The 108498-nt window shown below is 65.3% G+C and carries 121 protein-coding genes, 1 tRNA gene, 1 pseudogene and 1 riboswitch (2 of these 124 running past the window's edge); of the genes and pseudogenes, 49 read left to right on the top strand and 74 right to left on the bottom strand.

What is annotated here, in order from left to right; genetic code table 11:
- Positions 1-93, bottom strand: the start of a protein-coding gene (locus BLW05_RS07845; RefSeq protein WP_093161564.1) for an Mth938-like domain-containing protein. The gene continues 294 nt to the left of window position 1, outside the view; 93 of the gene's 387 nt are visible here — the first part of the coding sequence; it begins with the start codon at positions 91-93; its stop codon lies beyond the left edge, outside the window.
- A 66-nt stretch (positions 94-159) separates the two neighbouring features.
- Between BLW05_RS07845 and BLW05_RS07850 the strand changes: the two genes are divergently transcribed.
- The 6 genes from BLW05_RS07850 to moaD all read left to right on the top strand — a co-directional run bounded on the left by BLW05_RS07850 (position 160) and on the right by moaD (position 6334).
- On the top strand, positions 160-1383 hold the full coding sequence (locus BLW05_RS07850) for a pyridoxal phosphate-dependent aminotransferase (RefSeq protein WP_093161565.1): 1224 nt from the start codon (positions 160-162) through the stop codon (positions 1381-1383).
- A gap of 50 nt (positions 1384-1433) precedes the next feature.
- Positions 1434-2756, top strand: coding sequence for a homoserine dehydrogenase (locus BLW05_RS07855; RefSeq protein ID WP_093161567.1), 1323 nt, complete (start codon positions 1434-1436; stop codon positions 2754-2756).
- On the top strand, positions 2756-4171 hold the full coding sequence (thrC, locus tag BLW05_RS07860; protein WP_093161568.1) for a threonine synthase: 1416 nt from the start codon (positions 2756-2758) through the stop codon (positions 4169-4171). The genes BLW05_RS07855 and thrC overlap by 1 nt, the downstream gene beginning before the upstream one ends.
- A 123-nt stretch (positions 4172-4294) precedes the next feature.
- Positions 4295-4840 (top strand): molybdopterin-guanine dinucleotide biosynthesis protein B, encoded by a 546-nt coding sequence (mobB, locus tag BLW05_RS07865; RefSeq protein ID WP_093161570.1) that lies wholly within the window; start codon positions 4295-4297, stop codon positions 4838-4840.
- Positions 4833-6080: a molybdopterin molybdotransferase MoeA gene (gene glp, locus BLW05_RS07870; RefSeq protein ID WP_093161573.1), complete on the top strand. Its 1248-nt coding sequence runs from the start codon at positions 4833-4835 to the stop codon at positions 6078-6080. The genes mobB and glp overlap by 8 nt, the downstream gene beginning before the upstream one ends.
- 2 nt (positions 6081-6082) lie before the next feature.
- Entirely contained in the window at positions 6083-6334 is a 252-nt protein-coding gene (gene moaD, locus BLW05_RS07875) for a molybdopterin converting factor subunit 1 (RefSeq protein ID WP_093161578.1), read from the top strand.
- On the opposite strand, the gene dapA is transcribed toward moaD, so the two are convergent.
- Positions 6321-7307, bottom strand: coding sequence for a 4-hydroxy-tetrahydrodipicolinate synthase (dapA, locus tag BLW05_RS07880; protein ID WP_093161579.1), 987 nt, complete (start codon positions 7305-7307; stop codon positions 6321-6323). The genes moaD and dapA overlap by 14 nt on opposite strands.
- Positions 7308-7460: 153 nt before the next feature.
- Here dapA and BLW05_RS07885 point away from each other — a divergent pair, with 153 nt between their 5' ends.
- Entirely contained in the window at positions 7461-7937 is a 477-nt protein-coding gene (locus tag BLW05_RS07885) for a molybdenum cofactor biosynthesis protein MoaE (protein WP_093161586.1), read from the top strand.
- A 131-nt stretch (positions 7938-8068) separates the two neighbouring features.
- On the opposite strand, the gene BLW05_RS07890 is transcribed toward BLW05_RS07885, so the two are convergent.
- Positions 8069-9061: a Bug family tripartite tricarboxylate transporter substrate binding protein gene (locus BLW05_RS07890; RefSeq protein WP_093161588.1), complete on the bottom strand. Its 993-nt coding sequence runs from the start codon at positions 9059-9061 to the stop codon at positions 8069-8071.
- A 90-nt stretch (positions 9062-9151) separates the two neighbouring features.
- On the opposite strand from BLW05_RS07890, the gene clpB reads away from it, so the two are divergent.
- The 3 genes from clpB to arfB are packed head-to-tail and all read left to right on the top strand — an operon-like array spanning position 9152 to position 12528.
- The gene (gene clpB, locus BLW05_RS07895; RefSeq protein ID WP_093161589.1) at positions 9152-11773 is read left to right on the top strand and encodes an ATP-dependent chaperone ClpB; all 2622 of its coding nucleotides are present in this window, start codon (positions 9152-9154) and stop codon (positions 11771-11773) included.
- A gap of 5 nt (positions 11774-11778) precedes the next feature.
- Complete coding sequence (locus BLW05_RS07900; RefSeq protein ID WP_093161590.1) at positions 11779-12108, top strand: hypothetical protein; 330 nt, start codon at positions 11779-11781, stop codon at positions 12106-12108.
- Between the two features lie 12 nt (positions 12109-12120).
- Positions 12121-12528 (top strand): alternative ribosome rescue aminoacyl-tRNA hydrolase ArfB, encoded by a 408-nt coding sequence (gene arfB / locus BLW05_RS07905; protein WP_093161591.1) that lies wholly within the window; start codon positions 12121-12123, stop codon positions 12526-12528.
- Here the strand turns inward: arfB and BLW05_RS07910 are convergent.
- On the bottom strand, positions 12497-14215 hold the full coding sequence (locus tag BLW05_RS07910; RefSeq protein ID WP_093161592.1) for a SulP family inorganic anion transporter: 1719 nt from the start codon (positions 14213-14215) through the stop codon (positions 12497-12499). The two genes, arfB and BLW05_RS07910, sit on opposite strands and share 32 nt — an antisense overlap.
- 102 nt (positions 14216-14317) lie before the next feature.
- Here BLW05_RS07910 and BLW05_RS07915 point away from each other — a divergent pair, with 102 nt between their 5' ends.
- On the top strand, positions 14318-15712 hold the full coding sequence (locus BLW05_RS07915) for a coniferyl aldehyde dehydrogenase (protein WP_093161593.1): 1395 nt from the start codon (positions 14318-14320) through the stop codon (positions 15710-15712).
- Here the strand turns inward: BLW05_RS07915 and BLW05_RS07920 are convergent.
- On the bottom strand, positions 15687-16574 hold the full coding sequence (locus BLW05_RS07920) for an AraC family transcriptional regulator (protein WP_093161594.1): 888 nt from the start codon (positions 16572-16574) through the stop codon (positions 15687-15689). The two genes, BLW05_RS07915 and BLW05_RS07920, sit on opposite strands and share 26 nt — an antisense overlap.
- A gap of 113 nt (positions 16575-16687) precedes the next feature.
- On the opposite strand from BLW05_RS07920, the gene BLW05_RS07925 reads away from it, so the two are divergent.
- Both BLW05_RS07925 and BLW05_RS07930 read left to right on the top strand, forming a co-directional pair.
- Positions 16688-17935, top strand: coding sequence for an MFS transporter (locus BLW05_RS07925; protein ID WP_093161595.1), 1248 nt, complete (start codon positions 16688-16690; stop codon positions 17933-17935).
- 7 nt (positions 17936-17942) lie between these two features.
- Positions 17943-18689, top strand: a complete 747-nt coding sequence (locus tag BLW05_RS07930) for a sulfite exporter TauE/SafE family protein (RefSeq protein ID WP_093161597.1) — start codon at positions 17943-17945, stop codon at positions 18687-18689.
- An 8-nt stretch (positions 18690-18697) separates the two neighbouring features.
- Here the strand turns inward: BLW05_RS07930 and arsC are convergent.
- The 4 genes and pseudogenes from arsC to BLW05_RS07945 all read right to left on the bottom strand — a co-directional run.
- Positions 18698-19063, bottom strand: a pseudogene (arsC, locus tag BLW05_RS07935) (arsenate reductase (glutaredoxin)); the annotation flags it as partial.
- A gap of 20 nt (positions 19064-19083) precedes the next feature.
- On the bottom strand, positions 19084-19248 hold the full coding sequence (locus tag BLW05_RS35325) for a hypothetical protein (RefSeq protein WP_256330105.1): 165 nt from the start codon (positions 19246-19248) through the stop codon (positions 19084-19086).
- 45 nt (positions 19249-19293) lie between these two features.
- Complete coding sequence (locus BLW05_RS07940) at positions 19294-19806, bottom strand: 6,7-dimethyl-8-ribityllumazine synthase (RefSeq protein WP_093161600.1); 513 nt, start codon at positions 19804-19806, stop codon at positions 19294-19296.
- Between the two features lie 84 nt (positions 19807-19890).
- Positions 19891-20048, bottom strand: a riboswitch (FMN riboswitch).
- 109 nt (positions 20049-20157) lie between these two features.
- Positions 20158-21252: a DNA glycosylase AlkZ-like family protein gene (locus BLW05_RS07945; RefSeq protein WP_093161601.1), complete on the bottom strand. Its 1095-nt coding sequence runs from the start codon at positions 21250-21252 to the stop codon at positions 20158-20160.
- 138 nt (positions 21253-21390) lie between these two features.
- On the opposite strand from BLW05_RS07945, the gene BLW05_RS35880 reads away from it, so the two are divergent.
- The 3 genes from BLW05_RS35880 to BLW05_RS07955 all read left to right on the top strand — a co-directional run bounded on the left by BLW05_RS35880 (position 21391) and on the right by BLW05_RS07955 (position 22774).
- Complete coding sequence (locus BLW05_RS35880; RefSeq protein WP_177142563.1) at positions 21391-21552, top strand: hypothetical protein; 162 nt, start codon at positions 21391-21393, stop codon at positions 21550-21552.
- A 95-nt stretch (positions 21553-21647) separates the two neighbouring features.
- Positions 21648-22112, top strand: coding sequence for a GNAT family N-acetyltransferase (locus BLW05_RS07950; protein ID WP_093161602.1), 465 nt, complete (start codon positions 21648-21650; stop codon positions 22110-22112).
- A gap of 8 nt (positions 22113-22120) precedes the next feature.
- On the top strand, positions 22121-22774 hold the full coding sequence (locus tag BLW05_RS07955; RefSeq protein ID WP_093161603.1) for an FMN-binding negative transcriptional regulator: 654 nt from the start codon (positions 22121-22123) through the stop codon (positions 22772-22774).
- Positions 22775-22819: 45 nt separating this feature from the next.
- Here the strand turns inward: BLW05_RS07955 and BLW05_RS07960 are convergent, their stop codons facing one another.
- The 8 genes from BLW05_RS07960 to BLW05_RS07995 form a co-directional block, all read right to left on the bottom strand.
- On the bottom strand, positions 22820-23698 hold the full coding sequence (locus BLW05_RS07960) for a sugar phosphate isomerase/epimerase family protein (protein WP_093161604.1): 879 nt from the start codon (positions 23696-23698) through the stop codon (positions 22820-22822).
- A gap of 6 nt (positions 23699-23704) precedes the next feature.
- On the bottom strand, positions 23705-24892 hold the full coding sequence (locus BLW05_RS07965; RefSeq protein ID WP_093161605.1) for a dihydrodipicolinate synthase family protein: 1188 nt from the start codon (positions 24890-24892) through the stop codon (positions 23705-23707).
- Between the two features lie 12 nt (positions 24893-24904).
- Complete coding sequence (locus BLW05_RS07970) at positions 24905-26068, bottom strand: Gfo/Idh/MocA family protein (protein ID WP_093161606.1); 1164 nt, start codon at positions 26066-26068, stop codon at positions 24905-24907.
- 38 nt (positions 26069-26106) lie between these two features.
- Positions 26107-27552, bottom strand: coding sequence for an enolase C-terminal domain-like protein (locus BLW05_RS07975; RefSeq protein ID WP_143044791.1), 1446 nt, complete (start codon positions 27550-27552; stop codon positions 26107-26109).
- Between the two features lie 10 nt (positions 27553-27562).
- Entirely contained in the window at positions 27563-28339 is a 777-nt protein-coding gene (locus tag BLW05_RS07980) for an ABC transporter ATP-binding protein (protein ID WP_093161608.1), read from the bottom strand.
- 128 nt (positions 28340-28467) lie between these two features.
- Positions 28468-29469 carry an ABC transporter substrate-binding protein gene (locus BLW05_RS07985; protein ID WP_093161614.1) on the bottom strand — a complete coding sequence of 334 codons (1002 nt, stop codon included), beginning with the start codon at positions 29467-29469 and terminating at the stop codon, positions 28468-28470.
- A gap of 35 nt (positions 29470-29504) precedes the next feature.
- A complete protein-coding gene (locus BLW05_RS07990) occupies positions 29505-30278 on the bottom strand; it encodes an ABC transporter permease (RefSeq protein ID WP_093161615.1) in 774 nt (257 codons plus the stop codon).
- A gap of 143 nt (positions 30279-30421) precedes the next feature.
- The gene (locus BLW05_RS07995) at positions 30422-31069 is read right to left on the bottom strand and encodes a TetR/AcrR family transcriptional regulator (RefSeq protein ID WP_093161616.1); all 648 of its coding nucleotides are present in this window, start codon (positions 31067-31069) and stop codon (positions 30422-30424) included.
- A gap of 102 nt (positions 31070-31171) precedes the next feature.
- Here BLW05_RS07995 and BLW05_RS08000 point away from each other — a divergent pair, with 102 nt between their 5' ends.
- The gene (locus BLW05_RS08000) at positions 31172-32887 is read left to right on the top strand and encodes a thiamine pyrophosphate-binding protein (protein WP_093161617.1); all 1716 of its coding nucleotides are present in this window, start codon (positions 31172-31174) and stop codon (positions 32885-32887) included.
- A 73-nt stretch (positions 32888-32960) separates the two neighbouring features.
- On the opposite strand, the gene BLW05_RS08005 is transcribed toward BLW05_RS08000, so the two are convergent.
- Together BLW05_RS08005 and BLW05_RS08010 are read right to left on the bottom strand one after the other, a co-directional pair.
- Positions 32961-33380 carry an SWIB/MDM2 domain-containing protein gene (locus BLW05_RS08005; RefSeq protein ID WP_093161618.1) on the bottom strand — a complete coding sequence of 140 codons (420 nt, stop codon included), beginning with the start codon at positions 33378-33380 and terminating at the stop codon, positions 32961-32963.
- A 184-nt stretch (positions 33381-33564) separates the two neighbouring features.
- A complete protein-coding gene (locus tag BLW05_RS08010) occupies positions 33565-34491 on the bottom strand; it encodes a DMT family transporter (RefSeq protein WP_093161619.1) in 927 nt (308 codons plus the stop codon).
- A 31-nt stretch (positions 34492-34522) separates the two neighbouring features.
- Here BLW05_RS08010 and BLW05_RS08015 point away from each other — a divergent pair, with 31 nt between their 5' ends.
- Entirely contained in the window at positions 34523-34948 is a 426-nt protein-coding gene (locus BLW05_RS08015; protein ID WP_371126920.1) for a gamma-glutamylcyclotransferase family protein, read from the top strand.
- 216 nt (positions 34949-35164) lie between these two features.
- On the top strand, positions 35165-36496 hold the full coding sequence (gene aceA / locus BLW05_RS08020; RefSeq protein ID WP_093161620.1) for an isocitrate lyase: 1332 nt from the start codon (positions 35165-35167) through the stop codon (positions 36494-36496).
- A 68-nt stretch (positions 36497-36564) separates the two neighbouring features.
- Here the strand turns inward: aceA and BLW05_RS08025 are convergent, their stop codons facing one another.
- A complete protein-coding gene (locus BLW05_RS08025) occupies positions 36565-37527 on the bottom strand; it encodes a GlxA family transcriptional regulator (RefSeq protein ID WP_093161621.1) in 963 nt (320 codons plus the stop codon).
- A 112-nt stretch (positions 37528-37639) separates the two neighbouring features.
- On the opposite strand from BLW05_RS08025, the gene BLW05_RS08030 reads away from it, so the two are divergent.
- The 10 genes from BLW05_RS08030 (at position 37640) to BLW05_RS08075 (ending at position 46178) form a co-directional block, all read left to right on the top strand.
- On the top strand, positions 37640-37951 hold the full coding sequence (locus BLW05_RS08030; protein WP_093161623.1) for a putative quinol monooxygenase: 312 nt from the start codon (positions 37640-37642) through the stop codon (positions 37949-37951).
- Positions 37952-38166: 215 nt separating this feature from the next.
- Positions 38167-40074 (top strand): threonine--tRNA ligase, encoded by a 1908-nt coding sequence (gene thrS, locus BLW05_RS08035; RefSeq protein ID WP_093161624.1) that lies wholly within the window; start codon positions 38167-38169, stop codon positions 40072-40074.
- Between the two features lie 99 nt (positions 40075-40173).
- Complete coding sequence (infC, locus tag BLW05_RS08040) at positions 40174-40782, top strand: translation initiation factor IF-3 (protein WP_256330147.1); 609 nt, start codon at positions 40174-40176, stop codon at positions 40780-40782.
- A 143-nt stretch (positions 40783-40925) separates the two neighbouring features.
- On the top strand, positions 40926-41129 hold the full coding sequence (gene rpmI, locus BLW05_RS08045; protein ID WP_028253491.1) for a 50S ribosomal protein L35: 204 nt from the start codon (positions 40926-40928) through the stop codon (positions 41127-41129).
- 24 nt (positions 41130-41153) lie between these two features.
- On the top strand, positions 41154-41513 hold the full coding sequence (gene rplT / locus BLW05_RS08050; RefSeq protein WP_088957598.1) for a 50S ribosomal protein L20: 360 nt from the start codon (positions 41154-41156) through the stop codon (positions 41511-41513).
- Between the two features lie 128 nt (positions 41514-41641).
- Complete coding sequence (gene pheS, locus BLW05_RS08055; RefSeq protein WP_093161633.1) at positions 41642-42718, top strand: phenylalanine--tRNA ligase subunit alpha; 1077 nt, start codon at positions 41642-41644, stop codon at positions 42716-42718.
- 19 nt (positions 42719-42737) lie between these two features.
- Entirely contained in the window at positions 42738-45176 is a 2439-nt protein-coding gene (pheT, locus tag BLW05_RS08060) for a phenylalanine--tRNA ligase subunit beta (RefSeq protein WP_093161634.1), read from the top strand.
- Positions 45173-45544, top strand: coding sequence for an integration host factor subunit alpha (locus BLW05_RS08065; protein WP_093161635.1), 372 nt, complete (start codon positions 45173-45175; stop codon positions 45542-45544). The genes pheT and BLW05_RS08065 overlap by 4 nt, the downstream gene beginning before the upstream one ends.
- A gap of 66 nt (positions 45545-45610) precedes the next feature.
- Positions 45611-46075, top strand: coding sequence for a MerR family transcriptional regulator (locus tag BLW05_RS08070; protein WP_093161636.1), 465 nt, complete (start codon positions 45611-45613; stop codon positions 46073-46075).
- A 26-nt stretch (positions 46076-46101) separates the two neighbouring features.
- A tRNA-Pro gene (locus BLW05_RS08075) sits at positions 46102-46178 on the top strand.
- A 96-nt stretch (positions 46179-46274) separates the two neighbouring features.
- Here the strand turns inward: BLW05_RS08075 and xerC are convergent.
- The 12 genes from xerC to BLW05_RS08125 all read right to left on the bottom strand — a co-directional run bounded on the left by xerC (position 46275) and on the right by BLW05_RS08125 (position 53437).
- Positions 46275-47411 carry a site-specific integrase gene (gene xerC / locus BLW05_RS08080; protein ID WP_093161637.1) on the bottom strand — a complete coding sequence of 379 codons (1137 nt, stop codon included), beginning with the start codon at positions 47409-47411 and terminating at the stop codon, positions 46275-46277.
- Positions 47389-47574 carry a hypothetical protein gene (locus tag BLW05_RS08085; RefSeq protein WP_093161638.1) on the bottom strand — a complete coding sequence of 62 codons (186 nt, stop codon included), beginning with the start codon at positions 47572-47574 and terminating at the stop codon, positions 47389-47391. The genes xerC and BLW05_RS08085 overlap by 23 nt, the downstream gene beginning before the upstream one ends.
- A gap of 35 nt (positions 47575-47609) precedes the next feature.
- Positions 47610-48278, bottom strand: coding sequence for a deoxynucleotide monophosphate kinase family protein (locus BLW05_RS08090; protein ID WP_093161639.1), 669 nt, complete (start codon positions 48276-48278; stop codon positions 47610-47612).
- Positions 48279-48328: 50 nt separating this feature from the next.
- Positions 48329-48532 (bottom strand): hypothetical protein, encoded by a 204-nt coding sequence (locus tag BLW05_RS08095; protein ID WP_093161640.1) that lies wholly within the window; start codon positions 48530-48532, stop codon positions 48329-48331.
- The gene (locus BLW05_RS35885) at positions 48529-48675 is read right to left on the bottom strand and encodes a hypothetical protein (protein WP_177142586.1); all 147 of its coding nucleotides are present in this window, start codon (positions 48673-48675) and stop codon (positions 48529-48531) included. The genes BLW05_RS08095 and BLW05_RS35885 overlap by 4 nt, the downstream gene beginning before the upstream one ends.
- Positions 48676-48708: 33 nt before the next feature.
- Positions 48709-50943, bottom strand: a complete 2235-nt coding sequence (locus BLW05_RS08100; protein WP_256330148.1) for a toprim domain-containing protein — start codon at positions 50941-50943, stop codon at positions 48709-48711.
- Complete coding sequence (locus BLW05_RS36380; RefSeq protein ID WP_256330108.1) at positions 50841-51569, bottom strand: hypothetical protein; 729 nt, start codon at positions 51567-51569, stop codon at positions 50841-50843. The genes BLW05_RS08100 and BLW05_RS36380 overlap by 103 nt, the downstream gene beginning before the upstream one ends.
- Before the next feature lie 63 nt (positions 51570-51632).
- Positions 51633-52022 (bottom strand): hypothetical protein, encoded by a 390-nt coding sequence (locus BLW05_RS08105; RefSeq protein ID WP_143044792.1) that lies wholly within the window; start codon positions 52020-52022, stop codon positions 51633-51635.
- A gap of 91 nt (positions 52023-52113) precedes the next feature.
- On the bottom strand, positions 52114-52428 hold the full coding sequence (locus tag BLW05_RS08110; protein ID WP_093161649.1) for an ogr/Delta-like zinc finger family protein: 315 nt from the start codon (positions 52426-52428) through the stop codon (positions 52114-52116).
- Positions 52425-52610 carry a hypothetical protein gene (locus BLW05_RS08115; protein ID WP_256330109.1) on the bottom strand — a complete coding sequence of 62 codons (186 nt, stop codon included), beginning with the start codon at positions 52608-52610 and terminating at the stop codon, positions 52425-52427. The genes BLW05_RS08110 and BLW05_RS08115 overlap by 4 nt, the downstream gene beginning before the upstream one ends.
- A 55-nt stretch (positions 52611-52665) precedes the next feature.
- Positions 52666-52857: a hypothetical protein gene (locus BLW05_RS08120; protein ID WP_093161651.1), complete on the bottom strand. Its 192-nt coding sequence runs from the start codon at positions 52855-52857 to the stop codon at positions 52666-52668.
- Between the two features lie 40 nt (positions 52858-52897).
- Positions 52898-53437: a BRO-N domain-containing protein gene (locus BLW05_RS08125; protein WP_093161652.1), complete on the bottom strand. Its 540-nt coding sequence runs from the start codon at positions 53435-53437 to the stop codon at positions 52898-52900.
- Between the two features lie 340 nt (positions 53438-53777).
- Between BLW05_RS08125 and BLW05_RS08135 the strand changes: the two genes are divergently transcribed.
- Together BLW05_RS08135 and BLW05_RS35330 are read left to right on the top strand one after the other, a co-directional pair.
- Positions 53778-54128, top strand: coding sequence for a helix-turn-helix domain-containing protein (locus BLW05_RS08135; protein ID WP_143044793.1), 351 nt, complete (start codon positions 53778-53780; stop codon positions 54126-54128).
- Positions 54129-54351: 223 nt separating this feature from the next.
- Positions 54352-55224, top strand: coding sequence for a hypothetical protein (locus BLW05_RS35330; protein ID WP_143044794.1), 873 nt, complete (start codon positions 54352-54354; stop codon positions 55222-55224).
- Here BLW05_RS35330 and BLW05_RS08145 read toward each other — a convergent pair.
- The 19 genes from BLW05_RS08145 to BLW05_RS08240 form a co-directional block, all read right to left on the bottom strand.
- Positions 55221-56000 (bottom strand): HNH endonuclease, encoded by a 780-nt coding sequence (locus tag BLW05_RS08145; RefSeq protein WP_093161656.1) that lies wholly within the window; start codon positions 55998-56000, stop codon positions 55221-55223. The genes BLW05_RS35330 and BLW05_RS08145 overlap by 4 nt on opposite strands.
- Positions 55991-56437 (bottom strand): very short patch repair endonuclease, encoded by a 447-nt coding sequence (locus BLW05_RS08150; RefSeq protein ID WP_371126921.1) that lies wholly within the window; start codon positions 56435-56437, stop codon positions 55991-55993. The genes BLW05_RS08145 and BLW05_RS08150 overlap by 10 nt, the downstream gene beginning before the upstream one ends.
- A 9-nt stretch (positions 56438-56446) precedes the next feature.
- Positions 56447-59356 carry an ATP-dependent helicase gene (locus tag BLW05_RS08155; protein ID WP_093161659.1) on the bottom strand — a complete coding sequence of 970 codons (2910 nt, stop codon included), beginning with the start codon at positions 59354-59356 and terminating at the stop codon, positions 56447-56449.
- Position 59357: 1 nt separating this feature from the next.
- Positions 59358-60374, bottom strand: coding sequence for a DNA cytosine methyltransferase (locus BLW05_RS08160; protein ID WP_093162133.1), 1017 nt, complete (start codon positions 60372-60374; stop codon positions 59358-59360).
- Positions 60375-60485: 111 nt separating this feature from the next.
- A complete protein-coding gene (locus tag BLW05_RS08165) occupies positions 60486-62261 on the bottom strand; it encodes an ATP-dependent nuclease (protein ID WP_177142588.1) in 1776 nt (591 codons plus the stop codon).
- Positions 62262-63280: 1019 nt separating this feature from the next.
- Positions 63281-64306: a contractile injection system protein, VgrG/Pvc8 family gene (locus tag BLW05_RS08175; protein ID WP_093161662.1), complete on the bottom strand. Its 1026-nt coding sequence runs from the start codon at positions 64304-64306 to the stop codon at positions 63281-63283.
- Positions 64303-64722, bottom strand: coding sequence for a phage tail protein (locus tag BLW05_RS08180; protein WP_093161663.1), 420 nt, complete (start codon positions 64720-64722; stop codon positions 64303-64305). The genes BLW05_RS08175 and BLW05_RS08180 overlap by 4 nt, the downstream gene beginning before the upstream one ends.
- A gap of 18 nt (positions 64723-64740) precedes the next feature.
- Positions 64741-67257, bottom strand: coding sequence for a phage tail tape measure protein (locus BLW05_RS08185; protein WP_218135153.1), 2517 nt, complete (start codon positions 67255-67257; stop codon positions 64741-64743).
- A 21-nt stretch (positions 67258-67278) separates the two neighbouring features.
- Positions 67279-67521 carry a hypothetical protein gene (locus BLW05_RS08190; protein ID WP_093161664.1) on the bottom strand — a complete coding sequence of 81 codons (243 nt, stop codon included), beginning with the start codon at positions 67519-67521 and terminating at the stop codon, positions 67279-67281.
- A 15-nt stretch (positions 67522-67536) separates the two neighbouring features.
- On the bottom strand, positions 67537-67653 hold the full coding sequence (locus tag BLW05_RS08195; RefSeq protein ID WP_093161665.1) for a GpE family phage tail protein: 117 nt from the start codon (positions 67651-67653) through the stop codon (positions 67537-67539).
- A gap of 8 nt (positions 67654-67661) precedes the next feature.
- A complete protein-coding gene (locus BLW05_RS08200; protein WP_093161666.1) occupies positions 67662-68000 on the bottom strand; it encodes a phage tail assembly protein in 339 nt (112 codons plus the stop codon).
- Positions 68001-68027: 27 nt separating this feature from the next.
- A complete protein-coding gene (locus tag BLW05_RS08205) occupies positions 68028-68537 on the bottom strand; it encodes a phage major tail tube protein (protein ID WP_093161667.1) in 510 nt (169 codons plus the stop codon).
- Between the two features lie 35 nt (positions 68538-68572).
- On the bottom strand, positions 68573-69751 hold the full coding sequence (locus BLW05_RS08210; RefSeq protein ID WP_093161668.1) for a phage tail sheath protein: 1179 nt from the start codon (positions 69749-69751) through the stop codon (positions 68573-68575).
- Between the two features lie 24 nt (positions 69752-69775).
- Complete coding sequence (locus tag BLW05_RS08215; protein ID WP_093161669.1) at positions 69776-70402, bottom strand: hypothetical protein; 627 nt, start codon at positions 70400-70402, stop codon at positions 69776-69778.
- A 17-nt stretch (positions 70403-70419) separates the two neighbouring features.
- Positions 70420-71493, bottom strand: a complete 1074-nt coding sequence (locus tag BLW05_RS08220; protein ID WP_093161670.1) for a hypothetical protein — start codon at positions 71491-71493, stop codon at positions 70420-70422.
- 14 nt (positions 71494-71507) lie between these two features.
- The gene (locus tag BLW05_RS08225) at positions 71508-72074 is read right to left on the bottom strand and encodes a phage tail protein I (RefSeq protein WP_177142589.1); all 567 of its coding nucleotides are present in this window, start codon (positions 72072-72074) and stop codon (positions 71508-71510) included.
- Positions 72075-72078: 4 nt separating this feature from the next.
- On the bottom strand, positions 72079-72969 hold the full coding sequence (locus tag BLW05_RS08230) for a baseplate assembly protein (RefSeq protein ID WP_093161673.1): 891 nt from the start codon (positions 72967-72969) through the stop codon (positions 72079-72081).
- Positions 72966-73319, bottom strand: coding sequence for a GPW/gp25 family protein (locus tag BLW05_RS08235; RefSeq protein ID WP_218135159.1), 354 nt, complete (start codon positions 73317-73319; stop codon positions 72966-72968). The genes BLW05_RS08230 and BLW05_RS08235 overlap by 4 nt, the downstream gene beginning before the upstream one ends.
- Before the next feature lie 5 nt (positions 73320-73324).
- A complete protein-coding gene (locus BLW05_RS08240; RefSeq protein WP_093161675.1) occupies positions 73325-74056 on the bottom strand; it encodes a phage baseplate assembly protein V in 732 nt (243 codons plus the stop codon).
- A gap of 245 nt (positions 74057-74301) precedes the next feature.
- On the opposite strand from BLW05_RS08240, the gene BLW05_RS08245 reads away from it, so the two are divergent.
- Together BLW05_RS08245 and BLW05_RS08250 are read left to right on the top strand one after the other, a co-directional pair.
- The gene (locus BLW05_RS08245) at positions 74302-74994 is read left to right on the top strand and encodes a response regulator (RefSeq protein WP_093161676.1); all 693 of its coding nucleotides are present in this window, start codon (positions 74302-74304) and stop codon (positions 74992-74994) included.
- 98 nt (positions 74995-75092) lie between these two features.
- Complete coding sequence (locus BLW05_RS08250; protein WP_093161677.1) at positions 75093-76436, top strand: adenylate/guanylate cyclase domain-containing protein; 1344 nt, start codon at positions 75093-75095, stop codon at positions 76434-76436.
- 55 nt (positions 76437-76491) lie between these two features.
- Here BLW05_RS08250 and BLW05_RS08255 read toward each other — a convergent pair whose 3' ends face one another.
- From BLW05_RS08255 to BLW05_RS08300, 10 genes are all read right to left on the bottom strand, one after another.
- Positions 76492-77646: a sensor histidine kinase gene (locus BLW05_RS08255; RefSeq protein WP_093161678.1), complete on the bottom strand. Its 1155-nt coding sequence runs from the start codon at positions 77644-77646 to the stop codon at positions 76492-76494.
- A 243-nt stretch (positions 77647-77889) separates the two neighbouring features.
- On the bottom strand, positions 77890-78372 hold the full coding sequence (locus BLW05_RS08260; RefSeq protein WP_371126922.1) for a phage virion morphogenesis protein: 483 nt from the start codon (positions 78370-78372) through the stop codon (positions 77890-77892).
- The gene (locus tag BLW05_RS08265) at positions 78345-78857 is read right to left on the bottom strand and encodes a phage tail protein (protein WP_093161680.1); all 513 of its coding nucleotides are present in this window, start codon (positions 78855-78857) and stop codon (positions 78345-78347) included. Before BLW05_RS08265 ends, BLW05_RS08260 begins: the two co-directional genes overlap by 28 nt.
- Complete coding sequence (locus tag BLW05_RS08270) at positions 78851-79432, bottom strand: N-acetylmuramidase family protein (protein WP_093161681.1); 582 nt, start codon at positions 79430-79432, stop codon at positions 78851-78853. Before BLW05_RS08270 ends, BLW05_RS08265 begins: the two co-directional genes overlap by 7 nt.
- Positions 79429-79794: a hypothetical protein gene (locus BLW05_RS08275; protein ID WP_093161682.1), complete on the bottom strand. Its 366-nt coding sequence runs from the start codon at positions 79792-79794 to the stop codon at positions 79429-79431. Before BLW05_RS08275 ends, BLW05_RS08270 begins: the two co-directional genes overlap by 4 nt.
- Position 79795: 1 nt before the next feature.
- Positions 79796-79996 carry a tail protein X gene (locus tag BLW05_RS08280; protein WP_093161683.1) on the bottom strand — a complete coding sequence of 67 codons (201 nt, stop codon included), beginning with the start codon at positions 79994-79996 and terminating at the stop codon, positions 79796-79798.
- On the bottom strand, positions 79996-80466 hold the full coding sequence (locus tag BLW05_RS08285; RefSeq protein WP_093161684.1) for a head completion/stabilization protein: 471 nt from the start codon (positions 80464-80466) through the stop codon (positions 79996-79998). The genes BLW05_RS08280 and BLW05_RS08285 overlap by 1 nt, the downstream gene beginning before the upstream one ends.
- 109 nt (positions 80467-80575) lie before the next feature.
- Complete coding sequence (gene gpM / locus BLW05_RS08290; RefSeq protein WP_093161685.1) at positions 80576-81283, bottom strand: phage terminase small subunit; 708 nt, start codon at positions 81281-81283, stop codon at positions 80576-80578.
- A 4-nt stretch (positions 81284-81287) separates the two neighbouring features.
- Positions 81288-82295, bottom strand: a complete 1008-nt coding sequence (locus BLW05_RS08295; RefSeq protein ID WP_093161686.1) for a phage major capsid protein, P2 family — start codon at positions 82293-82295, stop codon at positions 81288-81290.
- Positions 82296-82337: 42 nt separating this feature from the next.
- Positions 82338-83162 (bottom strand): GPO family capsid scaffolding protein, encoded by an 825-nt coding sequence (locus BLW05_RS08300; RefSeq protein ID WP_256330110.1) that lies wholly within the window; start codon positions 83160-83162, stop codon positions 82338-82340.
- A gap of 183 nt (positions 83163-83345) precedes the next feature.
- On the opposite strand from BLW05_RS08300, the gene BLW05_RS08305 reads away from it, so the two are divergent.
- From BLW05_RS08305 to BLW05_RS08315, 3 genes are read left to right on the top strand one after another with little or no spacing between them, the layout of a single operon-like run.
- On the top strand, positions 83346-85133 hold the full coding sequence (locus BLW05_RS08305; RefSeq protein ID WP_093161689.1) for a terminase ATPase subunit family protein: 1788 nt from the start codon (positions 83346-83348) through the stop codon (positions 85131-85133).
- Complete coding sequence (locus BLW05_RS08310) at positions 85058-86149, top strand: phage portal protein (RefSeq protein WP_218135160.1); 1092 nt, start codon at positions 85058-85060, stop codon at positions 86147-86149. The genes BLW05_RS08305 and BLW05_RS08310 overlap by 76 nt, the downstream gene beginning before the upstream one ends.
- Positions 86150-86205: 56 nt before the next feature.
- Entirely contained in the window at positions 86206-86967 is a 762-nt protein-coding gene (locus BLW05_RS08315) for a DNA adenine methylase (protein ID WP_218135161.1), read from the top strand.
- 237 nt (positions 86968-87204) lie between these two features.
- Here BLW05_RS08315 and BLW05_RS08320 read toward each other — a convergent pair whose 3' ends face one another.
- Both BLW05_RS08320 and BLW05_RS35890 read right to left on the bottom strand, forming a co-directional pair.
- Positions 87205-87654, bottom strand: coding sequence for an SGNH/GDSL hydrolase family protein (locus tag BLW05_RS08320; protein WP_177142590.1), 450 nt, complete (start codon positions 87652-87654; stop codon positions 87205-87207).
- A 1086-nt stretch (positions 87655-88740) separates the two neighbouring features.
- Positions 88741-88896 (bottom strand): hypothetical protein, encoded by a 156-nt coding sequence (locus tag BLW05_RS35890; RefSeq protein WP_177142591.1) that lies wholly within the window; start codon positions 88894-88896, stop codon positions 88741-88743.
- Between the two features lie 291 nt (positions 88897-89187).
- Here BLW05_RS35890 and BLW05_RS08325 point away from each other — a divergent pair, with 291 nt between their 5' ends.
- A complete protein-coding gene (locus BLW05_RS08325) occupies positions 89188-89379 on the top strand; it encodes a hypothetical protein (protein ID WP_093161693.1) in 192 nt (63 codons plus the stop codon).
- 294 nt (positions 89380-89673) lie between these two features.
- Entirely contained in the window at positions 89674-90489 is an 816-nt protein-coding gene (locus tag BLW05_RS08330) for a bestrophin-like domain (RefSeq protein ID WP_143044796.1), read from the top strand.
- A 28-nt stretch (positions 90490-90517) separates the two neighbouring features.
- Here the strand turns inward: BLW05_RS08330 and BLW05_RS08335 are convergent, their stop codons facing one another.
- A complete protein-coding gene (locus BLW05_RS08335) occupies positions 90518-90805 on the bottom strand; it encodes a hypothetical protein (RefSeq protein WP_093161696.1) in 288 nt (95 codons plus the stop codon).
- A gap of 109 nt (positions 90806-90914) precedes the next feature.
- Between BLW05_RS08335 and BLW05_RS08340 the strand changes: the two genes are divergently transcribed.
- Positions 90915-91352: a DUF1810 domain-containing protein gene (locus tag BLW05_RS08340; protein WP_093161697.1), complete on the top strand. Its 438-nt coding sequence runs from the start codon at positions 90915-90917 to the stop codon at positions 91350-91352.
- A gap of 6 nt (positions 91353-91358) precedes the next feature.
- Here BLW05_RS08340 and BLW05_RS08345 read toward each other — a convergent pair whose 3' ends face one another.
- From BLW05_RS08345 to BLW05_RS08360, 4 genes are all read right to left on the bottom strand, one after another.
- Complete coding sequence (locus BLW05_RS08345; RefSeq protein WP_256330111.1) at positions 91359-91895, bottom strand: murein hydrolase activator EnvC family protein; 537 nt, start codon at positions 91893-91895, stop codon at positions 91359-91361.
- 124 nt (positions 91896-92019) lie between these two features.
- Complete coding sequence (locus BLW05_RS08350; protein ID WP_093161699.1) at positions 92020-92496, bottom strand: CreA family protein; 477 nt, start codon at positions 92494-92496, stop codon at positions 92020-92022.
- Positions 92493-93044 (bottom strand): NUDIX hydrolase, encoded by a 552-nt coding sequence (locus BLW05_RS08355; protein ID WP_093161700.1) that lies wholly within the window; start codon positions 93042-93044, stop codon positions 92493-92495. Before BLW05_RS08355 ends, BLW05_RS08350 begins: the two co-directional genes overlap by 4 nt.
- A gap of 19 nt (positions 93045-93063) precedes the next feature.
- Positions 93064-93765 (bottom strand): fumarylacetoacetate hydrolase family protein, encoded by a 702-nt coding sequence (locus tag BLW05_RS08360; RefSeq protein ID WP_093161701.1) that lies wholly within the window; start codon positions 93763-93765, stop codon positions 93064-93066.
- 134 nt (positions 93766-93899) lie between these two features.
- Between BLW05_RS08360 and maiA the strand changes: the two genes are divergently transcribed.
- Complete coding sequence (gene maiA, locus BLW05_RS08365; protein ID WP_093161703.1) at positions 93900-94538, top strand: maleylacetoacetate isomerase; 639 nt, start codon at positions 93900-93902, stop codon at positions 94536-94538.
- Positions 94538-95290: a peptidoglycan editing factor PgeF gene (gene pgeF, locus BLW05_RS08370; RefSeq protein ID WP_177142610.1), complete on the top strand. Its 753-nt coding sequence runs from the start codon at positions 94538-94540 to the stop codon at positions 95288-95290. The genes maiA and pgeF overlap by 1 nt, the downstream gene beginning before the upstream one ends.
- On the opposite strand, the gene BLW05_RS08375 is transcribed toward pgeF, so the two are convergent.
- Entirely contained in the window at positions 95222-95518 is a 297-nt protein-coding gene (locus BLW05_RS08375) for a hypothetical protein (protein WP_093161706.1), read from the bottom strand. The two genes, pgeF and BLW05_RS08375, sit on opposite strands and share 69 nt — an antisense overlap.
- A gap of 103 nt (positions 95519-95621) precedes the next feature.
- On the opposite strand from BLW05_RS08375, the gene phaC reads away from it, so the two are divergent.
- The 4 genes from phaC (at position 95622) to BLW05_RS08395 (ending at position 100590) form a co-directional block, all read left to right on the top strand.
- Positions 95622-97346 (top strand): class I poly(R)-hydroxyalkanoic acid synthase, encoded by a 1725-nt coding sequence (gene phaC, locus BLW05_RS08380; RefSeq protein WP_093161707.1) that lies wholly within the window; start codon positions 95622-95624, stop codon positions 97344-97346.
- Between the two features lie 183 nt (positions 97347-97529).
- Positions 97530-98708: an acetyl-CoA C-acetyltransferase gene (locus tag BLW05_RS08385; protein WP_093161708.1), complete on the top strand. Its 1179-nt coding sequence runs from the start codon at positions 97530-97532 to the stop codon at positions 98706-98708.
- 90 nt (positions 98709-98798) lie between these two features.
- A complete protein-coding gene (locus BLW05_RS08390) occupies positions 98799-99482 on the top strand; it encodes an RraA family protein (protein WP_093161709.1) in 684 nt (227 codons plus the stop codon).
- A gap of 112 nt (positions 99483-99594) precedes the next feature.
- A complete protein-coding gene (locus BLW05_RS08395; protein ID WP_093161712.1) occupies positions 99595-100590 on the top strand; it encodes a tripartite tricarboxylate transporter substrate-binding protein in 996 nt (331 codons plus the stop codon).
- A 15-nt stretch (positions 100591-100605) separates the two neighbouring features.
- Here the strand turns inward: BLW05_RS08395 and BLW05_RS08400 are convergent, their stop codons facing one another.
- Positions 100606-101481, bottom strand: coding sequence for an endonuclease/exonuclease/phosphatase family protein (locus BLW05_RS08400; protein ID WP_093161714.1), 876 nt, complete (start codon positions 101479-101481; stop codon positions 100606-100608).
- Complete coding sequence (locus tag BLW05_RS08405; protein WP_093161717.1) at positions 101478-102458, bottom strand: LysR family transcriptional regulator; 981 nt, start codon at positions 102456-102458, stop codon at positions 101478-101480. The genes BLW05_RS08400 and BLW05_RS08405 overlap by 4 nt, the downstream gene beginning before the upstream one ends.
- Before the next feature lie 116 nt (positions 102459-102574).
- On the opposite strand from BLW05_RS08405, the gene BLW05_RS08410 reads away from it, so the two are divergent.
- Genes BLW05_RS08410 through BLW05_RS08425 form a run of 4 tightly spaced genes read left to right on the top strand, consistent with a single transcriptional unit; the run spans position 102575 to position 106352 of the window.
- Complete coding sequence (locus BLW05_RS08410; protein ID WP_256330112.1) at positions 102575-103534, top strand: Bug family tripartite tricarboxylate transporter substrate binding protein; 960 nt, start codon at positions 102575-102577, stop codon at positions 103532-103534.
- Between the two features lie 2 nt (positions 103535-103536).
- A complete protein-coding gene (locus BLW05_RS08415) occupies positions 103537-104781 on the top strand; it encodes a CaiB/BaiF CoA transferase family protein (protein ID WP_093161718.1) in 1245 nt (414 codons plus the stop codon).
- A gap of 3 nt (positions 104782-104784) precedes the next feature.
- Complete coding sequence (locus BLW05_RS08420; RefSeq protein WP_093161720.1) at positions 104785-105174, top strand: cupin domain-containing protein; 390 nt, start codon at positions 104785-104787, stop codon at positions 105172-105174.
- Between the two features lie 14 nt (positions 105175-105188).
- Positions 105189-106352: an acyl-CoA dehydrogenase family protein gene (locus tag BLW05_RS08425; protein WP_093161721.1), complete on the top strand. Its 1164-nt coding sequence runs from the start codon at positions 105189-105191 to the stop codon at positions 106350-106352.
- Between the two features lie 4 nt (positions 106353-106356).
- On the opposite strand, the gene BLW05_RS08430 is transcribed toward BLW05_RS08425, so the two are convergent.
- The 3 genes from BLW05_RS08430 to BLW05_RS08440 form a co-directional block, all read right to left on the bottom strand.
- Positions 106357-107190 carry a carbohydrate ABC transporter permease gene (locus BLW05_RS08430; RefSeq protein WP_093161723.1) on the bottom strand — a complete coding sequence of 278 codons (834 nt, stop codon included), beginning with the start codon at positions 107188-107190 and terminating at the stop codon, positions 106357-106359.
- Positions 107187-108056 (bottom strand): carbohydrate ABC transporter permease, encoded by an 870-nt coding sequence (locus tag BLW05_RS08435; RefSeq protein ID WP_093161724.1) that lies wholly within the window; start codon positions 108054-108056, stop codon positions 107187-107189. The genes BLW05_RS08430 and BLW05_RS08435 overlap by 4 nt, the downstream gene beginning before the upstream one ends.
- Positions 108057-108162: 106 nt before the next feature.
- A protein-coding gene (locus tag BLW05_RS08440) for an ABC transporter substrate-binding protein (protein ID WP_093161725.1) crosses the window boundary here: on the bottom strand, positions 108163-108498 show its final stretch. Its footprint extends 969 nt past the window's final position; the window shows 336 of its 1305 coding nt (coding positions 970-1305); its start codon lies beyond the right edge, outside the window; its stop codon occupies positions 108163-108165.

Raw genomic sequence — 108498 nt, forward strand, 5'->3', positions numbered from 1 at the left:
GCTGGCGTCGACGCGTTCGTTGTTGATGGCCACCCAGCCTGGGCCATGTGCAGTCAGTGTCTGGACGTCGGATTTGTCGGGCTGGAGCTTCATCGGGAACGGCGGGGAACTGTGGTCAAATTATAGGTTTTCCCCTGCGCAGACCCCCTTGGAGGGACTTTGAAACCGCTCAAGAAATCGGCCAAGCTGGCCAACGTGCTTTACGACATCCGTGGCCCGATCATGGACGCCGCCAAGCAGATGGAGGAAGAGGGCCAGAAGATCATCAAGCTCAACATCGGCAATCTGGCCGTGTTCGGCTTCGATGCACCCGAAGAGGTCCAGCAGGACATGATCCGCAACCTGCCCGCATCGGCGGGCTATTCGGACAGCAAGGGCATCTTCGCGGCACGCAAGGCGGTGATGCACGAGACGCAGAAGCAGGGGATCGCGGGCGTCACGCTCGATGACATCTATCTCGGTAATGGCGCGAGCGAGCTGATCGCGATGGCGACCAACGCGCTGCTCAACGATGGTGACGAACTGTTGCTGCCCGCGCCCGACTATCCGCTGTGGACCGCTGTGGCGAGCCTGTCTGGCGGCAAGCCCGTGCATTACCTCTGCGACGAGGACAACGGCTGGATGCCCAGCCTCGACGACATTCGTGCCAAGGTCACCCCTCGTACCAAGGGCATCGTCGTCATCAATCCGAACAACCCGACCGGTGCGCTGTATTCGGATGAGCTGCTCATGGGCATCGTCGAGATCGCGCGAGAGCACGGCCTCGTGATCTTCGCCGACGAGGTCTACGACAAGGTGCTCTACGACGGCGTCAAGCACACCGCGATTGCGAGCCTGTCGAAGGACGTGCTCACGCTCACCTTCAACTCGCTGTCCAAGAGCTATCGCTCGTGCGGTTACCGCGCCGGCTGGCTGGTGGTGTCGGGCGACAAGAAGATGGCGCGCGACTACATCGAGGGGCTCAACATGCTCTCGAACATGCGCCTGTGCGCCAACGTCCCAGGCCAGTGGGCGATCCAGACTGCGCTCGGCGGCTACCAGAGCATCAACGAACTCGTGAGCCCCGGCGGGCGCTTGCGCCGCCAGCGCGACCTGGCCTACGAACTCATCACCGCGATCCCGGGCGTGAGCTGCGTCAAGCCGAGCGCTGCGCTCTACATGTTCCCGAAGCTCGATCCGAAGGTCTATCCGATCGAGGACGACCGGCAGTTCTTCCTCGACCTGCTCAAGGAGACCAAGGTGATGCTGGTCCAGGGCACCGGCTTCAACTGGAAGACGCCCGATCACTTCCGCATTGTTTTCCTGCCCCACGAGGAGGATCTGCGCGAGGCCATCAACCGCATTGCCGGCTTTCTCGAACGCTACCGGAACCGGCTCGCCTGATCCGCCGGCCGGCCTTGCCTTTCCCGCTTTCCCGCATTGAAGACGAAATCATGAAACCCATCCAAGTTGGCCTGCTCGGCATCGGCACGGTCGGTAGCGGCACCTTCAAGGTGCTCCAGCGCAATCAGGAAGAAATCAAGCGCCGCGCCGGCCGCGGCATCGAGATCACCATGGTCGCCGACCTCGACACGGCGCGCGCCAAGGCCGTTGTCGGCGAGGGCGTGAAGGTCGTGGGCGACGCACGAGCGGTGATTGCCAACCCCGACATCGACATCGTGATCGAGCTCATCGGCGGCTACGGCATCGCGAAGCAGCTCGTGCTCGAAGCCATCGCTGCAGGCAAGCACGTGGTGACTGCCAACAAGGCGCTGCTTGCGGTTCACGGTACCGAGATCTTTGCGGCCGCGCATGCCAAGGGCGTCATGGTCGCGTTCGAGGCCGCGGTCGCAGGCGGCATCCCGATCATCAAGGCGCTGCGCGAAGGCCTCACGGCCAACAGCATCCAGTGGATCGCCGGCATCATCAACGGCACCACCAACTTCATCCTGTCGGAGATGCGGGACAAGGGGCTCGACTTCGATACGGTGCTCAAGGAAGCGCAGCGCCTCGGCTATGCAGAGGCCGACCCGACCTTCGACATCGAAGGCGTCGATGCCGCGCACAAGGTCACGATCATGAGCGCGATCGCATTCGGCATCCCGGTGCAGTTCGACAAGGCCCATGTCGAAGGCATCACCAAGCTCGCCGCGCAGGACATCAAGTACGCCGAGCAGCTCGGCTATCGCATCAAGCTCCTGGGCGTGACCAAGCGCAAGGCGCACGGCATCGAGCTGCGCGTGCATCCCTCGCTGGTGCCGTCGAAGCGCCTCCTTGCCAACGTCGAAGGCGCGATGAACGCCGTGGTGGTCAATGGCGATGCCGTTGGCACCACCCTCTACTACGGCAAGGGCGCGGGCAGCGAGCCCACCGCCAGCGCCGTCATCGCCGATCTGGTCGACATCGCCCGCCTGCACACCGCCGACGCGGCCCACCGCGTGCCGCACCTCGCGTTCCATCCCGACGCGATGAGCGACCTGAAGGTCCTGCCCATGTCGGAAGTGGTGACCAGCTATTACCTGCGCATGCGCGTAGCCGACGAAGCGGGCGTGCTCGCCAAGGTCACTGGCCTGCTCGCGAGCGCCGGCATCAGCATCGACGCGGTTCTGCAGCGCGAAGCCGACGAAGTGGGCGGCGAAGGCTCGACGCAGACCGACCTCATCATCCTCACGCACGACACGCGCGAAGGCACGCTCGACGAGGTGCTTGCCCAGGTGCAGGCGCTGCCGACCGTGCTCGCGCCCATCGTGCGGATTCGCAAGGAAGAGCTGTCCTGATGCGCTATCTCTCCACGCGCGGCCATCCCGAGCGTCGCCGCTTCTGCGAAATCCTGCTGGAAGGCCTCGCGCCCGATGGCGGGCTGTATCTGCCGGAGCACTATCCGAAGGTCGACGCGGCCCAGCTCGCCAAGTGGCGCAGCCTGCCGTATGCGGAACTCGCCTTCGAGATCCTGTCGCTCTACGTCGACGACATCCCGGCTGCCGATCTGAAGGCGATCTGCGCGAAGACCTACACCGAGGAGGTGTTCGGCACGCCCGACATCGTGCCGCTGCGCGAGCTCGAGGATGGCGTCTATATCGAAGCCCTGTCCAACGGCCCGACGCTGGCCTTCAAGGACATGGCGATGCAGCTCCTGGGCAACCTGTTCGAGTACGAGCTTGGGCGACGCGGCGAGCAGCTCAACATCCTCGGCGCGACCAGCGGCGACACCGGCAGCGCCGCCGAGTACGCCATGCGCGGCAAGAAGGGCGTGCGCGTCTTCATGACCTCGCCGGACGGGCGCATGAGTCCGTTCCAGCAGGCGCAGATGTTCAGCCTGCAGGACGAAAACATCCACAACATCGCCGTCGCGGGCGTCTTCGACGACTGCCAGGACATCGTCAAGGCGGTGTCCAACGACCTCGCGTTCAAGCGCAAGTACAAGATCGGCACCGTCAACTCGATCAACTGGGCGCGGCTGCTGGCGCAGGTCGTGTACTACTTCGCCGGCTACTTCCACGCCACGGCGAGCAACGACAAGCCGGTGAGCTTCACCGTGCCCTCGGGCAACTTCGGCAACGTTTGTGCAGGCCATGTGGCGCGCATGATGGGTTTGCCGATCCACACGCTCGTGGTGGCAACGAACGAGAACGACGTGCTCGACGAGTTCTTCCGCACCGGCATCTACCGGGTCCGTTCTGCGGCCGATACGCACGAGACCTCGAGCCCATCGATGGATATCTCGAAGGCCAGCAATTTCGAGCGGTTCATCTTCGATCTGGTCGGTCGCGATGCCGTCAAGAGCCGTGGATTGTTCGAGGGCGAACTGGGCCGCACCGGCCGCTTCGATCTCAGCGGTGATCCGGTGTTTGCGAAAGCCGCCACCGAATTCGGCTTCGCGAGCAGCAGAAGCACGCATGCCGACCGTCTTGCGACGATCCGCGACACCGACAAGCGCTTCGCGACCTTGATCGACACGCACACCGCCGACGGCCTCAAGGCCGCGCGCGAGCACCTTGTGCCGGGCGTGCCGATGATCGTTCTCGAAACGGCGCTGCCGATCAAGTTCGCCGAGACCATCGTCGAGGCCCTGGGCCATGAGCCCGAACGTCCCGCGCGCTTCCAGGGCATCGAGGATCTGCCCAAGCGGGTCGTCAAGCTCCCCGCCGATGTGGAGGCGGTCAAGGCCTACATCGCGAAGCATTGCGATTGAGATGAAGCTGGCTCTGCCCAACCCAGGGCGCCCGCGGAACCGGCTTGGCCGGGCCGCTGTGTGCGCCCCCGGAGAGGGGGTTGGCGTAGCGACACGAAGTGCGCGAAGCCTGCGGGAAATTTCATGAAGATCATTGGATTCGCCGGCTTCTCGGGTGCGGGAAAGACGACGCTCGTCGAGCGATTGATCCCCGTGCTCAAGCGGAAGGGCCAGCGCGTCTCGGTGGTCAAGCATGCGCACCACAAGTTCGACATCGACCATCCGGGCAAGGACACGTTCCGGCACCGCGAGGCCGGGGCCTTCGAAGTGGTGGTCGGCTCGGACAAGCGCCTGGCGCTCATTCGCGAGTTCGACGCGCCAACCCAGCTCGGCGTGCACGACCTGATCGCGGAACTCGATCCCGGCGTCGACTGGGTGCTGGTGGAAGGCTTCAAGCACAGTGATCTGCGCAAGCTCGAGGTGTGGCGCGCGCCTGCGGAAGGCGAAGATGCCCGGCCCGTCCGCTACACCGAGGACGGCTTCATCGTCGGCATCGCCACCAACACCCCGCAGAGCCTTCCGCAAGCGACCGAACTGCCGATCTTTGACCTCGACGACGTCGATGGCATCGCCGAGTGGCTTCTGCTGCATGCCGAACGATTCGAATACAAGGTGAAGCACCATGGCTGAAACGACCTCGCGTCCCCCTCTGATGGCGCTCGATGAAGCGCTTTCGCGCCTGCTCGCAGCGGCTTCGCCCCAACTCGGAGCCGAAAGCGTGTCGACTTTCGAAGCCGACGGCCGGGTGCTTGCGCAGGACGTGGTCTCGGGGCTCACCGTGCCGCCGCGCGACAACAGCTCGATGGACGGCTACGCGGTGCGCGCTGCCGATTGCGCGACGGCCGGGGCCGTGCTGCGTGTCGCCCAGCGCATTCCGGCCGGCACCGTCGGCACGCCGCTCGCGGCCGGCACCGCGGCACGGATCTTCACCGGCGCGCAGATTCCCGAAGGGGCGGATGCGGTCGTGATGCAGGAAGACACGCAGGCAATTGCCGAGGAAGGCAGCCTGGGCAGCGTGCGCATCGAGATCGCCCCGGCGCCGGGTCAATGGATTCGCCGTGCCGGCGAGGACGTCGCGGCCGGCGACGTCGTTCTGTCAAAGGGCGACCGGCTCACCCCCGCGGGTCTGGGCCTGGCGGCGAGCGTCGGATTCGCCCAGCTCGAGGTGTCCAGGCGTCCGCGCGTCGCGTTGCTGTCCACCGGCGACGAACTCGTGATGCCCGGCGAGGTCGCACCCGATGCGATGAAGCCGGGCTCGATCTACAACTCCAACCGCTTCTTCATGCGTGCGCTGCTCAAGCGCTTCGGCTGCGAGGTCAACGACCTCGGCATCGTCCCGGACCGCCGCGAGGCGACCATCGAGGCGCTGCGCGAAGCGTCGCAACGCAACGACCTGATCATCACCACGGGCGGCGTCTCGGTGGGCGAGGAAGACCACATCAAGGCCGCCGTGCAGCATCTGGGTCAGCTCGAACTCTGGTCGCTGTCGATGAAGCCCGGCAAGCCCTTCGCCTACGGCCGCATCGGGAACGCGCATCTGACCGGCCTTCCCGGCAATCCGGTGTCCAGTTTTCTGACGTTCCTGCTGCTCGTCAGACCCTTCCTTCTCACGCTGCAGGGCGCCAAGCGTGTCGCGATCGAGCCGGTGGCGATGCGCGCCGATTTCGATTGGCCGCGTGCCGATCGTCGCCGCGAGTTCCTGCGTGCACGCCGCAACGCGGCGGGCGGCCTGGACCTCTTTGCCAACCAGAGTTCGGGCGTGCTGACGTCCACCGTCTGGGGTGACGGCGTGATCGACACGCCCGCCGGCCAACCGTTCAAGGCCGGGGACATGGTCCAGTTCATCCCCTTCCCATCGTTGCTGGCCTGAACATGAAGATCAACGTCCGCTATTTCGCCTCCGTGCGCGAAGCGCTCGGCACGGGCGCCGAGGCGATCGACACCTCGGCGCCCGATCTCGGCGCGCTGCGTGACGAGCTGATCGCGCGCGGCGAGCCGCACGCCAGTGCCCTGGCGCGAGGCCGTGCGGTGCGCATGGCGCTCGACCAGGTCATGAGCGGCGAGCAGGCCGCGCTGCGCGAGGGCAGCGAGGTGGCCTTCTTTCCGCCTGTCACCGGCGGTTGATCGCCGCGTCGATCTCGAGCAGTCGATCCAGCAGGTTCGCCGGCGAGCGGGTCATCGGCGGGCGCAACTCATCGGCGATCAGCCCTTCGTGCGCGAGCAATGCCTTGATCGGGCCCGGGTTCGCGTCGGCAAAAAGCGCCTCGATCAATGGGAGCAGCGGCTGCCATAGCGCCCGCGCTTCCTTGAGCCTTTCTTCGCCCAGCAAGCGAAGCACGCCGACGAATCGCGATGTCTGCACATGCGCGCTCGCGGCGATGGCGCCGGCGCCGCCTTCCGCGACTGTGCTGAACAGCTGGGCGTCTTCTCCCGCGAGCACCTGGAGGCGGCCGTCCGCGATGAGTGCACGTGTCTTGGCCGCGTCGCCGCCGCAGTCCTTGATCGCGCGAATGCGCGGGTGTGCGGCCAGCGAGAGCAAGGTATCCCGCGCGATCGCAATGCCCGTGCGGTACGGAATGTCGTAGATCACGATCGGAACGGCGCTGGCGTCGGCGATCGCCATGAACCAGTCCCGAATGCCGCCCTGCGAGGGACGGATGTAGTTCGGCGCCGGAACCAGGAGCCCGGCGATCCCGTGCTCGCCGAGCCGCCGCACCCAGGCGAGCGTCTTGCCGAGGTGATAGCCCGAAATCCCCATGATGCGCGGCACCGAGGGCGCGGCGCGGCCGACCGTGTCCAGCACCGCGAGTTGCTCGTCTTCGTCCAGGGCCGCCGCCTCGCCGGTCGAGCCGCAGACCACGAAGCCGGCGATGCCCGTCGGCGCGAGCCGTTCGACCAGCCGGGCCAGCGCAGAGTGATCCACCGCACCGCCCTGGAACGGTGTGACGAGCGGGATCCAGAGCCCGGAAAAGTCAGGCGAATGATGGGGGGTGATTTGCACGCGGTTTCCTTTCAGGAATCGACCGATGGAAGAACCACCGTCGAATGCGCGCACACAACCGGCTGCAGCCTGAGCCTTGCGGGTTCCGTCGCTCATCCGACGACGGAACCGAAGCTCCGGTCAGATGAGCTTGGTTTTTTTGGATTTGCCTTGCAGCAGCGCGCAGGTCGCGTCTTCGAACGAAGACAGGAGGCGTAGCGGGGCGTTGCAGGGCATCGCGCGAGTCTATCGCAGTGCCACAATCCCCGGATGACCGGTGCGCGCGTTTCGATCCAGACTAAAGACTTCGACCTGCAGAAGGAGGTCGCAGCGCTACGCGCGGGCAATCCGCGTGTCGGCGCGGTCTGCAGCTTCATCGGCACGGTGCGCGACCGCAACGACGGCAGCGACGTCGCATCGATGGAGCTCGAGCACTATCCCGGCATGACCGAGAAGGCGATCGAATCCATGATCGACGAGGCGCACCGGCGCTTCGACATCCTCGGTGCGCGCGTGGTCCACCGCGTCGGCCTGTTGCAGCCGCAGGACCAGATCATGATGGTGGCCGTCGTCTCTGCGCATCGCGGCGAAAGCTTCCAGGCCTGCGAATTTCTGATGGACTACCTGAAGACCCAGGCGCCGTTCTGGAAGAAAGAACAAACCCCAGAAGGCGCCCGCTGGGTGGATGCGCGAGTGGACGACGACGCTGCGCTAGCCCGCTGGGGCATCACCGCCAGCAACGCATAAGAGAGCGGCCGCGCGCAGCGCGCCGCCCTCGCGAAACACCGCGGAACCGGCTCCGCCGGGCCGCAGGTGTTGCCCCCCGGCAGGGGGGTGTCCGAGCCACACGCAGTGGGCGAGGCTGGGGGGCGAGCCCATCACTGGGGTTGGAAGCCGCTGGCCTTGATGATCTGCGCCCAGGTCTGCGTGTAGCTGCGGACAGCTCCGGCGAACTGGCCCTGCGGCATGAAGCCGACTGTCAGCCCCATCGCCGTCAGCCGTTCCTTCACATCGGGCATCGCCAGCACCTTGGCGAGCGCGTTGCCGAAGCGATCGATCGCAGCTTGCGGCGTGCCTACCGGCGCGAAGACGCCGTAGTAGGGCAGATCCTCCAGCCCCGAAAGACCCAGTTCCTCAAAGGTCGGCACCTGCGGCAGCACGGCCTGCCGCTTCGCGCCGATGACGGCCACCACGCGAATCTTGCCGGCCTTCTGGTTCTCGATGAAGTCGGGAATGGAGCCGATGCCCGCCGAGATCTGGTTGCCCAGCATGTCGGACATCATCGGCGCGCTGCCGCGGTAGGGCGCGGCCTGCAGGTCGAGCTTGTACTTGGTGCCGATGAGCTTGACGAGGAATTCGGGGATCGACGCCGGCGCCGGCACGCCGATCGTGTCCTTGCCGCCGCGCTGGGTGCGCACCCAGTTCACGTACTCGTTCATCGTCTTGGCTGGCGTGCCGCCCGAGACTGCCAATGCGTTCGCGAAGGTGGCGAAGCCCGCGACGGGCACGAAGTCATGCTGCGGATCGAAACCCGGGTTCTTCACCACCTGGGGCAGGATGGAGATCGTGTGGTCGTGGGTCAGGAAGAGCGTGTTACCGTCTGCCGGCGAAGTCTTGAGCACCTGGGCGGCGATCTGGCCGCCCGCGCCCGCGCGGTTGTCGACCAGCACCGGCGCACCGAGTTGATCCTTGAGCTTTTCACCCAACATGCGTGCAATGGCATCGGTGCCGCCGCCCGCCGGGAATCCGACCAGCAGGCGGATGGGTGTCCCGCCGGGCTGCGCGAGTGCCACGCCTCCCGCGGCCAGCAGGCCGGCCGCGAAAAGGCCTTGCATCAGGCGCCTGGCGCCACCCCATGTTGACTTGAACATCTATCGACTCCAAAGATTGCGATTGAAAAAAATCCGGGCCGCCTTGATATCGACTCGGAACATCCCTATTTTGAATGCAGGAATCAAGCCATGCGTCAAGACAAACTCACCACCAAATTCCAGGAAGCCCTCGCCGACGCGCAGTCGCTGGCATTGGGCAATGACAACGCCTACATCGAGCCGGTCCATCTGCTGGTCGCCATGCTGCGCCAGGACGATGGCCCGCGTGCGTTGCTCGAACGGGCCGGCGCCAACGTGCCCGGATTGCTCCAGGCCGCTGAAGCGGCCATCAAGAAGCTGCCGCAGGTGCAGGGCCACGACCAGGTTCAGGTGAGCCCGGATCTCGGCAAGCTGCTGCAGGCCACCGAAAAAGAATCCATCAAGCGCAACGACCAGTTCATTGCGAGCGAACTCTTCCTGCTCGCGGTGGCTGACAGCAAGGCCGACATCGGCAACCTCGCGCGCAGCCATGGCGTCACGCGCAAGTCGCTCGAAGCCGCGATCGATGCGGTGCGCGGCGGGCAGGGCGTGAACAGCGCCGATGCCGAAGGCCAGCGCGAAGCCCTCAAGAAATACTGCCTCGACCTCACCGAGCGCGCGCGCCTGGGCAAGCTCGACCCGGTCATCGGCCGCGACGAGGAGATCCGCCGCGCCATCCAGGTGCTGCAGCGCCGCACCAAGAACAACCCGGTGCTCATCGGTGAGCCCGGCGTGGGCAAGACCGCGATCGTCGAAGGCCTCGCGCAGCGCATCGTTGCGGGCGAAGTGCCCGATACGCTCAAGGGCAAGCGCGTGCTGTCGCTCGACATGGCGGCGCTGCTTGCGGGCGCCAAGTACCGCGGCGAATTCGAAGAGCGCCTGAAGAGCGTGCTCAACGAACTCGCGAAGGACGAGGGCCAGACCATCGTCTTCATCGACGAACTGCACACCATGGTCGGCGCCGGCAAGGCCGAAGGCGCGATGGATGCAGGCAACATGCTCAAGCCCGCGCTCGCCCGGGGTGAGTTGCATTGCGTCGGCGCGACCACGCTCGACGAATACCGCAAGTACATCGAGAAGGATGCCGCACTGGAGCGCCGCTTCCAGAAGATCCTCGTCGGCGAGCCGAGCGTGGAGGCGACCATCGCCATCCTGCGCGGCCTGAAGGAGAAGTACGAGGTGCACCACGGCGTCGACATCACCGACCCGGCCATCGTGGCCGCGGCCGAGTTGTCCGACCGCTACGTCACCGATCGCTTCCTGCCGGATAAGGCGATCGACCTCATCGACGAGGCCGCCGCGCGCATCAAGATCGAAATGGACTCGAAGCCCGAAGCCATCGACCGCCTCGACCGTCGCCTGATCCAGTTGCAGATCGAGCGCGAAGCGGTGCGCAAGGAGAAGGACGAAGCCTCGCAGAAGCGCCTCGGACTGATCGAGGACGAGATCAAGCGCCTGCAGAAGGAAATCGCCGACCTCGACGAGGTCTGGCAGGCCGAGAAGGCGCAGGCCCAGGGCAGCGCGCAGATCCGCGAAGAGATCGACAAGATCAAGTTCCAGATCGCCGAATTCACGAGCAAGGGCGATTTCAACAAGGTCGCTGAGCTGCAGTACGGCAAGCTGCCGGGGCTGGAGAAGCGCCTGAAGGAAGCGCAGGAGACCGAAGCGAGCAAGGGCAAGTCCAGCGCGCCCACATTGTTGCGCACCCAGGTCGGCTCGGAAGAGATCGCCGAGGTGGTTTCGCGCGCGACCGGCATTCCGGTCAGCAAGCTGATGCAGGGCGAGCGCGACAAGCTGCTGATGATGGAAGACAAGCTGCACGAGCGCGTCGTCGGACAGGACGAAGCGATCAGCGCAGTCGCGAATGCGATCCGCCGCTCGCGCTCGGGCCTCGCGGACCCGAACCGCCCGACCGGCTCGTTCCTGTTCCTCGGCCCGACGGGCGTGGGCAAGACTGAACTGTGCAAGGCGCTCGCGGGCTTCCTGTTCGACAGCGAGGATCACCTGATCCGCGTCGACATGAGCGAATTCATGGAAAAGCACTCGGTCGCGCGCCTGATCGGCGCGCCGCCCGGCTACGTGGGCTACGAGGAGGGCGGCCACCTGACCGAGGCCGTGCGCCGCAAGCCCTACAGCGTGCTGCTGCTCGATGAGGTCGAGAAGGCGCACCCGGATGTCTTCAACGTGCTGCTGCAGGTGCTCGACGACGGCCGCCTGACCGATGGCCAGGGCCGCACCGTGAACTTCAAGAACACGGTGATCGTCATGACCAGCAACATCGGCTCGCCGATCATCCAGCAGATGGTCGGCCGGCCGAACGAGGAGATCAAGGAGGCGGTGTGGGACGAGTTGAAGAACTATTTCCGCCCCGAGTTCCTGAACCGCATCGATGAGACGGTGGTGTTCCACGCGCTCGACGCGAAGAACATCGAGGCGATCGCATCGATCCAGCTCCAGGTGCTGCAGCAGCGGCTCGCGAAGATGGATCTGGCGCTCGACGTGTCGTCGGCGGCGCTCGCGGAGATCGCCAAGGTTGGCTTCGACCCGGTGTTCGGCGCGCGGCCGCTCAAGCGTGCGATCCAGCAGCGCATCGAGAACCCGCTGTCGAAGCTGCTGCTTGACGGCACCTTCGGTCCGAAGGATACGATCGTGGTCACCACGGACCCGATCCAGGCGCCCGGCCAGTTCAGCTTTGAAAAGGCCGGGGAACCTGCGGCGAAGGCCGTGGCCTAAAACCGATGGTCAATTTCCTCGTCCGACTGATTCTCTTCATGCTGGGGCTGGTCTTCGCGGCCAGCCTCGCCGTCGCCGTGCTGCTGCTGGCGGCGGTCTGGGGCTTGCGCTATGCGTGGGCACGGCTCACCGGCAAGCCGGTGACACCGTGGGTCATGCGCTTCGATCCCCGCAGCGGTTTCGATCGATTCCGCTCGGCCGGAAGGCCTCAGGAGCCGACGGCGGCGGACGTCGTCAGCGCCCGCGCGCAGGGTCAGGCGGCCGACAGTCCGGTGCGACTGAACGATGCGGGCAGCGTCACCGACGTGTCCGTGAAGCCGTCGCGCGGCGAGTAGATCGCGGCGTTCATGCTGCGACCCGCAGTTCTCGTCGACCGGTCCGAGGTCGAATTCAGCGCCATCCGCGCGCAAGGTGCGGGTGGGCAGAACGTCAACAAGGTGTCGAGCGCGGTGCACCTGCGCTTCGACATACCGGCGAGTTCGTTGCCCGATGACGTCAAGGCGCGCCTGCTCAATTCGCGGGACAGCCGCATCACTCACGAAGGCGTGCTGGTCATCAAGGCCCAGCGGCACCGCAGCCAGGACATGAATCGCGACGATGCAATCGCGCGCCTGCAGGAGTTGGTCGATGCCGTCGCAACACCACCGCGGGTGCGACGCGCCACGAAGCCGAGCTATGGCGCGAGGCAGCGCCGGCTCGAGGGCAAGAGCCAGCGCTCGGAAATCAAGAACCTGCGGCGACAGGTTCGGGATTGACTTCGACCGGCGACGCGTCCCGCGCCGGACCGCTCGTGAGCGCCGCAAGCGCTTCGGCGTCGGTGCGGTAGCTGAAGAGCATCGGGCCCGGCGACAGCAGGCCGGCACGCTCCAGCACCTGTTGCGCCGGCAGCTTGAGACCCGCGACGTGCAAGCGCACGCCTTCCGACTCGAGAAGGCGGCGAATGCTTCCGAACACTTCCGCGCCCGTGATGTCGATCCGGTTGATCGGGTAGGCGAACAGGCAGACGTCGGTCAGCTTTTGCCTGGCGAGCGCGACGCTGATGGCGCGCTCCAGCGTGCTGGCCGATGCAAAGTCCAGCTCGGCATCCATGCGCAGCGCATAGAGGTTGGGCGCGAGCGGGGGCAGGTGCCACAGATGGCGATCGCGCAGGCTGCCGTCCGGGTGCAGCCCCACTTCGATGATGCGCGGATGCAGATGGCGGTACATGTAGTGCGCCAGCGCCGCGAGCAGGCCACCGAGCACGCCCCAGTAGATCGAAGGCGCGGTCGCGATGGTGAGGCAGAAGGTCGCGAGCGCGATGGCCGCTTCGATGCGCGAGATGCGCCAGAGCGCCACGAAGGCCGACGGCCGCAGCAGGCCGATGGTCGCCGTCGCCACGATCGACGCCAGCACCGCCTGCGGCACGTGATAGAGCAGCGGCATCGCCCACAGCAGCGCTGCCGCGACCACGACCACGCTGAACAGCGTCGACCATTGCGACTTGGCGCCCGCATACAGCGTGATCGCCGAGCGCGAGAAGGACGAGCTCGTCGGGAACGACCCCGTGAGGCCCGATGCGATCTTGCCCAGCCCCTGGCCGATGAGATCCTGGTTCTCGTTCCAGAGCTTGCCGGCGCGCGCGTTGTCCACCTTGGCGCTCGATGCGGTTTCAAGGAAGCTCACCAGCGTGATGAGAAACGCAGGCAGGAGCAGGTTGCCGAATTCATCCAGCGACAACCAGCCCGGCCAGTAGAACGACGGCAAGCCCGAAGGCAGGGTGCCGATGACCGCGCCGCCGCGCAGCGCGTAGCTGATGGCGCCGCTGATCACAGCCGCAGCAGCAACGAGCGCCATCGTCGTCGGAAAGCGCGGCGCCCATTTCTTGCCGAGCCACAGCGCCGCCATGCCGCCGAGGCCGAACGCGATCGCGATGTAGTCCGGCGGCGGACCGTGCAGAAGCTGCACGAAGCTTCGCCCGGTGAAGCCCAGCAGCGCCGGCAGCTGCGACAGCGTGATGAGCACCGCCGCCCCCTGCGTGAACCCCATCAGCACGGGTGAATTGACCATGCGAAGCAGCCAGCCGAAGCGAGCGGCCCCGAGCACGACCTGCATGACGCCCGACAGCAGCGTCAGCCAGACGGCCAGCGCCACCCATTCACTGCTGCCCCGTATCGCCAGCGGCGCGAGCGACGCGCCCACCAGCAGGCTGGTCAGCGCGGTCGGACCCACCGAGAGCCGCGCGGAAGAACTGAAGAGCACCGCGATCAGCGCCGGGAAGAGCGCCGCGTACACGCCGGTGACCAGCGGCATGCCCGCCAGCGCCGCATAGGCCACGCCTTGAGGAATGACCATCAGCGCGACCGTGACGCCGGCCGAGGCCTCGGTGACGAGCAGCGCGCGATCCGGTCGCGGCCATGCGAGGAAGGGAAGCCAGCGCGCGAGCTGGTCGCGGTTCAATGTCATGGCCCTGGGGCGCAGGAGGTTGGGGATTGCACCCGCCGATGATACGAAAGCAGGCGATTCGAACTCAGCCCTCGTGGCTCGGAGAGAGGCTAGATTGCGGGCATGACCGAACTGCAGTCCCTTTTCGATCTTCAGCGCCGCGCCAGCCGCGAAGCGCCCGATGTGCCGATCGCCACACGCCTCGACAGGGTGCGGCGCGTCGAGCGCCTGCTCGACGATCACGGTGCCGCGATTGCTGCCGCAGTGGAGGCCGACTTCGGTATCCGCTCGCCGGCGCTGACCGAAGTGGCCGACCTGATCGTGCTGCGCAGCCTGCTTTCGCAATTGCTCCGGAACGCAAAGCGTTGGAGCCGGCCGGTGCGTGTGCGCACGCCGATCTACCTGCAGCCGGCGCGCGGATGGGTGCAGCGACAGCCGCTCGGTGTCGTGGGCGTCATTTCGCCGTGGAACTACCCGCTGCAGCTCTCGCTCGGCCCGGCGGCCACGGCGCTGGCGGCGGGCAATCGCGTGCTGCTCAAGCCGAGCGAGCTCACGCCGCGCACATCCGCCGTGCTGGCCGAGCTGGTCGCCAGGATCTTCGCCGAGGGCGAATTCGCGGTGGTGCAGGGCGATGCCGACATGGCCGCGGAGTTCGCGGCCCTGCCGTTCGATCATCTGTTCTTCACCGGCTCCACCGCCGTCGGCCGCAAGGTGGCGCAGGCGGCAGCGGCCAACCTCACGCCGACGACGCTGGAGCTGGGCGGCAAGTCGCCCTGCATCGTCGATGGGTCCGCCGACCTCGAGGAGGCGGCGCTGCGCATCGCGCACGGCAAGCTGCTCAACGCGGGCCAGACCTGCATCGCACCCGACTATGTGCTGCTGCCGCGCGGGCGCGAGGACGCCTTTGCCGACGCCTGGCGGCGCGCGGTCGCGCGGCTGTTTCCGCGCATCGACGGCAATCCGGACTACGCGGGAGTCATCGGCGAGCGCCACCTCGCTCGCCTGCACCGACTGCTGGACGAGGCGAGGGCGCAGGGCGCGCGCATCGAGCGGACGGGCGAGGCACCGCCGGGAAGCCGCCAGTTCGCACCCGCGCTGGTCCTGGGTGCCCGGCCGGGGCTGAGGTTGCTCGAGGAGGAGATCTTCGGCCCGATCCTGCCGGTTCTCCCGTGCGACGACAGCGAGGAAGCCATCGCATACATCAATGCGCGCCCGCGCCCGCTCGCCCTCTACTGGTTCGGCACCGACACCGCCGCGCGCGACCGCGTGCTCGCGCAGACGGTGAGCGGTGCGGTCACCGTCAACGACACGCTGATGCACATCGCGCACGAGGGCCTGCCGTTCGGCGGTGTCGGCGAGAGCGGCTGGGGCGCCTACCACGGCGAGACCGGCTTCCTGCGCTTCACGCAGCAGAAGCCGGTGCTGGTCCAGTCGCGCTGGGCGCTGGGCTCGATGCTCTATCCGCCGTACGGCGCGCGCCTGCAGCGCATGCTCAAGCTGCTGCGGATGCTGGGCTGACGTCGTTCGCGACGCGCCGCTTGTGCTGGAAGGCGGTCGGCGACTTTCCGGTCGCCGTCTTGAACATCGCGCAGAAGGCGCTGTCGGTGGCGTAGCCGCTGGCGGATGCGACCTGGCTCACCGCCATCCCGCGCGCCAGCAGCGGCAGCGCGTGCGCGAGCACCGCCTGCTGCCGCCACTGCTGCCAGCTCATGCCGAGCTGGTCCCGGAACAGGCGCGCCACGGTGCGCTCGCTGGCGCCGATCGACTCGGCGCGCTCCGCCAGCGTGGCCCGGCCGGCCGGGTTGCGCAGCAGCGCTTCGCACAACTGGCGCAAGCGCTTGTCGGCGGGCAGCGGCACGTCGATGCGGATCTGGGTCGCGCGCTCCAGTTCGTCCACCAGCAGCGGAGCGATCCAGCGTTCGCGCTGCGCCGCGTGCGGATCTGCGGGCGGCAATCCGTCGGGCGTGGTGTCGAGTGCGAGCATGAGTGCGCGCAGCAAGGGGCTGATCTCCAGCACCTCGCATTTTTCCCAGTTGGGCCCCAGCCAGCTATGCAGGTAGACGGTTCGCAGCTCGGCGTCCTCGATCAGCGTGATGCTGTGCGACATGTTCGCCGGCACCCAGAGCGCGCGCGAGGGCGGCACGATGTAGCTGCCGTCCTCGGTGCTCAGGCGGATCACGCCGCGCGTCGAGAAGGTGAGCTGCGGCCAGGGATGCGTGTGCAACTCGACCAGGGTGTCGGCTTTCAGGAAGTGTTCCTTGGCGCGCAGCGGCCGCAGCGCGTCCGGGGCGTAGAGGTGCGGTGTGAGCGGACCCACGCTGTTGGTCGGCGCGGGATAGGGCGGCGTGGCGCGCCGGGCGGGCGTGTCGACGGGCGCCATGGATTGGGCGGCTGTGGACGGCATAGTTTCGACAAATGTTGTCTCTGTATCGCCATTCTGCCGCCGTCGGCCCGCTTAGGATCAGTGCCCAACCGAGATTCTTGTAGCAATCCATGTCTTCCAACACCGCCACCACCACCGCCGGCACGCCCACGCTGGGCGCCGATGCCAAGCTGATCGGTCTCGTGGGGCTGGCTCACGCCGTCAGCCATTTCAGCCAGCTCATCCTGCCGCCGCTGTTCCCGTGGCTGAAAGACGCCTTCAACGTGAGCTACACCGAGCTGGGCGCAGTGCTGACCGTCTTCTTCGTCGTTTCTTGCATGGTGCAGGCGGCGTCCGGGTTCATCGTCGACAAGCTGGGCCCGCGACCGGTGCTGTTCGTCGGCCTCTCGATGCTCGGTCTGGCAGGTTTCGGCTATGCGGCGGCGCAGAGCTACTGGATGCTGCTCGTCTGCGCGGTGGCGGCGGGCATCGGCAACGGCGTGTTCCATCCGGTCGACTACACCTTGTTCAACCGCAAGGTCGCGCCGACCCGGCTCGGTCATGCCTACAGCGTGCATGGCATCACCGGTAGCCTGGGGTGGGCGCTGGCGCCGGCTTTCGTGGTGCCGCTGGCCATGGCCTTCTCGTGGCGGGTCGCGCTGGCGGGTGCCGGAGCAGTCGCGGTGGTCGTGCTGCTCATCCTGTGGGTCAACCGCAGCGTGCTGTCGCTCGATCCCGCTGCGGTGCGCAAGGCCACCGGCACCGACGCGGCGGCAGGGAGCGAGTTCGCGTTCCTCAAGATTCCGGCCGTGTGGATGTGCTTCGGCTTCTTCTTCTTCTATGCGATGGCGCTGAGCGTGGTGCAGACCTTCGCGCCGGCTGCGGCTGGCCGGCTGCACGAGGTGCCGGTGACGCTGATCGCGATCTGCCTCACCGTCTACATGGTTGCGAGCGCCACGGGCATGGTGTTCGGCGGCTTTCTCGCGTCGGACCCTTCGCGATGCGAGCGCATCGTCGGCGCCGGCTTCGGTATCGCGGCGGGTATCGCGCTGATTCTGGCGCTGGCGAACTTCATGCCGGTGCTGGTGCCGGTCATGTTCGGCGCAATGGGTTTTGCCGCCGGTATCGCGGGCCCTTCGCGCGACCTGCTGGTCAAGCGCTCGACGCCAGCCAATGCGTCGGGCCGCGTCTACGGCGTGGTTTACGCGGGGCTCGACATCGGCCAGGCGATCGCGCCGCTGATCTTCGGCCGGCTGATGGACCACGGCCAGTACACGAGCGTGCTCGTCGGCCTCGCGGTGGTGCAGGGCGTGCTGATCGTGAGTGCATTCAACGTGCGCCGCGTGCGCCGGGAGTCCCTGGTTCCCGCTTCGGCCTGACGCGGACTTGTCTGTCTATCTGATCGTCGCGCTCGGCGCGATCGTCGCCGGCTTCGTGCAGGGGCTCTCGGGCTTCGCCTTCGGGCTGGTGGCGATGTCTTTCTGGGCCTGGACGGTCGACCCGAAGCTGGCGGCGGTGCTGTCCACCTTCGGCGCCCTCACCGGGCAGGTCATCGCCGCGGTCACCGGCCGCCGCCGGTTCGACAAGGCGCTCCTCGCCCCTTTCGTCATTGGTGGATTGCTCGGTCTGCCGGTCGGCGTCTGGCTGCTGCCGCGCCTGGATGTGCCGCTTTTCAAGGCCTGCCTCGGCGGCTTGCTGCTGATCTGGTGCCCAACGATGCTGATGGCGCGCAACCTGCCGCGCGTGACCGCCGGCGGGCGCGCAGCAGATGCGATCGCCGGATGGCTCGGCGGCATCTGTGGTGGCATCGGCGGCTTCACCGGGCCGATCCCTACGCTCTGGTGCACCTTGCGCGGGTTCGAGAAGGACGTGCAGCGCGAGGTGATCCAGAACTTCAACGTGTCGATGCTTGCGGTCGCGTTCTCGCTGTACGTGGCTTCGGGTCTCGTGAGCGTCAGCATGCTGCCGATGCTTGGCCTCGTCGGGTTGGCGGTGCTCGTGCCGGTGCTGCTCGGCGCGCGCCTCTATGTCGGCATCACCCACGAGGCGTTTCGCAGGATCGTGCTCAGCCTGCTGACGGCTTCAGGCATCGCGCTGCTGGCGTCATCCGTGCCGGTGCTGCTGGCGCGCTGACTTCACTTTTTCGGCAGGATTTCGAGCACCAGATCCATCGGCCGGCACAGGCGTGTGCCGAGAGGCGTTTCGACGATCGGGCGATTCATCAGGATTGGATGCAGGGCGATGAAGTCGAGCAACTGGTCGTCGGTCCACTTCGGATCGCCAAGGCCGAGTTCGTCGTAAGGCGTGCCCTTCTGGCGCAGCACCTCGTGCACCGGGACGCCCATCGCCTTGACGAGCGATTTCAGCCTGGCCTTGGTCGGCGGCGTCTTCAGGTATTCGACGACCTGCGGTTCGATGCCGTGTTCGCGGATGAGCGCGAGCGTGTTGCGCGACGTGCCGCACGCGGGGTTGTGGAAGATGGTGACGGTGGGGGTTTCGTTTGCCATCCGGCGATTGTCCTCCGCGCTCAGGCGGTCTCGCGGCCTTCCCATCCTGCAATGAACGGAAACCGCGCCGCCCAGAAATCCGCGAGGCGCGGATCGGCGTCGACGCGCCGCACCACGTCGGCCATGCGTGGCGCGCCCGAGCCGGGCGCGCCGTAGAGGATGTAGGGGTTGGCCGTGTCGTTCATCGACGCAGCCTACCCCGCCGGATCAGGCGGATCGCCGAAGACCGTTCAGGCGGTGAGGATTGCGTCCAGCCGCTGCAGCCCTTCGATCGTCTTCACGCAGGCCTCGGCCGCCTCGGTGCCCTTCACCGCGAAGTGGCGGTGGAAGTACTTGCGATGCTCCACGTGCTCGTGGAAATGGTGCGGCGTGAGCACGGCGGAAAGCACCGGCACATTGGTCTCGAGCTGCACCGTCATCAGCGCATTGACCACGGTGTTGGCGACGAACTCATGGCGGTAGATGCCGCCGTCAACGACGAGCGCCGCGCCGACGATCGCCGCATAGCGCCCCGACTGCGCAAGCCGCTTGGCGTGCAGCGGAATCTCGAACGCGCCGGGCACGTCGAAGATGTCGATCGTATCGAGCGGCACGCCCTGGCGCTTCATCTCGGCGAGGAAGGCGTCGCGCGCCTGGTGGACGATGTCCGAATGCCATTGCGCCTGCACGAAGGCGACGCGGCGGCCGCGCGGTGCATCGGATGCCTGGACGGCGGAGAGGGGAAGGTCGTTGATCTGACTCATGGTTTGCCTTTGAAGGGTTTGCCTGAATCAGGGCGCACGAAACCGGCGCCGGCACGCACGCGAACGCGCCCACCGGCAACGGCATCGCGCTCTCTTTCATCCGGACTGTGACCGTCGGCCCCGGAATCGCACCGGGTCTGCTGACCCCGTGGCGCATTGCACGCCACGGGCGCTCGCGGGCTTGTGCGGCTTTCGCCGCCATCACCGCCGGTGGGGAATTTCGCCCCGCCCTGAGAACGCTTGCCCCGGCCTGGGCCGGAGCAGGGGCGATTCTAGGGAAGTGGCGCGGACGGCGCTGTCACGCAGGAGGCAAAACCCCCACACGGCGTTCGGTTCGCCGGCCGGCAGGCTTCAACGAGGCACCAAGAACTCCGTCATCCGATGCAACTCGTCGTCGAGCGCGGCGCGGAACGCGGCCCCGGACGGCGCGCGATCCACGTAGCCGAACGTGGGTTGCAGCCTGCCGTCGCGCGCAGTGACATTGGCCCATCCGATCACGCGGTCATGCCACAGCATCGGCAGCGCGTAGTAGCCGAACTGCCGCTTCGGCGGGGGCGTGTATGCCTCGAACTTGTACGTCCAGCCCCACAGCAGCTCGAAGCGGCGGCGGTCCCAGACGATCGGATCGAAAGGCGCGAGCAGCCGCAGCGAGTCGTCGGGCGCATGGCGGCGCGAGGCCGGGTTCTCGTCCGCCGGCCAGTACCAGGTCGTGCCGTCGATGCGGCAACTCGCGAGTTCCTCGCGCGCCAATTGCAACGCCGCTTGCGTCTGTGCCGCGAGGTGCGGCGCGCCATAGCCGAGCAGGCGGATCAGGTAGGTCAGGCTCGCGGCCGGCAGCGGCGCGTACTTGCGCACCACCAGATCGACCAGCGCGGCGGCACGCCCGGCTCGCTCGGCGGGGCTGTCGTCGACTGGCGGATGCGTCACCGCCTCGTAGATGCGCGTGCCGCTGTCGCGCCGCTTCACGCGCAGCAGGCCCCGGTAGTGCATGCCGTCGAGCAGATGCGTGCTGGCATTGCTCGATCCGCCCCAGTAATTCTGTATGCGGCCGTGCGCGAAATGCGCCTCGACCTCGCGGGGATGCACCGACCCGCGCTCGCGAACGAAGGCCAGCACTTCCTCGGCCTTGCGCCGCGTCTCTGCGTCCCACGCACGGCTGGCTTCGCGCGGATGCATGAGGGCCAGATGCTCGCGCGGCAGGAAGCCATAGTTGACGAGGCAGTCCTCCTCGATCGCGAGCCGCGTGTAGCGGCTCTCCAGATCGCCGGCGCGGTAGTTCTTGACCCGATGGCGCAGCGTCAGGTCCTGCGCACGCGCGGGCGCGCGGATCGGGTCCGCCTGCACGAAACCCAGCCGCCGGATGGCGGCCGGCAAAGTGGTCGGCGTGAAGAGGGTGCGTGCGACCGCGTAGCAGCGCAAGGCGTCGAGGCTGGGTTCGGCAGGCATGCGGGGGGAGGATTGCGAGGATTTGCAGACCGATTGTTGCCGCAGCGGCCAGTTCGCGCGCCGTCCATCCGCCTGCCGTTCGCGGCTCGACAATTGTCCCGCCGCGCCGGATCGATTCGAGGCGCGCAAGAGCAAACAATGCAGTTGACCGAGACCCGTGTGCAGTGCGTTGACCGCAGTGCGCTGCGGCATTTCACGCCGTACTGGTGGGTGATCCGTCCGGTCAGCGGCCTGATTCGGCGTCGCCTGCTGGCGCGAATTGGCGATGCTTCGTTCCGCATGGCCTCGACGGACCATTGAGCACGAGGCGAGCCGCCGGGAGTGGTTTCAGAGTTTTCCGAGCCCACGTCTCGTGGTGTTCGAACTAGCATCGCGCCGACCCAGCCCCATTCACCATGACCGACATCCGCATCCGACCCGCCACACTCGCCGACTTGGAGACTGTTTCCTCGCTCTTCGACGCCTATCGGCAGTTCTACCAACAGGCCCCGGACCTCGACCTCGCGAGGACGTTCATTGCCGAGAGGATGCGACGTGGCGAATGCATCGTGCTGCTCGCGGAGGACGGCGACGGCCAGGCCGTTGGCTTCTGTCAGCTCTATCCGAGCTTTTGTTCCGTCGAGGCCACGTCGATCTATGCCTTGTACGACCTTTTCGTCGCGCCGCAATGCCGACGAAGCGGGGTGGGACGCGGGCTGCTGCTAGCGGCAGAAGCCGAAGCAGGCCGGCGAGGCGCGTCGAGGATGGACCTCACGACGGCGCGCTCCAACCGGGCGGCCCAGTCGCTGTACGAGTCGCTTGGCTGGATTCGCGACGAGGTCTTTCTTGCTTACAGCCGGCGCATCCCGGCCGGGATTTGAATCTCCGCATGTACATCTCCAAGCACCATGAGCTGCCCGGCACCGCCGCGGCCCACGCATTGATCCAGGCCCATCCGCTCGGGGCCTGGGTGGTGCCCGGCGACGACGGGCTCGTGGCTAACCATGTCCCGTTTCTTCTCGACCCGTCGCGCGGCCGGCTCGGAACGCTGCAGGGTCATGTCGCTCGGGCGAATCCGGTCTGGCGGCAGCTCCGCGCATCCACGCCGTCGCTCGTGATGTTCCAGGGGCAAGAGGCCTACATCACGCCCCGCTGGTACCCAGGCAAGCGGACGCACGGAAAAGTGGTCCCGACCTGGAACTACGCGGTCGCGCACGCGCGGGGCGTCGCGCGTGCCATCGACGACGAGGACTGGCTGCGCGACCTGCTGGCGCGGCTCACGACCGCCAGCGAGGCGTCGAGGCCGATGCCGTGGGCGGTGGCGGACGCGCCCAGCGAGTTCATCGACAAGCTCGTTCGTGCCGTGGTGGGGATAGAGATTCCGATCGATGGTCTCGTTGGCAAACTCAAGGCGAGTCAGGACGAGGACCTGCAGGACCGGTGGGGCACGGTCGAAGGGCTGGCCGCCGAGGGCACCGACAACGCGCGGGCGATGGCTACGCTGGTGCGAAACGCCATCGACGTACAGAAGGGTTCTCAATGAGCCGATCACCCAGTAGACGCCCGAACCGCCTGCGGGCGGCGCCGCTCAGACCTCGCTGCGGTGCCGCTCGATGCAAGTGTCCAGCGTCTCCTCGCCCGAACGCTTCCACCAGTCGAAGACCGAGAAGATCTCAACTTCGCTGTAGCCGGCGAAGCCCGCATCCTCGACCCAGTCGCGCACCTTCTTCAGCTCGACCACGCCATCGCCCATCATCCCGCGATCGGACAGCAGGTCGCGCGTCGGTGTGAGCCAGTCGCAGACGTGGTAGGCCAGCACGCGCTCCTTGCCGGCGCGCGCGATCTGCTGCTGTAGCTTCGGGTCCCACCACACGTGGTAGATGTCGACCGCGACGCCGAGCATGCCCGAGCGCGTTGGATCGAGTTCGTCACACAGGTCGAGCGCGTGTTCGAGCGTGTTGATGCACGCGCGGTCGGCGGCCTGCATGGGGTGCAGCGGTTCGATGGCGAGCGGCATGCCGACCTGCCGCGCGTACTCCAGCGATGCGGCGATGCCATCTCGAACCTCGCCGCGCGCGCGGCCGATGTCCTTGTAGAGCGCCTTGCCGTCGAGTGCACCCGGCAGTGCGCCGACGACCAGCACGAGGCAGGGCGCGCCGAGCAGCTTGGCCTCGTCGATCGCGCGGCGGTTGTCGTCGAGTGCGGCTTTCAGCCCGGTCGCATCCGGCGCTGGGAAGAAACCGCCACGGCAGTAGCCCGAAAGCCCGATGCCGTGCGCCTTGAGTTGCCTGGCAATCCTGTCGATGCCGACCGCAGCGACCTGGTCGCGCCACGGGCTGATCGCGCGGATGCCGCGTTCGGCGCACTGGTCGATGATGCGGTCCAGCGGCACCTCCACGCCGTGCTGCTTGCGGATGGTTGCCGTATTGATCGACAGCCATTCATGGCTCTGCGAGAAGTCGCGCATCGTCGTTCAGCCTTCGACGCCGTGCAGAGCGAGCAGCGTCTTCATGCGTTTGACGGCGAGCTCTGGCTGCTCCAGCAGGTTCGCCGCATCGGCCAGCCGGAACAGTTCTGCCAGATGCGGCAGCGAGCGCGTGCTCTGCTGTCCGCCGACCATCGTGAAATGGCTCTGGTGGCCGTTGAGCCACGCCATGAATACCACGCCGGTCTTGTAGAAGCGCGTGGGCGCCGCAAAGATGTGGCGCGACAGCGGCACCGTGGGGCCGAGGATCGCGTGGAACTTCTCCAGGTTGCCGGCGGCCAGTTCGCCCAGCGCCGCGCTCGCGGCCGGCGCGATCGCGTCGAAGATGCCGAGCAGCGCATCGCTCTTGCCGTGCGTCGGCTCGCTGCCCTGACCGTCGCCTGCGATCAGCTCCGCGTAGTTGAAGTCGTCGCCGGTGTACATGCGAACGCCCGCGGGCAGACGGCGGCGCATCACGATTTCCTTGTCCTTGTCGAGCAGGGAGATCTTGATGCCGTCGACCTTGTGCGGATGCGCGGCGATGATGCCGAGCGCGGTGTTCATCGCGCTGTCGATGTCCGACGTGCCCCAGTAGCCGGCGAGCGCGGGGTCGAACATGTCGCCGAGCCAGTGCAGGATCACCGGCTGCTTCGCCTGGCTGAGGATGCGGTCGTACACCCACTCGTAGTCGGCGGGGCTCTTCGCGACGCGGGCGAGCGCGCGGCTGGCCATCACGATCAGCTTGCCGCCGAGCGCCTCGATGGCGGCCATTTGTTCTTCGTAGCCGCGGATCACGTCATCGACGCTCTTGACCTTGTCGATGTCCAGGTGGTCGGTGCCGCAGCCGGAGGCGACGAGCGCGCCAGGCACGTCCTTGGCGGCATCGAGCGAGCGGCGGATGAGTTCGAGCGAGGTCGGCCAGTCCAGGCCCATGCCGCGCTGCGCGGTGTCCATCGCCTCGGCCACGCCGAGGCCGAGCGACCACAGGCGGCGGCGGTAGCCGATGGTGGCGTCCCAGTCGACCGCGCATTGCAGCCATGGATCGATCGCGGCCTTCGGGTCGGCCACCACGTGCGCGGCCGAATACGCGATGCGATTGAACGTGACGCCAGCCGGCGGCTTGACCGGCGTGCTGCCCTTGAGCGCGTAGGGCGCGAGCGCGCCGCCTGCGGTGAGGAGTGTGAGCGAGAGGGCCATGAAAACGCCTCCTCAGATCTTCAGCTCAGGCACGTCGATCCAGCGGCGGTCCTTCCAGCTTTCGAGTGCGGCCTCGACGAGCTGCACACCCTTGGCGCCTTCGGGCAGCGTCCACTTGTACGGTGCGTTCTCGACCACGTGGCGGATGAAGTGCTCCCACTGGATCTTGAAGCCGTTGTCGTAGACCTGCGAGTCCGGAATCTCCTGCCACTGGTCGAAGAAATTCATGGTCTGCTTCTCGTCCGGGTTCCAGACCGGGCGCGGGGTGGCGACGCGCGATTGCGCGCGGCATGACGAGAGGCCCGCGACCGCCGAGCCGTCGGTGCCGTCGACGTGGAAGGTCACGAGGTCGTCGCGGCGCACGCGGGTCACCCAGCTCATGTTGATCTGCGCGATCACCGGCTCGCCGTTGTGGCCGGTGAGTTCGCAAGTCGCGTAGGCGGCGTCGTCGGCGGTGGCCTCATACGGCTTGCCGGCTTCATCCCAACGCTTCGGGATGTGGGTGGTGCCGAGGCACGAGACCGACTTCACTTCGCCGAACAGGTTGTCCAGCACATAGCGCCAGTGGCACATCATGTCCAGGATCATCCCGCCGCCGTCTTCCTTGCGATAGTTCCACGAGGGACGCTGGATGGGCTGGAGGTCACCTTCGAAGACCCAGTAGCCGAATTCGAGGCGCACCGAGAGCATGCGGCCGAAGAAGCCCGCGCGGCGCAGCATGTCGAGCTTGCGCAGGCCGGGCAGGAAGAGCTTGTCCTGCACCGCGCCGTGCTTGAGGCCCGAGCCCTGCGCGAGGCCGGCGATCGCTACCGCTTCGTTGAGGTTGGTCGCGATCGGCTTTTCGCAGTAGACGTGCTTGCCGGCGCGGATGGCCTTGGCGAGCAATTGCGGGCGCATCTGCGTGGTGCCGGCGTCGAAGAAAACGGTGTCGTCCTTGTTCTCCAACGCCTTGTCGAGGTCGGTGCCCCAGCGCGTGATGCCGTGCGCCCTGGCGAGCGCCTCGATCTTCTCGGCATTGCGGCCGATCAGGATCGGATCGGGCATGACCTTGTCGCCGTTCCCGAGCGTCACGCCGCCTTGCGCGCGGATCGCGCAGATCGAGCGGATCAGATGCTGGTTCATGCCCATGCGTCCGGTGACGCCATGCATGATGATTCCGAGTCGTTGTTGTGCCATGGTTGTTCTCCGCTGTGAGTGGCGAGGGGTCGCGAGCGCTACACCAGCGTGGGCGCTTGCGAGAGGGGTTGGAGGCTGTCGAATGCGGGCTCGGCCGCATGCGCGAAGCCCGGTTGCGCGAGGAGCGAGCCGATGGCGATGCGCCCGTCGCGGATCGCGAGGCGGGGACGGCCTGCGCTGGTTTCGTAGAGATCGGGGTGGGCGGTTGCGAAGTTCGATGACTCCGCGGCTGGCGCATCGCCGAAGCCGTCGACGTAGTGATGGCCGTTGCGTTCGCAGTGCGCGAGGCCGAGCAGCGCGGCCAGGGCGAGGTCCTGCTGGACTGCGAGGCCTGCCTGGCAGGTCAGGTCTTCCGCCGACATGAAACAGCGGTCGGCTTCGCGGTCGTGCGCGAGGTTCCATTGGTCGCAGCGCGCGCGGTTGATGACGGCCTTGTAGATGCCCTTGCACCCTTTGCTCGAGATGCCGCGCCAGCCGTGGGCGCGGCCCATCGGGAAAGCGTCGAGCGTGCCGTCGGCTTCGTCGAGCAGCAGCGCGGCGGGTACGCGGAGTTCAGCCAGCGCCGGATCCATGCTGGCATCGCGCGGCAGCGGTTGTTCGAGATAGAGCAATGCGTCCGGACGCGCACGGAGGCGCGGCAGTTCGCGCAGCCCCTCGCAGAGGGCCTTCAAGGCGTGCAGGTCGGCGTATTGCTCGTTGCCGTCGAGGGTGAAGCGGTGGCCCGGCGCGACCGCGTCGAGCGTGGCGAGGACCGCATCGAGCCGCGCGAGGTCGATGGCCGGATCGCCGCCGAGCTTGATCTTGAAGTAGCGGTGGCCGTAGCGACGCACCACCGCCGGGAGGGTGACGGGCAGGCCCGCAGCGTCTTCCACGTCGCCTTCGAGTGCATCGAGCATGCCGACGGTGTGCCTCGCCTGCAGGCTGGAGGAGGGCGTCAGCGACGAGAGCCACGCGTTCCAGTCCCAGCCTTGAAGGTCGGGCGCCAGCAGCGTGTCGCAAAGGCCGACCAGGTTGCGGCTGAAGGCGGCATGCATCGGCAAGCGGACGCAGCGGCAGAGCGCATCGATCACCGCGCGATCGATCACCGCCTGCGCGAACGCGGTCGAGAGCGCGGTCGCGCCCGATGCTTCGCCATGCTTCATCAGCGCTTGGTAGTTCTGCGCGAAGAGCGCGAACGCGGTCGTGGGGGCGTCTCGCGTGTAGGCGCTGGATGTCGATTCCAGCGCGTGCTGGAGATCGCGCACGTTGTCGGCCGGGCTGCGATCCGTCCGCTTGTCGAACCAGCGCGGCACCATGAGCTCTGCCGCCCAGCCTTCGGTGGTGCCTGAGGTGCCGCAATCCACCGTCGCCCGTACGAAGACTTGCGGGCAGCGCGTCAGCGTCGCCGCGCCGAACTTGAACGGCAGCCGCAGCGACATCGCACGCACGCCGAAGTCGATGGCGAGAACGCGCAACCTGGGTGCGGGGGACGGAGTGGCAGTCACGACAAGGCGCCTAAGCGTCCAGGTGGCCTTGGGCGAAAAAGTGCGCGCGCAGGGTTCTGGCGTACTCGGCGAAGCGCTCGGTGCCCATTACGTCGAGGGGGCGCGGGCGCGGCAGGTCGATGTCGTAGATCGCGGCGATCGAGCCCGGGCGCTCGCTCATCACGATCACGCGGTCGGACAGGAAGATCGCCTCGGGGATGCTGTGCGTGATCAGAAGCACCGTCTTCTTCGACGCCGACCAGATGCGCTGGAGCTCGAGGTTCATCTTCTCGCGCGTCATCGCATCGAGTGCGCCGAAGGGCTCGTCCATGAGCAGCACCGAGGGATCGTGCAACAGCGCGCGGCAGATCGACGCACGCTGCTGCATGCCGCCGGAGAGCTGCCAGGGATATTTCTTCTCGAAGCCGGTGAGCCCGGCCATCTTCATCAGCTCACGGGCGCGCTGGCGCGCTGCTTCCCTGGGCATGTGGCGGATCTCGGCTTGCAGCAGAATGTTGTCCTCCACGCTGCGCCAGGCCAGCAGCACCGCGCTCTGGAAGACGATGCCCACGTCCTTCTGCGGCCCCTTGATCGGGTGGCCCGCGAGGTTCAGCGTGCCACCGCTGATCGGCAGCAGCCCCGCGACCATCTTGAGCAGCGTGCTCTTGCCGCAGCCGGAAGGCCCGACCACGGACACGAACTCACCCTCGCGAATCGAGAAGTCCAGCGGCTTCAGCGATTCGACCGGACCATCCTTGCTTTGGTAGATCGAGACGCCACGCGCTTCGATCAGGACATCAGTGGACATGCGTACAGAGGAGGTAGGAACGGAGGCCAGGGCACCCGCGGAACCGGCTTCGCCGGGCCGCCGGGTGCGCCCCCGGAGAGGGGGTGGCGCAGCGACACGCAGTGCGCGCAGCCTGGGGGAGAACTCAGTCAGGGCAGGAAGTCGAGCGTCACGTAGTCCTCGGGCTTGCCGCGCGTCGCCGCGTCCATGCCGCCGTATTGCACCAGCAGGTCGAGCGAGTCGTTGACGTTCTTCATCGCCACGCGGAACGGACGCTGGTTGGCGGTGTCCTTGGTGTGGTAGAGCGCGGTGCTCTGCTTCAGCCCAACGATGAGCGTGTCGCGCACGCCGGCCTTGGGGTTGGCCTTGAGCATCGCGTCGACGGCGGCTTCCGGCTCCTTCTCGGCGGCTTCTGCGGCGCGGGTGGCAGCGCGCATGAAGCGCTTCACGAGGTCGGGGTTCTCGGTCAGCAGGTTCTTGTTGGTGATGATTCCGGAGCTGATCTGGTTGACGCCCGAATCGGCGAAGCGGATCGGCGTCACCGGCTTGCCAGTGGCGTCCTGCAGCTTGATCGCCTGGTCCATCACGTAGCCCAGCAGCAGGTCGGCCTGGCCGTTGGCGACCGCATTGAGCTTGGTCTGCGCATCGCCCGAGATGACTTTCACCTGGTCGGGCGTGATGTTGTTGGCTTTCAGGAAGACCGGCCACATCTGCGACATCGAATCGCCCGGCGTGGTGGCGACCGTCTTGCCGATGACGTCCTTGGGCGTCCTGATGCCCTTTTCGCTGAAGCCCATGACCGACATCGGGCTGACCTGGAACAGGACGCCGGTGGACTTCAGCGGCGCGCCCTTGGCGGCGGCCTTGATCATGGTCGTGACGTCGATGTAGCCGAAGGTGGCCGACTTGGCCGCCACGGCCTGGGCGGTGACTGCGGAGCCGCGGCCTTCCTGGATGTCGAGGTCGATGCCTTCTTCGGCGAAGTAGCCGCGCTCCTTGCCGAGGAAGAACGGCGCGTGCTCGCTGTAGAGGTACCAGTTGAGCATCAGCGTGACCTTGTCCGCCGGCTTGTTCTGCGCCTGGGCGGGTGTCACCGCGAGTGCCAACGCGGCCGCAGCGCCGGCGAGTAGGGTCGTGAGCATCTTCTTCATGGTCTGTCTCCTGGGAAGAATGGTTTGCAACGGGGTCACTGGGCGTGGCGCTGTGACGCGTGCCACGGGATCATCAGCCGCTCGACGAGATCGACGGCGATGAAGAGCAGCACGCCGATGGTCGAAAGCACGACCAGCGCCGCGAACATCAGGGGCAGGTCGAAGTTGCCGTTGGCGACCTGCAGCACGTAGCCGATGCCGGAGTTGGAGCCGACGAATTCGCCGACCACCGCGCCGACCACCGCCAGCGTCACCGATACCTTCAGGCCGCTGAAGATCGCCGGCAGTGCCTGCGGCAGGCTGATCTTGAAGAAGGTCTGCAGCCGCGTCGCGCCCATGGAGCGTGCGAGGTCGAGCATGTCCGGCTCCACCGACTTGAAGCCCATGACCGTCGAGACAACCACCGGGAAGAAACCCAGCAGGAAGGCCGAGATCACCTTCGGAAAGATGCCGAAGCCGAACCACACCACGAAGAGCGGCGCGATCGCGACCTTGGGAATGCTCTGCGAGAACACCAGCAGCGGGTAGACGTAGGACTCGACCACCCGCGAGTACGCGATCACCATCGCGATCGGAATGCCGATCACGATCGTGAGGCCGAAGCCGCCGAGCGTCGCGAGCGTCGTCTTCCAACTTTCGGCGATGAGGCGCGGCCATTCGGCGATCAACTGGTGCACGACCTGCATCGGCGGCGGGATGAGGTAGGGCGGGATCTTGAAGACGCGGATCACGATGTCCCACAGCACCAGCAGCATCAGGATCAGCAGGAAGGGCCTCAGCGCAGGTGAAAGCAGCAGGTTGCGGAGCATCGACGAGAGCAGGTGGATTGAGCCGTGAAGCCGGAGGCATTCGCGGTCGAGCCGCGCGCTTCAATTCACCAATAAGTGAATTAAACGATTCTAGAAACCCGTCATCGACGCAGTCAACGACCGCCGCCTAGGAGATACCCGTATCAGCGCAGGACGTAGCCGAGCACCAGATCGGTCATGTGCGAGAGGCGCTGCGCCATGGCCTTGGGACTGCGCAGATTGCGGCCGAAGATGGTCGACAGGGTGTCGTTGTTCGAGAGGTAGAAGTAGCAGAGCGAGGCGATCGAGATGTAGAGCTGCACCGGGTCGATGCCGTTGCGAAAGACGTCGCCGCGACGGCCGCGCTCGAGCACGTCGTCGAGCAGCTTGATCAGCGGCGAGTTCATCTCCTGGATGCGCTCGGAGCGCTTCAGGTGCACCGCGCGGTGCAGGTTCTCGCTGTTGAGCAGCGTGATGAACTCGGGGTGCTCGAGGTAGTAGTGCCAGGTGAAGGAGACCAGCCGGCGGATCGCCTCGACCGGTTCCACGTCTTCCAGGTGCAGGCGCTGCTCGGCCTCGCGGATGTCGGCGTAGGTGCCCTCGAGCACCGCAAGGAAGAGATCGTCCTTGCTCCCGAAGTAGTAGTAGATCAGCCGCTTGTTGAGGCCGGCGCGCTCGGCGATGCTGTCCATGCGCGCGCCTGCCAGCCCGCGTTGCGAGAACTCGTCGCGCGCGGAGGCGAGGATGGCGAGCTGGGATCGGTCGGCATCGCGCGAACGCGGTTCAGCCGGCGCGTGAGGGCGGGATTTCATGCGGCGAATTTAACCAGATGGGGAATTAAGGCAAGCGGGCAAGCAGGGAGAGGCACGCGGATAATTCGCGCACCCCATTTCAAGCAGAGAGGCGCGTCGCACATGAGCTCACCACAACCCGCAGGGCACCTGATTGTCGAGTGCCTGATCGAACAGGGGGTCGAGCTGGCCTTCGGCGTTCCGGGCGAGAGCTTCCTTGCGGTGCTCGATGGCTTCCATCAATACGGCGAGCGCATCCGCTTCATCGTGAATCGCCAGGAGGGTGGCGCGGCGTTCATGGCGGAAGCGCACGGCAAGCTGACCGGACGGCCGGGGGTGTGCTTCGTCACCCGCGGGCCGGGCGCCACCAACGCGTCGATCGGCGTGCACAACGCGTTCCAGGATTCGACGCCGATGGTCCTCTTCGTCGGCGACGTCGGCAGCGACTTCCGCGATCGCGAGGCGTTCCAGGAGGTCGACTACGGCAGCTTCTTCGGCCCCAGCACCAAGGGCTTCGCCAAGCGCGTGGAGCGCATCGACGATGCCGATCGAATCCCGGAGTACATCGCGCGGGCGTTCGCCACGGCCATGAACGGACGGCCCGGTCCGGTCGTGCTGGTTCTGCCGGAGGACATGCTGCGCAGCACCACGGCATCGCGGCCGCTGCGCCGTGTCGAGGCCGTCGAGCCGTGGAGCGATCCGGGTGCGCTGCGCACGCTGCGCGAGCTGCTGCTGAAGTCGCAGCGTCCGCTCGTGATCGCCGGCGGCGGTGGATGGACCCCGCAGGCTGCGCAGGCGCTGCAGCGCTTTGCCGAGAACTGGAAGCTGCCGGTGGCGAATGCGTTCCGCTTCCAGGACACCTTCGACAACCATCATCCGCTGTATGCGGGCGATGTCGGCATCGCGATCAATCCGAAGCTCGCGGAGCGGGTGCGGCAAAGCGATCTCATTCTTGCGATCGGCCCGCGGCTGGGCGAGATGACGACCAGCGGCTACACGCTGCTGGAGGCGCCGAAGCCGAAGCAGACGCTGGTGCACATCCATGCCAGCGCAGAGGAGCTCAACCGCGTCTACCAGGCCGACCTGGCGATCAACGCCGGCATGAGCGCAGCCGCGCGCAGCCTCGAAGTGCTGAGCGCGCCGACGGAGCTGCCCTGGGAGGCGTGGACTGCGTCCGCGCATGCCGACTACGTCGCGAATCTGGAGCCGCAGCCTCTTGCAGGCCTGCCGCCCGAGGCGCCGCGCGGTGCGGTGGACATGGTGGCGGTGGTTGCTCTGCTGCAGAAGCACCTTCCGCCGGATGCGGCGATCACCAACGGCGCGGGCAATTTCGCGAGCTGGGTGCATCGCTATTTCCGCTATCACGGCCTCGCGAAGGGGGCCAAGACACAGCTGGCGCCGACCAGCGGCGCGATGGGCTATGGGGTGCCGGCGGGCATCGCGGCGAACCTGGCGACGGGGCGGGTCGCCTTCACGATCGCCGGCGACGGGGACTTCCTGATGACCGGACAGGAACTCGCCACGGCTTCGCAGCATGGCGGCAAGAGCATCATCGTGCTGCTCAACAACGGCATGTACGGCACCATCCGCATGCACCAGGAGCGCGAATACCCGACGAAGGTGAGTGGGACCGAGTTGCGCAACCCGGACTTCTGCGCGCTGGCGAGGGCTTACGGCTACGCGGCCGAGCGTGTCACCGAGACCACGCAGTTCGAAGGTGCGCTGCAGCGCGCACTGGCGGCCGATACGGGCACGCTGATCGAGATTCCGCTCGACCCCGAGGTCATCACCACCCGTGGCACGTTGAGCACGATCAGGAAGGCTGCACAGGCGCGATAGCGGTCATCGCGCAGGCGAAAAAAAGCCGGCGGATGCCGGCTTTTTTGTGGGAGCGTGCAGGACGCCCCGGGGCTTACTTGACGTGCTTGCCGATCAGCGAAGCCAGTTCGAACATCGACACTTGCGGCTTGCCGAAGATTTCCTTCAGCTTGGCGTCGGCGTTGATGTTGCGCTTGTTGGCCTTGTCTTGAAGGTTGTTCTTCTTGATGTAGTCCCACAGCTTGCTCACCACAGCGGTGCGCGGCAGAGGCGTCGAGCCGACCACAGCGGCGAGCGCCGGGCTGGGGGTCAGTGCCTTCATGAACGCAGCGTTGGGGGTGCGCTTCTTGGCGGGAGCCTTCTTCGCAGGAGCCTTCTTGGCCGGAGCGGCCTTCTTGGCGGGTGCTGCCTTCTTTGCAGGAGCCGCCTTCTTCGCAGGCGCCGCGGCCTTCTTGGCCGGAGCCGCCTTCTTTGCCGGCGCTTTCTTGGCCGGGGCCTTCTTTGCAGTTGCCATGGTTGATTTCCTTTTTTGGTTGAACGCTTTCACCAATGAGAGTGTGTCTCTTCACCGGCATTGCGGATGCTAAAGGAGAAGAAACGCGTTTCCAAGGGAAAAAGGGGTTTTTTCATTGGGAGTTGTTGTTTTTTCAGAGGGAAGAAGCACAGCGTTTTCCCTTGAAGGCACTCTGAGAGCACCTTCAGGCGCGTCGTGCAGGCCATGTCGCGAGCACGACGCCGAGCAATGCGAGTGCAAACGCGACCACTTGCGGCGATGAAAGACTCTCGCCGAGCACCACGACGCCGACGAGCGCAGCACTCACCGGCAGCATCACGGTGAACACGCCGGCCTGCGACGCGGGCACGCCCTTGAGGCCGGTCATCCAGAGCCACACGGTCCAGATGCTCGCTGCGAGCGCGTACACCACGAGCAGTCCCCAGAGTCCGATCGGCACCGCGCCGAAGTCGAAGCGCAGGGCGAACCAGATGCCGAAGGGCGTCGACAGAACGAAGCCCCAGAGGTTGATGAGCGACGAGATCCGCTTGGGCCCGAGCCGTCCCGTGAGCGACTTGCCGATCACCGCATACGACGCTTCGCACACCACGGCCGCGAAGACGAGCAGGTTGCCCAGCCAGGGCAGGTGGCCGGACGGTGTCCCCGTCCCATGCGTCGCGGCCTGTGCGGGCGCGAGGGCAAGCAGCCCGATGCCGCAGGCTGCGCATGCGATCGCGAGGCCGACGCGCGCGGTGATGCGTTCGCGCAGAAAGAGCCAACTGCCGATCGCCACCACCGCTGGAATCGACGCCATGATCACGCCGGCCGACACCGCGCTCGTCAGGCTGACGCCGAAGAGCATGCAGATCGAGAACATGAAGTTGCCGAGGAAGGATTCGAGGAAGACGAGTCCGCGCGTGTGTGCCGTCATTGCCGGCTCGCCTTCGGGGCGCCGAAGCCAGTGCGGCATCGCGAGCGCCGCGATGCCGAAGCGCAGCCACGCGAGCAGCAGCACTGGAAATGCGGCGACTAGCGGCTTGGAGAGGGCAACGTAGCTGCCAACGAGCGACATGCTCAGCGCGAGGCAGCCGTAGGCGACGAGTCGGCGAGGCGCCGGAAGTGCGGTGTTCAATAGAGTGGCAACCGTAGCGAGGAGTACTTGGATGATGCCGCAACCCGACCCCACAGCCCGTCATGTGTTCGTCTACGGGACGTTGCGCAGCGGCGGCAGCAACGACATCTCGCGCTTCTCTCCGGCACCGCAGCGCGTGGGGGATGGCGAGATCGCGGGCACGCTCTTCGATCTGGGCGCATACCCTGGCGCGGTGCTCGGTGGAGGCGGGCGCATCAAGGGCGAGGTCTACCGGATCGCTCCGGGGGTCGAAGTCCAGCTCGATCTGCTCGAGGAGGTGAAGCCCGATGGCTCCGGCGAATACATCCGGCGGGAAGTCGAGGTGGAGGTTGCTGGTCGGTCGATCGCTTGTCTCGTGTACGAGATCCACCCGTCGCGGATTGCTGGCAGATCCGTCATCGCGAGCGGCAACTGGATGGCTCGGGATCGAGGCTCCGGGTCGCTTTTCATGCCGTAAAAGCCGTCGCACAATGTGAAAACTGAATGTGCTGCGCCGCAATAATTTTTCTCAATACAAGAAAAATAATTTCGCATTGAGAGAAACGAACGTAAGTTGTTGAGTTTGTTGGATCAAAAATAACTCTTCTATAAGACATAAGAGTCTCGAGTCCGGCGTACAGTAAGCGCCAAGGACGCGAAGCGACCGACCTTTTCAACAACTCTCGGAGTGACCATGCCTCAGACCCTCACCGAACAACTCAGCCGCGAACAACAGATCGCCGCTCTCGAAAAAGACTGGGCCACCAACCCCCGCTGGAAGGGCGTGAAGCGCGGCTACAGCGCTGCCGACGTGGTGCGTCTGCGCGGCTCGCTGCCGATCGAGCACACCCTGGCCCGCCGCGGTGCCGAGAAGCTGTGGGAGAAGATCAACGGCGACGCCAAGAAGGGCTACGTGAACGCCTTCGGCGCCATCAGTGCCGGCCAGGCGATGCAGCAGGCCAAGGCTGGCCTCGAGGCCGTGTACCTGTCGGGCTGGCAGGTCGCCGCCGACGGCAACACCTCTGAGACCATGTACCCCGACCAGTCGCTCTATGCCTACGACTCGGTGCCGACCATGGTCCGCCGCATCAACAACACCTTCAAGCGCGCCGACGAGATCCAGTGGGGCCGCGGCGTGAATCCGGGCGACAAGGAATTCATCGACTACTTCCTGCCGATCGTGGCCGATGCCGAAGCCGGCTTCGGCGGCGTGCTCAACGCCTTCGAACTGATGAAGAATATGATCGCCGCGGGCGCGGCCGGCGTGCACTTCGAAGACCAGCTCGCTGCGGTCAAGAAGTGCGGCCACATGGGCGGCAAGGTGCTGGTGCCGACGCAGGAAGCTTGCGAGAAGCTGATCTCGGCGCGCTTCGCGGCCGACGTGATGGGCGTGTCGACCATCGTGCTGGCCCGCACCGATGCCGAAGCGGCCAACCTGATCACCTCCGACCACGACGCGAACGACAAGCCGTTCCTGACCGGCGAGCGCACGCAGGAAGGCTTCTACCGCGTGAAGAACGGCCTCGAGCAGGCCATCAGCCGCGGCGTCGCCTACGCGCCCTATGCGGACCTCGTGTGGTGCGAAACCGGCGTGCCGGACATCGGCTTCGCGCGCGAATTCGCGCAGGCCGTGCACGCCGCCTGCCCGGGCAAGCTGCTCTCGTACAACTGCTCGCCGTCGTTCAACTGGAAGAAGAACCTCGACGACAAGCAGATCGCTTCGTTCCAGGAGGACCTCTCGGCGCTGGGCTACAAGTTCCAGTTCATCACGCTCGCGGGCATCCACATCAACTGGTACAACACCTTCCAGTTCGCGCATGCCTATGCCAACGGCGAAGGCATGAAGCACTACGTCAACATGGTGCAGGAACCCGAGTTCGCTGCGCGCGACAAGGGCTACACCTTCGTGTCGCACCAGCAGGAAGTCGGCGCCGGCTACTTCGACGACGTGACCACGGTCATCCAGGGCGGCTCGTCCAGCGTCAAGGCGCTGACCGGTTCGACCGAAGAAGAGCAGTTCCACTGATCTGCATCCTCGCTCCCTGAACGAATCCCCGCGAGAGCAATCCGCGGGGATTTTTTCTTGGGCGGGATCTATTCGACCTTGCGCAGGTCTCGCACGCCGCGCCCGAGCCGCTGGCGCAGCAGGGTGCGCAGCGTCACGCCTTCGGCGTAGCCGACGAGACTGGCAATCTGCTCCAGGCTCTTGTCGCTCGTCTTCAGAAGATGCACAGCGCGCTCGACGCGCAGGTCCTGGAAGTAGGAAAGAGGCGTCTTTCCGAGCACCTGCTGCATGCGGCGCGCGAGGGTGCGCTTGCTGGTGCCCGCCGCGGAGGCCGCTTCGTCGAGAGAAAAGCCATCGGCGAGTCGTCCGCGGGCCCAGCGCTCGAAACGTTCGACGGTCGGGTCGGAATGGCTGAGGTGATCGGTGATGACGTAGGCGGACTGGGATGGTCGGGCGTCGACGATCAGATACCGCGCCACCAGCGTCGCGAGTTCGGGGCTCGCCTGGCGCACGAGGAAAAGCGCCATGTCGACGTGGCTCAGCGCCGCCCCCGCGGTCACGAAGGGGCCTGAGCTGACGAGCATGCGCGACTCGTCGAGGCGGACGGCGGGGTAGCGCTGGCGGAACAGCGACGAGAGCCACCATGTCGTCGTCGCCTGCTGCTCGTCGAGCAGGCCGGATTCCGCAAGCACGAAGGTTCCGATGCAGGCCGCCGCGATCCTCCTGCCCGACGCGGCCTGCTCGCGCAGCAGGTTCGCCGCATCGGCGATGTCCTTGCGGCGCAGTGCCGTCTGAAGGCCATCGGGCATCTTTTCCCCGATCGCGGGAATGACGGTCCAGTCCGGATTGCCGCATTCGGCGGCCTGATTTACCGGAACGCGAAGGCCCTGGGCGGTGTGGACCCTCTTTCGAACGCCGGTCGTGCAGACATCGAAGCGCGCGACGTCAAGGCCGAGCATGCCCGCCAGTTCGTTGGCGGTGGTGAAGACGTCGAGCGTGGTGGCCAGCCCTGTGTCGAAGACGCCGTCCAGCGCGAGTACGTGAATCTTCATGGCAATAACGATAGCAAAGACGTCAAAAATGCCAATAGGCCGATCCCGGATCCGGGCCTAGAGTGCATGTCGGTCGTCGCAATTACGCGCAACCGCATCCCAAGGAGAAAGCATGATCAAGTACGCACTGTTTGCCCGTCTCGAAGCCAAGCCCGGCAAGGAAGCCGAAGTCCAGCAGTTCCTCGAAGCGGGCCTTGCCATGGCGCGCGACGAGAAGACCACGCCCATCTGGTTCGCCCTGCGGCTCTCGCCGACCACCTTCGGCGTCTTCGACGCCTTCGAGGACGAAGCCGGCCGTCAGGCGCATCTGAACGGCCAGATCGCCCAGGCGCTGATGGCGAAGGCGCCTGATCTGTTTGCTAAGCCGCCGTCGATCGAGCCGATCGAGGTGTTGGGCCTCAAGAACGCCGCACCGGCATCCTGAGCCGCTCCCGGATAGAATCGCGGGCTCCATCTCAGCAGCAACAAGAGCGAGAAAGGCATCTTGGTTATGACACCGCGAACTACGCCGCAAGGTTTCAGCGGTCTTTTCCCTGAAGGAGAAGGCCGGTAGGCCGCGCGTGCCGGATTCCGGTACATCAACCCAAGCAAAGCGCGGCCCCGTACCGCGCTTTTTTGTTTTCTCGCCCGAGGTTTTCAATGATCCAGATCACGCTTCCCGACAACTCCCGCCGTGAGTTCCCAGGCCCGGTTTCCGTGGCCGATGTTGCCAAGTCCATCGGTCCCGGCCTGGCGAAGATGACGGTCGCCGGCAAGGTCGACGGCCGGCTGGTCGATGCCAGCGACGTGATCGATCGCGACGCCAAGCTGCAGATCATCACGCCGAAGGATGAAGAGGGGCTGGAGATCATTCGCCACTCGACGGCCCACCTCGTCGGCCATGCGGTGAAGCAGCTCTATCCCACGGCGAAGATGGTGATCGGCCCGGTGATTGACGAAGGCTTCTACTACGACATTGCCTACGAGCGCCCCTTCACGCCCGAAGACATGGAGGCGATCGAGAAGCGCATGCGCGAACTGATCGCGCAGGATTACGACGTCATCAAGAAGATGACGCCGCGCGACGAAGTCATCTCGGTCTTCAAGTCGCGCGGCGAGGACTACAAGCTGCGCCTCGTCGACGACATGCCCGACGAAAAGGCGATGGGCCTGTACTACCACCAGGAATACGTCGACATGTGCCGCGGCCCGCACGTGCCGAACACGCGCTTCCTCAAGGTCTTCAAGCTGACGAAGCTGGCGGGTGCGTACTGGCGCGGCGATGCGAAGAACGAGCAACTCCAGCGTGTCTACGGTACGGCCTGGGCCGACAAGAAACAGCTCGACGACTACATCAAGCGGATCGAAGAGGCCGAGAAGCGCGACCATCGCCGGCTCGGCAAGGAGCTGGACCTGTTCCACATCGATGAAGTCGCGCCCGGCGTTGTCTTCTGGCATCCGAAGGGATGGGCCGTCTGGCAGCAAGTCGAGCAATACATGCGGCAGGTCTACAAGGACACGGGCTACCAGGAAGTCAAGGGTCCGCAGATCCTCGACAAGAGCCTCTGGGAGAAGACGGGCCACTGGCAGAACTACCGCGAGAACATGTTCGTCACGGAATCGGAAAAGCGCGACTACGCGCTCAAGCCGATGAACTGCCCGGGCCATGTGCTGATCTTCAAGTCCGATCTGCGCAGCTATCGAGATCTGCCGCTGCGCTACGGCGAGTTCGGCCAGTGTCATCGCAACGAGCCGAGCGGTGCGCTGCACGGCATCATGCGTGTGCGCGGGTTCACGCAGGACGATGGCCACATCTTCTGCACGGAGGACCAGATCCTCGAGGAATGCGTGGCGTACACGGCGCAGCTCCAGAAGGTCTATGCCGACTTCGGGTTCACTGACATCCTCTACAAGGTCGCGACGCGGCCCGACAACAGGGTCGGTTCCGACGAGCTGTGGGACAAGGCCGAGCATGCGGTGATGGAAGCGCTGCGCCGCTCGGGCGTCGAGTTCGTGATCGCACCCGGAGACGGCGCGTTCTACGGCCCGAAGATCGAGTACACGCTGAAGGATGCGATCGGCCGCCAGTGGCAGTGCGGCACGATGCAGGTCGACTTCAACACGGCTGAGCGGCTCGGCGGCGAGTTCGTGAACGAGACGAGCGGTCGCTCGCACCCGGTCATGTTGCATCGCGCGATCGTGGGCAGCCTCGAGCGCTTCATCGGCATGTTGATCGAGCACCACGCGGGCGCGATGCCGGCTTGGCTCGCTCCGGTGCAGGTCGCGGTGCTCAATATCAGCGAAGGACAGGCCGACTACGCATCTCAAGTTGCGAAATCGCTGCAAAATCAAGGGCTTAGAGTTTTGCTCGATCTGCACAACGAGAAGATTACGTATAAAATACGGAAGCATTCGTTGCAAAAGCTTCCCTACATCCTCGTCGTAGGCGACAAGGAAAAGGAAGCAGGAGCCGTCGCAGTGCGCGCCCGGGGCAATCTTGACCTCGGTGCCATGTCGGTGGAAGCGTTCTCGCAAAAGGTCGCTCACGACATCCAACACAAGCTTTGAATTTGAACAAATTCAAGGGCCGATTTTTCGATCAACCCGGCTTGTGAGCGCAAACGCTTCGGTACCCGCTACGGTTTTGTAGCAAATTGTTTGAAGGATTTGACCATCGCTACTGCATTTCGCGACCGCCGCCACCGCGAGGAACGCCAACACCGCCTGAACCGGGAAATCATGGCCCCGGAAGTCCGCCTGATCGGGCCGGATAACGAGCAATTGGGAGTTGTGAGCCTTGCCGAGGCGTTGCGCTTGGCCGGCGAGCAGGACGTGGATCTGGTGGAGGTCGTCGCTGCGGCCAATCCGCCCGTCTGCCGGCTGATCGAGTACGGCAAGTTCAAGTACCACGAGCAGAAGAAGGCGGCCGAAGCGAAATCGAAGCAGAAGGTCATCGAAGTCAAGGAAGTCAAGTTCCGGCCCGGTACCGACGACGGCGACTACAACATCAAGATGCGCAACATCCGGCGCTTTCTTGAGGATGGCGACAAGTGCAAGATCACGCTCCGTTTCCGCGGCCGCGAGATCACGCACCAGGAGCTTGGCCTGGCGCTGTTGCAGCGCATCCGTGACGAACTCGGCGACTCGATCATCGTGGAGCAGTTCCCGAAGCTCGAGGGTCGGCAGATGATCATGATGATCGCGCCGGGCCGCAGGAAGGCCGGCGGTACGGCAAAGCCGGCCGCAGAGCCGTCGGCCGCGCCGGCAGCGGCCTAGGTTCAGGCGCAGAGGTTATTGAAGGGATTTCGCTGTTGCCGGCACTTCGGTGCGGGCAGGGCGGGATGAAGAAGTGTCTCGGGGCCAACAAGTCCGTGGAGTATCCGCGGCGCCTCACGAGCACAAACTAAAGGAGCATTCACATGCCCAAAATGAAGACCAAGAGCAGCGCGAAAAAGCGTTTCCGCGTTCGTCCCGGTGGCACCGTCAAGCGCGGTCAAGCCTTCAAGCGTCACATCCTGACGAAGAAGACCACCAAGAACAAGCGTCACCTGCGTGGTGCAACGGCAGTGCACGAGACCAACATGGTTTCGATGGCCGCCATGTTGCCCGGTAGCGGCATTTAATCCAGACGAACAAGGAGTACACACATGCCTCGCGTCAAACGTGGTGTAACGGCTCGCGCCCGCCACAAGAAGGTTCTCGCACTCGCCAAGGGTTTCCGCGGTCGTCGCGGCAATGTCTTCCGCATCGCCAAGCAGGCGGTGATGAAGGCGGGCCAATACGCCTACCGTGACCGCCGCAACAAGAAGCGCGTGTTCCGCCAACTGTGGATTGCGCGTATCAATGCCGCTTCGCGTGAACTGGGCCTGACCTACAGCCAGTTCGCCAACGGCATCCGCAAGGCCGGTATCGAGATCGACCGCAAGGTTCTCGCCGACATCGCCGTGCATGACAAGGCCGCTTTTGCCGGCATCGTGGAGCAGGTCAAGGCCAAGCTGGCAGCTTGATCCCGCAAGCAGGTTGCCGTTTACGGCGGCCTGCGCCCACGGCACAAGGGCTGGCGCTTCAAGGGGCACCAGCCCTTTTTTTCATCGCTCCCCAGCCCGTTTTTTCTTTTGACCTCGAAATATTTCCCATGAACGAGTTGGACTCCCTGGTCGAAACCGCACGTGCAGCCTTTGCCGTGGCGAAGGCGCCCGCCGAACTCGAGAACGCCAAGGCGCAGTTTCTCGGCAAGTCGGGCCGCGTCACCGAGTTGATGAAGGGCATGGCCGCCCTGAGCGTCGACGAGAAGAAGACCCGTGGTGCCGCGATCAACGTCGCCAAGCAGGCCATCGAGGCAGCGCTTGCCGAGCGTCGTCAGCAACTCGCCGATGAGGAATTGGCTGTGCAACTGCGCGCCGAGGCGCTCGACGTCTCGCTGCCGGGCCGGCGACGGGTCGCGGGCGGTCTGCATCCGGTGAGCCGCACGATGGAGCGCATCGAGGCCATCTTCTCGAGCATGGGCTTCGATGTTGCCGACGGCCCCGAGATCGAAAGCGACTGGCACAGCTTTACCTCGCTCAACAACCCGCCCAACCATCCCGCGCGGTCGATGCAGGACACCTTCTACGTCGACATCAACGGTGAGGATGGCATCCCCTACAACCTGCGCCCTCACACCAGCCCGATGCAGGTGCGGTATGCGCATCAGCACATCAAGAAGTACGCCGCGCAATTCGAGGCCGCCGCGGCCGACAGCACCGGTACGGTGAGGGCGCCCGAGATTCGCGTGATCGCACCGGGTCGCACCTACCGCGTCGACAGCGACGCGACGCACTCGCCCATGTTCCACCAGTGCGAAGGCCTGTGGCTCGGCGAGAACGTGAGCTTCAAGGACCTGAAGGTGGTCTTCACCGACTTCTGCCGCACGTTCTTCGAAAGCGACGACCTGGTCCTGCGCTTCCGCCCGAGTTTCTTCCCGTTCACCGAGCCGAGCGCCGAGATCGACATCCAGTTCCAGAGCGGCCCGCTGGCCGGTCGCTGGCTCGAAGTGGCCGGTTCGGGCCAGGTGCACCCGAATGTGGTGCGCAACATGGGCCTCGATCCGGAGCGCTATATCGGCTTCGCTTTCGGGATGGGCCCGGACCGGCTCACCATGCTGCGTTATGGCGTGAACGATCTTCGCCTCTTCTTCGACGGCGACCTCCGCTTCCTGAGCCAATTCCAGTAAACAGAACGAGAACGACGAGATGCAATTCCCCGAGTCCTGGTTGCGCGAGTTCTGCAACCCGCCGCTCAGCAGCGCCGAACTGGCTGAAACGCTCACGATGGGCGGCTTCGAGGTCGAAGAACGCCGGCCCGTGGCGCCGCCCTTCACGAAGGTCGTGGTGGGTGAGATCAAGGAAGCTGCTCAGCACCCCAATGCCGATCGCCTGCGCGTGTGCCAGGTCGATGCGGGGCAGGGCGCTCTGCTCAACATCGTGTGCGGCGCGCCGAATGCGCGCGCCGGCATCAAGGTTCCACTGGCGCTGGTCGGCGCCGAGCTGCCGCCGGGTGAGGACGGCACGCCTTTCTCGATCAAGCTAGGCAAGCTGCGCGGCGTCGAAAGCCAAGGCATGCTGTGCTCGGCGCGTGAACTCAAGCTCAGCGATGACCATGGCGGCTTGCTCGAACTGGCCGCTGATGCGCCGATCGGTGCTGACGTGCGCGAAGTGCTGAAGCTCGACGATTCGCTGCTCACGCTGAAGCTCACGCCCAATCTGGCGCATGGCCTCAGCGTCTATGGCATCGCGCGTGAACTCGCCGCTCTGACCGGCGCACCCCTCAAGACGCCGGCGATCACGCCGGTTGCGGCGCTCGCGTCCGCCAAGTTGCCGGTAAAGGTCGAAGCGCCGGAACTGTGCGGCCGCTTCTCGGGCCGCGTCGTCCGCGGTGTCGACACGAAGGTCGCCACGCCCGCATGGATGGTCGATCGGTTGGCCCGCTGCGGCCAGCGCAGCGTTTCGCCCCTGGTCGACATCTCGAACTACGTGATGTTCGAGTATGGCCAGCCGTCGCATATCTTCGACCTCGACAAGATCCATGGCGGTCTTGTCGTGCGTTGGGGCAAGCCGGGCGAGCAACTCAAGCTGCTCAACGGCAACACCGTCACGGTCGATGAACAAGTAGGCGTGATCGCCGACGACCGCGAGGTCGAGTCTCTTGCCGGCATCATGGGCGGCGATGCGACGGCGGTTTCCGACGACACGCGCAACATCTACATCGAGGCTGCTTTCTGGTGGCCGGAGAGCGTGCAAGGCCGCTCGCGGCGCTTCAACTTCTCGACGGACGCAGGCCATCGCTTCGAACGCGGCGTCGATCCGAGCCGTACCGTGGCGATCATCGAGCGCATCACCCAATTGGTCGTCGAGATCTGCGGCGGCGAAGCGGGGCCAATCGACGATCAGACCCTGCGCCTGCCGGAGGCCAAGCCCGTCACCTTGCGTGTTGAGCGCGCCGCGCGCGTCATCGGCATGCCACTCACGCAGGCGCAGTGCGCCGATGCGCTGCGCCGCCTTGCGCTGCCGGTCGAGGAGGGCAAGGGCACGCTGGTGGTCACGCCGCCGCCGCATCGTTTCGATCTGGTGATCGAGGAAGACCTGATCGAAGAAGTTGCCCGCCTCGTGGGCTACAACCATCTGCCGACGACGCCGCCGCTGGCGCCGATCACGGCGCGTATCCGCCCCGAGGCGCGGCGCAGCCGCTCGGCGGTTCGTCATGGTCTGGCGGCGCTGGGCTATCAGGAAACGATCAACTTCAGCTTCGTCGAAGCGCATTGGGAACACGATCTCGCCGGCAACGCCGATCCGATCAAGCTCCTGAATCCGATCGCCAGCCAGATGAGCGTGATGCGCTCCTCGCTGATCGGCTCGCTGCTGCAGGTGCTCAAGTTCAACGTCGACCGTCGGGCCGCGCGTGCCCGCGTCTTCGAGATTGGCCGCGTCTTCCTGCGAGACGACAAGGTCAAGACGACCGACAGCACCGTCCAGGGCATCCACCAGCCGATGCGTGTCGCAGGTCTGGCCTGGGGCGATGCCGAAGAGGCGCGCTGGGAAGGAAAGGGCCGCCGCGCGGACTTCTTCGACGTGAAGGGCGACGTCGAGGCGCTGCTGGCGCCGCGCATCGCGACTTTCGAGCCGGTGGAGCATCCCGCGTTGCATCCGGGCCGCGCTGCCCGCGTTCTGCTGGACGGTCGTGCAATCGGCGTGGTCGGCGAACTGCATCCGCGCTGGCGGCAGAAGTGGGACTTTGCCCATGCGCCGGTGGTGTTCGAACTCGATCTCGACGCGGTCGTCGCACGGCCTGTGCCCGTCGCTCAGCCGGTGGCGAAGCATCAGGCCGTGGAGCGCGACATCGCGCTCGTCGTCGCGGAATCGGTCACGCACGGCGCCCTCATGGGGGCGATCCGCGAAGTCGCGGACTGCAGCCTGCTGCGCGAACTGTCGCTCTTCGACATCTACCGCCCGGCCACTGCCCGCGATGGCAGCGCCGTCGCGGCGGGCGGCCTGGCGCCGGGTGAAAAGAGCATGGCCGTGCGGCTCAGCTTCAACAGCGATGCGGCGACGCTCACCGACGAACAGGTCGAGGCGGCAGTGCATTCGATCATTGCTCAACTCGGCGCCAGACTCGGCGCGCGTCTGCGGGTATGAACGCCATGGAATTCACGCTTGAAGCCCTAGAAACGCCCGCACTGACCAAGGCGCACCTGGCCGATCTCCTGTTCGAGCAGATCGGCCTGAACAAGCGCGAATCCAAGGACATGGTCGAGGCGTTCTTCGATCTGATTGCCGCAAGCCTGATCGAAGGCACGGACGTCAAGATCTCGGGCTTCGGAAACTTCCAGATTCGGGTGAAGGCGCCTCGTCCGGGGCGCAATCCGCGCACCGGTGAGGCGATCCCCATCGGCGAGCGCCGCGTCGCGACCTTCCATGCGAGCGCCAAACTTAAGGAACAAATCCACGGAAGCATCCCCGAGGAGGCTCCTCAAGAAGTCGAATGGAGCCTCGGCGCGGAGTAGGTTTCTTGTTTTGGCACTCGGAGGTGGAGTAACCTCTGAGGTTTCGCTCGCACCGTCTTGATTTCAATGGAGAAAGCCCTCCCGCCGATTCCCGTCAAACGCTACTTCACGATCGGTGAGGTCGGGGAGCTGTGCGGCGTCAAGCCGCATGTGCTGCGCTACTGGGAGCAGGAGTTCACGCAACTGCGCCCGATGAAGCGGCGCGGCAATCGGCGCTACTACCAGCACCACGAGGTGCTGATGATCCGTCGCATCCGTGACCTGCTGTACGACCAGGGCTTCACCATCAGCGGTGCGCGGAACAAGTTGCAGGAGATGGTCCAGTCGGAGCGCGAGCGCCGCAAGGCCGGCAACGATGTTCCCCTCGAAGGCATGGAGGCGGTGGAGATCGATCAGGAGGAGTTCGATGCCGCCATGCAGGACGACAACGCAGCCTCGCAGCAACCGGCTCGTACGGTCGACCTGTCGCAGTTGCTCCACCTTCGCCGCGAGCTATATGAAATTCGTGAACTGCTGACCCCGAGTCACTGAATTCACACGGCTATAATCTAAGGCTTCGGTGTGTGGCGCAGCCTGGTAGCGCACTTGCATGGGGTGCAAGGGGTCGAAGGTTCGAATCCTTTCACACCGACCAAAATCGCTAGATGGAACAACGGCTTACGCTCACAAGGCGTAGGCCGTTTTTCTTTGGCTTTGACAAATTCGTAGGTCTTTGACAAACCGGGGGCACTCAGCCCTTCTCGCGCCCCCCGATCGCCGAGGGCAGCGGGGTGGAAGAGGGCACCTTCCGCCGGTACACCCGCTTCGTGACCTTCACGTCCTCGTGATGCAGTAGCTCCTGTGCGGCCACATCCGAAACAGAATCCGAAGCCGCCTTCGCCCGCATGTCGTGGAAGGTGATCTCCCGCGGCCCGAGCTTCAGTTTCACGCGCACTGCCCGCCACAGGCTCTTGAAGGCTTCCTTCCCGTACGGCTTGCCGTGCTTCGTGATGAACAGGAAGTCGCTCGGCAGGCTGGCAGCGCCGCCGCGGTTCCTCTTCCGCAGCTCGAGCGCCCGGCGCAGCGCCCTCCAAAGGTCCGGCGTCATCGTGTAGGTCTTCGACGTGTGCCCCAGCTCGTTGCGCTTCTTCGTCACCCGCAGCTCGAGCTGGTGCTCGTCGAAGTCCCCGATCCGGATGTCGAAGATCATTCCCTCGCGCGCGCCCGTCTGGGTCGAGATCTCCAGCATGCACTGCAGCACCGGGCTGGCCGCCGCATAGATGTCGGCGTACCGCTTGTCGCTCACGTACTGCGTGCGCGGTGCCTCGGGCAGGTACTCGATGCCCTCGCACGGGTTGAACGTCGTCAGGCCCCAGCGCACCCGCGCCAGCCGGAAGATCCTCGACAGCAGCTGGATGTCCTTGTTGGCCGACGCGGCCCGTTCCCGGTTGTCGTGAAGGTGCTGCGTGATGGTCACCGCGCTCAGATACCCCACCACCAGGCCCTGCGCCTCCGTCTTCGGATACCGCTTCGAGCCGAAGGCCGGCCGCAGCCGGCGGATGCGACCCTGGTATTCCTTCTTCGTTTCCGCCCGCGTGAACTTGGGCAGCTCATCACCCACGTACTTGCGAATCAGCTCCTCCACCGTACCTACGATCTCGTACTCGGGCACCGTGGCCACGAGAGCAGGCGAAATGTGCTTCTCCCACCACAGGCGCGCCGCCACCGGCGTGTCGCCACAGCACATGGACATCCCCGCGGCCTGCAGCCGCTGCTGGATCTCCTTCGTCAGCCCGTCGGTGCCGCGCCAGTACCACTTGCTCCCGACCTTCCGCATGCCCCGCGGCAGGTCGGGAATCTTCCGGTTAACCGTGCGTGGCCGCGGCATCGTCGATTTCCTTCGAAAGCCTCGCAAAGGAGCGGATCGCGGTCATCGCGGACTCCATGCGGGTCAGATTCTGGGCGTCGAGCTCCACCGTGGTCCATCGGTGCCCGCACGCATCGCAGCTGCGCAGGCGCACCACCTTCGAGTGCGCCGAGCGCGTGCTCATGACCCGTTGCTCAGGGCTGGTACAGGCAGGGCACTTCATGTCGATACGCCCGCGCCACCGGCCAGCTCGGCAACCACTTGCAGCGTCGCCGCCGCCAGCGTCTCCAGGCTCCCATCGTTCACGATGTCTGCATCGGCCTTGATGCGCAGATGCTGCTCGCTCGCATGCGCCGCGGTATCCGCCGCGAGCGGCCGGGCATCCGGGCGGTGCACCCGAACTACATGCGCCTCAAGCCCGCGCAGCACCCGCTCCTCGACCTGGTCGCGCAGGTCGGTGACCACGATGCGCTTCCACCCGATGCCGATCTGCCGCCTGATCCAGCGGTCCACGATGTCGGCGTAGTAGCTCTGGTTGAACCGCCGCTGATACGTCGCCCAGCGCTGCAGCGCCCACCTCGGGCTGCGCGGCTCGACCAGGCTCTCGCCGCTGTCCACACACCAATGCATGAAGCCCGGCACATTACACATGCCCGCCGCCAGCGCCGGAATCGGCAGCTCCTTGGTCGGCCGATGCGTCAGCATGCGCTGGTCGATGCGCCAGGCCTCCGACACCTCGCGCCGCAGAGCGTCGGCGAAGGCGATGCTCGCAAAGCCATGTCGCGGCGCCAGCACCTGCGCCACCGTGTCCTTGCCGACATCCGGGTAGCCGGTCAGCGCCAGGATGAACGGCTTCCGCGCGCCGAGCTTCTGAAGAAACGTGTCCATGTAGTTCTCTCCCTGCAGTTGAAAAATTCGGGCCGGTGACACGGCCCACGTCATCTACCGGCTCGCGCCGGCATCGGCACCACCGTCCCCAGATCCAGCCGGCCTTGCCCCGTCTCGGCATCGCGCAGCGCCTCGGCCCGCTCGCGCTTCACGCGCGCAAACGTCCTGCGGATATCCGTGTCCACCGCGGTCCGGTACCGAAATCCCTTGTCCTTCACGCCCAGCGAAGGCAAGGTCACCCGCGCCGCGCTCACAGCGTCCTCCGCACGCTCAGCAGCCGCACCCCGCCAAACCGGTCGAACGCCATCCCTTCCGCCGCCGCGCACGACACAGCGAGCTGCGTGTAGCGGTAGAACACCCCGTTCGCATCGATCACCTTCACGAAAAACGCACGCATACCAGTCCTTCCCTGTGGTTGTGGTTGATGAAATCACTGCACCCGCGCGCCGCGCTCGAACACCCAGCAGTGCACCGTCTTCGGCACCTCCTGGCTGTCGTCGCTGCGCACGCGGATGGCGCTGTTCACCGACTTGATGTCGACGAACCGTCGCTTCTTGCTGGTGCGAAGCACCTTCTTCAGATCGCCCAGCAGCGGCACCTGCTGCCGGTGCGCGCTGGCCTTCTCGACGAACTCGTTCAGGTTCACCGCGATCTGCTGCTCGTCGCGGCTGTGGTTCAGCAGCGGCCGCTCGAAGTGCTCGCCCTTGAGCGTGGTCACGCCCAGGCCGTCGAGGTAGTCGAAGGCCTCCCAGAACTCGTGCACCAGCGGGTGGTCGGCATTGATCGACGCCTGCCGCTCGCGCGCCATCGCCACGACCTGGTTGCGCACTTGGTCGAACTGCTCGTCGGTCAGCGACACCACGCGGCGCATCGCGCTGGCCATCGCCAGCAACTGCGCGTGATTCTTCGCGATGCGCGGCTTGTAGATCCCGTCCTGCGCCAGCAGAAACTGGATCTGCTCGTCGTGCGTGCCGGCCAGCTCCGCCATCACTTCCGCCTCACGCCGCAGCGCCGCCAGGATGAAGCCGCTGACCTGCTCGATCTCCACCTTCTCCAGCGCCTTGGCGCTCTCGTAGCTCGCCGGCGTGAAGCCGCGCGTGTCGAAAGTCATGTGGCAGATTCGCTCCATGATCGCCTGCGAGGCGCTCACCTGGTTGTTCTGGCTGATGACGATCGACGCCTTGAACAGCGGGTCGTAGGTCTCATTGCCGCCCGTCCGCACGCCCGTCGTGCGAATGCTGTTGCCGTTGTACGCATCCTTCAGCTCGTCCCAGTCGAACGACTTCACATGCGCCTGGCCGCCGCTCTTCGTCTCGCGGTCCGACTCGATCAGCACGATCGGCAGGTTGCTCACCTGCGTGAACGTGCGCAGCCGGCCCGCCGCCGTCGACTTCGACGGATCGAACCCCTCGTAGTCCCGCCCAAACAGCTTCCACAGGAACTGGATCAGCGTCGTCTTGCCCGACCCCGGTTCGCCCACGATCTCCAGAAACGGAAAGCTCTCTTGTTCTGCGCGAACCTGCTCGGCAAAGAGGCTGCCAAACCAGAAGGCGAGGGCGATGTACCCCTTGGCCCCGAACGCCGCCCACAGGTGCCGCTGCCAACTGCGGTCGTAGCCTTCGCGGTCCGCGTTGATCCGCAGCTTGATGGATTTCTGGAGCGACTTGATCGACAGCTTGTCGATGTCGAAGTAGTCCTCCGCATTCACTTGGTGGATCTGACCGCCGCGAACTGCCACCTTGCCGAGCAGGTAGGTCCTGTGCTGCGCGCTGTAACCCACGAAATCTACGGTCTGCACCTCCTTCGGATGATCGAGCTGCCACTGCAGGATCTTCTTGAGCTGCTGGCTGTTGCCACTGAACATCGCGCCCGGCGCCATGTGCAGCAGCCGCTTCTCGAACTCGCTCGACGTCGTGAGCTGCCCCGCGGTGAAGGTGCCCTTGACCGCCGGCCCGTCGTGCGGAAACGAGATCCGGAAGTAGTACCAGGCCTCGTCTGTCACCTCGTTGCGCTGGTAGTACAGCGCCTGCGGGTGACAGTTGGCGATCTGCTGCAGCGTATGTGATTCCAGCAAGGCCTTGTCGCGCTGCTCGTCCTCGTCCAGTTCGCTCTCGCGCCCCTCCTTGATCGCATCACGCAGCGCGTCCCGCGCCTTGCCGTAGCGGTCCAGGTCCAGCTTGAACCACCAGAGCCGGTTGCCGTAGTCGAAGTCGAATTCCGCTCGCCCGGTGTGCCCGTAAATCAGCAGCGCCTTCTCCTGCGCCGTGGCGGCCAGCAGCAGGGCGCCCTCGTGCCGGTAGCGCTGCAGGTCCGCCTCCTCGAGGCGGCCGCGCTGGTGCAGGTCGTTCCAGTCAGCCTTGGCCTTGCCCCGCTGCGGAATTTGCGCGGCGGCGCAAGTCCACGCGGCCTCGCGCGCCCGCGCCACATGCTTGAGCGTGAAGTCCCGGCCCGCCTTGTCGCCATCCAGCGCCCAGATCAGCAGAGGCCTGGCCACCTGCCCATCTTGGCCCGCGATGACGGCTTCCAGCGCGGCCAGCGCCTTCTCGGGGTAGTTGTTGCAGCTCAGCAGCGCGACGGCCGCAATGCCGTGGTGCGCCAGCGCGATTGCGTCGAAGATGCCCTCCACCAGCCAGAGCTCGGCCGGTGGCGGTTGCTGCGTAGGCACCCCCGGGTTGTCGGTGCCCGCGGCGCGCATGGCCTTCTGCAGCGCGTCGGACAGCACCGATTCCGGCGAGGCCTCCGCTGGCGCCTTGAACGACAGTGAAGGCATCGCCCACCAGTGCCCTGCATAGCTCCCGCCTTGAAGTGCGCCTTCTTCTTCCCGAAGCGCTGCGGCCGGTCGATGATCCGCTCCCACCAGGTCACGCCCACCTGAAAGCGCACCGTGCTGCTGCTCGCGCCGCGCCCCTGGTCGGCGCGCGGGTCCGCATACGTTTCCTGCGTGTACAGGCCCTGGATCAGCGCCAGGTCGAAGCCGCGGCCGAGCCGCAGGTAGGCATCCGCCGCGGCGTTGGGGTTGCGCTGCTCCGCGGGCTTGACCTCCTCAGGCTTCTGAAACCGATCCGTCCAGCTCTCGAACAGATCCGGGTACAGCTCCTTTGCGTGCGCCTCGTAGCCGCAGTTGTTGTTGCGCTGGCACCGCACCACCCAGGGGCTCGCCGCGTAGGTCCACATCGACTGGTCGCCGCATTGGGGACATACGCCTTCCTGCAGGTACTTGCCGCCGGCTTTCAGCTTGAACTGGTAGTCCTGTGTCAGCCGCGCGGCGATGTCGTCCAGAAGATCGGCCATCGCGTCACCCGCCTCGTGTATGGCGCAGGTCGAGCCGCTGCACCGGAATCTGTTGCCCGGCGCTCACGAGTTCCTGTCCTCCGTCCGGGTGGCTGGGGCGAGGACCGTGGCTGGGGCGCACTCAATGTCGTGCGCTGCGTCCAGCAAGCGGGCGGCTAGTTCGCGCAGCGCGTTGGGGTCGAGCCGCAGCGTGAGTTTGGCGTCCGTCCATCTGCCAACTGAGATTTGCAGTTCTGCCAGATCGACGCCGGCGTCTCGGAAGACGATGGCACCACCCAGCGGCGAGCTGTGGGTGTCGCTGGGATCCTGGCGATCCGACGACGGAACGCCAGCGTAGGCGTCGGTATCCGAGGGGCCGAAACGGCGCTGCCATTCGTGACCGGCAGAAGCCAAATACAGCGGACGAGGTGTGTGAGGCGGCGCGTTGTGAGTTCCAGGTGCCAGTTCGTTCATGTTGAAAACCTCCAGGCTGAGCGAGTCCCGCAGAGCCTCCGAACAGGCACCGCAGGGGTGGATTGGTGAAAAGGGAAGGAGCCCCGACCGGCTATGAAGGCCCGTCAGTCGCGAACAGGTCGCGCGTGTACGGCTGCGGCCGGCGTGGCTCGTACTCGCTGGTCGTGGGGCCGCGTAGCTGCGCCATGATCACGTCGCGGCGGATGTGCGCCGACAGCGGCAGCACCACCGTCGCATTCGGGATCGCGGACGGAGATAGCGTGATGTCCGCCTCCGTCGTCGCGCGCCACGAGTGCCCGCAATTGATGTTCTTGCACACTACGTAGTGCCGCGTCACCGTCGACGAGACGGCCTCCGACGTCAGGATGGCGCTGACGCTGTTGCAGTGGGGGCAGCGCAACCTCATGCCTCATCCCTCGGTTGATTGCGCGGCACCAAGTGCAGAGCGCGCGGGCTGCCGGTGCCTTGCCGCACCAGTTGCCGCAGCCGGCTCTTCGCCAGCCATTCAACGACCTGGTCGATCGATGCAAGGCCCTGCTGCACCCGCACCCGCTCGAACAGCTCGCGCTCGGCATCGGTCAGCGTCACCTGAAGCTCCGGCATGGCGATCCGCTGCTTTTAGTCTGCGCAAAAGCACATGGCTTTATGCCGCCGCGGGTTCGACACTGCTGCCCACGTCCAGCAGCTGCTCGGCCTGGCGCAGTGCCAGTGTGCGGAGCAGCTTGCCGAGCTGCTCGCCCTGGTAGTTGGCGAGCGCCACGAGCAGGGCGTGCTCGTAGTCGTCCAGGCACAGGGTGACGCGATGGTCGCGCACACGTTTCGGGTCGGGATACATGTCGAACTTCCGGGGAGAGCAAAAGCAATGTCGAGCGTCGTCAGATTCCTTGTAGGCCGGGCTGCCTCAACGTGCGGCCGATCTCGTCCATGGAGGGGCAAGGCATTGCCAGCAGACGGGAGACCTGTTGAAGCTGTTGGTGAATGGCTGTCCGAAGCCCTGGGGCCGTGGCCTGCTGCAGTTCGCGAAGCAGCGTCGAGCGCAGCTTGTGCAGCGAGATCCGCTGACCGACCGTGGTGGGGCGTACCTCATGCGGCAGTACGCGGCCCTCCAGCACATCGAGGACCCATTGACGGAAGGCTTTGGCACGCTCGGTGCGTGCGAGCATGGCGAGGAGGTAGCAGCCGCGCGGGCTGAAGATGCGGACGGGTTGGATGCCGCCGGCGGTAGGCAGGTCGAGGATCTGGGTCATGTCCTCGCTGAACTCGTCGGCGTTGCGGGTGTAGAGATTGGTGACGTCGGCAGCGGGGTTCAAGTACCCCAAGGCACTTGCAACTTGCAAGCCCCTTAGCCATGGCACGTTGTGGATGTCGACGACGTCGAAGTCGACGTTCTCAAAGGTGAGGATGGCGTTCGCCATTTGGTTAGCTCCCTGGTTGGCGGCCGCGGCGGTACCCGCTCTTCGGCCGAGGTTGTGAAAACGATCTCAGGTGGTCAGCGACCCGGTGTGCTCGCAATGCGCGAGGCCGCGCAGAAGCGCCAGCCTGCACACCGACGCAAGCGAGCGTTGCTCACGCTTGGCGAATTCTTCGATGCGAACCCGTTCGGCAGGCAAAAGGCGCAGGGGGATTGGTTTGCTCGTGAGAACGCCATTGGGGGCGCGGCGTTGAGGCTTCGTCATAGATATGCACCGGATATGCTCTGTGAAACAGAAAACTGCACTGTGCCGAAGAATCTAGTGCATATTAATGCACCAGTCAATGCCTAAGGGTGATGAATTGCGCACCTTTGTCGGCGCTCGCCTGAAAGAAGAGCGGGAGCGGCTAGGTCTCAGCCAAGCCGATTTCGCCGCCATTGGCGACGCGTCTAAACGCACCCAGATCCAATGGGAGAAGGGTGCCGCAGCGCCAAACGCCGAGTTCCTCGCCCTCGTTGCACAAGTCGGTGTCGACGTCCTTTACGTCGTTACGGGGCAGCGGACGCCGGCACCGTCGAACGCGCTGACGTCGGACGAGGCTGCGCTGGTCGAAAACTACAAGCACTCCGACGAAGAAGGCCGAGCCGCCGCCCGGAGGGTCCTTTCTTCGCTCGCGCAATCAAAGGCCGCCTGAGGCTGCATTTCGCCTCGCAACGCATCCACGCCTGCCTGAGTGACGCTTCACCAATCTTTTTCGTCGTTGCTAGGGCTTCCTGTCTTTTTGTGATTCATTCAGATTGGGGAGGAAAGTGCAAGCGGTAAGCATCAAGATGAACGACAAGCCGGATCAGACGATGCGCTCATTGCCTTGAATGACGCGAGGCGTGCAACGCGAGTCGTGGCTTGCAGGAGGGAACATGGCAAACCGCGCTGTGGTGTGGGTCCCTGTTTTCGCGGCGCTTATCGCCGCAATTCCGCCTTTGATATCTGCGCTGAAGCCTTCTGGCGGAACTGGTGCAGGACCCCATATAGAAGGTGGCATTCACAGCGACGGTGGTCCGGTTGTGGTCGCCAACGGCTCAGTCTCAACCGGGTCAACAACAAACATCGTGAACAACTACTTCGACGGATACGTTCGCGGCCTTCGGATCCTGACTGGCCTTGGAGATCCCGTCTCTTCGCCGGTGGCTGCGAACCGCACAGGTGAGATGCCCATGGCGCAACATTCCGCCCAGCCTTCTTCGACTCGAAAGAATTCGCCAGAGCCATCAGAGCCGGCTAGCGCTAGGGGTGGTGAATCTGCTGGATCGCTAGGGGAGTTGCGAACCTCGGAGCGGTCATCGATCTCGGACGAGGCAGAGCCATCGACAAGTATAGAAACCCCGCAGCAGGCAAATGAGCGGCGTGCCAAGGAGTTTGCTGAGAAGGAACTCAGCGCGGCCAGGAGCTATTCGGCGGGCATTCTTTCTGCGTTTCACTCGGGCGATACCGCCGAAATCGGACGAGAGGCGACCCGCGCCTTTCTGCAGACACACCCGCCCGACCGCCTGTATGAAGAGTACATAAAGCACATGGGAACAGCGGGGGTGCCGGTCAGGACACTTTCAAGTGGCATTCGGTTTGTCGAACCTCAGCCCGAGGATGGACCTGACGCCCTGCGGATAGAAGCGCGGTACGTCACGAAGTTCACGACGGGCACATTTGACGAGCGCATCATTCTAACCAGGCAGTCGAAGGGAGCCGGTCGCTACAAACTCGCTGATTTCTTGCGAACGCAGATAGAGCGCTAAATCCGCGGATTGTCGACTCCTGCGACTGGGACAAATGCTTTGTCGAAACGGAGCTTGAGCGCATTTATCAACTCGTCGATCGACATGGTGTCCTTCTTCCTATGAAGCATCGAATGACAGTTGGGGCAAACAGGGCGGAGGTCGTTCTCCGGATCTAACACGTACTCTTCGCCGATGCTGCTCAGGGGCTTAAGGTGATGCACGTGAATGAATCCCTTGCCCAATTCTCCGTACACGGCCTGGAAGTCGAAAGCGCAGACAACGCAAAGAGTTCCCCACTTTTTGATGCACCGCGGCTTGGCAGTTGGGTCGCGCTCGTAGGCGTTCACTGTGATCTGCCTTTTGGCGCCCTCTACTATTTCTTGGCCGTCTGGCACTTCCTCAGGCAGCAAGGCGATGCTTTCCTCAAATGCCCAACGAACCTCTATGGGCGGCCCTTGCGTGAGGCTCGTCGGCTTCCCGACGCCGGCATAGGTGAACGGGTCGCGATCGCGCGTGCGGTAGAAAACGTGAACGGTGGGAACGCCTGAGACTAGCTCTGCGAAAACTGGTGCAGCGGCATTGGAATTGCCGCGTGGGTGCCAAACAAGGACCTCGCTATCGAATCGGTTGTTGTAGTTCTGTCCCGTGCGACCTGGAATGTCAATTCCGCAGAAGATGAAGTGCTCCCCACCGTGTCGCACATGGCCGGTTGCCCATGCGCCGCCCTTGGCTGCGGGAAGCCCAATCAACCGTCGAATGTCTGCTCGCGTGTACTGCTGATTCCTCAAGAACATTGACGCGGGCCTTTCCGTTGATCATCTATCCGAAATAGTCTTGCTAGTCGGTGCTCGAGCTTCGCTCGGTTCTTGCTTTCGCATTCCCATACGGTGATGACTCGCCACCCCAGACGACGTAGCGCGTCTGCGTTTCTGCGGTCGCGCCTTCTATTGCCTTGGAGCTTGGGAAGCCAAAAATCGCTTCGACTCGACGGGGGCTTCCCTCGCGAACACCCATGTCCGTGCCAAAAGCACCCGTGTACCATCACGACAGTCGCGTGCCTACGTAGGACGATATCGGGAGATCCAGGGAGTGCTTTGTCGTGGAGCCGAAAGCGCAGGCCGAGCCCATGCAAAATCGACCTGACTGTCTGCTCGATCTCGGTATTCTTCGATCGCACGGCAGCCATGTTCGCGCTGCGCTGGAGTAGTGAGATCTTGTCCACCATGGACATGATTCCTTTTCAGCATGCCGCCGCCCGGATCGCTCCGGCTGGAGTTGAAATCGGGGGCGGCAGGCCGGCGCCGGCGCGGAACTCCTGACGTGTTTTGGGACAGAGACGGCCGAAGTCGCATGAGGCGCACTTGTCTGGCTCCGGCCTCATCGGATAGTCGTGGGCGATGATTCCTCGCACTGCCCATTCAACATTGGCGACGGCCGCGTTCACGGCTGCATCATCGATCGGTACCTGGATGCGTTGATTGTCCTTGAGCAGATGGATGGATCCGGTTGCCGCGTTTTCGCCGAACACTTCCCGCGCTGCTTTGGCGTACAACTGCACCTGGAGGGAGAGGGCTCTCCAATCGAGCTTCTCTGATTCAATGGGGTTCTCACCTCCGTCCATCGTCTTGAAATCGACGACGTGGGCTTCCAAGACCTCGCCGGACGACCCGTACTTCATGAGCAGGTCGATGGAGCCTGTGATGAGGCAGTCTTGAGCAGGAATTTCGAACCGTACTTCCACCTGGCGCTGGTGCGTGAAGTCGCTCGAGTACTGCGCCACATACTCTGAAGCGATCTGCTGAGCTTTCTTCTTCGCCTGTTCGTACGCACCCGGACGGTTCTCCGGGTCGCGGCTCGGCGCGATGTGCTTTAGGTGAAAGTGGTCCGAGGCGACCTGGGACGCTTCCTCAGCCGTCGGCGCGCCCTGCAGGAACTGCTCGTGCAGTTTCTCAATCGCGACGTGGACAACCCTTCCATAGCCGAACAACTCGGGCACTGGCGGGCTGAATCCGAAGCCCTTTCTGAACCGATAGTCCATTGGGCAGTGAAGGTAGTATCGAATGTCACTGAACGAGGTCGGCAGGGTGGACTCGTCCTCTTTCTGTCTTGGGGGGGCCTTTTGCAGCCCCTCAGGAAGATGCAACGGATCCTTGACGAGCGCCCGATCTGCGAGCGAGGCGGCGAACGTTGACTGCTTGTTCGTCCGCTTGCCGCCGGGAAGCTGCGCCGCGCCGGTGACGTAAAGGAACCGCTCCGCGCGTGTGAGCGCCGTATAGAAAAGTCTGGCTTCTGCTTGAGGTGTGTTCTCGTATGCCCCTCGCGCGATCGCATCGGCCAGAAGCTCCGCGGGCAGGAAGCCTCGATAGCTAGAGCGCTTCCCGGGGAAGCGGCCAGGCACAACGTCAACGACGAACACAACAGGAAACTCCAGCCCCTTTACCTGGTGGACGGTCGACACGGTCACCTTGTCAGGCCTTGTGACGACATCCTCGGTGCTGAGGTTGTAGCCCCCTTCGGCGACCTGTTTGAGGAACCACACGATCCCCCCAAAACGTTTGCTGCTGTCAATGCTCAGGTACACGCTTTCCACGTCTTGAAGCATTCGGCTGAACAAACCTATGTCGCGCATCGTGTCATCGGAGAACGCGGTCCCGGCGACGTTGAAGGCTTCTAGGAGATCCAATAGAAGGGCTTGGGGGAACAGTCTTTGGCGCGTCGCTCCCATGGGAGCATGTATGCGGCGACCCCAGTCCGACAGCACCTGGAAGACTTTGCCTTCGTTCGCCCTGGGGAACGCCGGCCGAATGTAGGTGTCGATCAGGTCCTTCGCTTGCGGCCGAGATATTGCGCCTTCGCCCAGGACCATGAATGTCTGGCGCAGCGCTGCGACAGTGGGGCGATCGAATGCTGATCCGCCGGCGTTCAACGTGTATGGGATCTGCAGCGCTTCGAGCCGACTGGTGAACGGTAGATGTCGCGCTGTCCGAGCCTCGCCCTCACCCGTCCTGGTAGAGCGCATCAGAATCGCGAAATCCGCCGCGGTGAGGCCCCGGACAGTGCCGTCCGCTTGACGGTACTCCGTACCCATCAACGTCCGAATCCGGTCCGCTACCCAGTCCGCTTCTTCTTCGCGAGTGTCGAAGTGGTGAGCAAGAAGATGGTTGGGCTCGAGGTCGACATGCTCTTTCGGCTCCTTGTGCAGGCGCATGGGTCCGAGCTGTGCGGCGACGAAACTGTTCGAGGCGGCCACAATGGCACGGGTGCTGCGGAAGTTAGTGTCCAGGACGTGCTCGACCGCGTTGGGGTAGCGATTCGAGAAGTGAAGGATGTTCGATACGTGCGCTCCTCGAAAGCCGTAGATCGATTGGTCATCGTCCCCGACAACGAAAATCTCGGCGCCGAGGGAGTGAATGGCTCCAACGAGCTCCTCCTGCGAGCCGGACACGTCTTGGTATTCATCGACCAACAGATGTCGGATCCGTCCGAGCCGCGCCTTGACGCGCTCATCGTGCTTCGCTTTGTCAGCAACCAGTCGGACCATCGATGCAAAATCGATGAACTGGTCACGTCGCAGGCATTCTTCGATCGCCAACAGCGTTTGCGCAACCTCGCCGTCCAAACGTGCGATCGCCTGAAGCGAGATGCCCTCGTCTCGATAGACGTTCCAGGCATGCTGAACCTCTTCGAGCGTCTCGAAGTAAGGGCTGTTCTTGAGCCGCGCACGCAAGGGTTGAATGTGCAACTCAGGGTACCGAGACATCAGGAAAAGCGTAAACCTGTTGTCGTCCAGCACGTCGTACTGCCGGTACACGGCGTCTGCGTCGCCGAGAACGTTCTGACAAAACGCGTGGATGGTGCCGACATACATCTGACCGATCAGACTCGGGCTGTAGCCGGTCTTCGCCAGTACCTTGGCGACGCGCCGCTTGATGGAATCGGCTGCCTTTTCGGTAAAGGTGATTGCGACGATGGAGGTCGCCGGCACACCCTCGGAGATCAGTCTTGCAATTCTGTACGCAAGTGTCTGCGACTTTCCGGACCCGGCACAGGCAATGCACAGGATGGCATTCGAACGGTCTGCCGCTGCCGCCGCCTGTTGAGGAGTCAGGCCCTCGGCGCGCAGACCCTCTACACTCGATAGATTAGCCATGCTAGTTCGCGGCGAGCATCCCATCACGAAGGGCCCGTGCTTGCGCCGTGATGAACGGCGGCGGCAGCGCGTTTCCGATCATGAGGGCAATCGCCTCTTTCCCATGTGACACGTTGAACTTGTAGTCCGGGGGAAAGCCCTGCAGCAGTGCCGCTTCCCGCAATGTGATGGTGCGATTGCGCGACGGATGTAGGAACCTGCCTTTGGACGGGTTATGACAACCGCTCGTGATGGTGGGCGCGACCTGGTCCCAAGCCATGCGCCCATAGACATCCTTGAAGCCGTCGCTGCGCTTGTGGCATTCCAATTGGTCCTCTTCACCGAGGTCTTGGCGGCTACCTCCGTTTTTCGGAATGCGGGCAATGAGTTCGCGCACCGCTGCCGAGCGATTTTCAGGAAGTGCGTGAAGCTTGTCCTTCGATGTCGATGGCGCCTCGATGCCCTGTAGGGCCTGGCGAACAGTGACGCGAGCAGCAGATTTCGCAGCAAGCACCGGTAGATGCACCCTGGACGCCAGCATGATGAGGCGTTTACGTCGCTGAGGGACTGAGTACTCAGCGGCGTCCAGTACGTCCACCAAAACCCGATAGCCGAGCCCCTCCAATTCGTTGCGCATTCGCGTAAAGCGACCATCCCGGGCGAGTGCGGGAACGTTCTCGAGCATGATGGATTTCGGACACATGACCTTCACAAAGCGCATGAAGTCACGCACCAGGCTGTTTCGATCGTCTTCGACCGAAGTCTTTTGGTTCTTGGTCCGCAGCCTCGAGAAGCCTTGGCAAGGCGGGCAGCCGGCGAGTAGATCGAGTTCGCCTGGCTTCAAGCCGACGTCGTTCAGCACCTTTGCCGGATCCAACTTGCGGATGTCCTGCTCGTACAACTTGACCAGGGGGTGATTGAGCTTGTACGTCTCTTGGGCCTTGGCGTCGATTTCCACGGCGGCGTCGACCCTGAATCCGGCACGCTGCAAACCCAAACTTAGGCCGCCGCACCCGCTGAACAGATCGATGGCGGTCATGGCAGTTGCATCGTCAAGGGGGAGGTCGGTCGTGCGGGGGGGCATGGGGGCAAATTGTTGTTGCGGGATCAAATGTAGGGTATCGGTGGTCGCGGTAGGTGTGGCGCGGCGTCAACCATGCAGCCAAGTCGTGAGTTGCTGCCGAATAGAAGTGAGGTCTGCGTTGTCGGAAGGGATCTTGCCGACTTTCAACTTGGCCCATGCGACGATCTCTCTTGCAGAGGGCTCGCCCACATCAGACCCTTCCGCGAGAAAATTCTTGAATGCGATCTTGGTGTCTTTTGAGTTTGTGGCCGCGTGGTTCTTGCCCGGGTCTAGGGCCTCTAGGAGGATATGTTCCGGCAACTTTCTGGGCAAGAAAGCGACGTGCTTGCGGAGCCAGTCGAGATACTCCAACTGCGCCTGAATCTTCGCCGCTTTGTGCCCTGCAGAGTCGTTTCCACCAGGAATGGCGAACACCGGGTCGACACCGAGTTCGTCATTGAGTACGGCACCGAGGCCGTCATGTGCTTCCGGAGGGACGCTCTGTGGGTCGGTGAATGCCGCGACCCGCTTCTGATCCCCGTCCAGCATCAAGAACAGGTCCTGACCCGCATCCATTGCAGTTGGACCCGAGAACTTCAGCATGTACGACGCGCCGCCCGTATTCACCTTGACCTCAAGCGAGGCCGCGTCGCCCTTGTCGAGGCCCTTGGCAGCCTGAAGGACGATCAATTTGGCGATCTCATCTTCGACGAGTACGCGTCGCTTGTTGTTTGGAACCTTGCCAAGTCGCTGCAAAGCAGCGGCCGGAGAACTGCGTGGCAGGATCCGTGCTTGCATCTTGCCGTTGTCCTCGAACACTTTGATGGCATCATGCGGCAGGCCATCCAGGAACTCGCTCGAGTGCGTCGAAACGACCACTTGATGTCGCTTTAACTTGATCTGCTCCAGCAAAAACCGAAGTAGGGCACGCTGTGCGCCTGGATGCAGCGAAGTTTCGGGTTCATCCAGGAGGATGAGCGAGTACTCCGGCGCTTCCAGCAAGTCCACAACCACGCTGACCGCAGCGATTTCGCCACTACCCGCAAAGGCCTCGGAGTACTCCGAGCCTCGGCGGAACACGACACTGAGATCTCGCCCACGAGAGCCCGGATAAAGCGAATGGCGAATGAGTCTGGCCGACTCGTAAGTTCTGCCCAAGATATGACAAACTGCCTTCAGTTCGTCTTCCGTCAGGTCACGGTTTTCAAATAGGCTTTCCGTGACTCCCCCAAGCTTGTAGCTCTGCCGGTTGTCTGCTTTGATGCGTTTCAGGCGGGCCGCCTCAAGCCTCATCACCTCCCTCTTGTCGCCGCCCTTGGAGAACTCGTCGAAGAAGAAGTATCGATCGAACGACCCGAAGGTGGCCTTGAGATTGACGTACACCACCTTTCGCCGTACAGGATTCCAACGGTCCTTTGACTTCCCTTCATAGTCCCCTTTGGCCATCGGAGCCATGCCGTCGGCCTTGCTCCACCGATATGGTTCCCAGTAGTCTTGCTTGGTACCGATGCGCGCTTTTCGAGTTTCGACGATTCCGCCGAAAGTCTCGTTCCAATGGCCGTAGAAATAGCGCTGTGGATCGGATCTAGGACCCTCGATGGGGTCCAATTTCGTGGCAAACCAGAACTTGGACGTGCTGTAGTTGAACGGCATGCCCCAGAGAGCGTGCAACAGCGAACTTTTGCCGCTGCCATTGGCACCGACAAGAGCAGTGAGGGGGAAGTCGAAGTCCACCCGCGTTCCCGGTTCGATGCTCTTGAACTTGGGAAACGTGGCGTGAGTGATGTAGTGCTTGAGTGGCGTACCCGGCTTGAATTTCTTGAGGGTGGCAACTAGTTTGTTGATCGCTTCTTCGTCGGACACTCGAAAATTCTCCTCAATTGTTCTTGTATCAAATTGTAGGTCGGAATTCCCGGGAAGCTTCTGTAGCCCGAGCGCACGCGGTCTCCAACTCTTGGTGGTGAAGCCCTTGGGGTGGCATGTTTCAAAGAGTCGTTGGTCTCGCCGCGATGTTTGAGACGGGGCGGCCGCTACTTCGCCAGCAAAGAGAACAGCTCGCTGCCGTCCGGACTGCGCCACTTGCTGTAGATGCCGGCAATGCCCATCGGCACATCGAGTGCTTTTGTGGCAGAACTGCAAAAGGCGTCTCATGACGGACAACTCCGCCAACAGAGACCTGAACCCTGATCGCGTGGAAAGCCTGTGCGGCCCAGTTGCGGGCATGTGTGCGGATGTGGAGCCCGTCTCGGCGCCCTCGCGTTTCCGCGACCTGTACGCTCTGGCAAAGCACCAGCGTTGGGTCATTCGCAGAGTGGACGCCGAATGAGGGCATTTGAGTTAGATTGGGCGATCATCGAAGTCCGACGAGCCCTGGCTTCAACGAGGCAAGGAGGCACCGTGTTCGCTTCACTTAGATCTGTCGTCGCTCTCCTATGGAACGGCCTCGCTTCGTGGGCCCCTGAGTTGAGGCGGCTGTGGGCATGGTTGAGGTGGGGTGGCATCGCTTGGATGTTTGTGGGCGTCGCATGGGCTATTTTTTTGCGGCCCGAGGAATCTGAATTACCTCAGGTGAGAGAAGAAATCGTTTTTGGGCCGGGGGACGAATCAGCCTCGATTGGCGCGCTGTCTGAATTGGGCGGGGGTCAAGCGCAGCGCATCCTGCGGGAAAAGAGGACCTATAACGCAGGTGTCCGCCGCGCGAACGCTGAGATAGGCGCACGAAACAAGGAGGCGTTTGCGAAGGCCTTGGGAATGGCCTTGGTCTGGCCAGTCACTGGGCTCGGCGCCGTCTGGGGTCTGTTCAGCCTGGCTTCCAGGAATGAGGAGCATTGATTCAGAGGTCGGCGAGAGCAGGACCAACGCCGCCGGTGGCAGAGCAATAGTCAGTTCCCCGTCGCGTCGAGGCTCTCGTTCGCGGCGGAAGTTTCCAACTCGGCGCGCGTTGTGTACCCGCCGTCCCCAAGACGATGGGCGGTCTTGACGCTTAGCCATTCGGTGTTGTCGATCTGTGGCTTGAATCCTCGAACGCGCACCGGTGTCTGAGGGGCGAGCAAGGCTTGCCCGATGGCCAGGGTCAACTCGAAGGTCGCCGCGCCGCGCAGGATTCGCCTCCATTCCGCCTGCGCCGCTGCAAGCGCATCGGCTTCGGTCGCATAACTCTCCTTCAGCCGCTTGGCATTGCCGCTCAGTCCCACCAGGACAGATCGACGGTTCGCGCACCTGGGGTCGTGCCAGTACGCCCGCACGCCGCTGTAGGCGTCCCGCTCGCTGGTGTGGTACCTGTGCGTGTCACCGTCCGCCCGAGTGAGCGTGACGAGGGGCAGGGCATCCCCCTTGCTCGTGGTCATGCCCTCGATCGGCAGAAACACCAGCAGCCTCTTCTTGACCGTCGCCACCGCGTCGTACCGCTTCGCAAGCCGCGTGACGAAGTTGATGTCGCTCTCGTTCGTCTGGTCGATGTGACCCACCTCCTGCCCCGACAGGCGCGCATCCACGCGCGACACGAGCTGGTTGCGTCGGGCGATCTCGTCGAGGATCGCACCCAGCGTCGTGCGGTGCCAGCTCTGGTCCCTGCGGTCACGCAGGTTCGCGCCGAGTTCCGCGCTGCGCGCGCGAATGGTGATCTGGTCGGGCGCGCCGCTGTGCTCGGCCTCGTCGACCACGAAGGTGCCCTTGTCCACGAGAGGCTCGCCGGCCCAGCCGATCGCGAGCGACAGGGTCACGCCCCGGGCCGGGAACTCGAGTGCGCCGTCGCCGTCGTCCAGTTGCAGGTCGAGCTGATCCGCCTCGTCGCCGCGGCATTCGGTCAGCGTCAGGCTGATCAGCCGCGCGTCGACAGCCGGCGTGATGTCGCGGCCGTCGAGCGTGAGGCGGTAGTCCGGCCGGGGGTGTCGCTGGGGGGCGTTCATTCCTGCGCCTGCCCGCTGTCGCCGATCGCATCGACTCGGTCTTCGTCCACGCGCGCGAGCTGCAGCTGGACCTCGATGCGCCGCGCGGTGCCGTCACGGTGAAAGAGCGTGCGCGTCTCGTTCAGTGACTCGATCACGAACTGGCCGTACACGGTGCCGGTGCCGTCCACCAGCGGCCAGGCTGCGCCGGCGGCGCCCATGGCGCGCAGTTCGTCGAGCGAGCCGGTGTCCCCCGCAAAGCCGGGCAGCAGCACGCCGCTCAAGTTCATGGTCTCCTCGCCCGGCCCGACGAACTGGCGGGCAGGGCGCGCGCCCACGCGGCTGTTGCTCGGGTGGCGCCACGCCGTCTGGCGCTGCAGGTCCTGGTAAGCCAGCGTGTCCAGGCTGAAAACGAATTGCCCGAAGGCCATCATCATGTCGGTAGGTCCTTCTTTTCAATCGATGTCTGACAGCGACGAGAGCATGCTCGCGCGCCTGCTACGTTGCCGGCGGTCCAGCTCGGCGCTCACCGCTCGGGCGATGGCCTGCGCGTCCATGCCGGGCGTGGCCTGGATCGTGATGTTGATCGTGTCGCCGCCCATGGCCATGCTGCGCGGCGCTGCTGCAGCGCTCAGTGGCGGCCGGCGGTCCATTGTGATTGCGCCGATGCCGGTAGCTGGTCCCGTTGCGTCCGCGGCGCCGGCCATAAGGGGCAGGGCGACCGCGGCTGCAGCCGCCATGCCCAGCGCAGCCTGGCGCACGCGGTGCTGTTCGCCGGCAATGCCTTCGGCCGCGCCGTTGCTGATCTCGTTGCCCGCGAGCATGAAGACGCGGCTGGGGCTGCGGATGCCGAGCTTCTCCTTGAACCAGCCGAGCGCAGAATCCGCGGCGCCGACGATCGCATCCTTCACGCTGCCGAGCGCGCCGGTGATGCCGTTGGCCAGCCCCTGGATGATGGCGGTGCCGAAAGCCGCAAAGCGCGCCGGCAGGGCAGCGAACCAGGTCAGCGCATCGTTGAACGCGGTCTTGACCGTCTGCCACAGGCCGGCGAAGAACGCCGTGATCGGCCCCCAGTACTTGTAGATCAGGAAGGCCGCGATAGCGATGGCTGTGATCGCGAGGCCGATCGGGTTCATCAGCAAGAACCGGCCAACGGAGGCGATTGCGCCGCCGACGGCCTTCAGTGCACCGACCACCATTCCACCGTTCAGACCCAGCATCTGCATGCCAAAGTGCAGCCCGAGCAGCGGGCCGCCGATGGCCGCCAGCGCCAGGCCGAGTGCGCCGCCGACGGTCAGCAGCGCTGCGAGCGCGCCTGCGGCGATCACCACCGTGGATGTCAGGCGCGGGTTCTCCCTCGCGAACTCGCCCACCTTCGCGGCCAGCTCGCCCAGCCACTGGAGCAGTTCCTTGAGCACCGGTGCCGCGGTGGCGCCGATCTCGCCCAGGGCGTTGGTGAAGCTGCCTTCGGCGGCTTCCGCCACATTCTTGAGCGTGCCGAGTTCGGCCTCCACGCGCTGGCGCAGATCGGCCTGCGCCTGCATCTTCTCGGCGACTTCGGCGTAGCCCTCCTTGCCCTTGGCCAGCAGGGTGTTGAGCACCTGCAGCGTCTCGGCGTCATCGCCGAAGAGCGACTTGATGACGCTGGTGCGCTGCATGCTGTCGAGCGCCTTCAACTGCTCGAGCTGCGCGAACATCTGGTCGATGCCCGCGAACTCGCCCTTGCCATCGCTGAAGTCGAGCGTGAAGCCGGCCTTCGCGGCCGCGAGCGCATCGTTGGCCTTGTCCAGCTTCTTGGCATCGAGGCCGGCCTGGAACACCTTGCGGATCGCGTTGCCGGCGGATTCGCCGGCCATGCCGGTCTGGTCCATCATCACCAGCAGTGGGGCGAGCTCCTGGGCCGCGGCCAGGCCGTCCTTGCGCAGCACGCTGAGCACCGGCGACAGCTTGGTGAAGCCCTGCAGCATGTTGCCCGAGTCCACGCCCAGGTAGTAGGTGCGCTGGATCAGGTCCATCAGGCCCATCATGTCGGCCTCGGTGGTGCGGGTGGCGTCCTGCATCTTGGCGGCGAACTCCGCGGCCTCAGTGACGGGCATGCGCAGCTGCACGCCGAGGTAGGCGGCCGATTCGCCCAGGCCCCCCAGCACGGTCTTGGCGCTCATGCCCTGGCGGATGAGCATGGTCATCATGTCCTGGAAGTCGGCCGTGGTGCCGGGCAGCTTGTCGCCCAGGCGGGTGGCGAGTTCCGAGATCTTGCGGAAGTCATCGGGCACGCTGCCGTCCTTGCGCATCAGCGATGCACGCAGCTGCGAGGCGGCGTCTTCCTGCGGCATGAAGGCGCCCATGACGGAGCCCAGGGGGCGCGCCACGGCACGGCCGGCGCCGATCGCCGCGGCGCTGCCGGCGCCCAGCATGGCGGTACGGCGCATGGTCTTGCCGTGCTGCGCCTTGAGCGCATCGAGCCGCGCCGCCTCGCGGCCCTGGGCCTTCATGCGCGCGGTCTGGTCGCCGATGGCCTGGTTGGTGGCCTGGATGTCGGCGCGCAGGCGCCGCTCATGCTCGCCCAGCGAGCGCGTGCTGATGCCCGCGGCCGAGAGCCGGTCGCGCAGCTGCTGGGCCTTGAGCCGCTGCTGGTCGAACTGCACGCCCAACGTGGCTGCCGATTGCCTGGCCGCGGCGAACTCGCGCGCCATGGTGCGGGTCGGCGTGCTTGTTGCGGCGATCTGGCGTGCCAGCGCCTGCACGCGCGCTTGCGCCGCCTGCACGCTGGCGGCCGTGGCGCCGAGGCCGGCGCGCACCTCGCGGAACTGCCCGATCGCCTTTTGCTGGTCGTTGAGTTCCTTGAGCTTCGCGCGTGCGGCCTTGAGGGCGCTGGCGGTCTCGCTGCTCGCGGCCTGGATGCGCCGCAGCGGTGCGGTGGCCTTGTCGAGGGTCTGCAGGATGACCTGCAGGCGCAGGTCATTGGAGGCCACGACAGCCTCCGGCGCCGGGATTCAGGCGTGCGACCGGCGCAGGGCTTTGCTGCGCTGGCTGGCGGCTCGCGCGGCGAGCGTCGCGTCCTCGGCCTCGATCTCTGCGAGCAGCGCGCGGATCGCCTCGGCCTCCCGTTGTTCCGAGCTCCGGTGGGGCCAGAGCTTGTTGAAGATCGCCCCGGCAACACTGGCGCAGGCCCATACGAAGCCGAGCGTCACCAAGAGGACGAGCACGGCAAGGATGATGACGATGAGGGTCGACATGGCGCCGCATCATAGTCAGTCCTGAGCCTCCGAACGCTCGCGGGCGCGCTCGCGCCAATCCATCAGATCTTCCAGCGAAAAATCATCCATTTCCGAGGGCGTCCAGTGAAAAATAGCCGCGAGATCGGCCATCGGATCCTCTACGCGCTCGGGGAGGCGTCCAGCGCTGCCTTCGGCAACAAAAAACCCGCCACCTTCGTGCCGAGCTGCACCAGGTCGGCCGGGTCGAGCTCGGCCACGTCCTGCTTCAGCAGCATGGGGTTCGAAATGCGTGGCAGTACGGTCTGCAGCGCGGTCACGTCCAGCTGCAGCAGGTCGGTGAGGGCGACGCCGCGCAGCTCGCCGGCCTTGGGGCGGCGCAGGGTCACGACGGTGATGGAGGTCTCGCCGCGCTGGATCGGCGTGTCCAGCGTCACGGTGTTGTCGCCGGCAGCAACGGCGGTGGTCTGGTCGAGGGCGGGCGTAGGGGCGGTGTTCATGGTGGTTCAGTAGGTGAGGTGATGGGGTCAGAGGCCGATCGCCGCGCGGATGTCGGCCATCAGGTCCTTGCCGTTGACGTACTCGACCATGTTGACCAGGTCGATCTCGAGAATCGTGGTGCCGTCGAGGCTGAGCTTGTAGTAGCTCAGCGCGCTGGTCACCTTGATCTCGGTGAGCTCGCCGGCCTTCGAGGTGCCGGGGTCGATCTCGGTGTGGCGGCCGCGCACGACGATCTCCAGCGCGCCGACATTGCCGGTGCTCGCGTCCTGCAGGGCGCCGGCAAAGCGCAGCAGCACGGCGTCATGGCGCGCCGCGCCCCACTGGCTGAAGAGGTCGCGCAGGTACCCGGCGGCGGTCCACTGCATCTCCAGCGCCTCCATGCCGAGGTCTTCCTTGATCGGGCCGTTCATGCCGCCGGCGCGGTAGTCCTCGGTCTTGCGGGTGAGCTTGGGCAGCGTCACTTCGGGCACCTCGCCCAGGTAGGCGCGGCCGTCGTTGAAAAGCGTGTAGTTCTTGAGCTTGCGGGGCAGGGACATCGGTTGTTCCTCGGGGGTTCAGGGGAGGGCGGCGATCACGCCGCAGCGACACGCGCGGCGAAGTCCGCGAAGTAGCGGTCGGTGATGCGCTGCCTGAAGGTCAGGTCCTCGATCGGCGGGATCGGCGTGTAGTCGTAGTCGATGACCAGCTTGCCGCTCTTGAGCGTTTCCTTCTGGTTGATCTCCTCGTCGTACCAGGCCGAGCCGTCCAGGATGTAGCCGCCCGCCTTGAGCTCGCGGAACTTGGCGTTCACGCCTTCGATGATGTCCTTCACGATGCTCGGGTGCATCGGCTTGTCGACGGCCCACATGTGGGCCTCGGCAATGCTGTCGGCCAGCACCTGGGCGGTGCGCGTGGCCGACTCGAAGGCGAAGAGCGGCTCGTCGCTGCAGGTGCGCGAACCCCAGAAGCGGTAGCCATTGCTGTTGATCAGCGTGGTGACGTCGGCGGCATTAAGCACGCCGGCATCGGTGGCGGGGTTCTGCAGGTCCCAGTAGATGTCCTTCGAGATGCCGATGACGCCATTGACCGCGACGTTCGAGAGCGTCTTGTGCCAGCCGGTGTCGTTGTCGATCTTGGCGCGCAGGCCGAGCGCGTAGGCGGCAGCCGGGGCATCGGCCTTCGCGTTGGAGACAGTGTCCCAGTTCTGGAAGTTGGGGTAGATGACCATCAGCTCGCGCGCGCCGAACTCTCGGCGATAGGCGGTCGCGTCTTCCACCTTCTCGCACCCCCAGGCGCCCACGTAGGCGAAGCCGCGCAGCTGCTGCGCGATGGCAGCCAGGGCCGCGGCCACGGGCTGCGTATCGAGGCCTGGCGCGCCGAGGATGCGCGGCTTGATGCCCAGCATGGCCTGCGCAGACAGCAGCGCCTTCATGCCGGTGTAGCGGCCCTCGCGGTTCACTGCCCCCATCACGTTGGTGGTGGTCGAGGCCTCGTCCGGCCCCTGCTCGACACGGACCACGACGGTGACGGGCCGCGCCTGGTCGGCGATCGCCTGCAGGGTGCGCGCGAGCGTGCCCGAGGTGCCCGCCTTCGCGAGGGCGCTGTAGACGTTGGTGACGAGCACCGGCGTGTCGAGCGGGAAGGCCAACGGATCCGCATCGGGCGCGGTGGCGATCAGGCCGATGATCGAGGTCTGGATCGTGCGGATGGGGCGCGTGCCCTCGGTGAGCTCGAGGACACGGACGCCGTGGTGGTAGTCGGTGAGGGACATGGGTTCTCCTTGAATCGATGGTTGTCAGTGCGCCGCTTCGGTCTGGCCGTCGTCGGCCGGCGCGGCTGTCTTGGGCGCGACCTCGGCCTCGGGCGGCACGAGGCGGGGCAGCAGGCCCGGCAGGGACTCGGCCGTCGGCTCCTCGGTCTCGCCGGCCTGCACGCGCGCGAGCAGCTCGTAGCAGCTGGCCCACACCAGCGAACGCCAAGCGCGCAGCGCGCGGCCTTCGGCCTGGAACTTCGCAACGGCCGGTTCTTCGGCGTAGGTGACTGCGGTCTTGATGTCGTCGTAGCCCCAGGCGTGGGCCATGGCGTCCATGTAGTCCTGGACCAGGCCGCGGAGCGCTGCGAGCCGTTCCTCGAAGGTCAGCTCGCGTGGCGGCGTTGGCGGCGGCGCGGGTGCAACGGGGGGTGGTGCGGGCACGGGCGCGGGCGCCGCGGGCATGTCCTCGAGCACCCAGCTCAGGTCCACCAGCACGGCGCGCTTGCCCGCGGGAATCCGCGGCGGCGCGACTTCGGTGGCCAGCGCAGGGTTGAGCGCCGCATAGACGGGCTTGCCGGTGCGTTCGGATTCGACCGGGTCGAGCGGATGCGGCGCGGGGCCGACGTACACACGCGTCTCGGGATCGACGAGGTAGATGGTCTTGGTCATGGTGTGCAGAGCCGCGCTCAGTAGCTGATCCAGGCAGGCAGCGCCACGTTGCGCGGCCGGGCTTCGGAGCCGGTCGCCTGGATGGCGATGCCGGTGCCGCTGGCGCTCAGCCAGATGCCGGTGCCCGAGCCACCAACACCGACGTTGTGGGCGTGACTGCCGGCCCCGTCAGTGCTCTTGCCGCCGATGCCCAGGTTCCCAGGTACATAGGGAAATCCAGAGCCGGCGCCGAATTCGTTGAAGACCATGTTCGTCAAGTAGTGGCCGTGGTGGCCCTGCTGGTCGGTCCAGGCCGGGTGGCCGTGGGTCGGGTCATTCACGTAGTGGCTGTGGGTTGGGTCGGCATAGTTGTGGGCATGCGATTGGTTGTCGCCAGCCTGTGCGGACCGCAGGCCTCGCCCTGCGTCGACCCCTCGGCCGTTGTCCAGGCAGCGGATGAACTCGCCGCGCAGTTCGATCAGCGTGAAAGTGCCGGTGCCGGAAAGGCCAAGCCGCGCGACCAGGTCCGGGTAGTTCGCCTGGCTGTAGCTCACGTCCGCGCGGACCGGCAGGTAGCCCGAGATGCTGGCCGGGTTGTCGTAGCTGTACAGCACCATGCCGGGCTGGTGCCAGGGTGCGCGCACGTACGTCGTGCCGTTCCACACCAGCTGGCGCAGGTGAGGGGTGCTCACGGTGATCACGTGGCCGACGTAGGCCTTCGGCACCGCGGCAAACACGTCGCGGAAGGCGTACACCGGGTGCGGATCGCTCCTCTCTTCGTGCGCGGCCACGGAGTCGCCCAGCGCCGCGGACAGCTCCTTGGCCGTGTGGCCCCAGCGCACCCACCGGGTGGCGTCGGTGCCCGGCGCGATGTTGAGGCTTGGTGCGATGCTCTTCCAGGTCGTGCCCGCCCACGCGACATACGCATCGGCCGGGTAGTCGAAGGTCGCGACCCAGGCCGTCACGTTGCGCAGCCGCTGGTAGCGCGAGCGGTTGGCCAGCTGGCGCGGCGGCACGTTGTCGATGCCGCTTGGCCCGCCGAGCACGGGGTCGTCTTCCTCCCACTGGTAGATCCCTTCTTCCCAGCGGTCGGTCTCGATGAGGTTTGCCATTCTCTGTTGCTGCGCTATGCGCTTCCACGGTTGAAAGAGCCGTCGCGCCGCATCGCGCCGTTGTGGCTGTTCACGACGGCCGCATAGCGCAGGCCCACACAGAGGCAGCGTGCGGGTGCGACGGAGGGCAGGAGCGCACGGACGCGTGCGGCCTGCGCGTTGGTGAGGGGCCGGTCGAAGACCAGGCGATAGGTGGCCCAGGTCGAGCTGAGCGGTGCGCGCGCGTACTCGCCGTCGTGCGCGGCGGTGCCGTCGCGGCGGATGCCGCCGATGCGCTCGATGATGGTGATCTCGCCGAAGCCCAGCGCCCGGATGAGGGCGCGGATCGCCCACGGCGTGCCTTTGCGGCGGTGGATGTTGATGCTGTCGAGGATCACCGCGCGGCGCGCGTCGTCGCTGCGGGCGTCGCTCCAGCCTTCCACCGAGAGCGTCCACGAGAGCCAGGGCAGCAGCTCGGCGAGGCAATCGCGGGCGTGCCAGAGGTGGCGCAGGCCGGCGGTGTCAAGCACGAGCGACGACATGGCCGCGAGGGCGGACTCGAGCGCCGTTCGGTTGGGCGGCAGCAGGCGGGCTCTGGCCATGGGGTCACTCATTGCCCACGGCCTCCGTGAGGGTGACGCCGGTCACGCGCACGCACTGCGTCGTGTCGCACAGGATGTCCGCCGCCGGCGAGAGGATCTCGACGCGGTCGATGCCGGGTTGGTGCAGCGCGGCGTCGATGCCCGAGCGTGGCAGGCCTGCGGCGAGGCGGCGCGTCTTCGGCAGCCATGCGGCCAGCGCCGCGCGCGCCGTGGCCGCGGCGATCTCGCCGGCGGGCCCCGGCCTGCGGTGCAGCACGGCGACGATCGGCGTCTCGATCATCTCGGCGGGATGGACGGTGACGAGGTCACACAGCGGCCGGATGTGCTCCGCGCTCAGTGCGTTGCGCACGGTCTCCAGCAGCGCGCTGTCGGCGATGCCGCTCTCGTTGTCCGCGAGGATCGTGACGCGCACCTTGCCGGTACCGGGGTCCGGGCTGTCGACGCCGGCATCGGCCACGCGGGCGTCTGCGGTCATCGCGTGGAAGCGGTAGCTGTCGCGCGGGCCCGCGGTCGTGATGCCCTCGAGCGCGGCCTGCGTGCGCTCGCGCAGGCGGTCGTCGGCCTCGAAGACGGCGGCGACGGGCGGCACCGCGTTCGGGTTGGCCGGCGTGACGACCAGGCGCGCCACGCCGAGGTTGGCCGCGAGCTGGTCGAGGTCGCTGCCCACGGCATAGGCCAGCATGCTGGCGCGTGCGGCGTCGTTGATGCGTTGGCGCATCAGCAGCTCCTGCCAGGCCATGACCTCCAGCAGCTTGACGGCAGGGTCGGACTCGAGGACGAGCGTGAAGTCCGGATGCAGTTCGCGGAAGCGCGCGAGCAGGCGGTCGAAGATGACTTCGTAGTCCAGCGACTCGATGACCTTCGGAGCGGGCAGCAGGGTGAGATCCATCGTCATGCGGCGGCCCTCATCTGCACGGGCACGCGCAGCGCGAGCACGGTCGCGGCGATGCCGGGCGGCGTGTAGATGCCGTCGATCTCGAGCACGACCTGGCCGGGCCGCGCGCCGCTGAAAAGCTGCAGGCGCGACAGGCGCAGGCGCGGCTCCCACTTCATGAGGGCGCCAGCGATGGCCGAGTAGGCGCGCACGCGCGTGGTGCCGTTGTCGGGCTGGTCGATCAGCTCGGGCAACTGGCTGCCGTAGGTGCGGCGCATCAAGCGGCTGCCGATCGGCGTGCCGAGGATGTCGGCGACGCTCTGTCGCAGGTGCTCGATGGCGTCGATGGGCCTGCCGGTGATCCGGTCCATGCCGCTCATGCGGGGGCTCCCGTCGTGCCGCTGCCGGGCGTGACCTTGCCGTGCACATGGCCGACGAGGCTGATGCCCGAGGCGACCACGTCGTTGCCTGGCAGGGTGATGTCGCCGTTGCGCACCTCGATCGGGCCGTTGATGACCGCGACGGCGCCGCCGGGCCCGCTGCCGCCGCCGACCATGCCGGCTGCGTAGGTGAGCAGACCCAGGACCTTGAGCTCGCCGGTGGCGATGGTCTCGGGGGCGTCGAGGGTGATCTTCTGCGAGTGAACCGTGGCGCTTTCGCTGGCGGTCACGTCGGCGGTGTTGCAGCGGATCGTGACGGCATCGGGGACCGTGATGTCGGCGGTGCCGCCGGCGGGCAGGGTGACGGTGAGGGCGTGTGCGGCATGGTCGTATTCGATGACCGCGCCGTCGGGGTAGGAGGTGCGCTCTACGTCGCCGGTGTTGCCGTTCGCCGCGATCGTATCGCTGAAGACGCCGACCAGGACGAAGGCCGAGGCCATGTTGCCGCCGGGGGAGAGGACGATGCATTGCTCGCCGGCAGAAGGTGGGGACCAGCGGCGCACGTCGCCGGCGCGCATCGAGATCCAGGGAAGCCAGTCGGTGGTGAGACCGCCGGACTGAACGCGGCATCGCGCTATGGCGTGGTCGACTTGCCCAATCGTCCCCGCACGCACGATGTTCTCGATGCACCGCACGAGTTCTGCGTTGCTTGCTCCCTGATCAACCATGCGGCGATGGTGCCGGGCACCATCGCGGGGCGCACTTCATATCGCTTCTGGATCGGTGATTCAGAAGAGAGGCAGGAGGGCGATCTGCAGCCGCCCGAAAAGGTCCGCGAAGGTCCGCGCGGACAATTGCGCCCAGCTCTTCGGTAACGAGTCTCGCCGCTTCATGGTCTTGGCTCAGAATGCAGCTACGGCCACGCAGAGCAGCCTGCAAGCACGTCGGCACGGCGCATCCACAGGAAGCATCGATGAACATTGACGACCTCGTAAAGCTGATCGATTCGGTCACGAAGCTCCTCGGCGTCTTCGTATGGCCCGCAGTGCTCATAGTGGTGCTCGTGAAGTTTGCGCCTGCGCTAAAGGACTTCTTCTACAGCCTTGGAGAGTTCTCCTTGAAGGGCGCCGGCTTCGAGGCCACAGCGAAGAGGAAGCAAGCCGAGGTTACCGCTGCCCTCGTTGCGGCATCCGTGTCGCGCCCGGACGCGGCAACGACACCGGAATCGGCTGCCCGCAACGCAAACGAAGCAGCGGCCGTCGTCGCTGACACCGTCAATGCCCGAATCATCCGTCGTGCAACCGCCGCAACTGCGCTTTGGGTGGACGATCGACCGGCAAACAATGTTTTCGAGCGTCAGGCCCTCGAGGCTTTGGGCGTTTCGTTCGTCCTTGCGACTTCTACGGAAGAGGCGCTCAAGTTGACCGCCAAGCAGAGGTTTGACGTCATCATCTCTGACATGGGGCGACCGCCTGACCCCCATGCGGGATACACGCTCTTGGACAAGCTTCGCGGCGCTGGAGACAAGACCCCGTTCATCATCTATGCTGGATCCAACGCGCCTGAGCACAAGGCAGAGGCCCGTAGTCGCGGTGCCATGGGCTCGACAAACCGGGCGGCTGAATTGTTCCAGTACGTGATTGCAGCGCTCAACACCGGGAGCTAACTGCTTGTGCGAGGACGGCTGCCGCAGAAGCGGCCGGTCCAGACGCGGCTCAACGCTCGTAAGCTGACATTCGAAACTGTCACTCGAGGAGGTGAGAAATGGCAGAGCACCCGGAGACCCGTTATGCGAAGAGTGGGGATTGCCATATCGCCTATCAGGTCGTCGGCAGAGGGCCGCTAGACGTGGTGTTCATTCCTGGGTTCGTGTCACATGTCGAGCACTGCTGGGAGGAGCCGCGCTGGGCGCGCTTCTTCAGGCGCCTCGCCTCGTTCGCCCGACTCATCATTTTTGACAAGCGCGGGACCGGGATGTCCGATCCTGTTCCCGTCGTGCAATTGCCGACTCTCGAGCAGCGAATGGATGACGTCCGCGCGGTCATGGACGCCGCCGGTTCCGAGCGGGCGGCGCTACTCGGGGTATCGGAAGGCGGCCCGTTGAGTTTGCTATTCGCGGCCACGCATCCCGATCGCACCGCAGCGATCGTTCTGATGGGAACCTTCGCGCGTATCGCCTGGGCACCTGACTATACGTTCGGAACACCGCCCGAGGAATATGACGCGCTACTGCAGCGGATGGAACAGGGATGGGGCAAGGGAGTTCTGTTGAGCGCCCTTGCACCTTCGCTCGCCAATGACGCGGCAGCACGCGAATGGTGGGGGCGCTTCCAGCGACAGGCGTGCAGCCCAGGCGCGGCGGTGGCCTTGCTACGCATGGCCTACGAGATCGACGCACGCCCGATCCTTCCCGCAATTCGGGTTCCGGCGCTGATATTGCACCGCGTCGGCGATCGCATCATGCCGATCGACCACGCGCGCTACTTGGCACAGAGGATTCCAGGCGCCGAGTACGCGGAATTCCCCGGCGATGACCACTTCTTCTTTATCGGCGACGCGAACGCCTATCTGGAGCGCATTGAGGAGTTTCTCACCGGGCAGCGGCATGACCGCGAATCAGACCGGGTGTTGGCTACGGTCCTGTTTGCCGACATCGCCGGGTCAACTGAGCGGGCCGCACAACTTGGCGACGCTCGATGGCATGAGTTGCTGGACAACTTCTACGGGGTCGCACGCCGCCAGTTGGAACGATTCCGGGGGCGTGAAGTCGACACGGCTGGGGATGGCTTTTTTGCGGCCTTCGACGGTCCCGCGCGGGCTGTGCGTTGTGCGGCCGCCATCGGAAGCAGTGTTCGCTCTCTCGGCCTGGAGATTCGTGCCGGCGTGCACACGGGCGAGTGCGAGGTGATGGGCGCCAAGATCGGCGGCATCGCAGTACATATCGGCGCTCGGATCGCCAACGCAGCGAGCCCCGGAGAGGTTCTCGTATCCAGTACGGTCAAAGATCTCGTGGCAGGCTCGGGACTGGCTTTCCGGGATCGCGGCGCCCGTGAATTGAAGGGTGTGCCCGGACAGTGGCGTCTCTATGCCGCATCCGAGGCGAGCTGACCGAGATCGGCCAGGAGCCGTCGTTCGTAACGCGAGGGCGATTGGTCTCAGCTCTTCAGCAGGGCTGGCCTGCCATTTTTGACGGCGCGACGGCGCGGGGAATCCGAACCGTGAAGGTCGTGCCCTCGACATCGCTCGATGAAACGTGGATCGAGCCACCGTGGGCCAAGGCGGTTTCCCGAGCGACAAACAGCCCCAAGCCGAGGCTGGTTCGCGGGCGCCCAGGCTGCTCGCCATCGACCGGGAGCTGCACCATGGCGCTGAAAATGGTCTTGAGCGACTCGGCGGGGATGGCGGGGCCGAAGTTCGTCACCGCAATGACAACATCGTCGAGCTCGCCCGCGACGCCGAGCATGACGTTCGTCTCCTTGGCCCGGTATTGGGCGGCATTGGCCAGCAAATTCAAGACGACCTGCTGCATCCGGACGTCGTCGAAAACGCCCGAGAGGTCGCCGTGCGAATGGAAATCAAACACGCAGTCCGGGTACGCGGACGCAGCGTCCTGCAGTGCCGCCTTGATGATGTTTTCCATGTTCGCGGGGGCCGGCGCGATGGGCATCGTCCCGCCGAGCTGGGTGCGCGAGTATTCCAACAGGTCGTTGACCATCGTCGACATGGTGGCGGCGCTGCGAAGCAGCCGCTTGCCGGTTGCCGCGTTGCCCTCCGACGACGTTGATCGCACAAGCAGGTGGCCAGTCATGCTGATGGCGGCGAGAGGCGTGCGTAGGTCGTGGCCCAGTATCGCCAGGAAGCGCTCTCGCGTCTGGTTGTTGTGTTCGGAGAAGGTCACCGCCGACTCGGCCAAAGCCTGGTCCACCGCCTCGTTGAAGCGCACCAACTCCTCGTGGACTTCCTCGGTGAACTCGCCGATGTTTGGCAGCCAGAGGCGCAGAACGCTGGCTCGCAACGCGCGAAATTCAGCCGTGAGCTGGACCAGCGAGAAGCCGCTCACCTCGCGCAGCCTGCCATGAAGGGAGGCTGCACTTTGCGGGTACTTGGCAGGGCCCTCGCCATGTGACTTGGTGATTTGCTCCGCGCTGCTTTGGAGGCTTTCAATATCCAGCGCGATTGCTCTGATCATCTGTTGCGCGTGGTCGCGCAGCGCCACGCTTGTCATCGACGCGGCGGCGGGCTCCAAGGTCTTCGCGAACGCCTCCCACTGCACCAAAATATCCTCGGCGCGCTCCGTTAGAAAGCGGGAAAGCTTCATGTCGTCCCTTGTTCGCTACTTGGGAGAGGCTCATTATGGCAGCAAGGTTGGCCAGCGACTAACGAGCCTCAGGCTACACGCGGGTCCTTGGTGAACGCACTTGGACATCTACACGGATAGCTGGACACGCTACGTGGGATCGGAGACATCGGCCGTATCCGCCAATGTTGGCGCGCCTGAAGAAAGAACCGCTTCGAGTCTGTGCGAACTTCGGCTTCGGGCCCGACACGGACATCGCCAGGATCAATCGGCGATGTGCGCCAACAGCAGTTCCCTGATGCGCTCACGCTCGAAGTCAGTGAAGCCGAGCAGCGTGCGCGCCGGGTACTGGTACTGCGCCCCACCGGGCTTGACCGCATCGCGCAGTCCCTCTTGATGCACGCGGGCGATGCGCGCCGGGCGGCCGAGGAAGCCAATGGCGACCGCTTCTTCGCTGGCCTGCAGGCGAAGGAATCTGACCGTGCGCAGCTTGTTGAACATCGTGCGACGGATGCGACCTTGTTGTTGCCGTGAGCTGCCGGGTTTTCGCGGCTCGTACGTGCTGCCGTCAGGGTTGCGTTGTGCGGCGATGCGAGATGCCTGGCTGCGCCGAAGATCCTGGCCAACCTTGCGCGCCAAGGCCCGGCGCTCTGGGGGAGTCAGCCTGGCGAGCAGTGGCGCGACCCAGTCTTCAAGAACGGAAAGCGGGTCGTCTGCTGTCACGGCTCGGTCGCCGGAAAGCGCCACTCGGCGAGGAGTTCGCCGCTAGACCATGCTTCCCAATGCTCCGCTGCAGCAAGCGCTCCTTCGCGCGCAGGTTCGGCAGCAGGGGCCACTGTGTAGCGCTTGGCCGAGTCCGGCGCCGTTGGATCCTCGCCGGGCGAGACCACCACGGCCTCGGTCAGATCGACCTCGATGGAGATGTCGACCGTTTCCTTGTTGAGGTACTCGACCTCGAAGCGCACGCTCTTGTCCCGCAGCGCAGGGTTCTCGAGGATCTCGACCTGGTTGGCGCGCAGCCACGCCAGCAGCGGCACCATGATCGCGTCCGCTTGGCCCGCGTAGTCGAGCACCACGACATTGAGCGCGTAGCGGTACTCGAAGGAAAGCGACTCTGCGCCGGCAGCGACCAGCCGGCCGTCGCGCACGAAGACCGACAGCTTGTCCGGATCGCGCCGCAGTTCGGGCGTGGCGGCCGTGAGGTGCGCGCGCAGGCTATGGGGTTTCAGCATGCGTGTCGCCCGTATGCCGCGGCGAGCTTCACGTCATAGCTGTTCTCGGCGTAGCGCGGTCCGTTGTAACGTCGCGCGAAATCGGCCCAGCGCAGATCGCGCATTTCGTCGGCCAGGCCTTCGTGCTTGACGAAAGCGACGAAAGCCTCGAGCTGGCGGCCCTCGCTGGAGTACATCGCGTTGATGAAGGCCTGGAGGGTGGTGAATCCACAGGCACGGAAGTTCTCGCCCAGGATCTGGAACTTGCCCCAGCTCGCGGACGCGAGCGCGGCATTGCGGTCCAGCCGCGCAGCCTGCTGCAGTCGCTGATGCTCGCCGGCGTTCCTGGCGTTCGCGTCGGCGCCGCGGGCATAGAACTGCCGCGTCCAGACGGGGTAGCTGAGTGTCGGGTAGGCCTTGTCGTAGCGCCCGCCCGTTGCGGCACTGAACTTGTGCCCTTCGAACAGGATGCGCGGGCGGCCGGCCGCGTCGAAGCCGCCTTCGGGTGCCTCGACTTCACACACGGCTTTCACGGCGGCGACTGGGCAACGGAGCGCCTCCGCGGCGCGTGCAAAGTCGGCTTCTGCGAGAGTCATGGTCGGTTCCTCTCGCGGCCGCGCAACGCGTCGAGCAGGCGCGCGGCGAAGCCGAGCGGGTCCTTGCGCATGCCGTTGCCGAGCATCTTGAGCCCGGCCCAGATGTCCTCGCTGATCACGGCGCAGGCGCCGACGATGGCAAGGCGCAGCGTCTCGGAGCCCACGAAGTCCTCGATGCCAAGCCCGACGATGATGGCGACGACGACGCCGGTGAGCACGGCCCGCAGCAGGCCGCCCCAGCCGCCGTGGCGCTTCTGGACGACGCCTTGTGCAAGGCCCGCGATGGCGCCCACGATCGCGCTGGAGGCCATGATCCCCAACGTGTGGGGTTCGTTGAAGAGCTTTTTGATCCAGTCTTGCATGTCAGTCCCAGAGGTTCACCGTCGCGCGGGTGGGGGCGTCGACGGGGTTGGCGAGCTCGACGAGCAGGCCGGTGGGGAGCACCGGGCCGTGGTCGGCCAGGCCGGGGTTGAGCACCAGAGTCGCCTCGACGATGTCCGTGCGGCCGAGCGTGCGCCAGCACAGCAGGTCGAGCGTGTCGCCTTGCATGGCGCGGGCTTTCATCAGATCAGCTCCACGGTGGTGCGGCGCATGCCGAGCAGATCCGAAATGGCCCAGCGGACTTCGCGGCGCAGCTCGTCGATGCGTTGCTCGAGCTTGTCCGCGGCCTTGTCGCCTGCGCCGGTGGTGTCGAAGTCCCGGTAGCGCTCGACCAGGTCGGCCTGGACGTAGCTGTACACCGCGCGCAGGTACCGAGTCACCTGAACGTTCACGCCGTCGACTTCGGGTGCTGGCACCTCTGCGAGCTTGGCGTGACCTCGCATCTGCTGCCCAACTTTGTAGGGCGCCAACTCGGTGTTGATGCTCAGCACGGCGGCGAGGGCGCTGTAGCGCAACCGATCGGGCGTCACGGTCCCATCGAGCCGTGCCGTGGCGCGCAGCTGCGCCAGGTCGATGTCCGGGAACCAGCCGTCGTTGGCCAGCGGCTTCTCGGCACCGGGTGCCGGCGTGGGCGGATTGGCGAGGAAGCTCATGCGATGGTGCTATCGACGTTGCGAGGTCGGCGGTGGTCGGGCTTCATCCGTAGGGCTTGTGGTCCGCAGGAATCGGCCCGAGCCGCCGGGGTTCCGGGGTCCGGAATCGTTACGGCGCGGGGACGTCCGGCTTCTTCAGCCGGCGCTCCAGGCGCTCGATGTCTTTCTTCACGCCGACCTGGTCGAAGAGGGCGAGGGCGCGCTGCAGGTGTTCGAGGGCGGCACGGGCGTCCGGCGTCGATACGGCATCGAAGTCCACGTCGGCAGGCCCGGTCTTGCCGATGAGCGCGAAGCCCATGGCCTTGTGCAGCTTGGCGCGCGCCTGGTCGGGTGCGTCGAGTTCCTCGGTGAGCGCGATCACCTGCGGCAGGTGTTCGCGTGCCTCGGCGATGGTCATCTTGCCGCCGAGCGCCGCGGCGCCGAACTCGTCGATCAGCACGGTGGCGAGGTTGCGCTCGTACTGGTCGGGCAGCGGCAGGTCATGCCGCACCGCATAGGGCGCGATCTGCAGCGCACGGCGGTAGTTGCCGGCGTCGATGTGCCACACCAGCACGGTGGTCAGGATCAGGTCCTGCGCACCCTGGCCGGCGGAGAGGGCGCCATCCACCCACGCGTCGTAGTCTGGCAGGAACTGGCGCTTGGCTTCGATCTTGCGCTCGACGGACTGGATGTCCTTGAGCCGGCGGCGGTGCTCGGCGAGCTGCACGAGCATCAGCTCGTACGCGCTGCCCTGCAACTCGCCGCCCGATGGCACCGCGGCGACCGCGAGGACGGCGAGCTTGCGCTGCAGGTGGCGCTGGGTGGGCGTCTGTCGCATGGCGTCAGGCGACGAGCTCGATGTTCTCGACCAGCGCGGCGAGACCGTAGTCCTCGACCACGTAAGCATCGTTGCTCGACTCGTAGTTCTCGATACGGTCGCGCTTGGCGTTGTCGACGATGGTGCGGCGGCGGGCCGACAGCTGCCAGTAGATCGAGAGGTTGTCCAGGCGCGTGATCAGGACCTTGTTCTCGGGGAAATACGGCACCGTGAGCGCGGGCAGGCCGCCCAGGCGGCGCTGGCTGCGCACGATGTCGGCCGCGAGCATCTCGGTCGGCGCGCTGGGCTCGCTGACGAGCGGGAACAGCTTGTCGTGCAGCAGGTCGCGGCCCACCACGGCGACCAGCGCGCCGTCGCTACGGAACCAGGGGTCGAGCAGCGTCTGGTAGGCGTCGTAGACCAGGGCGTCGAGGTTCTTGAAGTCACCGGCGGGGCCCACCGTGATCTTGCCCGCGGCAGCAGCGCCGTCGAGGACGCGGGCCGGCGCATCCTCGCGGATGTGCTGCAGCCAGCCGATGTTCACGTCCTGCAGCAGCGGGTTCCTGGCCAGGCTGGTGTTGGCTGCGATGCTCATGCCGTTGAAGCCGATCATGATGCGGTCGAGTGCCTGCCGCTTCACGATCACATCGCGCACGCGAGTCTGGAAGTCCGGGAACTTGGCCCAGGCATCGAGCGTGGCGTACTTGATGAAGGTGTCGTAGTTGGTCTTGCTGCACTCGTAGCCCAGCGCGTCGAGCGTCTCGACCGAGCGCGGCTCGCGGTCGGCCGCATCGGTGTTGGTGCGGCTCGCGATCGGGCCGCTCACGCCGAGGCCGAGCTTGTCGCCCTTCATCTCGGTCACGCCGATGATGTTGACCTTGCCGAGGAACTCGCTCGACTCCTGGATCTTGGTTTCGAGCGTTTGCTGCACGCTGGGCTCGACCGCGAACTGTTCGCGTGCGCTGGGCACCTGGTTGAGTTGGCTGAGGCGGTCCAGCAGCTGGTTGTAGACGAGGCGGGTTGCGTTTTGCATGAGGGTTCCGGGTGTTGAATGAGGGGTGGCTTGGCGATCCGGTCAGCAGTCGGTCGCCTGCAGCTTCGGGTTGCCGCCGGTGGCCACGGGCCGCTGGGCATGCTTGCCTGCGTCGGTGGTGTCGATGGTTTCGAACTTGGCCTGCAGCGCGCGGTGCTCGTCCTGCAGTTGGGTGAACTGCTTCTGCAGCGCAGACAGCGCACCGGCGCCGGCGTGCTGCTGTTCGGCGACGTCGGTCAGGGCAGATCCCATCTGTTCGACCACGCCGATCAGCTCGCTCACGGTGTCGTTGGTCTTGCGCGTAAAGCCCGAGAACTTCTTCTTCAGCGATTCGCCGATGCCGCGGATGTGATCGCGCAGCGTGCTGTCGTCTGGCTGGTCCTCGAACTCGAGGGTGGCCTCGATCGCTTCGGAGAACAGGCAGTCTGGCGAAGTCTTGCGGCCCGCGAAAGGGTTGGCCTTCGGGTTCTGCGCCGCGAAGCTGAGCACCTCCGTGCCGAGGCTGGCAGGGCTGTCAGTGACCGCAAGTCCGACCAGGTAGGCCTCGTTGGTGTCGGCGAACTTCGGGTTGACCTCGATCGAGGTGTAGATCTTCTGCTTGTTCCGCGTGGTCATCTCGACCAGGTCGGGCAGCGGCGCGATCTCAGTGAAGAGGGCGAGCTTGCCGCCCTCGACTTCGCGGGCCTCCACCGAGAGCACGTCGCCGTAGGCGCGGAACGAGCTGTCGGGGTAGACGCCGCGAAGGTGTTCGAGCCAGACGCGGGCGCCGTACTTCTTGGGGTCGAAGTTCTTTGCCATCTGCTCGATCCATGCGCGCTCGATGCGGCGGCCGTCGGTGGTGGCGCCTTCGGTGGCGACGCGAAACATCCTTGATTTCTGGGCCATGACGTGTGCTGTGCGGTTCGTTGAGTGGTGCTTCGTGAAGCGATGGACCGATGGTCGGCCGACGCTTCGCGCGACTCAACGCCTTCGGCTTCTGGATCGCCAGTACAGAAGGGAAAGCCGGTCCGCGGGGCTCTCGTCGTCGCGCTGGAGCCATAGCCTTGCGCCATGTCTTCAAGCAACGCTATTGCGGAAACAGCGGAAGCGACCACGGCACCGGTCGCCGATCGGCGCCGCGCCGCGCGCCATCTCTACTGGCAGGGATGGCGCATTTCGTCGATCGCGGAGTTCCTCGGAGAACCCCGGACGACTGTGCACGGCTGGAAGGATGCCGGGCAATGGGACAAGGCGCAACCCATCGAGCGCGTCGAGGGCGCGCTCGAAGCGCGGTTGGTGCAGCTCATTGCCAAAGACCAGAAGACCGGCGGCGACTTCAAGGAGATTGACCTCCTGGGCCGCCAGGTCGAGCGCCTTGCGCGGGTACGCAAGTACGAGAAGACCGGCAAGGAGGCGGACCTCAACCCGAACATCGAGCGCCGCAATGCCGCCCCGAAGAAGAGGGCAGTGCGCAACAGCTTTTCCGAAGAGCAGGCCGAGCAGCTGCTGCAGGCGTTCCGCGATTCACTCTTCGGTCACCAGAAGCTGTGGCTGCGCTATGGCCACGAGCGCACGCGCATGGTGCTCAAGAGCCGACAGGTCGGCGCGACCTGGTACTTCGCGCGCGAGGCGCTGGCCGATGCGATCCAGACCGGGCGCAACCAGATCTTCCTGAGCGCGAGCAAATCGCAGGCGCACATCTTCAAGCAGTACATCGTGCAGTTCGCACACGAGGCCTGCGGCGTCGAGCTGGCGGGTGATCCGATCATCCTTGGCAACGGCGCGCACATCTACTTCCTCGGCACCAACGCGCGCACCGCGCAGGGCTACCACGGCAACTTCTACTTCGACGAGTTCTTCTGGACGCATCGCTTCGAGGAGCTCAACAAGGTCGCCAGCGGCATGGCGATGCACAAGCAGTGGCGCAAGACCTACTTCAGCACGCCGAGCTCGATCCAGCACGAGGCCTATGCGTACTGGAGCGGCGACCGCTTCAACAAGCGGCGGCCGAAGGACCAGCGGATCTCGCTGGATCTGTCGCACTCGCGCCTGGCCGGCGGCTCTACGGGCGACGACAAGGTCTGGCGCAACATCGTCACCATCCTCGACGCAGAGGCCGGTGGCTGCGATCTGTTCGACATCGACGAGCTGCGCCTCGAGTACAACGCCGAGGAGTTCGCCAACCTGCTGATGTGCGAGTTCATCGACGACTCGCAGTCGGTGTTCCCGATGTCGGAGCTGCAGGGCTGCATGGTTGATTCCTGGGTGGAGTGGGCCGAGTTCTACAAGCCCTTCACCGCGCGGCCGTACGGCCACCGGCCGGTGTGGGTCGGCTACGACCCCTCGCACACTGGCGACACGGCTGGCTGCGTGGTACTGGCGCCTCCGGATAGGCCCGGCGACAGGTTCCGCGTGCTCGAGCGCCATCAGTGGCGAGGGCTCGACTTCGAAGCGCAAGCCGAGGCCATCCGGCAGATCACGCTGCGCTACAACGTGACGTTCATCGGTATCGACACCACCGGGCTGGGGCAGGGCGTCTACCAGCTGGTCGCGAAGTTCTTTCCCGCGGCGAAGGCGATCAACTACTCGGTCGAGGTCAAGACGCGCCTGGTGCTCAAGGCCAAGAACGTCATCAGCCGCGGTCGCCTCGAGTTCGACGCCGGCTGGGTCGACCTGGCGCACGCCTTTCTTGCCATCCGCAAGACGCTCACGGCCAGCGGTCGCAACGTCACCTTCGAAGCCGGCCGCAACGAAGAAACCGGCCACGCCGACCTGGCGTGGGCCTGCATGCACGCCCTCGACAACGAGCCGCTCGAAGGCCACACCGCCGCGAACAGCGGCTTCATGGAGATTTCCTGATGACAGAAGCAATGGCCGAACGCGCGGCCCGCATGGAGGCGTTCACCTTCGGCGACCCCACGCCGGTGATGGACCGGCGCGACATCCTCGACTACCTCGAATGCTGGATGAACGGCCGCTGGTACGAGCCGCCGGTGAGCTGGGACGGCCTGGCCAAGTCCTTCCGCGCCAGCACGCACCACAGCAGCTCGCTCTACTTCAAGCGCAACATCCTGCTGAGCACCTTCGTGCCGCACAAGCTGCTCGATCGCGCGACCTTCAGCGCCTATGCGCTGGACTACCTTACCTTCGGCAACGCGTACCTCGAGCGGCGCGAGTCGCGCACCGGCCGGGCGGTGAGCCTGCGGCATTCGCTGGCGAAGTACATGCGCCGCGGCGCCGACCTCGAGACCTACTACTTCGTGCGTGGCTGGAAGGACGAGCACGAGTTCAAGAAGGGCTCCGTCTTCCACATGCGCGAGGCCGACATCAACCAGGAGGTGTATGGGCTGCCCGAGTACCTTTGCGCGTTGCAGTCGGCCTGGCTCAACGAAAGCGCCACGCTGTTCCGGCGCCGCTACTACAACAACGGCAGCCACGCCGGCTTCATCCTCTACATCAGCGACCCGGCGCAGCAGCAGGAAGACATCGATGCGATCCGCACCGCGCTGAAGGAGAGCAAGGGACCGGGCAACTTCCGCAACCTGTTCCTGTACTCGCCCAATGGCAAGAAGGACGGCGTGCAGCTGATCCCCGTGAGCGAGGTCGCCGCGAGGGATGACTTCTTCAACATCAAGAACGTGAGCCGCGACGACGTGCTCGCTGCGCATCGCATCCCGCCGCAGTTGCTGGGCGTGGTGCCTGGGAACACCGGCGGCTTCGGCGCGGTGCTGCCGGCTGCGCAGGTCTTCGCGCGCAATGAAATCAGGCCGCTGCAAGAGCGCTTCCGCGAGATCAACGAGTGGCTGGGCCAGGAGGTCGTGACCTTCCTGGACTACGAGGTGCCCACCGGCGCGACCGGCGACGGCGCGTCCTGAACCACAGCGCCGAATCTAGGCGACTTTTCATTCCACACAGGCTTGCAATGACCCAAATCGCAAAGCCGCTCGTGCCGTGGATCGGCGGCAAGCGGCGTCTCGCAAAACACATCCTTCCCTTGTTCCCGGAGCACACCTGCTACGTCGAGCCCTTCGCGGGTGCTGCGGCGCTTTTCTTTATGAAGGAACCCGCGAAAGTCGAGGTGCTCAACGACGTCAACAGCGACCTGGTCAACCTGTACCGGGTCGTGCAGCACCATCTCGACGAATTCGTGCGGCAGTTCCGCTGGGCCCTGAGCAGCCGTGAGCTCTTCGGCTGGCTCAAGGCGACACCGCCGGCCACGCTGACCGACATCCAGCGCGCGGCCAGGTTCTTCTACCTGCAGAAGCTTTCGTTCGGCGGCAAGGTCGAATCACGAACGTTTGGCACGGCAACTACCAGTCCCGCGCGCCTGAACCTGCTGCGCATCGAGGAGGACCTGAGCGCGGCCCATCTGCGGCTGCACCAGGTCACCGTCGAGCACCTTGACTGGGCCGAGTGCGTGAGGCGCTACGACCGCGCCCACACGCTCCACTACATGGACCCGCCATACTGGGGCACCGAGGGCTACGACGTAGCGTTCGGTTTGAATCAGTACGACCGCATGGCCGAGCTGCTGCGCACGATGCACGGTAAGGCGATCGTGAGCGTCAATGACATTCCGGAAATGCGCAAAGCGTTCGCAGGTCTGCGTCTTCGCTCGCTGTCCATCACCTATTCAGTCGGCGCGGCTGACCATCGTTCGGCCGCCCGCGAACTGCTGATCTCGAACTTCTGATGCCGTAGCGGGCTCGCGGACTTCCAGGCAATCAGGAAGATCCTGTGGTTGCCGATCCGCGCCAGGGCGATGTTGGCGGTGTTCGAAGGCGAGGCCACTTCAACCGCGGTCCACATGCCGCTCACGCTGCCAAGTCAAGCGCCGCGATCAGGTGTTCGCTTCCTTCCTGCATCTGACCGACGAGTAGGCGAAAAAAAGCCCGCACGCGGCGGCCTTCGTGTCTGGTGCGCTACCCGGTCACTGCGCTTCAGCGCACCCGGGAGCGGCGGCTAGGATCGTCGCGGAAAGCTTGTCGGCGAGACGCTGTTGATAGTCGTCGGTCGGGTGGACGCCGTCGGCCATCAGCGAACCAGCGTCATAGGCCACGTCTCCGGGCCAGTTCGCATAGAGCGCGCCGTATTCCTTCGCGAGATTCGCGATGGTGACGTTGTAGACGGCGCGAAGCATGACTTCGCCTGCCGTGGCAGTCGAGATACCGGTGAGCACGGGCGTGCGACCCATGGCCTTCACGCGATCCAGCATCGACCGGAATGCGGGCTCGATCGGCGATTTGTAGTTGGAGTCGTTCATGCCGTACTGAATGACGATGAAGCGCTCGGCCATCGCATCTTGCAGGACCGAGGCTTGAGCCGCGATCGCGGTGCCGCCGTAGACAGGATGCACGTTTACATGCAGGCGCTCGTCCATTCGCGGCGCCGTCATGGCCGAGATCGAATCGCCCCAGTACGCGACGCTGCACGCATCGGCGGGCATCTTTGACTCGGAGGTCGTCTGTTCCTTGTCGCTGCTCGTGGCCGGTGCCGCTGCGGGTGCGCTGCCTCCACTGCCACTTCCGCCGCCTCCGCCACTACAAGCCGTCAACCCACCGACCATCACCGCCACAAAGACGGTCGAACTCCAAAACCTCATTCACGCTACTCCGTTGTCGCTATAAAAAAAGTCGGCATTCCTGACTGGAAGCCGACTTGTGAAGTGTAACTGAATGATTCGAGATGTATCTTTGAACGTTTTGGCTTGTTCGCTTGCTTTCTGTGGTGCTGCGCATACAGAAGTCCCACCGCGGACGCAGTCTCGCTGCCGTGTTGTCGGCCTTGAGTCGTCCCGTCTGGGTCCAAGACCCGCCGCGCGCGCTCGTGACCCCGCCACGCCCCCGCGCTAAACATGGCGGTTTCGACGGCAGTGCCGGTCGTCCGCGGCGCGCGGCGCAGCATGCCGTGCGCCCACGCCATCCGTCGGTCTATCGAGACGCATCTCGACGACTTCTGATACCCGATCAGTGATCGCGGGCCGGTCGGTCGGCGGGGTCCGCCTGATCCCGAAACCCGGGAGGGGTTCGGGAAAAGCCCAATTTTCCTAATCGAGGGTCAAAACCGCCCGGAAACCCGCATGGCGCCTAGCGATCGGTGGTTAGGGTCCAACCCTGATCTGACCTAACCTGAAACCTAATTGGCTCGTAAGTTGTTGATTTATATAGGTTCATCCAAAAAGCCAGGTCAGAGTTCGGAACCCTGATCTGGTTAGGTTCAGATTAGGGAAAAGTTAGGTTTGTCCGAAATGTCGAAACCCGCATGGATAAAGGCTTTGCGGCCGGTTAGAGGGAGTCGGTTAGGAAAATTAGGCTTTTCCCGAACCCTCCCTGGACTTTTGGAACCGCGCTGAATGTGGGCGTCAGCGTGGCTTGCGGTTCGCTCGCCACGAATCTTCCAGACGAAGAAAAGTTGCTGGTTTGAGCCGGATCCGGCCGCTGGCCGGGCCGGCGAGGCCGCGGCCTGGTCAGGGGTTGAACTTGCCGCGCTTGCTGTACTGAGAGGTCAGCGATTTCCCGATCGCCTCCGCCTGGCGCTGGCGCTCGAGCGCACGTGATTCGGCGGGAGAAACGACCTTGGCCGGCGGCTGCCGGTAGATGCACCACCAGGTCTGCCTGTACATGTCCCGTTGCCCTTGGTACCGCGCGGGGGCAGGATCTCCACGCCCGTGAGCAGCAGGCCCCGTCCGTCGATCGCGAGCAGTCGGGCCTTGTCCAGCACCGGGATGACGTAGTGCTCCCCATCCGGCTCGAGCAGGACCGCGATGCGTTTCATTCCCTTGCGCTGGACGCGCAACTCGCCACGCGAAGGACTGGTCTTGATCGCCTCCGCGTCGAGCAGTTGGCCCTCGCGACGACACCTGTAGACGATCGCAAACATTTGCAAAAATACTGGATGAAACTACAGTATATGCATGAACCCAATCAGCGCAGAAACCTGGATTGCAGCTTGCGCCCACCAGTTGCAGCGGCAGTGGAAGACTGTGGATCCCGAGCAGCTCGAGGAGGTCGCCGCCGACCTTTGGATGGACGACCGCTTGCGCGGCATGTCGCCATCGGATGCGGCGCGTGAGTGGCTGTCGCCTGTTCAGCACGACGGCGAATGAGGTGAGTGCAGGGCGTCCGTGCGAGGTTCGGAGCTCGTCGCGCCGTGAGCTGGACGAGGGCGATTTCGCGCTGACAAATGCATGGCGCTCCCCAATGAAGCGCGATCAATTTTTGAGGACCTTGGAGCCCTACGAATTTGTCAGGGTTCGATGTGAATCTGTTGGGGCGGCATGCAGTTGCGCGAGAAGCAACACCCTTATGGGGTGCAAGGGGTCGAAGGTTCGAATCCTTTCACACCGACCAAAACGGCAAAGGCCGGTCAGTTCACCTGACCGGCCTTTTGTTTTGGCGCATTGCCCAATGCTCGGCAAGAATACGCGCCACGCTCAAAGTCACCCTTTGCCCGGATGATTTCCTACGCCGTCGCCGCGATCGTCCTCCTGCTGACGCTGGCAGCTCTCGGGCTGGGCATCCGGCTTTCGATGGTTCTCCCCAGCCACCATTTGATCAGCGACGCGCGCGATTCGGCCAAGATCGGCATCGGAATGCTTGCGACGCTCCTGGCGCTGGTCCTTGGACTGATGATCACGTCGGCGAAGCGTTCATTCGACGAGCGCGAGGCGGAACTGATCCAGACCGCCACATCCATCGTGCTGCTCGACCGGACGCTGCTGGCGCTTGGCCAGGAGGCGCAGCCGGCGCGATCGCGGCTCAAGGAAGTGCTGGATGACATCACGCGGCTGGCCGGCCGGGAAAGGCGCCGTGATGTCGACGACAAAGACTGGTTCCGGAACCTGCGTGCAGTCTCGGAACTCCAGCAGACCATCCTGTCGCTCTCGCCGCGTACCGATGCGGAGAAGTGGCACCAGACGCGCGCGATGCAACTGTCGACCACGATCGCGCAAGACCGCGTGCTCGTTGCGGAACACGGGACGAGCACCGTGCCTGCCGCGTTGCTCGTGATCGTGATTGGCTGGGTCACGGCCATCTACTTCGGGCTGGGTGTATTTCTCGTGGGCAATCGAAGCGTCTATCTTGCCCTGGGCATCTGCGCGCTGGCGTTCGCTTGCTCGATCTTCATCATCCTCGAGCTCGATACGCCATTCTCGGGAGTCGTGGGTGTGTCGGATCGATCGTTGATACGCGCCCAGGCCGAGCTGGCACAGTAGACCTCGTGGCGCGGCCGCCTCCGCGCACTCAGGCGACGCTCATTTCGGCGACCGCCTCGGTGCAGAAGTCGACGGTGTCGAGCAGAACGGCCGTCTGCGGTGCGGCGTGATGGCGTTCCAGGGCCTTGGCCTCGATCCGGCTGAAGTGCGCCTGGCAGGCGGCGGCAAGGCTCGCATCGTCCCGAGGTGCCGCAAAGATCTGGTGCAGCGCATCGTCGGAGATGCGGGCGATGATGCGCGGTCCATCGAAGCCATCCGGGTAGATCGCGAATCTGACGGTCTCCGTATCGCGGCAGTGGATCGCTTCGCTGAACATGGTGATCTCCTTTTCTCAAGCTCATGGATTTCACGCCTTCATGAAGCAGCATGGACGCGGCATACTTCGTCAACCGCAGACAGATGCCGCCTACAGGAGGTGCTCGTCCATGAACGACCCCTTCGACTTGCAACGCTTCGTCGATGCCCAGGCCGACGTGATCGACACGGCGATGGATGAGTTGCGCGCCGGCAAGAAGCGCAGCCACTGGATGTGGTTTGTCTTTCCGCAACTGGCGGGCCTGGGCCGCAGCACGATGGCGCAGCGATACGCCATTGCTTCGCTCGAAGAGTCACGCGCCTATCTCGAACATGCAGTGCTCGGCAAGCGCCTCAGGCAGTGCAGCGAGATCGTGCTGGCCCTGGAAGACCGCAGCATCGCGGACATCTTCGGCGCGCCGGACGATCAGAAGTTCTGGTCGTCGATGACGCTGTTCTCGATCACCGCCGATTCGTCCACGACGGTCTTCCGCTCATGCCTGCAGAAGTACTTCGGGGGGAGCTCGGATCGCGGCACCCTGCTGCTCCTGCAGGGCACCACGCCCTAGCCAGGCCTAGTGCAGGTCGCCGTTGAGATACGGCTCGGGATCCACCGCCACACCCTGCTTGCGGATCTCGAAGTGGAGCTTCACGCGATCGGCGCCGCTGTTGCCGATCTCGGCGATTTTCTGGCCTTGCCGCACCACCTCGTTTTCCTTCACGAGGATCGTCTGTGCGTGCGCGTAGGCGGTGAGATAGGTGTCGTTGTGCTTGACGATGACCATGTTGCCGTAGCCGCGCAGTTCGCCGCCGACATAGACCACGCGGCCGTCCGCCGATGCGACGATGGGGTCACCCATGTTGCCCGCGATGTCGATGCCCTTGTTGCCCGTGCCGTCGAACTTCGAGATCGTCCGGCCGGGTGCGGGACGCAGGAAGGTCGCCGTCTTCGCCGGTGCCGGCGGTGGTGCAGGGCGTCCTGCCGGCGGCAAGGGATAGAAGCCGGGTGCGGGCCCCTGGCTCTGGTTCAGGGGCGTCGACGTGCAGGCGACCAGGGAGACAGCCGCCGCCATGACGGCAGCGGCGCGAAAAAAGTGGTTGTGTACTTTCATTGCGGCTCTTTCGAACGCGATGGAGGCCAGGGGGTTCCCGGCCTCGCGACAGAAGGCCATTTTTAGCACGGCGCCAAGAAGCGCCGGTGCCATGAGTCTTTGCAGCATCGGCTGGCGCGCGTTTCTACTTGACGGGTATCGGCGCCCCGCGATCGATGGGTACCGCAGTGACGCTGTTCTTCGGGGAACCGTCGACGAGGAAATCGGAATAGGTCAGATAGACCAGCGTGTTGCGCTTCGCATCGACCATGCGCACCACACGAAGCCGCTTGAAGAGGATCGACTGCCGCTCGCTGTAGACCTCTTCGCGCTTGGGCAGCGGCTGCGTGATGCTCACCGGGCCCACCTGCCGGCAGGCGATCGAGGCCTCGGCCTTGTCTTCCGCAAGGCCCAGGGCACCGGAGACGCCGCCGGTCTTCGCGCGCGAGACGTAGCAGGTCACGCCGCTCACCTTCGGATCGTCGTAGGCATCGACCACGATCTTGTGGTCGGGGCCGATGAGCTTGAAGGCGGTGTCGACGTCGCCGACCTGTTCGGCCTTCGCAAACACAGAGACGGCCGTCAGGGCAAGCGCGGCGGCGCCTTGCGCAAACCGGCTCATACGATGTCCAGCGTGTGGACGCGGTCGAAGCTGCCGCGACGCCGGTCCTCGAAGTAGCGCTCCAGCGCCGCCTTCACGGTGCGGAACGCGATCTCCTCCCAGGGAATCTCTTCCTCGGTGAAGAGCCTTGCCTCGAGGGTTTCGTGGCCCGGGTCGAAGCGGTCGCTCAAGAGCCGTGCGCGGTAGAACAGATGGACCTGCCCGACCCGCACCACGCTCATCACCGCGAAGAGGCCTTCCATCTCGTACTCGGCGCCGGCTTCCTCGTCGGTTTCGCGTGCCGCGCCTTGCTCGGTCGTCTCGTTGAGCTCCATGAAGCCGGCGGGCAGTGTCCATTTGCCCCAGCGCGGCTCGATGTTGCGCTTGCACAGCAGGACGCGATCGCCCAGCACGGGGATCGTGCCCACCACGTTCAGCGGGTTCTCGTAGTGGATCGTGTTGCACGCGGGGCAGACCGCGCGCTCTTTCGTGTCCCCGTCGTCGGGAACACGGTAGACCACCGCGGTGCCGCAGTTCTTGCAGTGCTTGATGGGAACGCGCAGGAACATCGGACGTTCTGCGTGCGCTTCAGACCACCTTGACCGTCAGTGCCGGCAGGCCGGTGATCTCGCCGACCAGCGTATCGCCGGCGACCACCGCGGCCACGCCTTCGGGCGTACCCGTGAAGATCAGGTCGCCGGGCTGCAGCTCCCATGCGGCCGACAGGTGCTCGATGGTCTCGGCGATGTTCCAGATCAGCTTGCTGACGTTGCTGCGCTGGCGGTCGGCGCCGGCGACCTGGAGGGAAATCTCGGCCTTCTCGACATCACCCGCCTTCGCGACAGGCACGATCGGACCGATGGGCGCGCTTTGCTCGAAGCTCTTGCCGATATCCCAGGGGCGGCCCTGCTTCTTCATGTCGTTCTGCAGGTCGCGGCGGGTCATGTCGAGGCCGACCGCGTAGCCGAAGATGTGCTTGTGGGCGTCCGCCGCCTTGATGTCCTTGCCGCCGGTGCCGATGGCCGCGACCAACTCGATCTCGTGGTGTAGGTTCTTGGTGAGCGTCGGGTAGGCCATGGTGCCGGTGGCGCCGGCATCGACCACCACCACGGCGTCGGCCGGCTTCATGAAGAAGAAGGGCGGTTCGCGGCCAGTGAAGCCCATTTCCTTGGCGTGCTCTTCGTAGTTGCGGCCGACGCAATAGATGCGGTGCACCGGAAACCGGGCGGCTTGCCCGACGACGGGGATCGAGACGACGGGGTGGGGGGTGAATACATACTCGGAGGCCATGGGGAAATAGAGTCCTTTTCTGCGCTTTCCTGCGAAAACGGCAGTGTGCCAGAGCAGGCGGCGGGCCGCCCTCCGGCCTTGCCCTGCCCACGTCGCTGGCCGGTGTCACCGGGCGGCGATATGCTTGCCGGATCATGAAGCTGCACAACTATTTCCGCTCCTCCGCCTCTTTCCGGGTGCGCATCGCGCTGAATCTGAAGGGCCTCGACTACGAGTACATCCCCGTGCACATCGCCCGCGGCGATCACAAGACCGGCCCGTTCTCCGCGATCTCGCCCGACATGCTCGTGCCGCTGCTCGAGGACGAGGGCGAGCGCCTCACCCAGTCCATGGCGATCATCGAGTACCTCGACGAGGTGTACCCCGAGCCGGCACTGCTGCCGCACGACCCGGTGGGCCGCGCGAAGGTGCGGGCGCTGTCCCAGTCGATCGCGTGCGAAATCCACCCGCTCAACAATCTTCGCGTGCTGAAGTACCTTGTGCGCGAGCTCAAGCTCGACGACGACGCCAAGAACGCCTGGTATCGCCACTGGGTGCGCGAGGGCTTGCTGGCGTTCGAGCGCCAGCTGGCACTGCTGCCCGCGAGCACCTATTGCTACGGCAGCACGCCCACCATGGCGGACTGCTGCCTCGTGCCGCAGATCTTCAACGGACAGCGCTTCGACTGCGACTTCAGCGGTCTGCCGCGCACGATGGCGGCTTACGAGGCCTGCATGCAGCTCGAGGCCTTCCAGCGCGCGCAGCCCTCGCAATCGCCTGACGCCGAAGCGTGATCCCCGCCGACTGGATCATCCCCGACTGGCCGGCGCCGCCCGGCGTGCGTGCGGTATGCACGACGCGCATCGGCGGCGTCTCGAGCGGCAGCTACCAGGGCCTGAACCTCGGCGACCATGTCGGCGATGACCCGGCCGCCGTGCGCGCCAACCGCCAGGCGTTCGCCGATGCGATCGGTGCGCGGCCGGTCTTTCTCCAGCAGGTGCACGCGACGGACGTTGCCGTTCTGGGCACCGATGCGATCGACGGCAGGGTCGCCGACGGCTGCATCACCGTCCAGCGCCGCGTCGCCTGCACGATCATGGTGGCCGACTGCCTGCCGGTGCTGTTCACCGATGAAGCCGGTCTCTGCGTTGCTGCAGCCCATGCGGGCTGGCGCGGCCTTGCCGCCGGCGTCCTCGAACGCACGCTCGAAGGCTTCGGCGCAACCGGCGGCGCGCAGCGCGTGATCGCATGGCTCGGCCCGTGCATTGGCCCTGATGCGTTCGAAGTCGGGGATGAAGTCCGCGCTGCTTTCGAAAGCATCTCGCCCGATGCGCGTCAGTGCTTCGAACCCGCACAGGCGCAAGGCAAGTGGATGGCCGATCTCGCAGGGCTCGCGCGCCAGCGCCTGCAGGCGGCCGGTGTCACGCGGCTCTACGGCAACGACAGCACCGACGCGTGGTGCACGGTGCACAACCCGTTACGATTTTTCTCGCACCGGCGCGACCGCATCAGCGGCCGCTTCGCCGCCTGCGTCTGGCGCGACTGAGGATGCCGCATGCGCGCGAATGGCTGCTTCACGCTCTGCGGCTTCGCGTGCTTTCAGGGCGCGTCGGCGTGCGGGCGTGCTCATCAGGTAAACCACCAGTGCCACCGGAATCAGGCCGTAGAGTAGAAAGGTGAAGACAGCGCCCAGGACCGTGCCGTTGGTGTTGGTGGCCTCTGCGACCGCCATCATCAAGGCAACATACAGCCAGGCAATCACGACGAGGTGCATAGGTGATGTTTTCAAGAAGGTATCGAACGCCGCGCTGGTCGGGCATTCGTGAATGCAGCATACTCAAACGCCATTCAGAACAGGTGAGGAAGCAGGAGACTCCATGAAACAACAACACGCCGCGGCCGCAGACACCTTCGCGCCGTTTCAACAGGCGCTCTCGCAGGGATGGGGCAAGGCACTCGAAGCATTCCAGTCGATCGGTGCGCACGGCAACGGTCACGGCTCTTTTCCGGAACTCCCCAAGTTTTCGCTCGACCCTGACAGGCTCCAGGAGCTGCAGCAGCAGTACCTGAGCGAAGCGGCCCTGCTCTGGCAGCAGGACATCGCGGCCCGCACCAGCGGCGATAAGCGCTTCGCCGGCGAAGCGTGGAGCCACAACCCGCTTTCTTCCTTTGCCGCGGCGGTCTACCTCCTCAACGCGCGGACCTTGATGAGCATGGCCGAAGCCATCGAGGCGGACAACAAAACTCGCGCCCGCGTGCGTTTTGCGGTCGAGCAATGGATGGCGGCATCGTCGCCGAGCAACTACCTCGCGTTCAATGCCGAGGCGCAAAAGAAGGCGATCGACACGCAGGGCGAGAGCATCGCCAAGGGCATCCAGAACCTGATGCACGATGTGCAACAAGGTCACATGAGCATGACCGACGAAAGCGCGTTTGAAGTGGGCCGCAACGTCGGCTCGACCGAAGGCGCGGTGGTCTTCGAGAATGAGCTGTTCCAGCTCCTCGAATACAAGCCGCTGACCGCCAAGGTCTACGAGCGCCCCCTGCTGCTGGTGCCGCCGTGCATCAACAAGTTCTACATCCTCGACCTGCAGCCGACCAACTCGCTGATCCGCTATGCGGTGGAGCAGGGGCACCGCGTCTTCGTGGTGAGCTGGCGCAACCCCGATTCGTCGATGGCCCAGTACACCTGGGACCAGTACATCGAGGATGCCGCGATCAAGGCCATCCACGTCACGCAGGAGATCACCGGGCAGGACAAGGCCGGCGGCAAGATCGACACGCTGGGCTTCTGCGTTGGCGGCACCATCCTGAGCACTGCGCTGGCGGTGCTCGCGGCACGCGGCGAACAGCCGGCTGCGTCGGTCACGCTGCTGACGACCTTGCTCGACTTCACCGACACCGGCGTACTCGACATCTTCATCGACGAGCCCTTCGTGCAGTTCCGCGAAATGCAGATGGGCAAGGGCGGCCTGCTCAAGGGCGGCGAGCTCGCATCGACCTTCAGCTTCCTGCGGCCGAACGACCTGGTGTGGAACTACGTGGTCGGCAACTACCTGAAGGGCGAGACGCCGCCGCCCTTCGACCTTCTCTACTGGAACAGCGACGCGACCAACCTGCCTGGGCCGATGTACTGCTGGTACCTGCGCAATACCTACCACGAGAACAAGCTGGCCCAGCCCGGCGTGCTCACGGTCTGCGGCGAGACGGTAGACCTCGGCAGCATCGATGCGCCGGTCTACATCTACGGCTCGCGCGAGGACCACATCGTGCCCATCGGCGGCGCCTATGCGTCGACGCAACTCCTGTCCGGCAAGAAGCGCTTCGTGATGGGCGCATCGGGCCACATCGCCGGCGTGATCAATCCGCCGGCGAGCAAGAAGCGAAGCCACTGGATCCGCGCGGACGGCAAGCTGCCGAAGACGCAGGCCGAGTGGCTGAGCGGCGCCACCGAGCATCCCGGCAGCTGGTGGACCGACTGGTCCGACTGGCTCAAGACCCACGCGGGCAAGCAGATCCCTGCCCCCAAGTCCTACGGCAAGGGCAGCGCCTACAAGGCAATCGAACCTGCGCCGGGCCGATACGTCAAGGCCAGGGCCTGATCATTTTTCCTTTTTCCCCCACCCACCCTTTGCACGACCGCACCGCATGAAACCGACACGCCCGAGGCCAGTGCACCCGAGGAACCGGCTCCGCCGGGCCTCCGGGTGTGCCCCCTCGAGGGGGTGTCAGAGCCACACGAAGTGGGCGAGGCTGGGGGTGATCTTTTAGTACAGGAGCACACCATGGAAGACATCGTCATCGTTTCAGCCGCGCGCACTGCCGTCGGCAAATTCGGAGGATCGCTGGCCGGCATCGCGGCGACCGAACTGGGCGCCATCGTGATCAAGGAGGTGCTCGCACGCGCCAAGGTCGCGCCCGATCAGATCGGCGAAGTCATCATGGGCCAGGTGCTGGCGGCTGGCGTTGGCCAGAACCCGGCGCGTCAGGCGCTGCTGAAGAGCGGCATCGTCAAGGAAACCCCGGCGCTGACGATCAACGCCGTGTGCGGATCGGGCCTCAAGGCGGTGATGCTCGCCGCGCAGGCCGTCGCGACCGGCGACAGCGAGATCGTCGTGGCCGGCGGCCAGGAAAGCATGAGCCTCGCGCCGCACGTGCTGCCGAACTCTCGCAACGGCCAGCGCATGGGCGACTGGAAGTTGCAGGACACGATGATCGTCGACGGCCTGTGGGACGTGTACAACCAGTACCACATGGGCATCACGGCCGAGAACGTCGCCAAGAAGTACGACATCAGCCGCGCCGCGCAGGACGAACTCGCGCTGGGCAGCCAGACCAAGGCCGCTGCCGCGCAGGACGCCGGCAAGTTCAAGGACGAGATCGTCGCGGTCAACATCCCGCAGAAGAAGGGCGACCCGGTCGTCTTCGACAAGGATGAGTTCATCAACCGCAAGACCAACGCCGAAGGCCTCGCCGGCCTGCGTCCCGCTTTCGACAAGAACGGCGGCGTGACGGCAGGCAATGCATCGGGGCTGAACGACGGTGCTGCTGCCGTGCTGGTGATGACCGCCAAGAAGGCTGCCGCGCTGGGCCTGCAGCCGCTCGGCCGCATTGCGAGCTATGCGAGCACCGGCCTCGATCCGGCTTTCATGGGCATGGGCCCGGTGCCGGCATCGCAGAAGGCGCTGCAACGTGCCGGCTGGAAGCCGCAGGACCTCGACCTGCTCGAGATCAACGAAGCCTTCGCGGCCCAGGCCTGCGCCGTGAACCGTGAAATGGGCTGGGACGTGAGCAAGGTCAACGTGAACGGCGGCGCGATCGCCATCGGCCACCCGATCGGCGCGTCGGGCTGCCGCATCCTGGTCACGCTGCTGCACGAGATGCAGCGCCAGAACGCCAAGAAGGGCATTGCCTCGCTGTGCATCGGCGGCGGCATGGGCGTTGCCCTGACGATCGAGCGCTGAGCGCCGCTTGCCTGACGAAGGCCGCGTCCCATTCGGGCGCGGCTTTTTTCTTTGCCGATCGAGATTCACCGCAAGAAGGAGACAAGAAGGATGAACGACAACGACAGCACCCTGTTCCAGCAGATCCGCGATGAGCTCTTCGTGGCCGCGGTGGGCGATGTGCTCGACACCATGGGCTATCACCATCAGTTCCTCCCAGCCGGTATCGCGCCGCTGGAGAAGACGATGCGTATCGTCGGGCGCGCAATGCCGGTGCTGGAGGCCGACGTCATCAACGTCGGCCAGAAATCAGCCGGGCCGCTGTCGGGCAAGCCCTTCGGTCTGATGCTGGAGGCGCTCGACGACCTCAAGCCCGGCGAGATCTACATTGCCACCGGCGCCTCGCTGCGCTATGCGCTCTGGGGCGGGCTCATGTCGACGCGTGCGCAGCACTTGAAGGCGGCGGGCGCCATCCTCGACGGCTATGTTCGCGATGCGAACGAGATCGAGCACCTCGGCTTCACCGTGTTCTGTCGCGGCACCTACGCGCAGGACCAGGGCGTGCGCGGGCAGGTGATCGACTATCGCTGCACGATAGAGATCGACGGGGTCCGCATCGCGCCGGGCGATCTGCTCTTCGGCGATCGCGAGGGCGTGCTGGTGATTCCGCGCGCGGTCGAGGCCGAGGCGGTGCAGAAGGCGCTGGAGAAGGTGCGCACCGAGAACAAGGTCGCCGACGCCATCCGCAATGGCATGGGCGCGTGCGAGGCATTCCAGACCTTTGGAGTGATGTAGGTGTTTCCCTCGACTTAAGGAATACATAAGCCCGTCTTCAGGATTCGCTGATTGCGCCGCCGCCGGCCTGCCTCGACCATGGTCGCTTCCCGATCGTTGTCAAGGAGACCTCATGAAAAGCAAATCAGCGTTGAAGACCTGCGCCCTCCTGGCGTTGGCGTGCGGTGCCATCGGCATGCAGATGCCCGCCGCTGCCGCCCAGTGGCTGGAGAAGCCGGTGACGCTGGTCGTTCCTTACTCGGCCGGCGGCCCCACCGACGTGGTGGCACGCATGCTCGCGATCCCGATGGGCAAGTCGCTCGGCCAGCCGGTCATCGTCGAGAACACGGTCGGCGCTGGCGGCACCATCGCCCCGGCGCGAGTCGCCAGGGCCGCGCCCAACGGCTACACGATCCTCATCCACCACATGGGCATGGCGACGGCGCCTGCGCTCTACAAGAAGTTGCCCTACGACCCGCTCAAGGACTTCGAATACGTCGGGCAGGTGCTCGACGTGCCGATGACCCTGCTGTCGCGCAAGGACTTCCCGGCGAACAACTTCCGGGAACTGCTGAGCTATGTGAAGGCGAACAAGGACAAGGTCTCGCTCGCCAACGCCGGCATCGGTGCGGTGTCTCAACTGTGCGGTCTCCTGTTCACGAGCCAGATCGGCGTGGACCTCACGACCGTGCCGTACAAGGGCGCCGGTCCCGCGCTCAATGACCTGATGGGCGGTCAGGTCGACCTGCTGTGCGACCAGACCACGCAGACCGTGCCGGTCATCAAGGAAGGCAACCGCGTGAAGGTGTTCGGCGTGACCACGCCCAAGCGCCTGCCCAGTCTGCCGAATGTACCCACGCTCGACGAGCAGGGGCTGAAGGGCTTCGACGTGCGCGTGTGGCACGGCGTCTATGCGCCCAAGGGAACGCCAAAGCCGGTGATCGACAAGCTCAACGCCGCCCTGCGCGTCGCGTTGCAGGACGACATGGTCAAGCGCCGCATCGAGGACCTGAGCGCCGAGATCGTGCCGATGGAGAAGGTCACGCCTGAGGCCCTGCGGACGCATCTCGCATCCGAGGTCGACAAATGGGGCAAGGTCATCCGCGCGGCCGGTATCCAAGGCGAGTGAATCCGCGAGTCGTCCTCAGTTGCCCAGTTCGATAAGGACTGGCTGGTGGTCTGATGCCTGGGTCTGCAGGTCGACTTCGACGTTGCGCACGCGCGGGGCGAGCGCATCGCTGACGAAGATGAAATCGCAGGCGATCGGATCGGGGCCGTAGGTGCGATCGAACAGGCGGAAGGTCGGATCGTGCGGCCGGTCCGGATGGGCGAGCGGCCACGCGTCCTGAAGCCGCATGTCGGGGGCGCCGCCGGCCGGGAGCGAGGGGGCGGTGAAGGGGCGCTGGATTTCGTCGTAGCCCGGATCGGCCGCCGGCATGTTGAAGTCGCCGCACAGGATGGCTTGCGAGGTGTGCAGCTTGGCCTGGAAAGGGGTGCCGATGGTGTCCGGCACCGGCGGCGCGGCGGCCAGGTTGCAGGCTTCCACATGGAGGTCGCGCAAGGCTTTGGCCTGCGCGAGGCGTTGCGACGCCGAGTAGTACTCGAGGTGCGAGGTCATCACGCGCACCGAGCCCAGGTCGGGGCTGGTCAGCGTCACTACCGTGCACATGCGCGGCATGCTGGTCGCTTTCGGATCGGCCGGCCAGGGCAGCGGGTAGTGTTGCACGCGCGAAACCGGCAGGCGGGTCGCGATGAGATTGCCGAAGCGTTGGTGCTTGCCGTTGGCATCGAACTCATCCACGGCCGCGCCGAAGAACACCTGGAAGCCGGGCAGCAAGGCCTGCACATCCGCAGGCTGGTCGCCGGGCCGCCCGGGCATGCCGCCGAAGCCGCTGGCGATCTCCTGCAGGCAGAGCACGTCGAAGTCGGCTATAGCACGCGCGCCCTCGATGATGCGCTTCACGCTCACGACCCCGTCGAGGCCGCAGCACCATTGGGTGTTCCAGGTCACGAGTTTCATGAGGCTCCCCTTTGCGGTTGATGGATCCGTTGTAGCAGGTCGCCTTGACCCTGACGCGTCATCCTGCTTCGCTTCGGCCGGAGATCCTTTCGCAGTTCTTCGATCGTCGCGGCGGCGCTCGCGATGAATCGCTCGAGCGCGGGACTCATCCGCGTGGGGTTCCACACCAGCAGCGCCGGCGCGATGGCGGGCGCGCCGCTGAACGGCACGAAGCGGACGTTCTCCACGTTCGACCGCGCGAGCGAGCGCGGCACCAGCGACACCCCCAACCCTTCGGCCACCATCGCAACGATGGTGAGCCACTGCCGCGCGGCATGGACCGTCTTCGGATGCACGCCGGCACGGCTGAAGATGGCGATGACGTTGTCGTAGTTCGCAGGTGATACGTCGCGCGAGAACATTACGAAACGCTCGTCGGCAAGCTCGCCCAGGTCGACCGACTTCGCGCCAGCGCGGCGGTGCGTTGCGGGCAGGCAGAGCACGAACTCGTCCTCGATCAGCGGCAGCGACCGGAGCTGCGGCGGCACCACGAATGCATTGAGAAAACCAGCATCCAACTGGCCGTGCAACAGGCCCTGGAGCTCTTCGGCGGTCGACATCTCGCGCAGGATCAGGTCGATGCCATGCGCGTCGGCGTTGAATCTTTGAACGATGGCCGGCACACCGCGATAGACGAGAGAGCCGGTCATGCCGACGTCCAGCCGGCCGCGGCTGCCGCTCGCGACCGCCAGTGCAATCGACGAGGCGCGCGCAACGCGGTCGAGGATCTGGCGGGCCTCCTCCAGAAACGCCGACCCGGCCGGCGTCAGCTCGACGTGCTTGCTGCTGCGCAGGAGCAACTGGACGCCGAGCTCTTCCTCTAGCGCCTTGATCGCGAGGCTCAGCGGCGGCTGGGTGATGGCGAGGCGATCGGCGGCGCGGCCGAAATGGAGTTCCTCGGCCAGTACCGTGAAGTAGCGAAGGAAGTGCAGCTTCATGCCGAACGATTTTAGAAATGAATCGTTCGAGCCGCAAAGTGAATTGGACGCAAATGGTTGTCGTCTCGAAGATGCGAGGCGTCGCGATCAGACGACGGATATTCAGGAGACAACCCATGCAGCTTTTTCGACGGGCTTTCGCGGTCCTCGCGTTCGTGTCGGCACCCCTGGCTTTCGCCCAGACCTATCCCTCGGCACCGATCACCATGGTGGTGCCTTTCGCGGCGGGCAGCGGCACCGATGCGGTCGCGCGCATCCTGGCGAAGCGCCTCGGCGAGCGGCTCAAGCAGCCGGTGCTGGTGGACAACAAGGCGGGCGCCAGCGCGCAGATCGGCGCGCAGTTCGTCGCCAAGGCCAAGCCGGACGGCTACACGCTGTTCATGACCACGAACACCTCGCACTCGGCCAATCCTGCGCTGTTCGCGAATCTGAAGTACGACCCGATCAAGGACTTCACGCCGGTCGCGCGCGTGGGCGAGCTGCCTTTCGCGGTGGTGGTGGATGCGAAGTTCCCCGCGAAGAGCATGAAGGAGCTGATCGACTATGCCAAGGCGAATCCTGGCAAGCTCTCCTACGCCACGCCGAACAGCACCTCGCTGGTGGCGTCCGAGACCATCCGGCGAATCGCCGACATCGATGTGCTCGGCGTGCCGTACAAGTCCAGTCCGCAGGCGCTCACTGACCTGATCGCCGGGCAGGTGCAGATGTACGTGGCCGATCTCGGCTCGAGCATGTCGATGATCAAGGCGGGCAGCGTGCGTGCCCTGGCGGTGACGACCCGGAGGCCGGTGAAATCGCTGCCCGGTGTTCCGGCGGTTGCCGATGCGGTGAAGGGCTTCGACCTCACCTCGTGGAACGGCGTCTTCGGCCCGGCCGGCATGCCCAGGCCTGTCGTCGAGAAGCTGGACGCCGAGTTCCGGCAGGTGCTGGCCGAGAAGGAAGTGCAGGAGCAGCTCGCGCAGCTCGGCTTCGAAGTCTGGCCCAGCAGCGGCCCGGACGAGTTCGCGAAGTACGTGGCCGACCAGCTCGCGCACTGGACCTCGCTGATCAGGCAGGCCGGCATCCGGCAGGAGTAGCCATGACGCGGGACGGAAAGGCGATGTGCGGCGGTCCGCTCTCGGGCGTGCGGGTGCTCGACATGACCTCGGTGATCATGGGGCCGTATACGACCCAGATCCTGGCCGAGCTCGGCGCGGAGGTCATCAAGCTGGAAAGCCCCGAAGGCGACAACATGCGCCACGTCGGGCCGATGAACAACCCGGGCATGGGGCACATCTTCCTGCACGCCAATGCGGGCAAGCGCAGCATCGTGCTCGACCTGAAGCGCGAGGGCGGACGCGAGGCCGCGCTGAAGCTCGCCGAAAGCTGCGACGTGTTGATCAGCAACGTGCGGCCCAAGGCCATGGCGCGTCTCGGGCTGGACTACGAGGCGGTGAAGGAACGCAACCCGCGCATCATCTACGTAAGCTGCTGCGGCTTCGACCAGGACGGGCCCGACGCGGCGCGGCCGGCCTACGACGACCTGATCCAAGGCGCGACGGGGCTGCCGTGGCTCATGCAGCAGTACGGCGCGCCGGAGCCCACCTATGCGCCGACGACACTCTCCGACCGGGTCACCGGCCTGCATGCGGTCTATGCGGTCACGGCTGCGCTGTATGCGCGCAGCCGGACCGGAGAGGGGCAGTCGGTGGTGGTGCCGATGTTCGAGGCGATGTCGCAGTTCATCCTCGGCGACCACATGGCCGGGCTGAGCTTCGAGCCGCCGCTCGGCACGCCCGGCTATGCCCGTCTGCTGACGCCGCACCGCAAGCCCTACGCGACCGAGGACGGATGGCTCTGCGTGCTGATCTACAACGACAAGCACTGGCGCAGCTTCTTCGCGGCGATCGGCGAATCCGGCGGGCTCGGCGCCGACCCGCGCTTCGCCACGCACGGCGCGCGCGCGGCGCATATCGATGCGGTCTATGCCGAGGTCTCGCGCCTCATGCGCACGCGCACCACCGGGGCGTGGCGCGCGCTGCTGGATGCGGCCGACGTGCCGAACATGCCGATGAACAGCCCGGCCGACCTGCTCGCGAATTCGCAACTGCGCGCCACCGGCTTCCTGCGCGACGTGGTGCATCCGACCGAAGGCGCGATGCATGCCATGGCGCACCCGACGAAGTGGTCCGGCACGCCGCCCGCGCGCGAATCGGCGCCCGCGCCCCGGCTGGGCGAGCACACCGTGGCGCTGTTGCGCGAGGCCGGCTACTCGCAGGCGGCCGTCGAGGAACTCATTGCGAGCGGCGCGTGCGTCGCCGCGCAACCCAAACCGACGAATTGACCCATGAAACCCAGGTACCTGATCCGCAGCGAAGACGTTCCCGCCTACCAGCCCGCCAACCATCACCACACCAGCAATCGGCGGCTCATCGGTCCAGAAACCGTGGGTGCGCGCCAGATGGAAGTGTTGATGGGCACGCTGCACAAGGGCGGTGGCGCACTGCCGCACGCGCACCCCGGCATCGAGCAGGCCTGCCATCTGCTGGAAGGCACCGCGCATGTCGAAGTGGCCGGCGAAGCCTTCGAGATGGCGCCCGGCGACACCTGCTTCTTTCCCGCCGATGCGATGCACCTCTTCCAGGTCACCAGCGACACACCGGTCAAGCTGCTGGTGATCTACAGCCCACCCTATGGCGAATCGCCGGACAAGGTCCGCCGGCCCGCCCGCGATTGAATCAGGAGACGAGCATGAATTTCAGCCTCACGCCGGAGCAGGAGCAGATCCGCGATGCCATCGAGAAAATCTGCACGCCCTTTGATGCCGACTATTGGTTGCGCAAGGACCGCGAGGGTGGCTTCCCGGATGACTTCCACCGCGCGCTCGCGGATTCCGGCTGGCTCGGCATCGCGATGCCGGAGGAACATGGCGGAGCGGGGCTCGGCATCAGCGAGGCCGCGCTGATGATGCACACCATCGCCGCGACCGGCGCGGGCCTGTCGGGCGCGTCGGCGGTGCATATGAACATCTTCGGCCTGCATCCGGTCGTCGTCTTCGGCACCGACGAGCAGAAGCGGCGCTGGCTGCCGCCGCTGATCCAAGGCAGGGATCGCGCCTGCTTCGGCGTGACCGAGCCGAACACCGGGCTCAACACCCTGAAGCTGAAGACGCGCGCGGTGCGCGAGGGCGACCACTACGTGGTGCATGGCCAGAAGGTCTGGATCAGCACCGCGCAGGTCGCGAACAAGATCCTGCTGCTCGCGCGCACCACGCCGATCGAGGACAGCGAGGGCACCGAAGGCCTGAGCCTCTTCTACACCGACCTCGACCGTACGAAGGTCGAGGTCCGCGAGATCGAGAAGCTCGGGCGCAAGTGCGTCGATTCGAACCAGGTCTTCATCGACGGACTCCGCATCCCGGTGGAGGACCGCGTGGGCGAAGAGGGCAAGGGCTTCAGCTACATCCTGCACGGGCTGAACCCGGAGCGCATCCTGATCGCGTCCGAGGCGATCGGCCTGGGCCGCGCCGCGTTGAAGCGCGCCGCCGGCTATGCGAACGAGCGCGAGGTCTTCGGTCGCCCGATCGGCATGAACCAGGGCATCCAGCATCCGCTGGCGAAGTCATGGATGGAGCTCGAAGCGGCCCACCTGATGGTGCAGAAGGCCGCCTGGCTCTACGACCAGCACCTGCCCTGCGGCGCGGAGGCCAACAGCGCGAAGTTCCTGGCAGCGGAAGCCTGCTACTCAGCCTGCGAGAACGCGATCTTCACGCATGGCGGCATGGGCTACGCGAAGGAATACCACGTCGAGCGCTACCTGCGCGAAGCGTGGATACCGCGTCTCGCGCCGGTGAGCCCGCAGCTCATCCTCTGCTTCATCGCCGAGAAGGTGCTCGGCTTGCCGAAGTCCTACTGAAGCGTCACTTGATGCCCGCGCGCATGAAGCTCTGCACGAACTGCCGCTGAAACAACAGGAACGCGATCAACAGCGGCGCGGAGGTCATCAAGGTCGCCGCGGTGATCACCGACCAGTCCACGCCCTGGTCCACCGACGAGAACACCTGCAGGCCGACCGTCAGTGGCCGTGCGTTCACGCTGTTGGTGATGATGAGCGGCCACAGGAAGTTGTTCCAGTGGAAGCTGATCGACACCAGCGCGAACGCGGTGTAGACCGGCTTGGCGAGCGGCACGTAGACGCGCCACAGCGTCTGCATCGCGCTTGCGCCTTCCACGCGCGCGGCCTCGTCGAGCTCCTTCGGGATGCCCATGAAGGTCTGCCGCAGCAGGAAGATCGCGAAGGCCGAGGCGAAGTAGGGCAGGCCGATGGCCACGAGCGTATCGACCAGGCCGAGCCGCGCCATGGTCTTGTAGTTCTCGACCAGCAGGATGTCCGGCATGATCATGAGTTGCACCAGCACGAGCGCGAAGGCCACGTTCCGGCCCCTGAACTCGTAGCGCGCGAAGGCGTAGGCCGCCAGGGTGCCGAGGACGAACTGGACCGCGAGCACCATCGCCACCAGCAGCGTGGTGTTCAGGAAGTAGCGCGCGAAGGGTGCCGCTTCCCACGCGCGGCGGAAGTTGTCGAGCGTGAGCGGCGCGGCGAGCGCGAAGCGCGTCGAGTACTCGGCCGGGTGGAAGGCGGTCCACACCGCATAGGCCAGCGGCAGGATCCACATGAGCGCCAGCAGCCACGCCGCGACCGTGTCGATCCAGGTGGGCTCGTTGAAGGCGAGCCTCTGCGTAGGCGCGTTCATTTGTAGTGCACCCGCTTGTCGAGCACGAAGAACTGGAACAGCGCGATACCCGCGAGCACCACCACCAGCACCACGGTGATGGTCGATGCATAGGCCGTGTCCCAGAAGCTGAAGCCCACTTCGTACAGGTGATAGAGCAGCAGGATCGAAGCGTTGTCCGGCCCGCCACGCGTGAGCACGAACAGGTGATCGACCATGCGGAAGGCGTTGATGAAGGCATTGACCAGCACGAAGAGCGTGGTCGGCATCAGGAGCGGCCATTGCACCCGGCGGAAGAAATACCAGCGCGAGGCGCCCTCGATCGCTGCCGCCTCGCGCAGGCTCGGGTTGAGTGTCTGCAGCGCGGCGAGGTAGAAGATCATGAAGAAGCCCGCTTCCTTCCAGATCGCGACGACCGTGACCGCGCCGAGTGCAGTGGACGGACTGCCCAGCCAGTTGTGCGAGGGCAGACCCAGCGCGCTGGTGATCTGTTCGAGCAGGCCGTACTGAGGCGTGTAGAAGAAGAGCCAGATGTTGGCCACCGCGATCATCGGGAGCACCGTTGGCGTGAAGTAGGCCATGCGCAGGAAGGCACGGCCCGCGATGCGCTCGTTGACCCACAGCGCCATCACCAGCGCGAGCGCGATCGACGTCGGGATCGTCGCGCCCGCGAACCACAGGTTGTTGCGCACCGCCTTCCAGAACACCGGGTCGCCGACCATCGCCTCGTAGTTCTCGAGCCCCACCCACACGCCCGGGCGCTTGCCCTTGGGCGTCGAGAAGAAGCTGTCGATCAGCGTCGAGACGGCCGGCCAGTGCGTGAACGCGACCAGCAGCATCAGCGCCGGCAGCAGCATCAGCCAGGCGTGGATAGCGCGCGGCCTCATCTGCGATATCTGGTGCCAGGGCACCCGCGGAACCGGCTTTGCCGGGCCGCCGGGTGCGCCCCCTGGAAGGGGGTTGGCGGACCTGCGAAGCAGGGGAGCCTAGGGGTCATTTGAAGCTCTTCAGGATGCGGTCGGCTTCCTTTTGTGAATCCTGCATCGCCTGTGCCGGCGGCTTGGTGCCGGTCAGCGCGGCCTGGAGGCCGTCGTTGAGCGCCTTGGTCACGCGCTGGTTGTCATGCGTGGAGAACTCGGCGACCGAGAACGGCAGCTGGTCGCGCGCCACCAGTGCGGCCGGGAATTCGCTGCCGTACTTGCGCAGCGCCTCGGTTTCATAGGCGGCCGGCGACACCGCGACATAGCCGGTCTCGATGCTCCACTGCGCGGCGCGCTCGGGCTGCGTGATCCACTTGATGAACTTGAACGAGGCTTCCTGCTGTGCGGG

This window comes from Variovorax sp. YR216 (assembly GCF_900107745.1).
In the GTDB taxonomy this organism is placed as follows: Bacteria; Pseudomonadota; Gammaproteobacteria; order Burkholderiales; family Burkholderiaceae_C; genus Variovorax.

What these genes read in the sequence shown, in the direction of transcription:
- BLW05_RS07950 (WP_093161602.1), top strand. Translation starts at nt 21,648, where the DNA reads ATGACCGACATCCGCATCCGACCCGCCACACTCGCCGACTTGGAGACT.
- BLW05_RS08240 (WP_093161675.1), bottom strand. Translation starts at nt 74,056, where the DNA reads ATGGTTGATCAGGGAGCAAGCAACGCAGAACTCGTGCGGTGCATCGAG.
- BLW05_RS08150 (WP_371126921.1), bottom strand. Translation starts at nt 56,437, where the DNA reads ATGTCCATGGTGGACAAGATCTCACTACTCCAGCGCAGCGCGAACATG.
- BLW05_RS08190 (WP_093161664.1), bottom strand. Translation starts at nt 67,521, where the DNA reads ATGTCGACCCTCATCGTCATCATCCTTGCCGTGCTCGTCCTCTTGGTG.
- BLW05_RS08005 (WP_093161618.1), bottom strand. Translation starts at nt 33,380, where the DNA reads ATGGCAACTGCAAAGAAGGCCCCGGCCAAGAAAGCGCCGGCAAAGAAG.
- BLW05_RS08300 (WP_256330110.1), bottom strand. Translation starts at nt 83,162, where the DNA reads ATGTTTCGCGTCGCCACCGAAGGCGCCACCACCGACGGCCGCCGCATC.
- BLW05_RS08390 (WP_093161709.1), top strand. Translation starts at nt 98,799, where the DNA reads ATGAACGACAACGACAGCACCCTGTTCCAGCAGATCCGCGATGAGCTC.
- BLW05_RS08235 (WP_218135159.1), bottom strand. Translation starts at nt 73,319, where the DNA reads ATGGACCGGATCACCGGCAGGCCCATCGACGCCATCGAGCACCTGCGA.
- BLW05_RS08230 (WP_093161673.1), bottom strand. Translation starts at nt 72,969, where the DNA reads ATGACGATGGATCTCACCCTGCTGCCCGCTCCGAAGGTCATCGAGTCG.
- BLW05_RS07885 (WP_093161586.1), top strand. Translation starts at nt 7,461, where the DNA reads ATGACCGGTGCGCGCGTTTCGATCCAGACTAAAGACTTCGACCTGCAG.
- BLW05_RS36380 (WP_256330108.1), bottom strand. Translation starts at nt 51,569, where the DNA reads ATGGCCGATCTTCTGGACGACATCGCCGCGCGGCTGACACAGGACTAC.
- BLW05_RS08090 (WP_093161639.1), bottom strand. Translation starts at nt 48,278, where the DNA reads ATGGACACGTTTCTTCAGAAGCTCGGCGCGCGGAAGCCGTTCATCCTG.
- BLW05_RS08220 (WP_093161670.1), bottom strand. Translation starts at nt 71,493, where the DNA reads ATGGCAAACCTCATCGAGACCGACCGCTGGGAAGAAGGGATCTACCAG.
- thrC (WP_093161568.1), top strand. Translation starts at nt 2,756, where the DNA reads ATGCGCTATCTCTCCACGCGCGGCCATCCCGAGCGTCGCCGCTTCTGC.
- BLW05_RS08195 (WP_093161665.1), bottom strand. Translation starts at nt 67,653, where the DNA reads ATGGCCGATCTCGCGGCTATTTTTCACTGGACGCCCTCGGAAATGGAT.
- BLW05_RS35890 (WP_177142591.1), bottom strand. Translation starts at nt 88,896, where the DNA reads ATGTACAGGCAGACCTGGTGGTGCATCTACCGGCAGCCGCCGGCCAAG.
- clpB (WP_093161589.1), top strand. Translation starts at nt 9,152, where the DNA reads ATGCGTCAAGACAAACTCACCACCAAATTCCAGGAAGCCCTCGCCGAC.
- BLW05_RS08265 (WP_093161680.1), bottom strand. Translation starts at nt 78,857, where the DNA reads ATGCTGAAACCCCATAGCCTGCGCGCGCACCTCACGGCCGCCACGCCC.
- BLW05_RS08070 (WP_093161636.1), top strand. Translation starts at nt 45,611, where the DNA reads ATGGAGAAAGCCCTCCCGCCGATTCCCGTCAAACGCTACTTCACGATC.
- rpmI (WP_028253491.1), top strand. Translation starts at nt 40,926, where the DNA reads ATGCCCAAAATGAAGACCAAGAGCAGCGCGAAAAAGCGTTTCCGCGTT.
- gpM (WP_093161685.1), bottom strand. Translation starts at nt 81,283, where the DNA reads ATGCGACAGACGCCCACCCAGCGCCACCTGCAGCGCAAGCTCGCCGTC.
- BLW05_RS07985 (WP_093161614.1), bottom strand. Translation starts at nt 29,469, where the DNA reads ATGAAGAAGATGCTCACGACCCTACTCGCCGGCGCTGCGGCCGCGTTG.
- BLW05_RS08280 (WP_093161683.1), bottom strand. Translation starts at nt 79,996, where the DNA reads ATGAAAGCCCGCGCCATGCAAGGCGACACGCTCGACCTGCTGTGCTGG.
- BLW05_RS07855 (WP_093161567.1), top strand. Translation starts at nt 1,434, where the DNA reads ATGAAACCCATCCAAGTTGGCCTGCTCGGCATCGGCACGGTCGGTAGC.
- BLW05_RS08385 (WP_093161708.1), top strand. Translation starts at nt 97,530, where the DNA reads ATGGAAGACATCGTCATCGTTTCAGCCGCGCGCACTGCCGTCGGCAAA.
- BLW05_RS08325 (WP_093161693.1), top strand. Translation starts at nt 89,188, where the DNA reads ATGAACCCAATCAGCGCAGAAACCTGGATTGCAGCTTGCGCCCACCAG.
- BLW05_RS07990 (WP_093161615.1), bottom strand. Translation starts at nt 30,278, where the DNA reads ATGCTCCGCAACCTGCTGCTTTCACCTGCGCTGAGGCCCTTCCTGCTG.
- BLW05_RS08355 (WP_093161700.1), bottom strand. Translation starts at nt 93,044, where the DNA reads ATGTTCCTGCGCGTTCCCATCAAGCACTGCAAGAACTGCGGCACCGCG.
- arfB (WP_093161591.1), top strand. Translation starts at nt 12,121, where the DNA reads ATGCTGCGACCCGCAGTTCTCGTCGACCGGTCCGAGGTCGAATTCAGC.
- BLW05_RS08205 (WP_093161667.1), bottom strand. Translation starts at nt 68,537, where the DNA reads ATGTCCCTGCCCCGCAAGCTCAAGAACTACACGCTTTTCAACGACGGC.
- BLW05_RS08160 (WP_093162133.1), bottom strand. Translation starts at nt 60,374, where the DNA reads ATGACCGCCATCGATCTGTTCAGCGGGTGCGGCGGCCTAAGTTTGGGT.
- BLW05_RS08275 (WP_093161682.1), bottom strand. Translation starts at nt 79,794, where the DNA reads ATGCAAGACTGGATCAAAAAGCTCTTCAACGAACCCCACACGTTGGGG.
- BLW05_RS07995 (WP_093161616.1), bottom strand. Translation starts at nt 31,069, where the DNA reads ATGAAATCCCGCCCTCACGCGCCGGCTGAACCGCGTTCGCGCGATGCC.
- BLW05_RS08210 (WP_093161668.1), bottom strand. Translation starts at nt 69,751, where the DNA reads ATGTCCCTCACCGACTACCACCACGGCGTCCGTGTCCTCGAGCTCACC.
- BLW05_RS08435 (WP_093161724.1), bottom strand. Translation starts at nt 108,056, where the DNA reads ATGAGGCCGCGCGCTATCCACGCCTGGCTGATGCTGCTGCCGGCGCTG.
- rplT (WP_088957598.1), top strand. Translation starts at nt 41,154, where the DNA reads ATGCCTCGCGTCAAACGTGGTGTAACGGCTCGCGCCCGCCACAAGAAG.
- BLW05_RS08395 (WP_093161712.1), top strand. Translation starts at nt 99,595, where the DNA reads ATGAAAAGCAAATCAGCGTTGAAGACCTGCGCCCTCCTGGCGTTGGCG.
- BLW05_RS07910 (WP_093161592.1), bottom strand. Translation starts at nt 14,215, where the DNA reads ATGACATTGAACCGCGACCAGCTCGCGCGCTGGCTTCCCTTCCTCGCA.
- BLW05_RS08295 (WP_093161686.1), bottom strand. Translation starts at nt 82,295, where the DNA reads ATGCAAAACGCAACCCGCCTCGTCTACAACCAGCTGCTGGACCGCCTC.
- BLW05_RS08110 (WP_093161649.1), bottom strand. Translation starts at nt 52,428, where the DNA reads ATGAGGTTGCGCTGCCCCCACTGCAACAGCGTCAGCGCCATCCTGACG.
- BLW05_RS08135 (WP_143044793.1), top strand. Translation starts at nt 53,778, where the DNA reads ATGCCTAAGGGTGATGAATTGCGCACCTTTGTCGGCGCTCGCCTGAAA.
- moaD (WP_093161578.1), top strand. Translation starts at nt 6,083, where the DNA reads ATGAAGATCAACGTCCGCTATTTCGCCTCCGTGCGCGAAGCGCTCGGC.
- pheT (WP_093161634.1), top strand. Translation starts at nt 42,738, where the DNA reads ATGCAATTCCCCGAGTCCTGGTTGCGCGAGTTCTGCAACCCGCCGCTC.
- BLW05_RS07925 (WP_093161595.1), top strand. Translation starts at nt 16,688, where the DNA reads ATGTCTTCCAACACCGCCACCACCACCGCCGGCACGCCCACGCTGGGC.
- BLW05_RS08125 (WP_093161652.1), bottom strand. Translation starts at nt 53,437, where the DNA reads ATGGCGAACGCCATCCTCACCTTTGAGAACGTCGACTTCGACGTCGTC.
- BLW05_RS08200 (WP_093161666.1), bottom strand. Translation starts at nt 68,000, where the DNA reads ATGAACACCGCCCCTACGCCCGCCCTCGACCAGACCACCGCCGTTGCT.
- BLW05_RS08025 (WP_093161621.1), bottom strand. Translation starts at nt 37,527, where the DNA reads ATGAAGATTCACGTACTCGCGCTGGACGGCGTCTTCGACACAGGGCTG.
- BLW05_RS08155 (WP_093161659.1), bottom strand. Translation starts at nt 59,356, where the DNA reads ATGGCTAATCTATCGAGTGTAGAGGGTCTGCGCGCCGAGGGCCTGACT.
- glp (WP_093161573.1), top strand. Translation starts at nt 4,833, where the DNA reads ATGGCTGAAACGACCTCGCGTCCCCCTCTGATGGCGCTCGATGAAGCG.
- BLW05_RS08420 (WP_093161720.1), top strand. Translation starts at nt 104,785, where the DNA reads ATGAAACCCAGGTACCTGATCCGCAGCGAAGACGTTCCCGCCTACCAG.
- BLW05_RS07960 (WP_093161604.1), bottom strand. Translation starts at nt 23,698, where the DNA reads ATGCGCGACTTCTCGCAGAGCCATGAATGGCTGTCGATCAATACGGCA.
- thrS (WP_093161624.1), top strand. Translation starts at nt 38,167, where the DNA reads ATGATCCAGATCACGCTTCCCGACAACTCCCGCCGTGAGTTCCCAGGC.
- BLW05_RS35880 (WP_177142563.1), top strand. Translation starts at nt 21,391, where the DNA reads ATGCAGTTGACCGAGACCCGTGTGCAGTGCGTTGACCGCAGTGCGCTG.
- BLW05_RS35330 (WP_143044794.1), top strand. Translation starts at nt 54,352, where the DNA reads ATGGCAAACCGCGCTGTGGTGTGGGTCCCTGTTTTCGCGGCGCTTATC.
- xerC (WP_093161637.1), bottom strand. Translation starts at nt 47,411, where the DNA reads ATGCCGCGGCCACGCACGGTTAACCGGAAGATTCCCGACCTGCCGCGG.
- BLW05_RS08030 (WP_093161623.1), top strand. Translation starts at nt 37,640, where the DNA reads ATGATCAAGTACGCACTGTTTGCCCGTCTCGAAGCCAAGCCCGGCAAG.
- pheS (WP_093161633.1), top strand. Translation starts at nt 41,642, where the DNA reads ATGAACGAGTTGGACTCCCTGGTCGAAACCGCACGTGCAGCCTTTGCC.
- BLW05_RS08430 (WP_093161723.1), bottom strand. Translation starts at nt 107,190, where the DNA reads ATGAACGCGCCTACGCAGAGGCTCGCCTTCAACGAGCCCACCTGGATC.
- BLW05_RS08335 (WP_093161696.1), bottom strand. Translation starts at nt 90,805, where the DNA reads ATGTTCAGCGAAGCGATCCACTGCCGCGATACGGAGACCGTCAGATTC.
- BLW05_RS08245 (WP_093161676.1), top strand. Translation starts at nt 74,302, where the DNA reads ATGAACATTGACGACCTCGTAAAGCTGATCGATTCGGTCACGAAGCTC.
- BLW05_RS08360 (WP_093161701.1), bottom strand. Translation starts at nt 93,765, where the DNA reads ATGGCCTCCGAGTATGTATTCACCCCCCACCCCGTCGTCTCGATCCCC.
- BLW05_RS07900 (WP_093161590.1), top strand. Translation starts at nt 11,779, where the DNA reads ATGGTCAATTTCCTCGTCCGACTGATTCTCTTCATGCTGGGGCTGGTC.
- BLW05_RS08015 (WP_371126920.1), top strand. Translation starts at nt 34,523, where the DNA reads ATGATGCCGCAACCCGACCCCACAGCCCGTCATGTGTTCGTCTACGGG.
- BLW05_RS07980 (WP_093161608.1), bottom strand. Translation starts at nt 28,339, where the DNA reads ATGTCCACTGATGTCCTGATCGAAGCGCGTGGCGTCTCGATCTACCAA.
- BLW05_RS08270 (WP_093161681.1), bottom strand. Translation starts at nt 79,432, where the DNA reads ATGACTCTCGCAGAAGCCGACTTTGCACGCGCCGCGGAGGCGCTCCGT.
- BLW05_RS08000 (WP_093161617.1), top strand. Translation starts at nt 31,172, where the DNA reads ATGAGCTCACCACAACCCGCAGGGCACCTGATTGTCGAGTGCCTGATC.
- BLW05_RS08145 (WP_093161656.1), bottom strand. Translation starts at nt 56,000, where the DNA reads ATGTTCTTGAGGAATCAGCAGTACACGCGAGCAGACATTCGACGGTTG.
- mobB (WP_093161570.1), top strand. Translation starts at nt 4,295, where the DNA reads ATGAAGATCATTGGATTCGCCGGCTTCTCGGGTGCGGGAAAGACGACG.
- dapA (WP_093161579.1), bottom strand. Translation starts at nt 7,307, where the DNA reads ATGAGCGACGGAACCCGCAAGGCTCAGGCTGCAGCCGGTTGTGTGCGC.
- BLW05_RS35885 (WP_177142586.1), bottom strand. Translation starts at nt 48,675, where the DNA reads ATGCGTGCGTTTTTCGTGAAGGTGATCGATGCGAACGGGGTGTTCTAC.
- BLW05_RS08415 (WP_093161718.1), top strand. Translation starts at nt 103,537, where the DNA reads ATGACGCGGGACGGAAAGGCGATGTGCGGCGGTCCGCTCTCGGGCGTG.
- BLW05_RS08425 (WP_093161721.1), top strand. Translation starts at nt 105,189, where the DNA reads ATGAATTTCAGCCTCACGCCGGAGCAGGAGCAGATCCGCGATGCCATC.
- BLW05_RS08405 (WP_093161717.1), bottom strand. Translation starts at nt 102,458, where the DNA reads ATGAAGCTGCACTTCCTTCGCTACTTCACGGTACTGGCCGAGGAACTC.
- BLW05_RS08085 (WP_093161638.1), bottom strand. Translation starts at nt 47,574, where the DNA reads ATGAGCACGCGCTCGGCGCACTCGAAGGTGGTGCGCCTGCGCAGCTGC.
- BLW05_RS07955 (WP_093161603.1), top strand. Translation starts at nt 22,121, where the DNA reads ATGTACATCTCCAAGCACCATGAGCTGCCCGGCACCGCCGCGGCCCAC.
- BLW05_RS08340 (WP_093161697.1), top strand. Translation starts at nt 90,915, where the DNA reads ATGAACGACCCCTTCGACTTGCAACGCTTCGTCGATGCCCAGGCCGAC.
- BLW05_RS08410 (WP_256330112.1), top strand. Translation starts at nt 102,575, where the DNA reads ATGCAGCTTTTTCGACGGGCTTTCGCGGTCCTCGCGTTCGTGTCGGCA.
- BLW05_RS07940 (WP_093161600.1), bottom strand. Translation starts at nt 19,806, where the DNA reads ATGAGTCAGATCAACGACCTTCCCCTCTCCGCCGTCCAGGCATCCGAT.
- phaC (WP_093161707.1), top strand. Translation starts at nt 95,622, where the DNA reads ATGAAACAACAACACGCCGCGGCCGCAGACACCTTCGCGCCGTTTCAA.
- BLW05_RS08105 (WP_143044792.1), bottom strand. Translation starts at nt 52,022, where the DNA reads ATGAACGAACTGGCACCTGGAACTCACAACGCGCCGCCTCACACACCT.
- BLW05_RS08345 (WP_256330111.1), bottom strand. Translation starts at nt 91,895, where the DNA reads ATGAAAGTACACAACCACTTTTTTCGCGCCGCTGCCGTCATGGCGGCG.
- BLW05_RS08120 (WP_093161651.1), bottom strand. Translation starts at nt 52,857, where the DNA reads ATGTATCCCGACCCGAAACGTGTGCGCGACCATCGCGTCACCCTGTGC.
- BLW05_RS08285 (WP_093161684.1), bottom strand. Translation starts at nt 80,466, where the DNA reads ATGAGCTTCCTCGCCAATCCGCCCACGCCGGCACCCGGTGCCGAGAAG.
- BLW05_RS07890 (WP_093161588.1), bottom strand. Translation starts at nt 9,061, where the DNA reads ATGTTCAAGTCAACATGGGGTGGCGCCAGGCGCCTGATGCAAGGCCTT.
- BLW05_RS08375 (WP_093161706.1), bottom strand. Translation starts at nt 95,518, where the DNA reads ATGCACCTCGTCGTGATTGCCTGGCTGTATGTTGCCTTGATGATGGCG.
- maiA (WP_093161703.1), top strand. Translation starts at nt 93,900, where the DNA reads ATGAAGCTGCACAACTATTTCCGCTCCTCCGCCTCTTTCCGGGTGCGC.
- BLW05_RS08180 (WP_093161663.1), bottom strand. Translation starts at nt 64,722, where the DNA reads ATGATGATGGCCTTCGGGCAATTCGTTTTCAGCCTGGACACGCTGGCT.
- BLW05_RS07970 (WP_093161606.1), bottom strand. Translation starts at nt 26,068, where the DNA reads ATGGCACAACAACGACTCGGAATCATCATGCATGGCGTCACCGGACGC.
- BLW05_RS08175 (WP_093161662.1), bottom strand. Translation starts at nt 64,306, where the DNA reads ATGAACGCCCCCCAGCGACACCCCCGGCCGGACTACCGCCTCACGCTC.
- BLW05_RS07945 (WP_093161601.1), bottom strand. Translation starts at nt 21,252, where the DNA reads ATGCCTGCCGAACCCAGCCTCGACGCCTTGCGCTGCTACGCGGTCGCA.
- BLW05_RS08350 (WP_093161699.1), bottom strand. Translation starts at nt 92,496, where the DNA reads ATGAGCCGGTTTGCGCAAGGCGCCGCCGCGCTTGCCCTGACGGCCGTC.
- BLW05_RS08250 (WP_093161677.1), top strand. Translation starts at nt 75,093, where the DNA reads ATGGCAGAGCACCCGGAGACCCGTTATGCGAAGAGTGGGGATTGCCAT.
- BLW05_RS08320 (WP_177142590.1), bottom strand. Translation starts at nt 87,654, where the DNA reads ATGGACGAGCGCCTGCATGTAAACGTGCATCCTGTCTACGGCGGCACC.
- aceA (WP_093161620.1), top strand. Translation starts at nt 35,165, where the DNA reads ATGCCTCAGACCCTCACCGAACAACTCAGCCGCGAACAACAGATCGCC.
- BLW05_RS08225 (WP_177142589.1), bottom strand. Translation starts at nt 72,074, where the DNA reads ATGGCCAGAGCCCGCCTGCTGCCGCCCAACCGAACGGCGCTCGAGTCC.
- BLW05_RS08255 (WP_093161678.1), bottom strand. Translation starts at nt 77,646, where the DNA reads ATGAAGCTTTCCCGCTTTCTAACGGAGCGCGCCGAGGATATTTTGGTG.
- BLW05_RS07965 (WP_093161605.1), bottom strand. Translation starts at nt 24,892, where the DNA reads ATGGCCCTCTCGCTCACACTCCTCACCGCAGGCGGCGCGCTCGCGCCC.
- BLW05_RS07920 (WP_093161594.1), bottom strand. Translation starts at nt 16,574, where the DNA reads ATGGCGCCCGTCGACACGCCCGCCCGGCGCGCCACGCCGCCCTATCCC.
- BLW05_RS08305 (WP_093161689.1), top strand. Translation starts at nt 83,346, where the DNA reads ATGTCTTCAAGCAACGCTATTGCGGAAACAGCGGAAGCGACCACGGCA.
- BLW05_RS08215 (WP_093161669.1), bottom strand. Translation starts at nt 70,402, where the DNA reads ATGACCAAGACCATCTACCTCGTCGATCCCGAGACGCGTGTGTACGTC.
- BLW05_RS08065 (WP_093161635.1), top strand. Translation starts at nt 45,173, where the DNA reads ATGAACGCCATGGAATTCACGCTTGAAGCCCTAGAAACGCCCGCACTG.
- BLW05_RS35325 (WP_256330105.1), bottom strand. Translation starts at nt 19,248, where the DNA reads ATGAACGACACGGCCAACCCCTACATCCTCTACGGCGCGCCCGGCTCG.
- BLW05_RS07915 (WP_093161593.1), top strand. Translation starts at nt 14,318, where the DNA reads ATGACCGAACTGCAGTCCCTTTTCGATCTTCAGCGCCGCGCCAGCCGC.
- BLW05_RS08400 (WP_093161714.1), bottom strand. Translation starts at nt 101,481, where the DNA reads ATGAAACTCGTGACCTGGAACACCCAATGGTGCTGCGGCCTCGACGGG.